The organism is Paenibacillus sp. GSMTC-2017 (assembly GCF_016019935.1).
GTDB lineage: Bacteria > Bacillota > Bacilli > Paenibacillales > Paenibacillaceae > Pristimantibacillus.
In genome coordinates this window covers 1,441,786-1,532,455 of record NZ_JAECMT010000001.1, presented here as the reverse complement: position 1 = coordinate 1,532,455, position 90,670 = coordinate 1,441,786, and the positions used below count along the sequence as shown (strand labels likewise).

At 39.8% G+C, this 90,670-nt stretch carries 71 protein-coding genes, 16 tRNA genes, 1 rRNA gene and 1 other annotated feature (1 of these 89 cut by a window edge); of the genes, 69 read left to right on the top strand and 19 right to left on the bottom strand.

Features of this window, described 5'->3' with window-relative positions:
* The 17 genes from I6N90_RS07100 to I6N90_RS07020 all read left to right on the top strand — a co-directional run.
* A 23S ribosomal RNA gene (locus I6N90_RS07100) occupies positions 1-438 on the top strand; the annotation flags it as partial.
* Between the two features lie 98 nt (positions 439-536).
* Positions 537-612, top strand: a tRNA-Asn gene (locus I6N90_RS07095).
* A 4-nt stretch (positions 613-616) separates the two neighbouring features.
* Positions 617-705, top strand: a tRNA-Ser gene (locus I6N90_RS07090).
* Positions 706-752: 47 nt separating this feature from the next.
* Positions 753-827, top strand: a tRNA-Glu gene (locus I6N90_RS07085).
* 5 nt (positions 828-832) lie between these two features.
* Positions 833-908, top strand: a tRNA-Val gene (locus I6N90_RS07080).
* Between the two features lie 18 nt (positions 909-926).
* Positions 927-1,003: transfer RNA gene (locus I6N90_RS07075), tRNA-Met, on the top strand.
* A gap of 34 nt (positions 1,004-1,037) precedes the next feature.
* Positions 1,038-1,114: transfer RNA gene (locus I6N90_RS07070), tRNA-Asp, on the top strand.
* 14 nt (positions 1,115-1,128) lie between these two features.
* Positions 1,129-1,204 (top strand) — tRNA-Phe (locus tag I6N90_RS07065).
* Between the two features lie 27 nt (positions 1,205-1,231).
* Positions 1,232-1,307, top strand: a tRNA-Thr gene (locus I6N90_RS07060).
* A 3-nt stretch (positions 1,308-1,310) separates the two neighbouring features.
* Positions 1,311-1,395: transfer RNA gene (locus tag I6N90_RS07055), tRNA-Tyr, on the top strand.
* Between the two features lie 9 nt (positions 1,396-1,404).
* Positions 1,405-1,478 (top strand) — tRNA-Trp (locus I6N90_RS07050).
* Between the two features lie 25 nt (positions 1,479-1,503).
* Positions 1,504-1,579: transfer RNA gene (locus I6N90_RS07045), tRNA-His, on the top strand.
* 33 nt (positions 1,580-1,612) lie between these two features.
* Positions 1,613-1,686 (top strand) — tRNA-Gln (locus tag I6N90_RS07040).
* A gap of 6 nt (positions 1,687-1,692) precedes the next feature.
* Positions 1,693-1,767 (top strand) — tRNA-Gly (locus I6N90_RS07035).
* An 11-nt stretch (positions 1,768-1,778) separates the two neighbouring features.
* A tRNA-Cys gene (locus tag I6N90_RS07030) sits at positions 1,779-1,852 on the top strand.
* Positions 1,853-1,868: 16 nt separating this feature from the next.
* Positions 1,869-1,945 (top strand) — tRNA-Arg (locus I6N90_RS07025).
* Between the two features lie 12 nt (positions 1,946-1,957).
* Positions 1,958-2,036 (top strand) — tRNA-Leu (locus I6N90_RS07020).
* A 235-nt stretch (positions 2,037-2,271) separates the two neighbouring features.
* On the opposite strand, the gene I6N90_RS07015 is transcribed toward I6N90_RS07020, so the two are convergent.
* Entirely contained in the window at positions 2,272-2,835 is a 564-nt protein-coding gene (locus I6N90_RS07015) for a C40 family peptidase (protein WP_197934729.1), read from the bottom strand.
* A 257-nt stretch (positions 2,836-3,092) separates the two neighbouring features.
* Between I6N90_RS07015 and I6N90_RS07010 the strand changes: the two genes are divergently transcribed.
* From I6N90_RS07010 to I6N90_RS06985, 6 genes are all read left to right on the top strand, one after another.
* Positions 3,093-3,389: a LiaF transmembrane domain-containing protein gene (locus tag I6N90_RS07010; protein WP_197934728.1), complete on the top strand. Its 297-nt coding sequence runs from the start codon at positions 3,093-3,095 to the stop codon at positions 3,387-3,389.
* 48 nt (positions 3,390-3,437) lie between these two features.
* A complete protein-coding gene (locus I6N90_RS07005) occupies positions 3,438-4,124 on the top strand; it encodes a PspA/IM30 family protein (protein WP_197934727.1) in 687 nt (228 codons plus the stop codon).
* Positions 4,121-4,627 (top strand): PspC domain-containing protein, encoded by a 507-nt coding sequence (locus tag I6N90_RS07000; RefSeq protein ID WP_197934726.1) that lies wholly within the window; start codon positions 4,121-4,123, stop codon positions 4,625-4,627. The genes I6N90_RS07005 and I6N90_RS07000 overlap by 4 nt, the downstream gene beginning before the upstream one ends.
* Before the next feature lie 4 nt (positions 4,628-4,631).
* Positions 4,632-5,339 (top strand): PspA/IM30 family protein, encoded by a 708-nt coding sequence (locus I6N90_RS06995; protein WP_197934725.1) that lies wholly within the window; start codon positions 4,632-4,634, stop codon positions 5,337-5,339.
* Positions 5,340-5,466: 127 nt separating this feature from the next.
* Positions 5,467-6,471 carry a sensor histidine kinase gene (locus I6N90_RS06990; protein WP_197934724.1) on the top strand — a complete coding sequence of 335 codons (1,005 nt, stop codon included), beginning with the start codon at positions 5,467-5,469 and terminating at the stop codon, positions 6,469-6,471.
* 37 nt (positions 6,472-6,508) lie between these two features.
* On the top strand, positions 6,509-7,159 hold the full coding sequence (locus I6N90_RS06985; protein ID WP_197934723.1) for a response regulator: 651 nt from the start codon (positions 6,509-6,511) through the stop codon (positions 7,157-7,159).
* Here I6N90_RS06985 and mobB read toward each other — a convergent pair.
* Positions 7,156-7,701 (bottom strand): molybdopterin-guanine dinucleotide biosynthesis protein B, encoded by a 546-nt coding sequence (gene mobB / locus I6N90_RS06980; protein ID WP_197934722.1) that lies wholly within the window; start codon positions 7,699-7,701, stop codon positions 7,156-7,158. The genes I6N90_RS06985 and mobB overlap by 4 nt on opposite strands.
* A 294-nt stretch (positions 7,702-7,995) precedes the next feature.
* Here mobB and I6N90_RS06975 point away from each other — a divergent pair, with 294 nt between their 5' ends.
* The 8 genes from I6N90_RS06975 (at position 7,996) to I6N90_RS06940 (ending at position 20,205) form a co-directional block, all read left to right on the top strand.
* Positions 7,996-9,321 (top strand): molybdopterin molybdotransferase MoeA, encoded by a 1,326-nt coding sequence (locus tag I6N90_RS06975; RefSeq protein ID WP_332262414.1) that lies wholly within the window; start codon positions 7,996-7,998, stop codon positions 9,319-9,321.
* Between the two features lie 860 nt (positions 9,322-10,181).
* Positions 10,182-11,018, top strand: a complete 837-nt coding sequence (locus I6N90_RS06970) for a hypothetical protein (RefSeq protein WP_197934721.1) — start codon at positions 10,182-10,184, stop codon at positions 11,016-11,018.
* A gap of 11 nt (positions 11,019-11,029) precedes the next feature.
* A complete protein-coding gene (locus I6N90_RS06965) occupies positions 11,030-11,260 on the top strand; it encodes a hypothetical protein (RefSeq protein ID WP_232242571.1) in 231 nt (76 codons plus the stop codon).
* A 120-nt stretch (positions 11,261-11,380) separates the two neighbouring features.
* Complete coding sequence (gene zwf, locus I6N90_RS06960; protein ID WP_197934719.1) at positions 11,381-12,937, top strand: glucose-6-phosphate dehydrogenase; 1,557 nt, start codon at positions 11,381-11,383, stop codon at positions 12,935-12,937.
* A gap of 56 nt (positions 12,938-12,993) precedes the next feature.
* The gene (locus I6N90_RS06955; protein ID WP_197934718.1) at positions 12,994-14,580 is read left to right on the top strand and encodes a peptide chain release factor 3; all 1,587 of its coding nucleotides are present in this window, start codon (positions 12,994-12,996) and stop codon (positions 14,578-14,580) included.
* A gap of 214 nt (positions 14,581-14,794) precedes the next feature.
* A complete protein-coding gene (locus I6N90_RS06950) occupies positions 14,795-16,714 on the top strand; it encodes an FAD-dependent oxidoreductase (RefSeq protein WP_197934717.1) in 1,920 nt (639 codons plus the stop codon).
* A 174-nt stretch (positions 16,715-16,888) separates the two neighbouring features.
* Positions 16,889-19,018, top strand: a complete 2,130-nt coding sequence (locus I6N90_RS06945; RefSeq protein ID WP_232242570.1) for a serine hydrolase — start codon at positions 16,889-16,891, stop codon at positions 19,016-19,018.
* 119 nt (positions 19,019-19,137) lie between these two features.
* Complete coding sequence (locus tag I6N90_RS06940) at positions 19,138-20,205, top strand: undecaprenyldiphospho-muramoylpentapeptide beta-N-acetylglucosaminyltransferase (protein ID WP_197934716.1); 1,068 nt, start codon at positions 19,138-19,140, stop codon at positions 20,203-20,205.
* A 182-nt stretch (positions 20,206-20,387) separates the two neighbouring features.
* Here the strand turns inward: I6N90_RS06940 and I6N90_RS06935 are convergent, their stop codons facing one another.
* Genes I6N90_RS06935 through I6N90_RS06925 form a run of 3 tightly spaced genes read right to left on the bottom strand, consistent with a single transcriptional unit; the run spans position 20,388 to position 23,326 of the window.
* Positions 20,388-21,269 carry a glycine betaine ABC transporter substrate-binding protein gene (locus tag I6N90_RS06935; RefSeq protein ID WP_197934715.1) on the bottom strand — a complete coding sequence of 294 codons (882 nt, stop codon included), beginning with the start codon at positions 21,267-21,269 and terminating at the stop codon, positions 20,388-20,390.
* A 25-nt stretch (positions 21,270-21,294) separates the two neighbouring features.
* Complete coding sequence (locus tag I6N90_RS06930; protein ID WP_197934714.1) at positions 21,295-22,131, bottom strand: ABC transporter permease; 837 nt, start codon at positions 22,129-22,131, stop codon at positions 21,295-21,297.
* Between the two features lies 1 nt (position 22,132).
* Positions 22,133-23,326, bottom strand: a complete 1,194-nt coding sequence (locus tag I6N90_RS06925; protein WP_197934713.1) for a quaternary amine ABC transporter ATP-binding protein — start codon at positions 23,324-23,326, stop codon at positions 22,133-22,135.
* Between the two features lie 253 nt (positions 23,327-23,579).
* On the opposite strand from I6N90_RS06925, the gene I6N90_RS06920 reads away from it, so the two are divergent.
* Both I6N90_RS06920 and I6N90_RS06915 read left to right on the top strand, forming a co-directional pair.
* Positions 23,580-24,137, top strand: coding sequence for a GbsR/MarR family transcriptional regulator (locus tag I6N90_RS06920; RefSeq protein ID WP_197934712.1), 558 nt, complete (start codon positions 23,580-23,582; stop codon positions 24,135-24,137).
* Between the two features lie 135 nt (positions 24,138-24,272).
* On the top strand, positions 24,273-25,502 hold the full coding sequence (locus I6N90_RS06915; protein WP_232242569.1) for an alpha-D-ribose 1-methylphosphonate 5-triphosphate diphosphatase: 1,230 nt from the start codon (positions 24,273-24,275) through the stop codon (positions 25,500-25,502).
* Here the strand turns inward: I6N90_RS06915 and sspI are convergent.
* The gene (gene sspI, locus I6N90_RS06910; protein ID WP_197934711.1) at positions 25,499-25,735 is read right to left on the bottom strand and encodes a small acid-soluble spore protein SspI; all 237 of its coding nucleotides are present in this window, start codon (positions 25,733-25,735) and stop codon (positions 25,499-25,501) included. The two genes, I6N90_RS06915 and sspI, sit on opposite strands and share 4 nt — an antisense overlap.
* Positions 25,736-25,909: 174 nt before the next feature.
* Between sspI and I6N90_RS06905 the strand changes: the two genes are divergently transcribed.
* Entirely contained in the window at positions 25,910-26,722 is an 813-nt protein-coding gene (locus I6N90_RS06905) for a TrmH family RNA methyltransferase (protein WP_197934710.1), read from the top strand.
* A gap of 506 nt (positions 26,723-27,228) precedes the next feature.
* Here I6N90_RS06905 and I6N90_RS06900 read toward each other — a convergent pair.
* A complete protein-coding gene (locus tag I6N90_RS06900) occupies positions 27,229-27,498 on the bottom strand; it encodes a hypothetical protein (protein ID WP_197934709.1) in 270 nt (89 codons plus the stop codon).
* A gap of 195 nt (positions 27,499-27,693) precedes the next feature.
* Between I6N90_RS06900 and I6N90_RS06895 the strand changes: the two genes are divergently transcribed.
* The 4 genes from I6N90_RS06895 to I6N90_RS06880 all read left to right on the top strand — a co-directional run bounded on the left by I6N90_RS06895 (position 27,694) and on the right by I6N90_RS06880 (position 32,074).
* Entirely contained in the window at positions 27,694-28,317 is a 624-nt protein-coding gene (locus tag I6N90_RS06895; protein WP_197934708.1) for a TetR/AcrR family transcriptional regulator, read from the top strand.
* An 86-nt stretch (positions 28,318-28,403) separates the two neighbouring features.
* The gene (locus tag I6N90_RS06890; RefSeq protein WP_197934707.1) at positions 28,404-29,327 is read left to right on the top strand and encodes an alpha/beta fold hydrolase; all 924 of its coding nucleotides are present in this window, start codon (positions 28,404-28,406) and stop codon (positions 29,325-29,327) included.
* An 88-nt stretch (positions 29,328-29,415) separates the two neighbouring features.
* Positions 29,416-30,711: a hypothetical protein gene (locus I6N90_RS06885; protein ID WP_197934706.1), complete on the top strand. Its 1,296-nt coding sequence runs from the start codon at positions 29,416-29,418 to the stop codon at positions 30,709-30,711.
* 247 nt (positions 30,712-30,958) lie between these two features.
* Complete coding sequence (locus tag I6N90_RS06880) at positions 30,959-32,074, top strand: NADH:flavin oxidoreductase (RefSeq protein WP_197934705.1); 1,116 nt, start codon at positions 30,959-30,961, stop codon at positions 32,072-32,074.
* Between the two features lie 309 nt (positions 32,075-32,383).
* Here the strand turns inward: I6N90_RS06880 and I6N90_RS06875 are convergent, their stop codons facing one another.
* Both I6N90_RS06875 and I6N90_RS06870 read right to left on the bottom strand, forming a co-directional pair.
* Positions 32,384-32,869, bottom strand: coding sequence for a hypothetical protein (locus I6N90_RS06875; protein WP_197934704.1), 486 nt, complete (start codon positions 32,867-32,869; stop codon positions 32,384-32,386).
* Positions 32,870-32,924: 55 nt separating this feature from the next.
* Positions 32,925-33,998, bottom strand: a complete 1,074-nt coding sequence (locus tag I6N90_RS06870) for a hypothetical protein (RefSeq protein WP_197934703.1) — start codon at positions 33,996-33,998, stop codon at positions 32,925-32,927.
* 953 nt (positions 33,999-34,951) lie between these two features.
* On the opposite strand from I6N90_RS06870, the gene vanG reads away from it, so the two are divergent.
* The 13 genes from vanG (at position 34,952) to I6N90_RS06805 (ending at position 50,739) form a co-directional block, all read left to right on the top strand.
* A complete protein-coding gene (vanG, locus tag I6N90_RS06865; protein WP_197934702.1) occupies positions 34,952-36,016 on the top strand; it encodes a D-alanine--D-serine ligase VanG in 1,065 nt (354 codons plus the stop codon).
* Positions 36,013-36,855 (top strand): D-alanyl-D-alanine carboxypeptidase family protein, encoded by an 843-nt coding sequence (locus I6N90_RS06860; protein WP_197934701.1) that lies wholly within the window; start codon positions 36,013-36,015, stop codon positions 36,853-36,855. The genes vanG and I6N90_RS06860 overlap by 4 nt, the downstream gene beginning before the upstream one ends.
* Positions 36,836-38,299 carry a serine racemase VanT catalytic subunit gene (vanT, locus tag I6N90_RS06855; protein ID WP_332262413.1) on the top strand — a complete coding sequence of 488 codons (1,464 nt, stop codon included), beginning with the start codon at positions 36,836-36,838 and terminating at the stop codon, positions 38,297-38,299. The genes I6N90_RS06860 and vanT overlap by 20 nt, the downstream gene beginning before the upstream one ends.
* Before the next feature lie 85 nt (positions 38,300-38,384).
* Positions 38,385-38,614: a binding site (T-box leader), on the top strand.
* 92 nt (positions 38,615-38,706) lie between these two features.
* Positions 38,707-39,966 carry a tyrosine--tRNA ligase gene (tyrS, locus tag I6N90_RS06850; RefSeq protein WP_197934700.1) on the top strand — a complete coding sequence of 420 codons (1,260 nt, stop codon included), beginning with the start codon at positions 38,707-38,709 and terminating at the stop codon, positions 39,964-39,966.
* 187 nt (positions 39,967-40,153) lie between these two features.
* Entirely contained in the window at positions 40,154-40,525 is a 372-nt protein-coding gene (locus I6N90_RS06845) for a GntR family transcriptional regulator (protein WP_197934699.1), read from the top strand.
* Positions 40,522-41,397: an ABC transporter ATP-binding protein gene (locus I6N90_RS06840; RefSeq protein WP_197934698.1), complete on the top strand. Its 876-nt coding sequence runs from the start codon at positions 40,522-40,524 to the stop codon at positions 41,395-41,397. The genes I6N90_RS06845 and I6N90_RS06840 overlap by 4 nt, the downstream gene beginning before the upstream one ends.
* The gene (locus tag I6N90_RS06835; RefSeq protein WP_197934697.1) at positions 41,394-42,110 is read left to right on the top strand and encodes a hypothetical protein; all 717 of its coding nucleotides are present in this window, start codon (positions 41,394-41,396) and stop codon (positions 42,108-42,110) included. Before I6N90_RS06840 ends, I6N90_RS06835 begins: the two co-directional genes overlap by 4 nt.
* Positions 42,111-42,360: 250 nt before the next feature.
* Positions 42,361-43,488, top strand: coding sequence for a hypothetical protein (locus I6N90_RS06830; protein ID WP_197934696.1), 1,128 nt, complete (start codon positions 42,361-42,363; stop codon positions 43,486-43,488).
* Between the two features lie 16 nt (positions 43,489-43,504).
* Positions 43,505-44,998: a glycan biosynthesis hexose transferase WsfD gene (wsfD, locus tag I6N90_RS06825; RefSeq protein WP_197934695.1), complete on the top strand. Its 1,494-nt coding sequence runs from the start codon at positions 43,505-43,507 to the stop codon at positions 44,996-44,998.
* Complete coding sequence (locus I6N90_RS06820) at positions 44,995-46,545, top strand: hypothetical protein (RefSeq protein WP_442950933.1); 1,551 nt, start codon at positions 44,995-44,997, stop codon at positions 46,543-46,545. Before wsfD ends, I6N90_RS06820 begins: the two co-directional genes overlap by 4 nt.
* Positions 46,546-46,555: 10 nt before the next feature.
* A complete protein-coding gene (locus I6N90_RS06815; RefSeq protein WP_197934693.1) occupies positions 46,556-47,806 on the top strand; it encodes a glycosyltransferase family 2 protein in 1,251 nt (416 codons plus the stop codon).
* A gap of 16 nt (positions 47,807-47,822) precedes the next feature.
* The gene (locus I6N90_RS06810) at positions 47,823-49,895 is read left to right on the top strand and encodes a cellulose biosynthesis cyclic di-GMP-binding regulatory protein BcsB (protein ID WP_197934692.1); all 2,073 of its coding nucleotides are present in this window, start codon (positions 47,823-47,825) and stop codon (positions 49,893-49,895) included.
* The gene (locus I6N90_RS06805; protein WP_197934691.1) at positions 49,885-50,739 is read left to right on the top strand and encodes a diguanylate cyclase domain-containing protein; all 855 of its coding nucleotides are present in this window, start codon (positions 49,885-49,887) and stop codon (positions 50,737-50,739) included. The genes I6N90_RS06810 and I6N90_RS06805 overlap by 11 nt, the downstream gene beginning before the upstream one ends.
* A gap of 92 nt (positions 50,740-50,831) precedes the next feature.
* Here I6N90_RS06805 and I6N90_RS25415 read toward each other — a convergent pair whose 3' ends face one another.
* Both I6N90_RS25415 and I6N90_RS06795 read right to left on the bottom strand, forming a co-directional pair.
* The gene (locus I6N90_RS25415) at positions 50,832-50,948 is read right to left on the bottom strand and encodes an MptD family putative ECF transporter S component (protein WP_442950945.1); all 117 of its coding nucleotides are present in this window, start codon (positions 50,946-50,948) and stop codon (positions 50,832-50,834) included.
* A gap of 222 nt (positions 50,949-51,170) precedes the next feature.
* Positions 51,171-51,857: a DJ-1/PfpI family protein gene (locus I6N90_RS06795; protein ID WP_197934689.1), complete on the bottom strand. Its 687-nt coding sequence runs from the start codon at positions 51,855-51,857 to the stop codon at positions 51,171-51,173.
* Positions 51,858-52,246: 389 nt separating this feature from the next.
* Between I6N90_RS06795 and I6N90_RS06790 the strand changes: the two genes are divergently transcribed.
* From I6N90_RS06790 to I6N90_RS06780, 3 genes are all read left to right on the top strand, one after another.
* Complete coding sequence (locus I6N90_RS06790) at positions 52,247-55,480, top strand: S-layer homology domain-containing protein (RefSeq protein WP_197934688.1); 3,234 nt, start codon at positions 52,247-52,249, stop codon at positions 55,478-55,480.
* 78 nt (positions 55,481-55,558) lie between these two features.
* Positions 55,559-60,043 (top strand): BREX system ATP-binding domain-containing protein, encoded by a 4,485-nt coding sequence (locus I6N90_RS06785; protein ID WP_197934687.1) that lies wholly within the window; start codon positions 55,559-55,561, stop codon positions 60,041-60,043.
* 170 nt (positions 60,044-60,213) lie between these two features.
* A complete protein-coding gene (locus I6N90_RS06780; RefSeq protein WP_197934686.1) occupies positions 60,214-64,197 on the top strand; it encodes an S-layer homology domain-containing protein in 3,984 nt (1,327 codons plus the stop codon).
* Between the two features lie 133 nt (positions 64,198-64,330).
* Here I6N90_RS06780 and I6N90_RS06775 read toward each other — a convergent pair whose 3' ends face one another.
* Positions 64,331-65,203, bottom strand: coding sequence for an alpha/beta fold hydrolase (locus I6N90_RS06775; RefSeq protein WP_197934685.1), 873 nt, complete (start codon positions 65,201-65,203; stop codon positions 64,331-64,333).
* 132 nt (positions 65,204-65,335) lie between these two features.
* On the opposite strand from I6N90_RS06775, the gene I6N90_RS06770 reads away from it, so the two are divergent.
* Both I6N90_RS06770 and I6N90_RS06765 read left to right on the top strand, forming a co-directional pair.
* Complete coding sequence (locus tag I6N90_RS06770; RefSeq protein ID WP_197934684.1) at positions 65,336-65,923, top strand: TetR/AcrR family transcriptional regulator; 588 nt, start codon at positions 65,336-65,338, stop codon at positions 65,921-65,923.
* Between the two features lie 30 nt (positions 65,924-65,953).
* Positions 65,954-66,604 carry a Vat family streptogramin A O-acetyltransferase gene (locus I6N90_RS06765; RefSeq protein ID WP_197934683.1) on the top strand — a complete coding sequence of 217 codons (651 nt, stop codon included), beginning with the start codon at positions 65,954-65,956 and terminating at the stop codon, positions 66,602-66,604.
* Positions 66,605-66,715: 111 nt separating this feature from the next.
* On the opposite strand, the gene I6N90_RS06760 is transcribed toward I6N90_RS06765, so the two are convergent.
* Both I6N90_RS06760 and I6N90_RS06755 read right to left on the bottom strand, forming a co-directional pair.
* Positions 66,716-67,150 (bottom strand): hypothetical protein, encoded by a 435-nt coding sequence (locus I6N90_RS06760; RefSeq protein ID WP_197934682.1) that lies wholly within the window; start codon positions 67,148-67,150, stop codon positions 66,716-66,718.
* A gap of 65 nt (positions 67,151-67,215) precedes the next feature.
* The gene (locus I6N90_RS06755; protein WP_197934681.1) at positions 67,216-67,578 is read right to left on the bottom strand and encodes a hypothetical protein; all 363 of its coding nucleotides are present in this window, start codon (positions 67,576-67,578) and stop codon (positions 67,216-67,218) included.
* Between the two features lie 582 nt (positions 67,579-68,160).
* Between I6N90_RS06755 and I6N90_RS06750 the strand changes: the two genes are divergently transcribed.
* Entirely contained in the window at positions 68,161-68,730 is a 570-nt protein-coding gene (locus I6N90_RS06750) for an SF0329 family protein (protein WP_197934680.1), read from the top strand.
* 133 nt (positions 68,731-68,863) lie between these two features.
* Here I6N90_RS06750 and I6N90_RS06745 read toward each other — a convergent pair whose 3' ends face one another.
* Complete coding sequence (locus tag I6N90_RS06745) at positions 68,864-69,430, bottom strand: TetR/AcrR family transcriptional regulator (RefSeq protein WP_197934679.1); 567 nt, start codon at positions 69,428-69,430, stop codon at positions 68,864-68,866.
* Between the two features lie 276 nt (positions 69,431-69,706).
* Here I6N90_RS06745 and I6N90_RS06740 point away from each other — a divergent pair, with 276 nt between their 5' ends.
* The 4 genes from I6N90_RS06740 (at position 69,707) to I6N90_RS06725 (ending at position 73,006) form a co-directional block, all read left to right on the top strand.
* Entirely contained in the window at positions 69,707-70,339 is a 633-nt protein-coding gene (locus I6N90_RS06740; protein ID WP_197934678.1) for an HlyD family efflux transporter periplasmic adaptor subunit, read from the top strand.
* Positions 70,323-71,495, top strand: coding sequence for an ABC transporter permease (locus I6N90_RS06735; protein ID WP_197934677.1), 1,173 nt, complete (start codon positions 70,323-70,325; stop codon positions 71,493-71,495). Before I6N90_RS06740 ends, I6N90_RS06735 begins: the two co-directional genes overlap by 17 nt.
* A gap of 138 nt (positions 71,496-71,633) precedes the next feature.
* The gene (locus I6N90_RS06730; RefSeq protein ID WP_197934676.1) at positions 71,634-72,374 is read left to right on the top strand and encodes a hypothetical protein; all 741 of its coding nucleotides are present in this window, start codon (positions 71,634-71,636) and stop codon (positions 72,372-72,374) included.
* A 167-nt stretch (positions 72,375-72,541) separates the two neighbouring features.
* Complete coding sequence (locus I6N90_RS06725; RefSeq protein WP_197934675.1) at positions 72,542-73,006, top strand: hypothetical protein; 465 nt, start codon at positions 72,542-72,544, stop codon at positions 73,004-73,006.
* 118 nt (positions 73,007-73,124) lie between these two features.
* Here I6N90_RS06725 and I6N90_RS06720 read toward each other — a convergent pair whose 3' ends face one another.
* The gene (locus I6N90_RS06720; RefSeq protein WP_197934674.1) at positions 73,125-73,562 is read right to left on the bottom strand and encodes a hypothetical protein; all 438 of its coding nucleotides are present in this window, start codon (positions 73,560-73,562) and stop codon (positions 73,125-73,127) included.
* A gap of 206 nt (positions 73,563-73,768) precedes the next feature.
* On the opposite strand from I6N90_RS06720, the gene I6N90_RS06715 reads away from it, so the two are divergent.
* The 7 genes from I6N90_RS06715 to I6N90_RS06685 all read left to right on the top strand — a co-directional run bounded on the left by I6N90_RS06715 (position 73,769) and on the right by I6N90_RS06685 (position 86,414).
* The gene (locus tag I6N90_RS06715) at positions 73,769-77,134 is read left to right on the top strand and encodes a HEAT repeat domain-containing protein (RefSeq protein WP_197934673.1); all 3,366 of its coding nucleotides are present in this window, start codon (positions 73,769-73,771) and stop codon (positions 77,132-77,134) included.
* A gap of 89 nt (positions 77,135-77,223) precedes the next feature.
* Complete coding sequence (locus I6N90_RS06710; RefSeq protein ID WP_197934672.1) at positions 77,224-77,679, top strand: GNAT family N-acetyltransferase; 456 nt, start codon at positions 77,224-77,226, stop codon at positions 77,677-77,679.
* A 293-nt stretch (positions 77,680-77,972) separates the two neighbouring features.
* Positions 77,973-82,532 carry a hypothetical protein gene (locus I6N90_RS06705; RefSeq protein ID WP_197934671.1) on the top strand — a complete coding sequence of 1,520 codons (4,560 nt, stop codon included), beginning with the start codon at positions 77,973-77,975 and terminating at the stop codon, positions 82,530-82,532.
* A gap of 322 nt (positions 82,533-82,854) precedes the next feature.
* Entirely contained in the window at positions 82,855-83,133 is a 279-nt protein-coding gene (locus I6N90_RS06700; protein ID WP_197934670.1) for a type II toxin-antitoxin system Phd/YefM family antitoxin, read from the top strand.
* A 116-nt stretch (positions 83,134-83,249) separates the two neighbouring features.
* Entirely contained in the window at positions 83,250-85,115 is a 1,866-nt protein-coding gene (locus I6N90_RS06695) for an N-6 DNA methylase (protein ID WP_197934669.1), read from the top strand.
* A gap of 13 nt (positions 85,116-85,128) precedes the next feature.
* Positions 85,129-85,440: a type II toxin-antitoxin system RelE/ParE family toxin gene (locus I6N90_RS06690; RefSeq protein ID WP_197934668.1), complete on the top strand. Its 312-nt coding sequence runs from the start codon at positions 85,129-85,131 to the stop codon at positions 85,438-85,440.
* A 515-nt stretch (positions 85,441-85,955) separates the two neighbouring features.
* The gene (locus I6N90_RS06685) at positions 85,956-86,414 is read left to right on the top strand and encodes a DoxX family protein (RefSeq protein WP_197934667.1); all 459 of its coding nucleotides are present in this window, start codon (positions 85,956-85,958) and stop codon (positions 86,412-86,414) included.
* Here the strand turns inward: I6N90_RS06685 and I6N90_RS06680 are convergent, their stop codons facing one another.
* The 3 genes from I6N90_RS06680 to I6N90_RS06670 form a co-directional block, all read right to left on the bottom strand.
* Positions 86,415-87,710: a sensor histidine kinase gene (locus I6N90_RS06680; RefSeq protein WP_197934666.1), complete on the bottom strand. Its 1,296-nt coding sequence runs from the start codon at positions 87,708-87,710 to the stop codon at positions 86,415-86,417. It lies immediately after the preceding gene.
* Complete coding sequence (locus tag I6N90_RS06675) at positions 87,703-88,377, bottom strand: response regulator transcription factor (RefSeq protein WP_197934665.1); 675 nt, start codon at positions 88,375-88,377, stop codon at positions 87,703-87,705. Before I6N90_RS06675 ends, I6N90_RS06680 begins: the two co-directional genes overlap by 8 nt.
* A 92-nt stretch (positions 88,378-88,469) precedes the next feature.
* Positions 88,470-89,885: an alpha/beta hydrolase family protein gene (locus tag I6N90_RS06670; protein WP_197934664.1), complete on the bottom strand. Its 1,416-nt coding sequence runs from the start codon at positions 89,883-89,885 to the stop codon at positions 88,470-88,472.
* A 147-nt stretch (positions 89,886-90,032) separates the two neighbouring features.
* On the opposite strand from I6N90_RS06670, the gene I6N90_RS06665 reads away from it, so the two are divergent.
* On the top strand, positions 90,033-90,670 hold the 5' portion of the coding sequence (locus I6N90_RS06665; RefSeq protein ID WP_197934663.1) for a response regulator transcription factor. It continues 70 nt past the right edge of the window; only the first 638 of its 708 coding nucleotides appear in the window; the start codon lies at positions 90,033-90,035; its stop codon lies beyond the right edge, outside the window.

Below are 90,670 nucleotides of genomic sequence, written 5' to 3'. Positions count from 1 at the left end.
GGCTTATCTCCCCCAAGAGTCCACATCGACGGGGAGGTTTGGCACCTCGATGTCGGCTCATCGCATCCTGGGGCTGAAGTAGGTCCCAAGGGTTGGGCTGTTCGCCCATTAAAGCGGTACGCGAGCTGGGTTCAGAACGTCGTGAGACAGTTCGGTCCCTATCTGTCGCGGGCGTAGGAAATTTGAGAGGAGCTGTCCTTAGTACGAGAGGACCGGGATGGACGTACCGCTGGTGTACCAGTTGTTCCGCCAGGAGCACCGCTGGGTAGCCAAGTACGGACGGGATAAGCGCTGAAAGCATCTAAGCGTGAAGCCCCCCTCAAGATGAGATTTCCCAGTATGTAAGACCCCTTGAAGACGACGAGGTTGATAGGTTCGGGGTGGAAGTGCAGTAATGTACGGAGCTGACGAATACTAATCGGTCGAGGGCTTATCCTAATACGCTTATATAGGCCATACAACTTATAAGCAAACAGCTAAAGACATTCTAGCAATCTTTCGTATCCAGTTTTCAGGGCGCAAGCACTGAAACATATTCCCTGATAGCTCAGTTGGTAGAGCACTCGACTGTTAATCGAGTTGTCACAGGTTCGAGTCCTGTTCGGGGAGCCATTATAGAGAGGTGTCCGAGTGGTCGAAGGAGCACGATTGGAAATCGTGTAGGCTCAAAAGGTCTCGAGGGTTCGAATCCCTTCCTCTCTGCCATAATAGCTTCTATTATTACAGTAGAATATGTAAGACATATATAGCAAGGCCCGTTGGTCAAGTGGTTAAGACACCTCCCTTTCACGGAGGTAACAGGGGTTCGAGTCCCCTACGGGTCACCATTTATGGAGGATTAGCTCAGCTGGGAGAGCATCTGCCTTACAAGCAGAGGGTCGGCGGTTCGATCCCGTCATCCTCCACCATAAATACTTTTTGATTGACGCGGGGTGGAGCAGCCCGGTAGCTCGTCGGGCTCATAACCCGAAGGCCGCAGGTTCAAATCCTGCCCCCGCAACCAATTTACCTTCGGAATTATCCGAGAATAATGATGTGGAGCTGTGGTGTAGTGGCCTAACATGCCTGCCTGTCACGCAGGAGACCGCGGGTTCGAATCCCGTCAGCTCCGCCATTTACCCATCATAAGGCTCGGTAGCTCAGTCGGTAGAGCAGAGGACTGAAAATCCTCGTGTCGGCGGTTCGATTCCGTCCCGAGCCACCATTTTAGTACCAATGCATAATTGAATACGCCGTTGTAGCTCAACTGGTAGAGCAACTGACTTGTAATCAGTAGGTTGGGGGTTCAAGTCCTCTCGACGGCACCACATGGAGGATTAGTGAAGTGGCTAAACACGGCAGACTGTAAATCTGCTCTCTCTGAGTTCGGTGGTTCGAATCCATCATCCTCCACCAGTTTACCTTAGGGGCATAGTTTAAAGGTAGAACAAAGGTCTCCAAAACCTTTGGTGTGGGTTCAATTCCTGCTGCCCCTGCCAAAATTTCATAAGGTGTTGTATCATGGCGGTCGTGGCGAAGGGGTTAACGCACCAGTCTGTGGCTCTGGCATTCGTGGGTTCAAGTCCCATCGATCGCCCCATTTACACACCTAAATCAACAAAAATATAATCGTTGGGGTTTAGCCAAGCGGTAAGGCAACGGACTTTGACTCCGTCATCCTAGGTTCGAATCCTGGATCCCCAGCCATTTAATGCGGAAGTGGCTCAGCGGTAGAGCATCGCCTTGCCAAGGCGAGGGTCGCGGGTTCGATTCCCGTCTTCCGCTCCATTTTTATTTTTGGCGCCATAGCCAAGTGGTAAGGCAGAGCTCTGCAAAAGCTCTACCCCCAGTTCGAATCTGGGTGGCGCCTCCACAAAAGAATACAATGTGCGGCCTTAGCTCAGCTGGATAGAGCGTTTGACTACGAATCAAAAGGCCAGGAGTTCGAATCTCTTAGGCCGCGCCATTTATACAATATGCCGGTGTGGCGGAATGGCAGACGCGCGCGACTCAAAATCGTGAGGGAAACCGTGGGGGTTCGAGTCCCTTCACCGGCATCACAAAAAACAAAAAAAGTGCTGACTATACTTATGTGTAGTCAGCACTTTTTTTGTTTAGTAACGAAATAGATTTGACATTCAAACAAACAAACAGAGAATCTCAATTAGTTCAATTACTTATATTGTTTAGAATCGAAATGCTTATTTTGCGAATTGGAGATTAGAAAAGCAGGTAGTGGACCAACGATCAATCATTGGTCCACTACCTACTATATAAGAAGACATACGTCGACTATAATGCACTGCCACCAAAAATCATACGATGCTCCCACTGAGTTCCTTTTATAGAATCGACACGTACACCACCACTTTTTTGAGAATAAGTGTGCAGGATTTTGCCATTACCTAAATAAATACCTACGTGGGTAACCGCCTGCCTCGACTTCGTAACACTTGAATAGCTAGATGCAGATGATCCTTTGTATGACATAAAGAAAACTAGATCACCACGACTCATGTTGGACCAGCTCGTCTTTATAGTAGAGTTACTTTTTACGTATGAAGCTTGTGTAGCAGAAGAACTCGGCAAAGTGACGCCTGCTGCTTTCTTGAAGATATGCTTTACGAAATCGGAGCAATCAAATGTGCTAGTAGTGCTGCGATTTGATCCGAACTCATAGGGCGTACCCAAGTACTTGTTGCCAAGATTAAGGGTTGCTTCAATTTTTGATGAAGCATTTGATGTTATAGCTGCATGAGCTTGTCCATCTATAGGAAGAGGAGTAATTCCTGTTGTTAATAGAGCAGTTGAGACGATACCAGCAACAATAACTTTTTTGAATATGTTTTGTTTCATTGGTGCACCTCCTAGTTGATAAAACTACAGTAACATGTCTTTGTAACCGCTTTTAGCTACAAAATATGGGTATTTCTCCAATATAGTCACTTAAGATGTAGTAGGTACTCGACCAAAGTCTAGTGAAAAAACAGCCAAAAGTCTGTTTTAACAAGGGGTTAAAGCATCTATACTAAGTACATAAGCAAGAGCAACCAGACGTTAGCAAAAACGGAATATGAAAAAATTCTAATCGAGGAAAGGAGATGAAAGTGGACATGAATGGAAAAAGTGCATTAGGAGCATTACTGGTGGTCATCGGAGCGTTGGCGGTATTGAACTTCCTAAATATTGATTTCGGCAAAATTTTCAGCTTGCTGCTACCGATCATCCTTATCGGATTCGGCGTAGTAGGTTGGATGAACAATAAGAAAACGATTGGTGGCATCTTAATTGTCATCGGCGCGATAATACTGCTTGGCAAGCTTGGTGGATTGCTTATGTTGCTACTAGCAATTGGTTTGATTGTAGGCGGAGTAGCGATGTTTAAAAATAATAAAGGTAAGTCGTACTAAGGTAAAGTGAAAATAGACAAGTGATTTTTTCCCTAGGAGGTCAAGTTGATGAGCATAGTACGTCGGATTCGCGACATTACGGTCGCTACGTTAAATGAAAGACTCGAGAAGGCAGAAGATCCAGTTCGCTTAATTGATCAGTTCCTTTGGTCAACAAGAGAAGATATCGTTCAAGCAGAGAAGTTGTATCAGCAATACTCTAGCCACAGCAATCACCTTCGAGCACAGTGGTTACAAGCAGAGTCACAAAAAGAACGTCGTGAGCAACAAGCGTTAACAGCACTTAAAGCTGGCGAAGAAAATATGGCTCGGATCGCTCTACATGAGAAGGCTAGTTGTGAAGAACGTTCCGCACAATATAAAGAGCTGTATGAACAGAGTAGACAAAGTTCGATTGATTTAGAGGATCAACTTCGTGAAATGCGAAGTGAATATCAGACGGTCTATGACAAACGTGAATATTATGCCGCTAGAATGGAGTCAATTCGTTTACAACAGCGTATGAATAGTAGGTTTAACGGTAGTCTCGACAGTGCTGCAAATCCTGGTACAGTTTTCCGCAAGATGGAGGATCGCATTAGTGATATGGAACAAGAAGCGAGAAGCTTAAGAGATGTACGAAAAATAGGCCGTGAGTCTGATGCCGGTGCAATTGGAAATTCGATAAAGTCAGTTATTGAAAGAGAACTTGCAGAATTGAAACGTAAGCTGGAGAAGGAGGGCTGGTCATCTTGAAAAAATTTTATCGCTCATCGAGAGACAAGAAGCTGCTCGGACTCTGTGGCGGATTAAGTGAAACGTTTAATGTCGATGCGACATTGCTGCGGATATTGCTTGTAGTAGTCACAGTCATCACGAGCGGTATGGTCATATTCATATATATTATTGCTGGACTAGTTGTTCCGAAGGAACCGCCAATTATCGGTGGATTTGGTCCTAATGGTCCCCACGGGCCATACGGTGGTGGTAATGGTGGTAGCGGCGGATTCTTTGGCGGTGGTGCTGGCGGTTACGGGCACCAACAAGGAACAAAGCCAGGTCAATATTCTGATTCATTCGGTCAATATAACGGCAATCCAAATGCAGCACAAAATCAATGGGATCCACGCTTTAATAACCAAGAACCTACTCCAAACTCGCAGTTTGATAGCATGATGGATGATTTGGAGAAAAAAGCTCTAAGACGTGAAATCGAAGAATTGAAAGCCAAAATAGCGAAGCAAGAGAAGGGAGAATAACAAAATGGGAATTTTTAAAAGAATGAAAGATATGACTGTGGCATCACTTAACGAGGTACTCGACAAAATGGAAGATCCCGTTGTTATGCTGAATCAGTACTTACGTGATATGGAGTCTGAAATTCATCAAGCTGAGGTAACTGTAGCAAAACAAATGGCGAATGAGCGCCGCTTGAAGCAACGTTTGGAGGATTCCGTACGAAATGCCGCTGATCGTGAGTCAAAAGCAGAAGCAGCACTAAGAGCTGGTCAAGAAGAATTGACTCGTAAGCTATTGGAAGAGAAATTGTACTTCGATCAAAAAGTTACTGAATACATTAATCTACATGCACAAGCAAAAACGCAAGCTGAAGAGTTGCTACAACAATTGCATGGTATGAAAGAAGAATTCTACCAACTTCGCAATAAACGTAACGAGCTAGCTTCTCGTGCTCAACTAGCGAAAGCACAAAAACAAATGTCACAAATCAGCTCCAATCATTCGATTGATAGTGGTACTGCATCACGTGGCTTCAATCGTATGGAAGAGAAGATTTTACAATTGGAAGCTGAAGCTGATGTACTCCGTACACCTTACTCATACACTGGAAGTGCTGGATCAACAGTAAACTCTGCAGATCTAGAGAAACGTATGAAGGTAGATGAGCAGCTTGCAGCTCTAAAAAATAAATTGGGTTCATCTTCAACAAGCAACTCAGAAACGCAAGAGTAATATAAAGCAACGGGAGTAGCGGACCAGAAGACGGTCTGCTACTTCATTTGTTTGTAACGATTGAGGGGTTCCATCATCTATGGTATAAATGTAAAAGATGTTAAGGCTACATAAGGAGCTGTAAAGCATGCATGTAGGGCAGGACAAACAAGATGGCGAGCGGGCGAAAGCAGCTCGAAGACGAAATATTGTGGAAATGTTTTTATGGCTCATAATTATTGTGAGTCTGGTTATTATTGTTCTCCAGGGGCTGGATGTATTTGAGCTCTATTTGTTAAAGGGGAAATGGGCTCTTATTGGGTTAGGATTTGTTGGAGTTGGACTAGCATTAGCAACCTTACAAAGCTATTTACAAAACACGAAGTTGAAAGCAGTGATTCAGCGATTAAGCGAGCAGCCTCGTAAGCGTCCTTTTGCTGTAACCATTAACCATAAAGATGAAGAAACGACTGAGCATAGTGATGCTCCTGAAAATGATCCTAAGTGGACAGAAAAAGTTAGATTTACAGCTGTTATCGAGGAGAGACAAAGACTCGCAAGAGAACTTCATGATGCGGTCAGCCAGCAGTTATTCGCTATTTCGATGACGGCGACAGCAGTAAGCCGAACGATTGAACGAGATTGGGAACGTGCGAAGCGGCAAGTTCAGTTAATTGAGGAAATGGCTGCAGTTGCACAATCTGAAATGAGAGCACTTTTGCTCCATCTTAGACCCGTTCATCTAGATGGAAAAAATTTAGGGCAAGCACTTACAACACTTGTCGAAGAATTAAAACAGAAGTTGCCTATGGAGATTTCATTAGAAGTGGATGAATCTATTTCGCTACTTCCGCATGCAGAAGATCATTTGTTCAGAATTGCGCAAGAGGCATTATCCAATACATTGCGACATTCTAAATCTGAAAGTATGCGCATTAGATTAATCTGCATCGATAATAAAGTGCATATGACGTTGCAAGATTCTGGCATAGGCTTCGATTTGGAAGCGAAAAAGCAGACTTCATACGGTCTGCTCACAATGGAAGAGCGTGTGAATGAGCTGGGTGGTTCACTGCAAATGATTTCGCAACCAGGTGAAGGAACGACGATTCATTTATGGGTTCCGATGGCACCATTTAGTCCGAAAGGTTAGAGAAGGCGGTGTTTGTTTAGTGAATGGAGTGGAGAAAATGGATGAACCGATAAAAGTTTTGTTAGTGGATGACCATGAGATGGTTCGGATTGGGCTTGCGGCTGTATTAGATACCGAAGAAGGAATCGAAGTAGTCGGGGAAGCAAGCAATGGAGCAGATGGTATCAGACTGGCACAAGCATATCGACCGGATGTTGTTTTGATGGATTTAGTAATGGATGGTATGGATGGTATAGAAACAACTGCAAAACTACTTGAGTTGTATCCAGAGTGTAAAGTTATCGTTCTGACCAGTTTTATCGACGATAGCAAGATTTATCCGGTAATTGAAGCGGGAGCATTCAGCTATTTGCTCAAGACGTCTAGAGCAAGTGAAATTGCCGAAGCGATTCGTGCAGCCGCGAGAGGACAGTCCGTCCTCGAGTCGCAAGTTGCAGCAAAGATGATGAATCGATTCAGAGCACCGAAGCAGCAGGAGCAAGCGCCATTACATGATGATTTGACAGAGCGGGAAATGGACGTGCTTAAACGAGTAGCTCAAGGTAAATCTAATCAAGAAATTGCGGATGAACTGTTTATAGGTATTAAGACTGTTAAGTTCCATGTGACGAATATCTTTAACAAACTAAACGTGGATGATCGCACACAAGCGGCTATTTACGCTCATAAGCAAGGAATCGCTGACTAGTTCGTGGATTGGTTTTTGAGTATGATTTGATAAATTTGATCATGATCAGCAATGGGCAGATGAGGTATAGTGTCTTGGATATCCCCTTCCTTAGTAATTTGGTTGTTGGACGGGATTAATTCAGGCCAATACGCAAGTGCGATTGGATTAAGTAGTGTCTTAAGCAATTCTAAGTCCGAGGTGTTTCGGGCCATAATGATTTTCGGATAGGAAGCTTCTTTAAAGCCTTCTATTAGGATGACGTCGACGTCCCCTTGCATTGCTGAAATAAGTTGCTCTAATGTGTCTGGGTTTTGTTTGAGAATGGCAGTTCGTTTGGACGAGGATATAGCTGTAATATGAGCTCCGGCCTCCTGATGAAGCCATGTATCCGTTCCAGGTTTGTCCATCTGGAAGTCATGTGCGTCTCGTTTAATCGTGCCAACTCGATAAGAAGCTTCTTTAAAATATGTTGTTAACCGGCAAACCATCGTGGTTTTGCCGGTATTTTTGTATCCAACGATTTGTACAATTAGGGGTAAATTATTGTTAGATTGGATCATTTGCAGAAGAGGCCTCCCTTTTTAAGTATAAGTTTGAGTAGTAAGCGAAGTGCTTAGTTAGTTGAAATAGCATTGGCTTATCTTATGAATAATGTGGATGGAGAAGAAATTGTAATTAGTTTAGCATATCGGATAGATTAGTTCATGATGAAATTTCAAATAGCTTAGCTTAAAAGTAAGAGGAATTGTTGATGGAATCGTAACTTCTATTCCCTATTGGGTTTCATGGCTATGTTACAATCAAGAACATAAAAGTGATTGAGATCGGAATGTGAGTTGGATGGGGGAAGCGGTGTGGTAGAAGGGTCGGATATAGTAACAGGAGTAACGAAGGAGGATAGCGGGAGATTTCTCCGCCGGGCTGTTAAGGTGGAGGAAGCCCAGCGGCGCGTACTTGCCGCTGTAGCTACGCAAAAGCTTGCAAGCGAGCAAGTAGCGCTTGCAGAGAGCAGCGGCCGTCGCCTCGCGAAGTCGCTCTCTGCGACGAGCGACTGGCCGCCTTTCGCGCGCTCAGGGCTCGACGGCTACGCCGTGCGCGCGGCAGACACAGCGCTAGCGACGCCGGATAACCCGGCGTTGCTGCGCGTAGTAGCTTCGGTCGCGGCGGGTAGCGTAGCCCGCGTGACCGTTGAGCAAGGCACGGCCGCGCGCATTATGACTGGCGCGGCTGTGCCTGAGGGAGCTGATGCGGTCGTCATGCTGGAGCAGACCGCAGAGGCTATACTGGCCGGAGGCGAACGGGCGGCGCTAATTAAAGCCGCCGCCCGATCCGGCCAGAACGTGGCGCCCCGAGGCGAGGAGTTTCGCCTCGGGAGCCTGCTCGCGGGGCCTGGCGCGGTGCTGAAGCCGGGCCATATCGCGTTGCTCGGTACATTCGGCTATGCCGATGTGCCGGTGTATAGGCGACCGCGTGTCGCGGTATTCGCTACGGGCAGCGAGTTACTGCCCGTACGAGCGCCTCTCGCGCCTGGTCGCATCCGCGATAGCAATAGCTATATGGTTGCGGCTATGATCAAGCAGAGTGGCGCTGAGCCGCTGCTATACGGTGTGCTACCGGATGAGCCAGAAGCTGTGTCAGCTGCATTTGCGCAGATAAGAGAAGAAGCAGATATCATTTTAACGACAGGTGGAGTTTCTGTTGGTGATTATGATGTGCTTGCAGATATCTTCCGAGGTTTAGATGATTATTGTTCTGAACCTTTGTGTAATTCTTATAGGTTGTTTAATCGTGTAGCAATGCGTCCAGGCAGTCCGACCTCTGCAGCAGTTATCGATGGTAAGTTGGTCATCGCGCTATCCGGTAACCCAAGTGCTTGCTTTGTTGGCTTCGAACTGTTTGCAAGGCCAGCAATTCGTGCTATTCAGGGGGAGATGAATCCTTTTCTCCACAGTGTAAGGGCAACACTTGCTACTGATATCGGGAAAGGAAGCCCGCATGTACGATATGTGCGCATACGGTTGCAACAAAGTAGAGACGGAAGTCTTATCGCTGATCCTCTCGCCTTTTCTAAGTCCAGTATGATGGCGTCGATAGCTGATGCAGAAGGTTTAGCGATCATCCCATCTGGGGCGATAGGAGCAAAAGCGGGAGAGCAAGTTGAAGTATTAATATTACCGTAATCAATGCTTCCTCTGACGACAGGAATTTTTTTGTAAATGAGGTGTCGCATAAAATTTCTAACGAACCACATTAACGTTATTGTGTCATATACAATAGAGTTGGAGCTGTATTTTTAGAAATAACGATTCTGGGATTCGTTAACGCTAGAAGTGACTACAAATTGATCAAATAAGAGTTACTGGGTTCGTTAGATAATTATTCAATAAAAAGTGAGAGCCTCTTAGGACTGTTTATTCTTAAATGCTAGCATATTGCATTCCTCATTTTGCATTTCTCATATTACATTTTACATTCCTCACAGTACATTCTGCTACAAGTCTTCGACCTTCTTCGTATTTTCTTTCTGATGCCGCATTGAATTTAGAGTTACTCCGGTAGTGGCTCCTTGTCGACGCAAATTCATAACAGTTCCTCTTTGAATACCTAATATGTTCATAGTGTGGTGGAGCAACATTAATTCAATGAGGGCCCACACGTCAGGTTTCAGGCTCGATTAGTAGCATAACGTAAGCAATTAGTAAAATGTGATGACAACCGAACTGTGAAGGTGAACGATGACGAAAACACTCGTATGAGAAGGTAAAGTAGCTGACGTTTGACGGCACATGTCGAAACAAATATAGGCTTGAGGTAGGTAGATTCGAATAGCACTTAAAGAGACAAAAATTATTAAGAACATTTTGTGCAATATAAGAAAACTACTTTTTAAGACAAGGAAGGATTATGATCATTTGAGGCGTATTTAGTAGGTGATTGCGTTAATTGCTTCACATGCTCCCTCCCATCAATTGTTGCAACTAGTGTGTTCTCCTAAGGGTGAATGTGTATGTATGCAAAAAAAATGATGGGAGGATGAACGATGTATATACCAAAAAACTCACAATTCAATCCAGCTGGAACTTCCACAACTAGCGATAAGCCAGCTCAAAAAAAGAAATTATATAGTATCGCCATTGCCTTTGGTGTGCTTGCCATTACGTTAATTGCTGGCATTATGATCTCTAAAGCGGAGTCAGAATCAGAGTTAGCAATCAAGATCGTACCTAATGACCTTGAGCAACTTTGGAAATGGAGCGATGAAGTACTGGTTGAAGGAGCGGGAACGGCAGAGTGGACATTACGCTGGGATTTCACAACAACATCCAAGACTGCACTCAAAGAACTGACAGCAAGTCTTTTCCAGGAAGAGAACGGAGATATCCCAAACAAGCTTATAACCAATGAAGGGAAAACGGTACGCGGCGAGGTAGAAAGACTTGGAGGGCTGCTTTCTATTCATGCACCAGACGAGACGGAACAAAGCAATCAGCTTTTCGTTTTGCTGGAGTCGAGTAATGCTACTAGAACATTGCAGCAATTGCTCTCATCGGCAGCTTTAATAGGGGACGAACTTATTAAGGTGACTTCTCATGCAAATACGAGTATGAAGGTACATGGATTCGCGCGAAGCCAAGAGGTAGTAAAAGAAATGGAACGGCTGTCGTTAGGACGAGTCGTTGAAGAGTACAAAGATAAAGGAACATGGAGTGTTACACTTGATTCGAGCAGTTTGTTATCTTCCCAGCCACTCGGCAGTGATCGATATGCCAATTTACAAGTTGCTGCACATGAGCATACCGAACGTAAGATGACAGAGCTAACGATGGGTATTCCGCTTATAACAGGTGACTTTGCTTCAACAAAAGATGAACCTTAAACATCAGATCAATGACTAAAGGGTACGTAAAGAAGATGTTGAGTTTCAAAATATTGACTAAAGAGAAAGAAATGAAGTTGTTATTTTTAGAATTATTGATTAAAGAGCTAGAAATAAAGAGTTTTAATTTCAAACGGTTGCCCAAAAATATCGAAATGAAAATGTTTAGCTACATCTTATTGTCTAAAGAGCTCGAAATGACGGGGTTAAACGTCTTTTCATTGTCTAAAGATCTCGATTAGAAGAAGTTGTACTTCCTATCAGTATTTTTTATGAGCTGTTCAATGGCGTAATAAGGGTGAATATGCTACACTACATAACATGTAATTCGTATAAAAATTCCATACGAAAGAATGAGGCATATGACTTACAATCCTATAAATGAAACTATCTCTCCGGAAGGTGCAGTATACTACCTATTCGGAGCGACCGGTGATTTGGCCCGGCGTAAACTTTTCCCGGCGTTATTCAGTTTATATAAAGAAGGCAAGTTGTCGGACAACTTTGCTGTTGTTGGTCTTGCTCGTCGTCCTCGTACGAACGAGGAGTTCCGTTCGGATCTGTATGAGTCTATTAATGAGTTTTGTCGTTACAAAGTGGACAATCTAGAACTATGGAATCGATTCACGGAACATTTTGAGTATATGTCTCTCGACATCAACAATGTGGATGGTTTCCGCGAATTAAATGATCTTTCGACTAAGCTAGACAAAAAATTTAATATACCAGGCAATCGTTTATTTTATTTGGCGCTTGCACCATCACTATTCGGACCAGTTTCATTCAATTTGCGTGATGGCGGTTTGTTAGAGAGTCAAGGATGGAATCGCCTCGTTATTGAGAAGCCATTTGGTTACGATCTTCCTTCCGCGCAGAAGCTCATTGAACAACTAAACCAAGTATTTAAGGAAGAAGAAGTTTTCCGTATCGACCACTACTTGGGTAAAGAAATGGTACAGAATATTCAAGTCATTCGATTTGCTAACGCATTTTTTGAGCCATTGTGGAACAATAATTATATTGCCAACGTGCAAATCTCCCTTTCGGAAACGGTAGGGGTTGAAGAACGTGGTGGTTATTATGATAAATCCGGCGCTTTGCGCGACATGGGTCAAAATCATATGTTACAAATGTTGACGATGATTGCAATGGAGCCACCTAGCCGTCTTCATGGTGAAGATATCCGTGACGAGAAAGTGAAAGTGCTTCGTTCGCTTCGTGGGTATACGTCTAGTGAAGATGTTCGCGAAAATGTTGTTCGTGGACAATATACAAGTGGTAAATTTGGCAGTAAGGAATTGCCGGGGTACCGTCAAGAGGACTCGATTGATCCAGAGTCAATGACAGAAACCTATTTTGCTGCAAAAGTATTTGTAGACAATTTCCGCTGGGCTGGTGTACCTTTCTACATCCGTACAGGTAAACGCCTACCAGTGAAAACGACAGAGGTAGTCGTTGAATTCAAGTCGATGCCGCAGAACGTATTGTTCGCTCAAAAGCATGACCTTGCGCCTAACCTGCTCGTTATTCGTGTCAATCCGCTTGAAGGTATATATATTAAAATAAATGCTAAAAAGCCAGGGGCAGATAATACTGTCCAACCTCTTTCAATGGAGTTTTGTCAAAGCTGTCAAATTGGTATCAATACGCCTGAAGCTTATGAGCGACTTATTCATGATGCTGCACGTGGAGATTCTACATACTTTACTCGTTGGGATGAAGTTTCCCATGCGTGGGAGTTTGTAGACCGAATTGCTAAAGCATGGCGCGAGGAGAAAAGTGATCTTACACAATATCCAGCTGGTTCATGGGGACCAGAAGAAGCTGACAAACTGCTAGAAAAGGATGGCTTCCATTGGTGGCCTGTAAATGGTCAAGAGGAAGACAATGTGATATGGGTAACAAAGGGTAGCAAGTAACAAATCGTCGTTACTGCTACTAAGGTATACCTTGCAAAAGTGAAGGGAAGTCAAGCATGAGCCAAACATTAAGTAATGAAATTAAACAGGAAGTGGAAAAGAGACGTACATTTGCGATCATTTCCCATCCCGATGCTGGTAAAACAACACTTACTGAGAAGCTCCTCCTATTCGGGGGAGCCATTCGTCTTGCAGGATCAGTTAAAGCGCGAAAAGCAAGCCGACACGCGACATCTGACTGGATGGAAATTGAGAAGCAACGTGGTATCTCCGTTACTTCTTCCGTTATGCAATTCGATTATTTAAATCATCGTGTTAATATTCTGGATACACCTGGTCACCAAGATTTCTCTGAGGATACGTACCGTACTTTAACTGCTGCGGATAGCGCGGTAATGTTAATAGACGTAGCCAAAGGTGTCGAGGCACAAACGATTAAATTGTTCCAAGTTTGCCGTAAACGCGGTATTCCGATTTTCACATTCATTAACAAACTGGACCGCGAAGGAAAAAGCCCATTTGAGCTTATGGAAGAGCTTGAGCAGGTACTTGGTATCCGTTCCGTTCCAATGAACTGGCCGATCGGTACAGGCCGTGAACTATGCGGTGTATATGACCGCATGAATACACAAGTGGAATTGTTCCAAGGTAACGATCATTCCACAATTGAAGTGCGCAAAGTTAGCGATTACAACGATCCGATTATTCGTGAGATGGCTGGCGACTACTTGACGGATCAGCTTATTTCGGATCTTGAGCTGCTTGATGTTGCTGGAGATCAATTTGACTTTGAAAAGGTACGTGCGGGTGAGCTTACACCAATCTTCTTTGGTAGTGCGGTTAACAATTTCGGTGTACAAACGTTTCTTGAAAGCTTCTTGAAGCTAGCACCTAAACCAACGCCACGTAACAGTACATCGGGATCAATTGAGCCAACAAATGAAAAATTTAGCGGCTACGTGTTCAAAATTCAAGCGAATATGAATCCGGCTCACCGTGATCGGATCGCATTCCTTCGTATTTGCTCTGGACGTTTCGAACGTGGTATGAGCGTGAAGCATGTACGTAATCGTAAAGATATTAAGCTGTCACAACCTCAACAATTTTTGGCACAAGATAGAGATATCGTAGAAACAGCTTATCCTGGTGATATTATCGGTTTATTCGATCCAGGTATATTCCGTATCGGCGACTCATTGTCTCAAGGTTTTGAAGTGGAATTTGATGAATTACCGACGTTCTCGCCGGAAATCTTCTCTAAGGTAACTGTAAAAAATGCGCTTAAGCATAAGCAGTACCAGAAGGGTCTTGATCAACTGACAGAGGAAGGTACCATTCAAGTTTTCTATTCAACAGGAAACTTCGATGAAACGATTCTTGGTGTAGTTGGTCACTTGCAGTTCGAGGTATTTGAACATCGGATGCGTGCGGAATACGGTGTCGAGATTCAGTTGCATCGTATGTCGTATCAGTTCGCAAGATGGATCGTTGGGGAGAAAATAGACCCATCCAAATTCAGAATCAACACGACGCTCGTAAAAGATAAGAAGGGCAATTTTGTCGTTCTTTTCGAAAATGAGTATGCAATGCGTACAGCAATGGAGAAAAACCCAACAGCTAAATTTTTGGAGACTGCTCCTTAATGATGAGCTATTAAATTCTATTTTGAATCCTCCCACGGGATCATTGAATCCCGTTCTGGGGGGATTTTTTGATTTATTTATGAATATGGAAATAAAAAATTAAGCTTTTTCTAAGAGAAAACATCGAATCATGGCGAAATCTTTGGTAGACTAATAGAGATTATGACAAAAATGATAGATTTATTGCTAACAAAGGAGTGTTTCAAAAAACGTTATGAAAAATCGTAAATTAATGCCGCTATTATTTATTGGAGTATTGCTAGTTGTTATTGGGTCTCTATTCGCAGTACAGGCTTTAACAAAGTCAAACAAACCGACGGGACCATCTCCAACATCTACGCCAATTACAGAACTTCCTCAGGTTGAAGTTATTAAAGAACAATATGATGTCATTGTAGTAGGTACAGATCCAGAAGGCGTTACAGCTGCAGTATCAGCTGCGCGAAATGGACTGAAAACTCTTTTGATAGACGGAAAAGAGCGTAAAGTATTAGGTGGATTGTTTACAATAGGATGGCTGAACAGTCTTGATATGAATCGTTCATTAAATGGTAAAGACTATTACAACAAAGGTTTATTTAAAGAATGGTTCGACCAAATTGAGGGAGACTCGTTCGACATTACGACAGCGACGAATGCTTTCCACAAGATGGTTGAAGGCGAGCCAAATCTTGAAGTAAGAATGGGATTAAAATCGATTGAACCTATTCTAGAAAAAAAGGCTGATAGTACTGTTGTAACTGGTGTGAAGCTGACGAATGCGGAAGGTAAAGAGCAACAAATCGTAGCAAAAGGTGTTATCGATGCTACGCAGGATGCTGATTTCGCAGCTGCAGCAGGTGCAGAATTTACATTCGGACGTCAAGATATCGGTGACGATAAGCAGCTAATGGCTGTAACTCCGGTGTACAAGTTGACTGGCGTTACGCCTGAGGTATGGGAAGGCATCAAAAAAACACTTAACAGTGATGATAACGATGGTACAGGAGCAAATGAAGAAAGTGCTTGGGGATATACAGAAATGTGGAATTACCCATCCACTAACCCAGAGCGTATTCGTTCCCGCGGTTTGAACATTGGTCGTCAAAATGATAATTCTATGCTCATAAATGCCGTTCAAATTTTCGGTGTAGATCCATTTAATAAGGCATCGATTGACGAAGCCTATGAAATTGCACGCAAAGAAATTCCACTTATGGTTGCTCATATGAAGAAACTTTACCCGGAACTTAAGGACATCGAACTTGGAGATCTTGCTTCCGAGTTGTATATCCGTGAGACAAGACATTTGGTAGGACAATATCGTTTATCTATGATTGATTTACTGGAACAAAGTTCACATTGGGATGATATCGCGTTCGGTTCTTATCCTGTAGATATTCAAAGTACTTCACCTAATGACACTGGGGCAGTACTTATGGCTCCGAAGTTTTATGGCGTACCATTCCGTACCCTTGTCCCTCAGACAATAGACGGCTTGCTAGTTGTTGGACGTTCTGCGAGCTTCGATACGTTGCCGCATGGTAGCGCACGTGTTGTTCCACTTGGAATGGCAACAGGTCAAGCTGCTGGGGCAGCAATTAAGCTAGCAATGGATGAAGGTATTACTACTCGTGAGCTAGCAGCATCTGAGAAATTGATTAAACAACTGCAAGAGCGTTTAACAGAACAAGGTATGGATTTGAAAGCACCTGAGACAAAACCATATGCATTCATTAAACACCCTGCTTACGAAGGATTAAAAGCAGCAGCAAGTATGGGAATTGCACAAGGTGCTTACAAAAACGACTTCTCGCTTGATGCGGATTCCAATCCACAACGTATGTTTCAAAATATGAAGGGTGTTGCGAAAGTACATCCTACAGCATTCCCTTCAGCAATCGAAGCAGCAGTTGCAGAGATGGATGATGCAACTAAGACTGGAGCATTAACGTTAGAGCAAGCAGCGTACACAATTGCGCTAGCTATGACAGACGGTGCGGCCCGCGAGGGAGCGCTTGATAAGCTAGTTTCTGAAGGTGTAGTTACTGAAGCAACGCTTGCACTAATTAAAGATCGCAACAAATTAACGAACGGTGACGTTTATATGCTCTTTAAAGATGCAGTAGTTGCAACAACAGGAGTAACTTATTAACTTTATCTGGACAGTATTAACAATGTAATACAAGTAATACAAAAGAAACTAATTGTTAGGTAATATACGACAATTAGTTTCTTTTTGTTTGTTAAATTATTGAAACTAGCAGTCTATTATATCGTATAATAGAGTTGTGAAAAAAGAAGAAAAAGGAATGGAGTGACTATCATTTTGAACAAGTTGTCTGTATTAAAAAAGCCTTCTTTATGGGCGAAAACAGTTGTAGCAGCAGTGTTGTCAGTTAGTCTACTGACACCTACCATCCATGCTAGTGCTGACACTGGTGTAGCTTTACCAAAAGCTAAAACGCTAGATTCAGCAAGTGCGACGGGATTTCTTGACGACTTTTTTGCAGCAGAAGAAGCTAAACCTCACTATGTAGGTGCATCTGTTGTAATTGTAAAGGATGGCAAAGTTCTTGCTCAGAAGGGTTATGGTTTTGCAGATAAAGAAAAGAAGACGGCAGTTGACCCAGCTTCTACTGTGTTCAGAGTTGCATCTGTATCCAAAACATTTACTGCAACAGCACTTATGCAATTAGTAGAACAAGGAAAAGTTAGTTTGAAGGATGACTTTACGAAATATGTAACGGGTCTTACTTTCGATAATCCATTTAATACTCCAGTTACGATTGGGCATTTGCTTACTCATACTACAGGTTTTCAAATTCAGGATGTACAGCAGGAAGATGTCCATGAAGATTTCGACAAAGTTGTTGAACTAGAAGATTATGTAAAGGCTAATATGCCACCTGTCGTTCGTGAGCCAGGCACTTCCTATTTGTATGACAATTTTGCTTCTACACTAGCAGGATTAGTTGTTGAAAAAGTAAGTGGAGTACCATTCGCTGAATATATGGAGAAGCAAGTATTCGAGCCTCTTCAAATGAATAATAGTGGATTTTTATTGGAAGATAAGCTTAAGGAAAATCTAGCTGTCGAATATAACGCTGCTGGTATAGTTTCTCCATATGCTGTAAATCCAACGACTTGGCCTGCGGGAGGTATGTTATCGACTTCTGAGGATATTGGTAAATTTATGATTGCGTTCTTAAACGGAGGAGCAGCAGGTACTAACCGTATTTTAACGGAAAGTACAGTTGATTCTATGGAACAATATCGTTCGTCGATCCATCCATTGTTGCCGGACACTACATATGGCTTTGAAGCTCCATTCCAATTGCCAGGTGCAGGCAGCAGTCCCAAAATTATTACTAAAGCTGGCGATTTATTAGGTACAAGCTCTTATATGTTTTTAATTCCTGAACAAAATACAGGTGTGTTTATTACTTATAACCAAAGAGGCATTCTTCGTAATTTCTTATATGGACAATTTATTTCAACCTTCTTCCCGCAATATGGTGCTCCTGTTAAGCTGGACCCATATGTTGCACAGGATGAAAAGGAATTGAGCAAATTCAACGGTTATTATTCTGATCTTCGCTTAGATGTTCTAGTATCTGCGCTTGGAACAGAAGGCGAAGGAGATCTCGTTATTACGGATGTATATATGGGAACTCGTCCATTGAAACAAGTAGATGACAATTTATTTGTGGATAGTATTTCTAATCAGTTTACGGCATTCAAGCTAGACGATAAAGGAAATGTTTCTTATATGAAAGAGCCTTATCTTAATCCGATGGGCTACTCGAAAAAAGGTGCTGTTGCGGTAGGATTCTCCGATATTAATAAGGAGCACCCATACGCTAAACAAATTTTAACGCTACAATCGCTAGGCCACATTCCTAACGATGCAACTCAAAGCTTCAATCCTGAAAAATCAGTTACTAGAGCAGAGTATGTGAAGAACTTGCTTGAGCTTAGTAATGTTAAAGGCAGTAAAACAACTGAGCTTGCTTTTACTGATATAAAGGAGCATGAAGCTGCTGCATTTATTCAGATGGCAGTTGAATTGGGTATGGTTACAGGTAATGGAAAAGGGTTGTTCCACCCAGATAAACCAATTACTCGTCAGGAAGCGGCAGTTATGATGGGGCGTCTTTTGGCTCTTCAATATCCAGCTGAGCTTTTCGAATCTGTTCAACTTTCAGGTAAGACGGATAAATGGGCAATTCCAGCAGTTAAGATGTTAGTTGCACTTGGTCTCCATGGCCCAGAGGTACAAAAAGACAGTAAAGGCGCAGCTGATTTTAAATCTAAGCAGTTGCTAAATCGTCAAGAGGAAGCCGCGATTTATTTCGCTATGCTAACACAGCCTACTGATCAAATCGTTGCAGCTCTTAAGCAAGAACAAGAAGCGAAAGACAAAGAAAAAGAAAAAGAGGCGCCTAAGGCGGCTTAAGGAAATAAAAAATGAAAAAGGATCTTCCAGAGCGGAGATCCTTTTTTTCATGCAGTGATATATTTATTCGATCATCGTATAATGATGAAGATGAAATATGATGATGGGTGGTTGACGATATGGGAACCATTTTGTTCACTGGAGGCGGGTCTGCTGGGCATGTTACAGTAAATCTTGCATTAATTCCTCGTTTTGTTGAGAAAGGTTGGAACGTGGATTACATAGGATCGGTAAACGGAATTGAGAAGCAACTAATAGAAGCTGTTCCAAACGTGCGGTACTTCCCTATTTCAACGGGAAAGCTTCGCAGATATATGGATTGGAACAATGTGAAGGACCCTTTCCGCGTCGTGAAGGGACTTTACCAGGCTTATCGTATTATTAACAAGCAGAAGCCGAATGTCATTTTTTCCAAAGGGGGCTTCGTATCTGTTCCAGTTGTGCTTGGTGCATGGTTAAATAAGGTACCTGTTCTGATCCATGAATCCGATCTTACACCAGGGCTTGCAAATCGAATTGCGATTCCATTCGCGACGGGAGTATGTACAACTTTCCCAGAAACAGTCGATGCACTTCCAGAAAACAAATGTAGATATATTGGCCCTATCGTTCGTGAAGATTTAATCAAAGGCAATGCAGAAAAAGGCAGAGCGCTATGCGGCTTTAATAGAGCGAAGCCAGTTATGCTTATAATGGGTGGAAGCCTGGGTGCCAAACGGATAAATGAAGTTGTACGTAAAGCACTTCCGCGTTTACTTGAAACTTACCAAGTTGTTCATTTATGCGGAAAAAATGGGCATGTTAGTTCGATGAGTTCTGGCCATTACAAACAGTTTGAGTATGTAACCGATGAGTTGCCACACCTATTAGCGATGACAGACATCGTCATTTCACGTGCGGGTTCAAACTCGATATTCGAGTTTCTAGCATTGCATAAGCCTATGTTGCTAATCCCATTGCCCAAAGGGCAAAGTAGGGGAGATCAGATACTGAATGCCGAGTCCTTTCGGCGATCAGGATATTGCGACGTACTCTATGAAGAAAATCTTGAGGAACGGACGTTGGTGGAACACGTACAGAAATTATACGAAAACCGACAAACCTATATCGATCAAATGAGTGTTCGTAAAGGATCGGATAGTCTGACTGCTCTATGTGATTGGATTGATGAAATAAAAAGAAAATAACGATAAAATAAAACAACCGCCTACAGCTACGTTTACGCCCAGACCTACAAGAGTCGCACTTTTTTCAAAGAGTCTTACTTAGTAGTTAGAGCGTTCGTTTCCATGGGCGGTTATTTGTTTTATAACGAAAAGTTCATTGGTTAAGAAATTATTTTAAAGTAAGGTGAGTAGTGTTAATAGGTTTACTTGAGCCAAGCATCTACTTTATCACCGTTTTGTTGGGTCCACTGTTTAGCTGCATCTTCTGGGGATGAGCCTTCTTCAATAGCTATCATCACTTTAGCCATGTCATCAGGGGACCACGCAAAGGAGTCAAGGAATGCATAAGCTTCAGCCTGAGTTTCTTTAAGTCCAGTACGAACGATCGTATGAATTTGTTCGTCTTTCCCATATGCACCCTTAGGATCTTCAAGATATTTCAGATCCATCTTGGCAAATTTCCAGTGCGGTGTCCATCCTGTTACGATAATAGATTCTTTATTTTTATAAGCTTTTTCAAGCTCTTTGGTCATAGCGGCTGAGGAACTGGGAAGAAGATTCCACTTATCCTTTAAACCATATTGCTCAAGTGCGCCTTCGGTTGCAGTCATTAGACCAGCGCCAGGTTCGATGCCAATAATCGTGTAATCTGTTGCTTTGCCGACAGTATCATCTAAATCCTCAATACTTGCAATGTCCATATAGGATGGAACTGCGAGGCCAAGCTTTGTACCCTCTAAGTTTGGTCCTAAATCTTCGAATTTCCCTTTGTTATCATCGGCATAAGTAGCATGAGTTGTTGGAAGCCAAGCGGCTACCATAGCATCTGCACTTCCATTCGAAATACCGGACCACATTGGGCCGGCATCAACTTGAAGCATCTCGACTTTATAATCAAGTCGTTGCTCCAAAACTTCTTTTACAACATAAGTGCTTGCGATTTCGGAATCCCAAGCTACATAGGCTAGTTTGATTTGTTTTTTGTTAGCACCATTTGAGCTAGTACCTCCACCGTTTGAACAACCTGCCAATAATACAAACACCATAGTAGCAGCTGCAATTACGCTTATTTTGTTAAATTTCATTGGACCACTCCTTAGTTTTAATAAGTTAGTTGGCTTTAGTACGTTGAATAACTTTTTGTGTAAGACGATCTAAAATAATTGCCAAAATAACGATAGCTAGTCCAGCTTCAAAGCCGACACCTGTTTTGCCTTGTGTAACGGCACGGTAGACGTAAGCTCCGACACCTTGTGCTCCAATCATAGAGGCGATAACGACCATAGACAGGGATAACATAATGGTTTGGTTAATACCAGCCATCATTGTTGGCATAGCGATTGGAAGTTGAAGTTTGAATAGCTTCTGCGCAGGTGTTGAACCAAATGCATCGGCAGCCTCAACTAGCTCTGACGGAACTTGTCTAATACCTAAATTCGTCATTCGGATGGTAGGTGGAATAGCGAATATAATAGACGAGATAACACCGGGAACGACACCAAGGCTGAAGAAAGTTACTGCAGGAAGCAAATAAACGAATGCTGGCATCGTCTGCATAAAATCAAGCATTGGAGTAAATATTCGCTGTACCGTATTGTTTCTTGCACACAATATGCCGATAGGAACTCCGATAACAACCGAGATGAATGCAGCCGTAAGAACTAGTGCCAGCGTCTGCATCGTTGGACTCCATAGACCAAGATTATCGATTAACAGAAGGCCTATTGTCGTGAATAAAGCCATCTTCCATTTGCCAAGATACCATGCGAGTGTCGCAAATAGTGCGATTATAACTAAAGCAGGCGGCCCATTTAGAACACTTTCGAGACTGCTTACTGTACTTCCGATAATGAGACTAATGAAGTCAAAGAAGGGAGATAAATTACTCTCAAGCCACACTTCAATTCTTTCAATCCAATCTGCTAATGGAATTTTAGGAAGATTCATATTAAGCACCTCCTTCTAGTACGGATGTGCCAGCAAGTGCAGCTAAAACGGCACCTTTAAGAACAACACCTTTTAATCTTCCAGTTGAATCTGTTACCGCTACAGGTAGCTTTGAGTTGCCCATTAATTCAAACAGTTCATTAAGCAGAGAGTCTGGCGAGGTAGTTGGCATGTCACGCTGCATAACATCCTCTAATCGTTTACCCTCTTTAATCGCGGTCGACGCGTCTTCAGCCGTAACGATACCAAATAGCTGCATCGCTTTGTCAACGACATACAGGCTGGACACGCCTCGGTCGCGCATAAATTGCAACGCCACTCGCGGCCCTTTGTCAATGGTGATGGTTTCCGCCTTCTCCATCGCATGGGCAGCAGTTAACACCTTAGATAAATCAACATCCTCTACAAACCGTTCAACATATCTATTTGCAGGTTGCATAAGGATTTCCTCTGGTGTACCGATTTGTACGATATTGCCATCTTTCATTAAAGCGATCTGATCGCCAATACGAAGGGCTTCATCAAGATCATGTGTGATGAATACAATCGTTTTTTTCATTTTTAATTGGAGTTCCAACAATTCGTCTTGCATGTCCTTGCGTATTAACGGATCGAGTGCACTGAACGCTTCATCCATTAATAGAACTTCAGGATCGTTAGCAAGTCCGCGAGCTAGTCCAACACGTTGTTGCATACCTCCACTTAACTGATCGGGATAACTGTTCTCCCAACCTTTAAGCCCAACGAGTTCTAATGATTGCATAGCCATTTCTCGTCTCTTTTTCTTTTCGATGCCTTGAATTTCAAGGCCGTATTCAATATTTTGAATAACTGTTCGATGAGGGAATAGAGCAAACTTCTGAAATACCATCCCGACATTTTTCCTTCTGAACTGTCTTAGTTCCTCTGATGTCATACGCATTACATCTTTACCTTGGAATAATAGTTGTCCGGCCGTAGGTTCAATTAATCGATTTAATAAACGTACAAGCGTCGATTTGCCACTACCGGATAGACCCATGATGACAAAGATTTGACCTGCTTCAATAGTGAAATCAGCTTGATTTACACCTACAGTCATCTTTGTTTCCTTCAAAATCTTTTCTTTCGACCACCCTTTATCTAGTAATGGAATAGCCTTTTTTGGATCGTTTCCGAAAACTTTAGTTAACCGTTTGGCTTCTATAATTGTCATATTATGCGCCCCTTTCGTGTTTCTTTTTGGAAAAATTCGACTCCCTAAGTGTAAATGGATATCTTTGTTACGGTCAAAGAGCGTGAGCCTTGCTAAGAAGCGTACAGTTATAACTTTACAAACTTTACGTACTGTATGCTCCGTATAACTCCCTTTTTCAGTTAGATCGTTTTCTTTACAGATCAATCTACATTTGATTACAATAACGATATTGAGTTTTTTAGGATATTGGGTACTTCTTGGGAGGGACATTATGAATGAACTAGCGGCATTAACGGACGAGCAACGCGTGAAGTTGCTACAGACAAGAAGACGCGTAATTGATTCAATTGGGAAAAATATGGACTTGTATGGGATCACATCCTCGATCGGTCATTTATATGGAAATATGTATTTTAACCAGGAACCTGTCACGCTGGATGAGATGAGCGAAACGATGGGGATGAGTAAGACGTCAATGAGTACAGGGATGCGAACGTTGTATGATTTGAAGATGATCAATAAAGTATGGGGTAAGGGCTCACGTAAAGATTTGTACGAGGTCGTTCCCGATTGGCACCAAAACTTTTCTGATTTCTTCTCCATTAAGTGGCGGAAAGCCGTTGAGATGAACAAAAGTGTTCTTAGGAGAAGCATTAAGGAACTTGATTTACTTATGGTGGAACATGAGGCGGACGAAGCTTTCATGAAGTTGCTTGTAAGTGATAAAGGGAAGAATGAGGAAGCACTCAAGTATTATAAATGGCTTGATCGACTGATTGAATCGTTTGAGTCAGGTGAGATTTACGACTTCATACCTAAAGAAGACTAGCAATTATATCGTTACTCAGCCGCAGAAAAATTCTGCGGTTATTTTATTTTTTGTTCATTTTGCCGGAAATGCAACTATTTCGTTAATTGTGGAATGCTATAGCCACCACTTCTTTTGCAATAGGGGAGAGCCGTAATGATGCAGGGTAATAATAGTTACGATGGAACGAGCAAGGACTGCCGTATGCTGATTATGAATGGACAAATTGTGCTGAAGGATGTAGTTGTAGATGGGGCATTAGTAGTAGAAGAAGGGATAATAACAGCCATCTTGCAAGAAGAGGATGATATTGCTGAGATGAAGGAGTGTTTTGCTGAGCAAGGTGAACAGAGGTTAATTGATGCTGTCGGACGATTTGTATTACCTGGTCTTATCGATATTCATTGTGATGCGATTGAGAAGGAGGCGCAGCCTCGGCCCAATACACTATTTCCATTAGAGATGGCGTTGCTCGAGTTTGAAAGAAAGCTGCCGCTGCATGGCATTACGACGATGTATCATTCCTTATCGTTAGGAGTAGGACTGAGTCTTAGAGGTGATCATCTGCTCACAGAAATGATAGAACTCATTCATCGTTATAATGGCAAAAGAGCAATGATACGAAATCGGATACATTTGAGGTTTGAGGTGTCCCATCATGAAGGTATTCCGATTTTGAAGAGGTTTCTTGAAGAGGGTAAAATTCATTATTTGTCTTATATGGACCATTCACCTGGGCAAGGTCAGTATAAGGAGCCGGGTTCTTTTGAAAAGTATGTGATGAAAAATCAAGGTGTTTCTCCGAAAGAGGTACAAATTATTGTGGAGAATTTGATTAGGAAACAGCATGAAGTCGATTGGGAGCAACTGAAAAGACTCGGTAAACTTGCCGTAAAACGCGGAATATCAGTTGCATCACATGATGATGATTCACCAGATAAAGTTGATGAGGCAAAGGGATTTGGCGTAAGTATTAGTGAATTTCCAATTGATTTGGATACTGCTAAACATGCAACAGAGCTAGGGATAGACGTATGTGTAGGAGCACCTAATGTCGTTCGCGGCATTTCACACGATAACAATCTAAGAGCGGTCGATGCCATTAAAGCGGGCGCTGCAGCAATATTGTGCTCGGATTATCATCCTTCGTCGTTGCTTGCAGCTATTTTTAAGCTTGCGGATGAAGGGGTTGTCGAACTGCCAGAAGCAGTCAGAATGGCCTCCCTTCATCCAGCACAGGCGCTTCGGATAGATGAAGCTTATGGATCAATCGAAATAGGCAAAGCCGCCGATATCATCATTGTAGATCGATATGAAGGTTTACCATGGGTGACAGAAACGATCGTCGGAGGAGTTAGTGTGTTCTCCGCAACGGTCAGGTATTAAGATGGAGATGGATTTTCTGTACCTTCTTGATGAAGATGTTCATATAAGGACTCAACCATATGGGTCTGCTGAGATGAATCGGATTGTTTCCAAATCATCTCGAATAATACACCTAGACCAGGTAAAGCACGTTCATCGTGTCCGATGGAACCTTCAATCACTTCATTTAGCTGCTCTTTTGAGTTTTCTTGGACACGGTTAACTATGGCTTGGCGCAGATCGATCAAAGTCAATGGATAACCCTCCTGAAGAAATCAGATTTTTTGCTTTTTTACTATGCCCAACAACAATGTCGTCCATCCCGTTCGCCCGACTATGTTATAATGGACGAAAGAAAGACGGGACACACGGGTAAGGTAAGGGGAAAAAAGTCACTGTCTTAAGCGGAAGGTTAGGTAACAAATAAGATGAATAATTTCCAGAACAAACAACTATATATCGGTTCACTTCAGAACGAACGAGTAAAGCAATGGGCGTCTTTGCTTGATAAAAAGTATCGTGACCGCACTAATCAATTTATTATTGAAGGTGTACATTTAATTCAAGAAGCTCTGAAGGCTGGGGCAGAGGTAAAGCAAATTGTTTTTGATGAGGAACGTGGACTTCCACATGAACTAAAAGAAGAGAGTTATGCTTCCACTCCTGGAATTGAGTGGGTCAGCACATCGAAGGCGATTATGGCGAAATGTACCGGAACGGATACGCCTCCACCTGTATTTGCTGTACTGAATAAGCTTGAAATTAGCGAAGAAAAGTTATTCGGGGAAGATTCTTTGATAATTGTGCTAGATGGGGTTCGTGATCCTGGTAATTTGGGTACAATCATTAGAAGTGCTGATGCAGCTGGGGCAGATGCAGTGGTGCTTGGTAAAGGTTGTGTAGATTTGTACAATCCTAAGTCGGTTCGTTCAACGATGGGTTCATTGTTCCACTTGCCGATAGTGGAGGGAGATCTTTCGGAGCTGTTGCCTAAGGCTAAAGCTCATGGAGCGACATTAGTTGGGACAAGCTTGCAAGCGGAACATAGCTGCTATAGCTATAACTGGAAGCGGGCAACATGGCTGCTTATGGGGAACGAATCCGAGGGGTTGTCACAGCACGTGCGTGAACAGCTTGATGAAGCTGTTATTATTCCAATGGCGGGCCGAGCGGAGTCACTTAATGTGGCTATGGCTTCGACGATTTTGTTGTTTGAAGCTTTGCGGCAGCGGGGAGTTTAACTAGAAGATAATAGATGTTTTAATGGTAAAAAACAGTTCTCTATACATCACAGACTGGAAACTAGTCGATTCTTTTATCGATCAAGCTACAGTCTTTTTTATATTTTAAAGTTCTTGAAAATTATAGTAGAATGTTCTCAATTAACCGATGTTGATGGTATTACTACTCGGATTGGGATATACCCGTAATTATTTTTGGCTAACGAGTCTTTCTAACGAACCGTATTGATCTTATAGTGGTGAATAATGGATTGAATTTTTTCTAACGAACTTCATTGGCGTTAAGTGGTCGTTTATTATAGGAAAGGAGCTCATTTTCGTGAAATAACGATTCTGCGATTCGTTAAATCTAGGAATGAGCTCATTTTGATCAAATAAGGCTTGCTCAGTTCGTTAGAGGTGGTGCTGCTATCAGATCTCGATAGGTGGAGTAATTGATGGTAACTACGAATGATGGTGAAGTGCTAGGCGTATGTCAAAGTCATAAATGAAGTGAATGATGCATGTTAGAAAGTTGTATCGATATGAAATCCTTGCTTCCTATATTCGTCCATCTTAATTAGAAATTTATAAAATTCGTGAAAATCATATTGCAACTCTTGGATATCAACTATAATCCATGCATAGCCGTCTTCATTTGTTTTGGAACGTTCTTCGGTAAAGTGTTCTATTATTTCATCCATAATTATTTCACCATAGGAAGTTAACTCGTGACAGTTAGGTAATGTAATATAATAACCTGGTTCCTCGCATTGCCATCTTGGTGGTGTTTTCATCGTTCTTTTTCCTCTCTATTCTTAGATGAGTTCAAATTCCAAATGACAGTAGTGTATTGAAAATTATAGCAGGGAAAAACGAGCTGGGGTAGAGAAATTAGTAAACAATCCATGCATACAATATTTACAAAACTACCCATTCGATGCTACAATTTGAATGAACGTTCATTCAAAGACAATGCGAGGAGTTGCTACATGTCCACTCAAAGTGCACAGTTACAGGAAATGTTTTTGAAAGGTTTCGAAGAAGATGTTCAAGATAAAGCCGTGCGGCAAATCATCTTGCATGCGATAGAGGTATTTTCGAAAAAAGGGTTCACTGGCACAAAGATTAAAGATATCGCGCAAAGCGCAGGGTTCAGCCAAGGTTATGTTTATACGTATTTCAAATCCAAGGATGAGCTATTCACTAAAATTGTTGAACTTGCCACTTTGGGCTCGGGAAGGTCGGTCTATCAAGCATCACAATTGATTGGCTCACCTATCCAAAAAATCACATGGTTAACTGAGGCTTTTATGTCAGCAGACAGCATCGCTATGCAACACTGGCGATTGATATTACTACAGACAACCACTTCGGAGTCTATACCTGAGGAAGCAAAGAGAGTAGCCAAAGAAAATGCGATTGAGCCGTTCAAACATTTTATCCCACTTGTTATTCAAGGACAGCAAGATGGTGAAATCGTTGAAGGAGATCCTTTTATGCTTGCTATAACTTATTTTTCCTTTATACAAGGGCTTGGAATTTCTAAGATACAGACAACAAGCGAGCTGCCATTCCCGTCGGCGGAAGTAGTGCTTCGTTTTTTGCGTAAGTAGTATTTTTTTGCATAAGTGGCACTTCTTTTTATTGTGAAAGTGATAGATGAGCAACATTTTATTATTCGGAGGGAGCTGAAGTGTAAATGATTAAATCGTTCAAAAGTGAGAAAAAACGTCTTCAAGTATTACATTCTTATGATCAAGTAATGAAGATGTGGGGGACAGATGTAATCACACACACGATTCACTCTCGATGCGGAACGACTCATTGTACAACAGCAGGAAATAAAAATAACCCGCCGCTATTATTACTCCATGGTGTCGGAGATAATTCCGCTGTCATGTGGGCGCTGAACATAAAGGTTTTGTCGAGCCGTTATTATTGTATCGCTGTTGATACGATGGGTGGCCCAGGCAAAACAGTTCCGAATGAACATTTTACTAAGGCGTCCTTTAATACGATGGATTGGTTAAATGAAATTATCGACTATTTCAAGTTGGATAAAATTTATATAGCTGGCGTATCACATGGCGCTTATATGGCCTATCAATTCACTACGATGTATTCTGATCGAGTTTGGGGAGCGGTCTGTATGGAGGGTGGAATAATTACGAATCCAATGAAGTCCATGATCCGGACAATGTTGCTTATGTTTCCACAAATTTTACTTCCGACAAAACGAAACATGCTTAACATTTTAAAAAAGATGAGTTCACCGCACTCTGACGTATTTGAAAAGTATCCCTTGCTCGCAGAGCATATGATTTTAGTTATGAAATCGCATAATCAAAAGGCGATGTTTCCTCATCAAATAGAGAAATACGATAAGGAAAAGGGAATGGCTGTGAGGGATAAGCTATATTTTCTAATTGGAGATCATGTTAAAGTTCTTGATAAAACGTTTGTTATATTGCTTGAAGATGGGCAATATCATTACAAGATTGTACCGAAGACGGGGCATGGCATTAATATGGAACAACCAGATGATATACATGATGAGATGTTTCGTTTTCTTTTAGGGCACGAGACAGATGTAGGGATGTTTGTTTCAGATGGTATCGTTTAGGGTAATTTATAAGGAACATTTACTACGATAGTTTCGTCATAAAGTACAGCTTAGATAAATGACATAAAGATAGTGAGGCGGGTTTGAATTGGAAAAGTGGATACAAGAACATATCAAAGATGCAGAACTGAAGTTTGGACTAGACAATTATCGCTTTAAAACGTTTAGCTTGCATCGCGACATTAATACGCTTAAGGAAACGGTCTATACGCTGTCGCTAGAATGGTTACCAGGGAATGCATCTACTCTTAACGAAGGGGAAGATGAAGGTACGAATCCTCCAGGAACAGCAGTTATAAGTATCGATCTGAATACAAAGCGCTATAGCAGTGTTATTTTTGTACAAGGACAAAGCGATGCAGGTGAGGGTGGCGTCGTTTTTGATATAAAAGACGAAGAAGGAATCGTTCAGTGGATTGAATCCGAAACAGGATTGACCTACGGCAAACATTTTGAAGGCGATAGTAAACGTAACGATAAGATTGGATTCAATTTTAAAAGCATGTACAAAGCAATTCGAACGGCACCATCTGGAAGTATCAATATAGAATTTGATGAGGCAGGCAAGTTGGTGTTCTTTTCTGTAATCGGGTCATTTCCTTCGGATGAAACGATTATTGAAGAAAGTTATAGGCTTACGTTTAAGGATGTGGAGCCTTCTATCTTCAAAAGACTGACACTGACAGAAATCCCTGTTGATGATAAAAAACAGTGGGTTCCAGTCTATGCGCTTGATGAGTTTTATTTCACTCAGAGTGATGGAGCGATAATACCTATCGAAGTACTTATGAAGGACAGACATATTTACATTCCTGTTAATCGTTTGCTCGAATGGGAAGGATCTCTTGAAAATGATTTTGAAAGCAAGCCGATATTCGTTGCTGAGACGATTACAACTGAGCAAGTCATTACGAAGGAACAGCATCCGGAACTGGCTCCTATTGAAGAATCAGAGATTGAGAGTTGCATGGATTCAGTTGTTACCTATATGCGTAAAGCCTATTCAGAACAATCTGGAGAATGGGTGTTAGTATCGTTGTATCGAAGTAGAGGATACATTTACGCTGAATTGCGAAGGTCAGCTCAAGATAATCGAATACTGAAGCGTAAGCTGCAGATTATTATGGATAGTTCGAGTTTTGAGGTAGTCAATACGATGGATAGCGAATTCTTTTTGAAAATGTTCGAAGGGTATGAATCTGCCGTTCCGGTTGTGGTGGAGCATGAGGAAGCTTATGCAAAGTTGATTGACCATATGGTGATAGAACCTGCTTATGTTTATGATAACGTGAGCGGGAAGTACAGATTATGTGGTCGAGTTGATTGCAATTACTGTGTAGATGCAATAACGGGTGAGGTAGTAGAACTGAATTCTTTAAGGTAGTAGTTAACTGTTTCTAACTTGTCAGAATCCCTTCTAAGTAAACACTCAATAAATCTTCTAGCTAATAAGAGGAACGAGTGGGTTTAGAGGGGATTTTAGCTTTTTAACTAAACTAAATCTTATTGAGGGTTCAAAGAATGTGTTTCAATAAAGTTAAGTAAAGTACTGGGAATACATGGTGATACATGATAATATGGAAAGTACATAATGATAAATAACTCGGAACAACTATATAGGAGGTAAGTGAATGACTAATGCCAAAAGTGGAACATCGGTGGAAGCATTGTTTAAACCTTTTACTTCTGAAAAACTACAAGTTGCCAATAGAATCGTAATGGCGCCTATGACTAGAGGGTTTTCACCAGATGGTGTGCCAAGTAGTGATGTTGCGGCTTATTATCGCCGTCGCGCGGAGAATGGCGTCGGTCTTATCGTGACTGAGGGCACGGTAATTAATCATCCAGCTGCTGCGGCAAGCCCGAATTGGCCCCATTTCCACGGTGAAGCTGCGTTAAACGGTTGGGCTAACGTAGTGAATGAAGTTCATGAAGCGGGCGGGAAGATTATTCCACAGCTATGGCATATTGGGTTAACTCGGAAAATTGGGAGTTATCCTAACCCTGAAGCACTTCCGATAGGCCCTTCTGGACTCGATCTTTCAGGTGAAAAAATTACTGAGCCGTTAACGGAAAATGAAATTGGCGACGTTATCGCAGCTTACGCACAGGCAGCTGCTGATGCTGCTCGAATTGGCTTTGACGGTATTGAGCTTCATGGTGCGCATGGTTATTTGATCGATCAGTTTTTCTGGGGGAAAACGAATCAACGTATCGATCGTTATGGCGGAGACATTGCAGGTCGGACACGATTTGCAGTTGAGGTAGTTGAAGCATGCAGACGTGCTGTCGGAGCAGATTTTCCTATTGTGCTCAGGTTCTCGCAATGGAAAGCAAACCATTATGATGCTAAGTTAGCCGAATCACCGCAGCAACTGGAGCAATTTTTGGCACCGCTTGTTGACGCAGGAGTGGATGTTTTCCATAGCTCTACACGCAGATATTGGGAGCCGGAATTCGTGGATTCAAGCTTGAACTTGGCTGGTTGGACGAAGAAGCTAACAGGAAAACCGACGATAACGGTTGGATCGGTTGGATTAGATAATGAGTTTGGAAGCAGTACAGGAGGTAGCGCTAAGCCTTCAACTTTGGATGGTTTGATCGAGAGACTAGAAAACGGTGAGTTCGATCTTGTTGCAGTAGGGCGAGCTGTTCTGGCTGATCCAGAATGGGCAGTTAAAATACGCGATAATCGAACGGAAGAGCTGCATAATTTCGATATAAGTTCTACAAAGACGTTGTTTTAAGCAAGGCGGGTAAGATGGTGGAAGAGTAGAAGTAGAAAGCTAAAAGTTGAAATCAAAAAATGTATAGATTCTCGTTACAGTAATAAGGTGGAAGATGACTCGGGGTTCAAGATCTAGTTGTATAAACTTTTTCTTGAACTAAGTTTACTGAGCCGTATGAAACCTTAACAGGTGATTTCAGTTAATCGAAAAGCTACGAGGTTTTCATAATTTTGGAGGAAAACCTCGTAGCCCATAAGGATGAAGTTACTATTATAAATAGGAGCTAAAGGAGAAACAAGGGCCATCATAACAACTGTGCGTTTTATATTATTTTAACAATAAAAATTGCTGTACATCATAATTGAAATCTTCGTGTGTAATTAATAAAGTACTTTCAAAAGACTCATCAAAAAAATAAGTATCACTTGGAAATTTAAGATAATTATTTAAAAGTTGCTCGGAGGAAATTTTGAAAACAAATTCACGTCCTAGGTTAAACATAGGGTGATTCGCACTATTATAATCCCAAAACATAAATAGATGATTTGAAAGTGGAAAGTTGTTTGTTAATTCATTAATATCCATGCTGGTTACATTAGAACGAAATGAATTCCATAAATACGTACTTGGCTCAGTATCAATTTTGTATTTCAAGTAGATTGATTCATCTCCTACAAATTTTGAAATATACTTCTCCCTAAGCTCTGAAGATTCTGTAGATGTGAGTTTTACAAAATGACTCATTATTTGTTCTAAAGTAAACTTGTTACTAGCATAATTTTTGATTATTTTTCCTAAAGGTGTATTTTCCATAATTCCTCCTAATTTTTAAAGCCGATACCTTATGATAGGTATCGGCTTTATTTTTTTAATTGTACCAATGATGACCTCTAGTTTGAGTTCCGTACATGATTACATGATAATGAGGTTTGTTAAGTGGTTGATATCCTTTAGGTGTATTGATGTGTGCATCTTCTCTTTTAACTAGTTTGTCAGGAGTTGCTCCTGAAGCCACTTTATATGCATCAGTTTGCAATGGGGAATATGTATCTTTATCCGTTTGTGCTCGTAAAATAGCTGTTTGTAAAGTAATTCCGGTGATGATATTGATACCGCCGCCCGCTGTGTCTTTAGGGGAAGCTGCAAAATGCACAAAATTTTTATTTCTATTCGCAGTAACTACTGTTGTTGTTTGTGATAAGGAACTTGCCACTTCTTTCCTGAACTGAGTTCCTTCATTGGTACTAATATTGTTTGTCAAATTTGTAACTACAGTGGTACTTTCTACATATTTCGCTGCATAATCGCTAATAACGACGACTGCTCCCACCAAAGCTATAAAATCTAAAACAGGAAGAGGTCCATCTAATAATGCTAATCCTCCTAGTGTAGCTAATCTTGAAGCAAGAACTTTCTCAGAATAACTAAGACCTAGTCCCTTTAATATATTTATTTCAGATAGAAAACTAAATGCTTGTACAGTTCCATTCTTTTGTTGCGTTACATCATCAGGGTATTTCCCGTGAATTTTATAGTAGTCATAGTATTCTTGTGCTAGCTTATCTACTCTTTCAAGTTGTTTTTTGTCTTCTGCAGAAATTGTTCTAGCTTGTAAAGCTGCAGGTGCAGCATGCGTAACGTTATAAGACTTAAAGTTTTTGTAGTTTTCATTGGTGCTAAGAAGTGAATTTAGTTCTGAAAGAGTAATTGTTCCTTTACTTGAGACTAAGTTGTTGAGCCAAGAGACGTACGTTCTAAGATATGGATTTTTATAATCATCAGTAGTTAATGATTTTGTAAATTGCTCTACGTCATGTTTTGTGAACTTTAAATCTAATTGATTTTTATCAGGTGCCTGGGTAGCAAATACGTTACTAAAACTCATTAAAAATATAGTTAATATTAAAATATTTGAGATTAAGAACTTACGAGTGCTTTTCAATATTATCATACCCTTCTTATAAAGTAGTTGCCACTCTTATTAGCGATTTAAGATACTGGAAACAAGGCTATTTCATATTTCTAAATATTCAAAACAGTCTTATTAGAAAAGCATAAAAACTTATCTCCTTTCTTGTGGATAGATTTTATAATACAAATAATTCTTTTTCAATTCCTATTATTACCTTTTAATAATATATATGCAAGAACTATTTTATTTAGTATTTAACATATAACTGTTAAGATGGGAATTTTTATGATTTTTATGAATTTTAAGATTTTTATGTTTAATACCTATATATAACCAATAGAAAATCCTGGTATATAACATGTGCAATAAAGAGATTCATTAGAATTGTAGAGTTACAATGTAAGCAGTGAGTATTCCGTCGAGATAGGGAGTGTGGCAAAAATGAAATATTGGAAAAGGTATATCGAATTACAAATGATTTTTAAAATATAATATTTTAATCGCAGATACGGATACTTTAATGGAACAAGAAAGTGCGTCAGTAATCTGGGATAGATTAAAAGATAGAGACACATTGTGTCATGGTCATTATTACTGCTTGAAAGGGAAAATGCCCGAACGAATATCAGGTAGATAACGATTATTGATTCATTACAAAATGGAGTAGGTATATTCTTTACAACTAAAAAAGAGTTGTTGCTGACAAACCAGAACCTAAAATAAGTTAGGAATCCTAAAATGTTCTGAATTTAAAGAGTGAAAGCCAATAAATTGAGTTTGTATGTGATGTCCAAAAAATACACCTCTATCCGTTAATTAATTGGCTTGTTACTTCATGTCATTTCAGAAAAGTTGTGATTAATTACTTAACTTACCTTAAGAAATGATAAGATATCTTTTCTATTATGGTAAGAATTAGTTTATAGGCACATAAGAGGAGCCCTGTACTATGTATTAAAACACATTACAGGAGGTACTTGAAGATGAACGCAAGCAAAAGAACAATTGGTGTATTGTTTGGCGGCTGTTCTACGGAATATGAGGTTTCATTATCATCTGCTTCGGCTGTCATTGAACATTTGGATAGAGACAAATATGAGGTAATCATGATCGGTATTACGAGAGAGGGACATTGGTATAGATATTTTGGAGATGTTAGTGATATCCAAAGTAATCGTTGGATCGAGCATACGAGTTGTGTAACGGCCATACTTTCACCAAGCAAAGAAACAAAAGGGATTATCGAGTTTTATGGAACCGAATTCCGCGTTACGCCAATAGATTTAATATTCCCAGTATTACATGGGAAAAACGGAGAAGACGGCACGATGCAAGGGTTAATCGAATTGTCTGGTTTGCCATTCGTAGGCTGCGGTACGTTATCTTCAGCCATTTGTATGGATAAAGTTATTGCTAAGACATTAGTACAAGCCGCGGGTATCGAAGTAGCGGCTTCTATTACTCTTTTAGCAGGGGACTCGATTGCTGAGGCTGTTGTTAATACTGCCGAATTAGGCTTTCCGCTTTTCGTAAAACCTTCTAAATCTGGCTCCTCGATCGGGATTACAAAAGCTTATACGAAACAGGAGTTAATGAACGGAATAGAAGATGCATTTAAACATGATGACAAAGTTATCATCGAACAAAATGTTGATGGCTTTGAAGTAGGCTGCGCTGTTCTTGGCAACAGACATCTTATAACGGGTGCAGTGGATGAAATTGCACTAACGGGTGAGTTTTTCGATCATGATGAGAAGTATTCACTAGGAACTGCGGCGATCCATCTTCCTGCTAGACTTAACGCTGATATGGCGAACAAAGTAAAGGATACGGCGCTTCGTATCTATAGAGTGCTCGGTTGTAGCGGGTTTGCTAGGGTAGATTTATTCGTTACGAAAGACGGTAATCTTCTATTCAATGAGGTCAACACGATTCCAGGATTTACAGCACATAGCAGATATCCTAATATGATGAACCATGCGGGAATAGCTTTTCCAGAGCTACTTGATCAACTCATTGCAACAGCAGATCAAGAGGGACAACTATGATGAATGTAACGACAATAAGTCGCAGACCGCCTAGTCAAAGTCTACAAGAAAACAGCATTAAACTGAGCAGAGCAGAAATGCACAAAGGCTACCTTATACTTGTGAATCGCGATAATAGAGTACAACATGCTAGTTGGGATGTTGAGGAATTACCATCCTCTATTATGCAGGCTAACTATGACGAGGAAGGGCGGATTTTATTAGAAAGTAAGTGTATCCAGCAATTATCTGACCTATTAGATGCATGTGGCACAAAGGAAGATATATTAGCAGTAAGCGGCTACCGTACAAAAGAAACACAGGAGCACATTTATGTAAATTCGCTCATCGAAAATGGTGAAGCCTTTACAGCAAGTTATGTCGCCTTTCCTGGTGCAAGTGAGCATCAAACGGGGCTTGCAGTAGATGTTGGGATTAGTAAAGGGGATGGGGATTATATTCGCCCTTCGTTCCCTGATGATGGTGCCAGCGGTATGTTCAAAAAGCGTGCGGCAGAGTTTGGATTTATTCAAAGATATGAAGAGGGGAAACGAGAGATTACGGGAATTGCTTGTGAAGAGTGGCATTATCGGTATGTCGGAGTCCCGCATTCCCTCATTATGAAGGAATTTCATTTGTGCCTGGAAGAGTACACCGAATATGTGAAAGAACATCGTTATAATTGCAATCATCTCTATGTTGTAACGCATTTTTCTTTATTCGAAATTTATTATGTTAAAGCGGAAAGGGAAGAAACAATCGTTCCTATAGTGAATGGTAACGGCTTTGAGGTGTCTGGCAACAATAAAGATGGATTCGTTGTAACTGTATGTCATCGTAGTGGTGCTGCTTTATGCTGAAGGAACTATTTTGAAAATGATCCACTTCCCTCGTCATGACAGTATGTACATTGTTTTGATTGCTGCGGTTTATTGTCTATTTCGCTTAGCTCTATTACAAAATTGGCATGGAGGACCGGTTGTTAGAGGAATAAGCACATGGATCTATCTACTGCATCCGATTGCGTTCGTAATCGTAAGGGGTGGAGCAAAGGCTACTGGACTTAGAGAAATTTTTATCGAGAACAGCCTTATTCATTTCATTGCTGTTACATTGTTGTCGGTCCTAATGGCTATGACTGTAGTTATCGGGCTTAAAATGTTGAAGAAAACTAAAAAGCCAGCGCCAGCTATGCACAGAGCATGGACAGAAATAAAGTTAGATCATATCGAACATAATCTGAATCAGCTAAAAAGTGTTATTCCAGAAAGTACTGAGGTTATGGTTGTTGTAAAAGCAGATGGGTACGGTCATGGCAGCGTTCAAGTTTCGAAGAGACTTAATCAAGCGGGTGTTCGCTCATTTGCGGTCGCGGAGATTGATGAAGCCATTGTTCTGCGTAAGGGTGGAATCAAGGGAGATATTGTTATTCTTGGTTATACGCCACTGAACCGACTTAGCGATCTGCGACGATACAACTTAACTCAGACCGTCATTCATGCAGAAGATGGAGAGAGACTGCAGTCTTTTGGAAAGAAAATAAAGGTTCACATTAAGATCAATACAGGTATGAATCGGTTAGGTGAAAGCTACTCCAATATGGAGCGTATCCGGTCCATGTATGAGCATAAAAACTTGCATGTGAGGGGTACCTTCAGTCATCTAGCTTCAGCAAGCGGCAATCAAAAAGAAGATAAAGAAACAACTAACCTTCAAATAGAACGATTCGATGAAACGATTAATATGTTAAGGGTGAAGGGAATCGATCCTGGTATCGTACATATCCAAAGCAGTTACGGTATTCTGAATTACCCCGAACTATGCTACGGAATCGTTCGTCCGGGTATTGCACTTTATGGTGTGTTTAGCAATGAAAACGACCTAGTGGCAGCAAACGTGGATCTTCGTCCCGTATTATCGCTAAAGGCGAGAGTGACGATGGTAAAGAGCGTTCGTGCAGATGAACCTGTTGGATATGACGGTAGCTATATACCGATTCAAGATAGTAAGATTGCAACGATTTCGATTGGATATGCGGATGGTTTTCCGAGGGAATTATCGCAAAATGGTGGCTGTGTACTTATTCACGGCAAGCGAGTAAGGATCGTCGGCAAGATTTGTATGGATCAGATGATGGTTGATGTAACTGAAATAGCTAACGTTAGGCAGGGTGACGTGGCGACACTAATCGGACAAGACGGAGAAGAAACGATTACTGTTGGAGAAATTGCGAAGCGGGTAGGGACAATTACGAATGAGGTTGTTAGTGCGCTTGGGAGTAGGCTGGGGAGAGTATACCAGTAGAATAGAAAGCAGACCATCTCGCCGCTAAGCATACCGCAGTTGACATTAAATTATTATTTCTCTATACTGGCAATAATCTAATAAACGATTTACGTTGAAAGAGCCCAGTAGCTCCTTAATCCCTGTTGTAGAAAGCCGGGGGGTGATGAAACCCGGTACACATTAAGGCGGCGAATTACACTCTGGAGTATCTCGGGTAATGCCGAGCGGAATTGCGAACGATATCTCGCGAAGAGTGGTATGAATGGACTAGCTTAATCGCAACGTCTGCTTATGCAATTTGGGTGGTAACACGGTTGAATAATCGTCCCTATGTCTACTATAGACTAGGGGCGTTTTTTGTTGTTTTATTCAGAAATTGTTGTTTCGTTTTACGAGTGTTTATAAATCAAAAGGGTGGGATTACATTGAATATTATTGACGAACTGGAATGGCGAGACGCCATTAATCAACAAACGGATGCTGAAGGGCTAAGAGAATTAACGAATCAAAAGGCGGTTTCACTTTACTGCGGTGTTGATCCAACCGGAGACAGCATGCATATTGGTCATTTGATACCATTCATGGTACTGAAAAGATTCCAGCTTGCTGGCCACCGTCCAGTTATATTGATTGGTGGAGCAACGGGTACAATTGGCGATCCAAGCGGCCGTCAATCTGAGCGTTCATTACAGACGCTGGAGCAAGTTCAAGCAAATGTTGATGCACTAACAGCGCAACTGAAAAAGTTGTTTATAACTGAAGGCGACAATCAAATTCGGATGGTGAACAACTACGACTGGACTCATAAAATTAATATCATTGAGTTTTTACGGGATTACGGTAAAAATTTCAACCTCAATACGATGCTTGCAAAAGACGTAGTGGCGAGCAGACTGGATAGTGGTATTTCCTTTACGGAGTTTTCATACCAGATCCTACAGTCACTAGATTACTTGCACTTGTACCAACATGAAGATGTACAATTACAAATTGGTGGCTCCGATCAATGGGGCAACATTACAAGCGGTCTTGATCTAATTCGTAAAAAGGAAGGGTCTGAGGCTACAGCATTCGGACTTACAATTCCGCTTATGCTTAAATCAGACGGTACGAAATTCGGTAAGTCAGCTGGGGGAGCAATTTGGTTAGATGCTAACAAAACGACTCCTTTCGAATTCTACCAGTTCTGGGCAAACACAGATGATCGTGATGTCGTGAAATATTTGAAGTACTTTACGTTCTTGTCCAAAGAGCGAATCGATGAGCTCGCTGAGAAGGTACAGTCCGAGCCGCATAAACGTGAAGCGCAAAAGACGCTTGCTGAAGAAATGACGAGATTTGTACACAGTGAAGAGTTGCTTGAGCAAGCGAAACGTATTACAGCAGCTCTATTCAGCGGTGATATCAAGTCGCTAACAGCAGATGAAATTGAGCAAGGCTTCAAGGAAATGCCGACGTTTGAAGCGACGAAAGAGTCGAAAAACATTGTTGATTGGCTTGTCGATCTAGGTATTGTTCAATCCAAGCGCCAAGCACGCGAGGATGTTACAAATGGTGCAATTTCAATAAATGGTGAACGTGTTGGATCTGTGGATTTTGAAGTGAGTGTGAACGAAGCGATTGGCGGACGTTTCATCATTATCCGAAAAGGTAAGAAAAACTATAGCTTGGTGAAAATAACCTAGTAACGCAATATTGTGAAGCCCTACTTATACGTATAAGTAGGGCTTTTTGTGTGCTTGGTGGCACAATCAATCAAAAATGAGAAGAACCATATATGGTTACACTTTACAATTTAAAGCAAATGTTGTATGGTTGATTACATGAGTAACCAACCATACAACGAAATGTGTGGGAAAGGAGGAGAGAAGCTTGAAAGCATTGTTGGACGAATCCCATCCCATTTTTCAACAAATTGCCCAAATGATTATTGATGACATTGTAGCTGGTCATTTAAAAGAGGGGGAGAGAGTTCCCTCTGAAAATGAACTGTCGCGATTTTATAACATTAACAGGGCTACAGCACGAAAAGGACTTCAAACCTTGGCAGATCAGGACATTATTTATAAACAGAGAGGGATTGGTATGTATGTAAAGGAAGGTGCGAGAAAACAAGTGCTACAAGAAAAGCAAAAGCACTATAGGGAAGCGTATATTCGTCCAATGCTGGAAGAAGCCAAGCGAATCGGGATGCCGGTCGATCAGGTCATCGAATGGATTATTGAGGAGGAGAAAAAGTTATGATTTCAGTGCATAACGTTACTTTTGCTTACGATGGAACTCGTGTATTAGATGGAATTTCATATGTTGAAAAAAATCCTGTTATTACTGGACTTTGGGGACGTAATGGTGTGGGCAAGACTACTTTTATGAAGTTACTCGCAGGGCATATGAAGCCGAGTAATGGGGAAATTGAGATTATGGGACATCAGCCTTACAATAACCCCGAGGCTCAACAATATTTGTGTTACATGCAGGAAGATCATCCGTTTAGTGAAATTTGGACGGTTGGCGATGCCTTGCGTTTTTATAAGTACTTTAATCCCAATTGGAATCAAGCGTTGGCAGAGCAACTGTTGGATATTTTTAAATTGCCTGTGAAGAGGAAGACAAAGAAGCTGTCTACCGGGATGAAAACGGCTTTGCAGCTTGTCATTGGTTTGGCGAGTCAAGCGGATATTACAATATTGGATGAACCGACGAATGGTTTGGATGCAAGTATGCGCAAAAAGTTTTACGAGTTGTTACTGGAAAGTTACGATGCGTTTCCACGCATGATATTTGTTTCTACACACCATATTGAGGAAATCAAGCCGTTGCTTGAATCCATTGTCGTTGTTCACGATGGAAAGCTGTTGTTGCATGAACCGATGGAAGAAGTAAGAGAAAAGGGTATCTGGTTAACAGGTGAAAGTAATCAAGTAAATAAATTAGTAGCGAATAAGAAAGTTTTAGAAGAAAGCACAATGGGCTCCATAAAAAAAGTGATGATCGATGATTCGTTAACTGATGAGTGGAGAGAACTAGCTCGCATATCTGGACTTTCACTAGAGAAGGCACAGCTCCAGGATTATTTATTACAGCTGACGGAGAGTATAAAGGAGGTTTCCGCATGAATGCAGTGCAAGGTACGGTTCGATTAATTTATGAGGACGCACGTTGGTTTCTAGGTAAGCTGCTTTTACTGTATATTACATTACCTTTGACCGCGGTCTGGATTATTATTGGAATTTCATCTGATTCGGGTGAGGCATCTAGTTTTATTGGAGGCCCAGCATACTTTTTCTTCGTTCCTTTTTATGCAATTTTGGGATTTAAAAGTTTATTGCCTATTGCAGTTGGCCTCGGTAGTACTCGGACTCAATTATTGAAGATATTTTTGACTGTTGGCATTTCAGCGGTTTTCACCGTTATGCTTTTCTTGAATATATGCCAGTGGTTGCTTTGGACACTGTACGAACGTGGGGTTAGTTCTGCATCCATTTCGCATCCGGGGACGCTCTATTCAAATGAATTTATGTTTCTTCCGTATTTATGGATAGATCTCATGTTAGCACTTGTTCTGTTCGGTGGCGCATTTTTTATTTACTGCATAACGTATCGTTTGGGCATGACTCGGACTTTGATAGGAACTATGATTATCGGTATCTTGGCGTTGTTCTTGTATTATTCAGGCGTGATAGAAACACCTATGCAATGGATTGCAAAGTTGAAAATTAATGCTATAACGGCTTTTACTTTGGTTGGTGTTGCTGGCATCGGGGCTCTGCTCGCTACGTATCCCATGATGCGAAACGCTTCTTTAGTGCCAAAAGGGAAAAAAGAATAACGATGTAGAACTTACGATTGTCGGTGTAGTTTTCATATGAGGATCATCATAATAGATTTGTAAAAGGCTTATGCGATTGCGCATGGGCCTATTTGATTTTTTGCAGGAATGTGTACATAGAGCCTCTCATTTAAATGGATATTTTAGGATCTACAAGGGGATGTTAGGTTAGAGTCTATTCTCAATCTAGTTATATAATAAAGTGAAATAGTCGGACCTTAGCAATCTTAACATATTGGGGATGAATGTTATGAAAAGATACTTATTTATTATCTATATTACATTAGGAACAATAATGGTTACTTCATGCGGAGACCGGAACCAAAGTGATTTGATAGTCGAGCATACGAGTCCACCTGCGGTAGTTGCTAATCCTGAATTATCTAAAGAAGAAGAGATTTTGCTCCGATACTTAAAGGAGGAGCAATACGGACAATTCGGCACATATACCAACCGACTAGATTCAGATCAGAGAAATCTGGTTACTACAGGGCATGAGGTGCTAAGTGAATCTGCGGGTTTAATGATGAAATATTATGCGGCAAAAAAGAATAGGGAAGCTTTTGAGCGAGAATGGGAAACTGCCAAACAAGTTTTCGACCAAGAAACGAGCTTGAGTTACCGGTATAGCCCTAAGCTTAACAAACGTTACCCAGTTAATGCAGCTGTTGATGATTTGCGAATAATTAGAGCTTTATACGATAGTACGGAAATATTTGAAGATAGCCGTTATGTTGATGAAGCTAATAAATATGCATCAACGTTTGTTGATCATACGATTGTGGACGATAAACTTTACGATTTCTATGACGAGAAATATAAGACAGTTAATGCGTTTATCACATTATGTTATATCGATTTAGCGACATTAAGTAAGTTGCCGCTAACAGAACATTCGTCTATGCAACTTCAAACGAACATGCTCGATATTATCGAAGCTGGATATTTGTCAGATAAATTCCCTTTTTATGAAACACGATATTATTATGCGGATAATCGATTTGAAACGGCAGAGATCAATATGGTTGAAGCGATGTTGACTGTACTCCATCTTGCGGAAGTAGGAAATCATAAAGAGGCGAGTTTGCTTTATATTAAGGAGCATGTGAAGAACGGGACTTTGTTTGGGCGTTATTCCAAAGAGGGCAAACCTGCTACTGACATCAGGTCAACGGCCTTGTATGCAATAGCAGCAATGATTGGACATCAAGTTGATGACGAGGAGTTGTATAAGGACAGCATCAGCGAGATGAAGAAGTTCCAAATTGGTGATCAATCAAGTCCATTGTACGGAGGATTTGGCGATCCGAATACAGGACAAGCTTACTCTTTTGATAATTTGATGGCTCTTTACGCGTTAGCACTCCGACAACATTGAGGAAAGAGGCATGTGGATGAATCAATTACGTATGTTTATGGGTAAGGGGGCAGATGGCTTTACACGTCTTATATCTCCAGCAATGCTAGCAGCTATACTGGTAGCGATTATCACTTGTATTGCCTTATTTACAAAACCGTATATCGGTATGGCTGATAATGGAGACTATTTCCGCATTATTTATGGCAACGGGCTCTATTTTAATGATCCAGATTATTATAATCAGTATTTTGGTTACTTTGTTAAGCAATATGGTTTGTTTCAATATTTCAACGAAAATGCAGCACCACTAGCCTCATCGCAATCGTTATTTATTAAATTGGCAATAGCGATTAATAAGTTAGTTTATGATCATGGAATTTTCGACATTCGAATACAAGGGGTAATATATACAGTACTCCTAATTGGTGCGGTCTTTTTGTTAGTGGAAGGGGTAACCTGGAAAGTTAGCAGGAAACGCGGCTATTTGATAGCTATCTTGGCTGTATTTATGTTTGGAGATACAGGCTATACAGCTTATTTTAACTCCTTCTATGGTGAAAGTGTTGTCTACATTATGGCGATACTGCTTGCTGCATCGGGCGTTCTTCTTTATCGCAAACGATATAACGATTACGTCATGTTATTTCTATTTACGCTAAGTGCCGTTTTACTAACAACTTCCAAACAACAAAACGTAACAGTAGGTATTATTGTTGGGCTCATCGGCGGAATCTTAATTTATTTACATAAAAATAAAACGTACCGTTTCGTTGCTGCAATGTCCATGATCATTCTCTTTATGTCTGGTATTGCGACGTATGCTTTGATTCCAAAGGAATTTGTAGAAATCAATCAATACCACGCGATGACGCGCGGCCCGTTGCTTCATACTGACAACCCAGAGGAGACGTTAAATCGATTCGGCATAAATGAGCAATATTCGATTTTGTCCAAAAGTATCTATTATGAGCTGTATACGACGATAGATGTAGAGTCTCCTATGTTAAGAGATGATTTTTATAGTCGGTACGGATTTGGCTCTATACTGGGATATTATATATCCAATCCTGGGAAAACGATCGAAATGTTAGACTTAGCAGCTCAACATGCTTTTACAATTAGACCAACTGCTATGGGTAATTATGAAAAGAGTGAAGCTAGGCCATTTGGTGAGAAGGCTAGTTTTTTTTCAACATACAGCACATTTAAAAAACAACTTTCGCCCAAAACGTTTGGGTTTATTTTATTGTGGGTAGTTATTGTGTGTGGATTATATTTGGCATCGTTTATAGGTGCCCTCAAAAGAAAAAATATTCGGGATGCGATTAAGCTGCCGCTTATGGTCATGATGATACTTGTAGGACTATCAGGCATAGCAGTATCCATTATTGGAGCAGGAGATGCTGACTTAGCAAAACATTTATTTTTATTTACGGTTATGTTTGATCTTGTAACATTCATTACGATTGCGGATGCGCTTGGCGTTGGTTTTTGGCGATATAACCGGTTGCAGAGGGGGGAAAAGTGATGAGATGTCGTGGTCTCTTAGCCGCTGTTATCGTACTGGTCGCTTTGTTTGCTAATTCGAGTGTCGCTACCGCATCAAATGACGAAGTACGCAATGTTTTGCTCCTTTACGATAGTTTAGCTAAAGGAACAACACATGAAGGCAGTCTTGAATCACTTGAGCGATTGCTTGTTGCTATGGGAGTTCATGTGAAGCAGCAATCCATAGATAGTTATCAATTAGGAGGGCTAAACGAGGTTAACAATCTTATTGTTCTGAGGAATGTATCCGAAGCGATTATTAATGAAACGTTTGTACATGATTTGCTGAACTATAAAGGTGCATATCTTCACATTGGATATGATATGCCGACGTTTCAGATGAACCAACTACAAGTTAAAACAGCAGTTTCTTTCGCGGAAAGTGCCCAAATTTCGATAGGAGCGCTTAGGCAAGTTAACCTATCATCACAAGCCGAACGGTTTCCGATTATTTTACAGTCATCTGGGGAAAATTATGGTGAGTTGGAACTGCCCAGTCAGCTTAATGATGTTCCCTACAGTGTGAAGAAAGGGAAGCTTGTATTTGTTCCATACTTTGGGACTGGCATTGCTGCCGAGATCGCGATGGGGTATGTGCTTACCGATTGGCTTGGTGTTAACAAGGGTGGAGAAATCTATCTCCTATTTAAGGAGATTTATCCGTTTACTGATCTGAAGCGGCTTGAAAGCGTATCGGAACAGCTCTATGAAGCGGGTATTCCATTTCTATTTAGTATTCGTCCTGTATTCGAAAATACAGAATACCCAGCGATGAAACGTTATTTGGAAGTGTTGAAATATGTTCAATCAAGAAATGGCTCCATCATTGTCCATGCGCCTGTATTATCTCCTGCTGCGGGTATACAAAATGATTTGTTGAAACAGAAGATGACCAATTTTGTTAACCTATTAGCTGAAAATGACATTGTGCCGTTAGGTATTGGAGCAGATTCAGCATTGTTTTGGAGAAACGAACGTCAGTTTGTTCCAAATGGTATGTCGTTTTTTGATTCTGCCCTATTATTTCAAGGAAAAACGCCATTGCATCTAGGTGAAGTACAAACGTACAGAACGTTCTTATCATCACCTATGAGTGTTCAGTGGAATGATCTTAATTCTGTCCTCGATAGACAGAAGGGGGACTTGGCTCTTCCAGTGAATGTGGCTGTAACCTTCGACTTTGCAACCTCAGCAGAGCAGTGGGATAAACAATTTCAAGAGCTGAAGGAAAGCTGGATATTGTTTGATGACTTCAAGTACAGCCCGCATCGAACATATACAGACACTAATGTTATGGAATCGAAGGATGGTTTGTTATTGGTAAATAATAAGGAGATCATTCTTGCAAATTCGGTTAGTGACGTAGTAACGGATTATCAATACAGGGAGCAAAAAAAGCAAAGTTTTAATCGGTTGTTTGCGGTTCAAAACAAAATTTACTTAATCATTATTAGCTTTTCGTTGTTCCTGTTTGGAGGGTTGTTTGTTTTCGGATATCGGCTGTACAAACGAAAATATTTAAAATAAGGAGGACTAAATGACAGTTGCAGATCTATTTATGGTCATCGCAGTATTTTGTATTTGGTCCTTGCTGCTCGTTAACATCGTGCTGATCATTGCAGGATATTTGTATTACATGGAAATCGAGCAAAAGGATGCTCCGACCATTAAAGGATATATTCCTTTTGTCACAATAATGATACCTGCACATAACGAAGGAAAGGTTCTTTTGCCAACGGTAGAGTCATTACTTGCGCTTGATTACCCGCATGATCGATATGAAATTATCGTAATCAATGATAATTCTTCTGATAATAGCGCTGAGCTGCTCGCTGGGTTGCAACATAAATATAAGAGCAGAAACTTTATCATTGTTAATACAGACAACATTGTAGGCGGCAAAGGGAAATCAAATGCATTGAATATCGGCTTCAAACAAAGTAAAGGTGAACTCATTGCAATCTACGATGCGGACAATACGCCGGAGAAAACCGCACTAAGGTACTTGGTTGCTGAGATTATGAATGATGATAGTCTTGGAGCTGTAATTGGAAAGTTCCGTACAAGGAACCGTGATGCAAGTTTGCTTACTCGTTTCATAAATATAGAGACGCTGTCTTTCCAATGGATGGCGCAAGCTGGAAGATGGAAGTTGTTTAACTTGTGCACGATTCCAGGTACTAACTTTTTGATGAGAAGATCGATTGTAGAGGAAATTGGTGGATGGGACGTTAAAGCGATAGCTGAAGATACGGAAATTAGCTTTCGTATTTATATGATGGGGTACAAGATCAAATTTCAGCCGAAATCTGTTACTTGGGAACAGGAGCCGCAAACGCTTAAAGTGTGGTTTAAACAGCGCACAAGATGGGCTAAAGGGAATATTTATGTCATCGTCAAAAATGCTCCTTTATTATTTAATCGATCTGCCAAAAACATTCGTTTTGATATCGTATATTTTCTGTCCATTTATTTTCTTCTTCTCACGTCGCTACTTTTGTCGGATTTATTAATGCTGCTTTATGCGTTCGGCATCGTGTATACGACCATTGCGGGGTTCAGTTTTCTGCTTTGGATATTTGCCATCGTATTATTTGTTATAAGCACGTTCATTACCTTAACGACCGAGAAAGGTGAAATGAGCCTCTCTAATCTCTTTCTTATATTGCTAATGTATGTGACTTATAGCCAGCTGTGGCTAGTAGTAGCAGCTTATGGATTATATAACTTTATCAAAGATACGATATTCAAACGTGAAGTGAAATGGTACAAGACTGAGCGTTACTAGCGAGGAGAAACAGACTATGATGAAAAATAGTACGTCTCGAATATGGATTACAATGATGACAATCGTACTGTTGCTTACTTCTATTCCGAATACAGCGATGGGATATCCGATAAAACTCGCTCAGGAGGAGCGTTATTTGTCGGGTATCATGGCCTCGAATCAGAGCTACTTCCATATTCCATCTTATTGGAATGTAGAATCAACGACTATTTCATTAGACTACACTGCAACGCAGCTTACGAGGGAGAATGAGTCTAGTGTTACTTTATATGTAAATGGAACACCATTTCACTCTTTTCGTCCGATTATTGAAGGTAATAAGAAACAGACCCTTAAAGTTACAATTCCAACTCACTTGCTTGTTAAAGGTCCAAATCTACTCACAATCGAAGGTAGCATACGAACGATCGAAGATCGATTAGTTTGTAGTGAGGATGAATGGAGAGATAATTGGTTTCACGTTTATCAATCAACAGTAGTAGATGTTAATTATTCGTTGCGCCCCCATGATGGAACGATTAAAGATTTCAGCGAACGATTTGTCGGAATGGATACGATGAATAGTTCGAACAATGTAATCGTTGTACCACAAAATAGTGAACATGCCGAGCTTGAAGCTGCTACGCATGTTATATCAGGTTATTCAAAAGCTGACGTATTTAAAGATCATCCTTTATTGCTGCAGCCATATACAAGCGGAACTTTACCTAATAAGCCGTACGTCGTTATTGTTTCATTACGTAAAGATTTGCCTCCAGTAATAGAGAATCAGTTATCTAAACAAGATTGGAGCAAAACGGCGGTTATTCAAGTGGTGAATAATGGTGCTGGACAAGTGCTCGTTGTTACTTCTGATGACCCTACATTACTTGTTAAGGCTGGTCGTTTGCTTGCAAATAGCGAGATGGTCAAGCAACTCGATAGTGGTCTAAAAATTGTCAATGAAAGTACTGACGTCAATACGCGAGATGTAGCTATCCACCGGACAATGAAGCTTACAGAAACGGGGGACAAGCTTGTAGGTCCTTATCATCAAGAACATCGGTATTTTATTACGTTGCCTGCAAACCGTGCCATTGCCGATGCAAGTATGATTAGTTTAGATTTTAGATACGCCAAAAATTTAGATTTCGATCGTTCATTAGTAACAATCCTTGTGGACGATAAGCCGATTGGAAGCAAAAGATTAAATGAGGACTTAGCAGACAACGATTCTTTGACACTGCCAATACCTAAAAACATTAATATAGCAGGTAATTTTTCAATAACGGTTGCCTTTGATTTGGAGCTAAAAAGTAATTATTGTATTCGCAACGAATCTCAAATGCCATGGGCTTTCGTTACAACTGATTCGTTGCTTAAATTGAATACGAAGGATAACACCGATTTATTGTTTGATAATTATCCATATCCGTTTTTGCGCGACGGTAATTTCAATCATGTAGCTGTCGTTTTGCCGAAGGAACGCGACGGTGCAATCTATGAATCGGTATCAAACGTATTTAGTTTACTTGGACAATATGCGGAAGGGAATAAAGGGGAAATTCATTTCTACAATGATGACGAAAGCTCCGATCAATGGAGTGACAAAAACATCATTGCGATTGGAGGCTATACGAACAATTCATTAATTCGGGGTAATAACGACAAGCTGTATTTCCGATATGATCCGAATGGTCACGGATTTTTATCTAATGAGAAGATGAGTATTGAGTCGAGGTATGGAACACGGATTGGAGCTCTGCAACTGATGGAATCCCCTTATCATTCAGGAAGGGCTTTGCTTGCCATTACTGGTTCGAAATCGGAATACAGCTTGCTTGCTTCCAAACTAATATCTGGCGAAAAAAACAGATGGAAAGTATGGGGTGACGCTGTTGTTGCCGATAAGGATGGGAATGTATCTGCCTTTCGTTTCAAGCAACAGGCAGAAGCTGAACCAGAAGGGATATTTGATAACGTTATTGCAAGGCCAGATCTGTTAGGATTTCTCGTTGCGGCTGTTCTCGTATTGCTGCTTGTTCTGCTCTCGCTACTTCTTATGATACGTAAATATCGGAATAAGCGGGGTGGCAACAATGAATCGTAATCGAAGCGGCATTCAATCCGATCTTGGTTTTCTACTATTTATTGTTTTATCTTTTGTTGGTGTAGTGTACATTTCGGGTGACCCGGATCACTACGTTCAAAATCTCATATTGTTGAATGTCGTGTTTCTCATTGCGATATTGACCTATTTCACTACGATCACAATGGGATTGTTATTGAACATCCTGTTTATATTCGCTTATGGTACGTATACGATTTATGAAACGGTAGTTGTTGGTGCTGGGGTACACATTGGAACATACTTCTGGTTGCTTATGGCCCCCTTATACACTAGCGCCATCTACTTGTTCGCTCGTGGGGTGCTGAACATTCAAAGCGAAAATGAGGAGTTGCGAAATTCCACTAAACAGTTTGCGATGATGGATCAGAACACGAACCTAAAAAACATTTTGTCATTTCAGAAGGATGCAACGATCTTTATGGCGCTGTCTGACCGTTACGAAATTCCGTTAACTTTGCTCGTCATGGAGGTTCGTTATTGGAAAGAAGTTCGGAATATGATTAGTGATGATCGAATGTCAGACGTGCTGTATGAGTTATCACAAATGAGCCAAACGAGCATTCGAAGCAATGATTCACTCTATATGCTTGACCAGGAAAACGCTACATGGGGGTTGTTGTTGTTTACAGATGTGGATGGAGCCAAAAACGTAGTTAATCGGATTAAGGAGGCTGTTCAGGAGTTTAATCATAAAGATAAGCAGAAAGGCTTCCAAGTCGAATTCCAATTGCGAATGGGTGGATTTCAATACAATGAAGAGACGGTTCGCTCCCCTCTAGATTTTATCGATAAAGCACGTAAGCAGTTGGAATATGATGTGTAGTTTGAAAACAAAAACACAACTTCTCAGAGCTTGAGGAGTTGTGTTTATTATCCATTCTATTCTCAAAATTGCCAACCCATTAATAGTAACTTTCAAACTAACCCGGCTTTGCGGAAATGCTTGTTCAGCAGCTTTGTCCCGAATAAAAAGCCAAGCACAGCTGCAACTGCGGTCACTAACATAATAACAATGATGAGCCATCCAGACAGTTCGGACAGCTATAAACGATTAGGAAAAGTTTCGACGGCTTCATAAGCGCAAAAAGCACATATATAACAGCATGACAACAAATAGGATGAGATTAGTAGTTTGAGTGTTCAATGTAAACAATATGCCACACATGAGCAACGATTGGACAAACTTGTCACGAGGATCGATGGAGAGAGGATCGCAGAGTTCGGCAGCTATTCCATATGCTCGTGGGATGCCTTTCATAGAGAAGCACCTAGTAGTACAGAGTGGGCTTTCTGGAGAAAAGGTGCTGTCATGTCGATAAGCTTTTTTGTGATAGCAGGCTCTGCTTCTTCAGGAGTTCCAGATTGATATGGTGGACGAGGAGCATATTCGGCAAGCAATTGAATCGTTTGTGCATATTCATCGCCCCGTAGCTTACCAGCAAGTGATAATGCAAAATCGATCCCCGCAGTTACACCTCCGCCAGTAACTCGATTGCGGTCAAATACAACCCGTTCATTTATTGGTTCTGCGCCGACAAGTTCGAGCAGGTCTCGGCTTATCCAATGAGAAGTAGCCTTATATCCTCTTAGCAATCCAGCAGCTCCGAGCACTAGAGATCCGGTGCATACACTCGTAACATACTGTGCTCTTGCGCCTCGATCAGCGACAAAAGCCAGTGTTTCGTGATCTTCAATCGCAGCAAGCGTTCCTTCTGTACCGCCGGGTACAAATAATACTGTTAGCTCGTTTGGACATTCTTGCAATGTCATGGTAGGTAAAATCGATACTCCTGTGTCGGTGAGGATAGGTTCTTTCGATTTGGCGGCGAGATGAACATTCATACCTATAATAGTTGAAAATACATATTGCGGTCCGATCAGATCAAGCGCTGTCATTCCAGGATAAAGCAGTAATGCGGCATTCTCATTCAACTGTGCCATTTTTAGATACTCCTCTGACATTCCATGACGTGTGTGATCGTGATTGCTCATACCCTCATCCCTTCCTTCTATACAATAATGATGGTTCATCATTATTTAAACATTTCGTATATCCTTCACCAAGACTCGAAAGAGTCATTTTGCAACAACATAACCCTTGTAACTCTAATCATCAGTTTCAAAGACAGCGAAAATAAGCGGAGTTTTAATATATAGAAGATCCAATGTTTCTGTAAAGTTAATGATATAAAATAATTACAGGGATCGACAAAAACCGCGAGAGCTTGATGCTGCGCGGTTTTTTGATATTTTGTGTTTTTTCTTTCATTATTCTTTTATTCGCTTTCAGTAGGCTTATAGTATGAGTGTGATTGAGAGGGGAAATAGGAATGAGAAAGTTAGGAAAAGGAATAATAATTAAACTCTTATCGTTGATGTTGGTGTTCAGCGTATTGTCTGGAGGAATTTATGGAGGTGATAATGCATTAGCAGCACCTATTGACTTCTCTGGAGCGGGTACGCAAAATGATCCTTACTTGATCGAAACTGCCCAGCAGCTAAATAAGATTAGAGATGCATACTTGAATCAGAACTTCTATTTCAAACAATCAAATGATATCGATTTGAGTAGTTTTACAGGTACTGGCTGGACTCCAATTGGAAATATGAATGGATTGTTCAACGGACATTTCGATGGTGGCGGATATCAAATAACAGGGTTAATGATAAATGGTACAAATCTTCATACGGGTTTATTCGGAGCTATTGGAAATGGGGCTTCTATTAAAAATGTAAATCTCTACACAGTAACAATTCGTGGTGGCTCAATTGCAGGAAGCTTAGTTGGCAGTAACTTTGGCGGAACAATTGAAAATAGCTCCTCTTCTGGTAGTGTGCATGTAGACAATTATGCAGGCGGATTGGTTGGTCGCAATTATGGAACGATTATCAATAGTTTTTCCTCAGCAGAAGTAATAGCAACTAATTATGTAGGAGGATTAGCTAGTGAAAGTTCTGGCACGATTAGCAACAGCTATGCAACAGGAAGTGTAAGTGGTAGATTTGCAGGTGGATTGGTTGGTAACCAAACTGGTGGGCAGATTAATGGTAGTTTTGCATTAGGCAGTGTAATTGGATTTGATCAGCTAGGTGGTTTAGTTGGATTTAATAGAGTTGGTAACATAACTAACAGTTATGCAGCAGGGGAAGTTAAAGGAAATAACAGTGTGGGTGGTTTAATTGGTACGCTCGATGCGGGAACGGTTAGCAACAGCTATGCAGCTGGGAAAGTGATCCAAAAGGATTTCAGTGTTAAATTGGGCGGATTAGTTGGAGCTACAAATAGCGGAGTTGTTACAAACAGCTTCTATGATACACAAACGACATCGCAATCTGTTTCCGCTGGAGGTGTCGGTAAAACTACGGTAGAGATGCAAGATCAGACTACTTATAATGAAAACAATCAAACGTGGGATTTTGCAAACATTTGGGAGATGAATCCATTATATAATAACGGATATCCCAATTTGCGAGCTACTCAAGCTTTTTTGGCCTTTGATGGAAATGGACATACGAGCGGAACCGTTCCCGCTAGTTATTCTCATAAGCCTGGAGTTACAGCTAATGTATATGGACCATCGATAGATTTTGCTCGTCTTGGTCATATTTTTGAAGGATGGAATACACAAGCGGACGGAAATGGATTGTCGTATAACGTTGGTGATCAATTTACAATTACGACAAGTACAATTTTGTTTGCAAAATGGTTCGCATTAAGTACAGTAGCTACGATGACTTCTACAATTGGAACTGTAAGTACGGGAGGAACATCGGATGAAACGATTTCGAATATTCCATATGGAACGACATTAAGCGAGCTAAAGACAGCAATTTCACCTGCAGCAGATGCAACCTTTGAAGTATATGATGAGGATGGAACTACGGTTGCGACGACTTTAAAGACTGGTAAAAAAGTTATCGTGACCGCACAAGATAGATTAACGAAGGTTACTTATAGTGTACAAGTTGTGCCAAGTGATGAAAAAGAAATAACAGCATTCAGCTTTGCTGAGGAAACGAATGCATCAACGATAAATAAGACCGACCATTCTGTAGAGATTGAAGTAACGCATGGCACCAATTTGAAAAGCCTAGTTGCTACGTACACATTATCGGAGGATGCTTCAGCTAAAGTCAATGCTGTAGATCAAGTAAGCGGCACTACCGCTAACAATTTCACTAATCCAGTAACTTATGTCGTTAAAGCGGCGGATGGCAGTACGCAGAACTGGACAATTAAGGTGAAAACAGCTTTAGGAAGTATAGCAACGTTGACTTCTAGAATAGGAACGGTAAGTACTGGCGGAACAGCGAACGAAACCATTACGAATATTCCTTATGACACGACTTTAGCGGCATTTAAAGCGGCAATTACGCCAGCATTGGATGCAACTTTTGAAGTGTATGATGCAGATGGAACAACGGTTGCGACTACTTTAGCTTCTGGCAAAAAGATCATCGTAACTTCGCAAGATGGAAATACGAAGATTACGTATACCGTAACGTTAAATGTGGCTCCGCATGTTCCGTATGAAGAAGAAGCCTCACCTTCAATCGTAAAATCGTCGAACGGGAAGCTGACTCTTCCAGCAGGTAAAGAAGGCGAAGTTAAGTTTGAAGAGACGATCGTGGTTTCCTTACCAGCTAATGCTACAGAGAAAGAACTAATTTTGACTATCGATAAAGTGAAAGACTCAGAGAAGCTTCTTACGGATAAAGACGTTCTCATCAGCACAGTGTATGAACTTCTGAAGAGCTTCCCAGAAAATTTCAAAAAGCCGGTCACGATTACGATTACATTTGATGCCTCCAAATTAAAGAGCGATGAAAAAGCCGTTGTTTTCTACTATGACGAAGTGAAGAAAGTCTGGGTAGAAGTGGCTGATGGCAAAGTAAGCGGCAATAAAATTACGGTGTCGGTGGATCATTTTACGAAGTTTGCAGTCTTTGCAATTGATCAATCACCAGATGTACCTGAAAAGGAAGAACCCAAACCTAAGCCGTCGAATCGTTTAATCGACATTACTGGACACTGGGCTGAGACTGCTATTAAGCAAGCCGTGGACAAGGGAATCGTTACTGGTTATGCGAACGGAACGTTTAAACCGAACCATGCTGTAACGCGTGCTGAATTTACAGTGATGCTGATGAATACGCTACAACTAAAAGGAGCTGGTACAGGTGTACTAGCAGAAGAAGAGTTAACTTTCACTGATGCATCACAGATTGGCACATGGGCAAAGAGTGCCGTGACGCAAGCCGTGCAAGCAGGATACATTAACGGTTATGCGGATGGAACTTTCCGCCCTGATGCAGTCATTACTCGTGCTGAGATGGCGAAGATGGTTGCGAATGCGTTGGGTCTGACATTAGATGCCAATGTTACAACCGATTTCGCGGATGATAAAGATATTCCAGCGTGGGCAAAAGGTGCAGTTGCTGCGGTTAAGAAGAGTGGATACCTTGAGGGTAAAGGTTCTAACAAGTTTGTTCCTTACGGCAACACGACAAGAGCGGAAGCAGTATCTATTTTTGTGAAAATGTTGGAGCAACAAAGTAAGTAAATAAGATGCATAGTAGTAGAGCGTGGGGTTATCCCTCTATCGGTAGAAATAACTGATAGAAGGATAACCCTTTTTTATTTGAGGTTAGTCGTTGGTATTATTTCACTACCAAATAATGATAGAATAACAAATACTACTAATCTTTCTGGAAGAGCGGGTGCATACAGTTTGGCAGATGGATCGGACAACGACAGATTACTTACAGAAAGTATCACATTAAAGAAACTGCTTAATGGGACTTCGATGGATGTCCCTTCCTTTTTACATATAGCTGTTGCACTGACTGAATGGGTATACACGGCACATAAACATGACTCGTTAATTGGCAATTTGAATCCCAAAAGTGTTCATATCAATGTGATGAAAAATGTAACGTTTCTCCATGGCAATCAACTTACTGATTATGCGTATCTCTCACCCGAGCAAACAGGAAGAATTAATCGTATGCCTGATAAGCGGAGCGACATGTATGCACTAGGCATCATATTTTATGAAATGCTTGCAGGAAGCTTGCCATTTCAAGCACAGAATATGGAAGAGTGGAGACATGCCCATCTTGCCATAATGCCAATAGCATTAAGTGAACAGCGATCTGAGACAGAAGGATCGCTTGAAGATATCATTATGAAGTTGTTGTCAAAGGGACCAGAAGAGCGTTATCAGAGTGCTTATGGTTTGTTAAACGATTTAAAAAGGTGTATCTCATTAATAAAAGAAAAGGGAGCAATCATCCCATTCGAGATTGCTTGTGCAGATGAGGCAAGTCGTTTTCAGCTCCCACAGACTATCTTCGGACGTGAAGCGGAAGAAAAGGCGCTTCGCGAAGCTTACGAACAGTCTAGTTCTGGGATATCTAAGTTCGTATTCGTTAGCGGCAATGCAGGTAGTGGCAAGACTGCTCTAGTTCGTGAGTTTCAGGAACTGGTTAGAAGAGAAGGTGGATTGTTCATTAGAGGAAAGTGTGATCTGATGAATCAGGAAACGCCATTTTCTCCGCTTTTGCAAGCATTACGAAGTTTGATTCAGCAAATATGGAGTAAATCCCGAGAAAAAGTTGAAAAACTGAAGTTGGGGTTAACGGAGGCATTAGGGCATGGCGCTGCTGTTATCGTACAGCTTCTACCGGAAGCGACTAAACTTTTTGGTGAATTTCCTTCAGCGGAGTTGCTTCCACCTGCTGAAGCAGCTATTCGTTTCCGTCGACTGTTCCCGATTTTTATGAACTTGTTTGCCGATAAGGAGCATCCACTTGTTATCTTTCTAGACGATCTTCAATGGGCAGATCCTGCAACGATGGATGTTCTTCGCGCAGTTGTACATGACAGAGCAAAGCCTGGTTTATTAGTTATTGGTGCATTCCGAGAAAAATCAGCTTGGATTGGGATAGACAATGAAGAGTCCCAACGTGCTGCTAACGCATGGATCGAGGAGTCTTTTAAAGTAAATCAGGTTGGGTCGTCGTTATCCCTCAAGCATATTGTACTTGAACCATTGACCTACTTTGAAGTGAGACAATTTGTTTCGCATACTCTTAATGAAAATTCAGCTCGTATCCGTTCGCTAGCAGAACTGTTGTACCATCGAACAGGTGGGAATCCGTTATATGTACATCGTCTTCTAGATATCTTATATCGTGAGAATAAACTTTATTTTGATGAGGAAAATGGTAAATGGGCTTGGGATGTAGATGTTGTTTCAGGGATTCCAGAAGATCCAGACGTCCTCGAATTGATTGGCACTCGCATTCGTATGCTTTCGTCTGAAGCCATTGAACTGCTTGCAATAGGAGCTGCTATCGGGCATCGTTTCCTTGCTTCAACAATCGCTTTAGTAAGCGGTCAATCTTATCAATATACATTTCAGCTTCTATGTTTTGTAGAGGATGAAGGCTTATTATGTCGGGAAAGCGCCACTGGAGAAGCAGAAACAGAGGATGTTTATTTTACTTTTTTACATGACCGTGTACAACAAGCGGCTTATATGACTATTCCCGAAACGGAAAAAGAAACTGTACATCTGACCATTGGTCGCGTATTGAAGGTACATCAAGACGATGAGAATGAGCATTCAATTTTTGAAATGGTATATCACTTGAACTTGGGCAGCGGTCAGATGAAAGATGAAGCAGAAAAAAGAGAACTGGCCGAATATAACTTTATGGCGGGGATGAAGTCAAAGGCAACAACAGCATTTGCGGCTGCTTTGAACTATTTTGAAATAGGATTAAGACTTGCCGAAGATGACGGAGAACAATCTAAGTCACTAGCTTATCGTCTCATGTTGGAGTTGCCAGAATGTGAATATATGTGCGGCCATATAGAAAAAGCAGAAGAGTTGCTAGAGCGATTAATGAATTGTACAACGGACTTGGTTGAGCGTTCTCATATTTATTTGAAGCGCATTGCAATGAATACCTATTTGAAGAATGACGAGATCGCTGTTCAAATCGGGTCAAAAGCGCTGGCTGAATTCGGTTGGCATTTGCCTCGGAAACCTTCCAAAGCGACTGTTGTAAAAGAAGTGTTAATGACGCAGAGCGCATTACTGAGCATGCGTAATAACATTTTGAATTTGCGAATCAATCGTGAACCTCATTATAAAGCGTTATCGGACTTAATTATGGCAATATCCACTTCCGTATTTACAATAAGTTTGGAACTGTCGGCTGTATTATTTGCTAAATTTGTTCGATACGGTCTGAGGCATGGTAACAACGAAGCGTTTACGTTTATATTTGCCAGCTACGGTATGATCGTTTATAAAGTTTCTTTCTATCAAACAGGCCCTCAATATGTAGATCAGGCATTTGAGCTTTCTAGCTCATTTGAAAGTGCGGATTTACTGTGCAGACTTCACTATCTTAGAGGGCTGACTAGGCTTCAAGAAAATCCGCAAGATGTTGTAAAACATTATGAGAAATCTATACATTACGGGATGGAATCTGCTAATTTGTCGTATGTTAGTATCGCGATGTTGACAGCTACGACGACACATATTGGAGATTTGCAGTCGTTGTCAGCAAGGATTAAGGAATATGAAGAAATTTCACAGCAGCTTGTAGATGAAGTCACACTTAACATTTTTCGCATCGCTAGGTGGTATGTGGCGCAATTGGAAGGTGGAGCTGGAGAAAGTGATGAAGTTGTAATACCGTATCTGAACGATCGATTCGAGGAGACGTTGAATAACGAAGTTTATTATACGTGTACGTGCCAGATTGAAATTGCTTATTTGTTCGGACGATATCGCGAAGCGCTCGAATGGATTGAAAGAGGTAAATTCAACACGTTTCGGCAGACTCGAATGCAAGGTCGCAAACAACACATCTATCATGCGTTAACGCTTGCTGCTATGTATGAAGAGCAATCTCAGAAAGAACGACACAACATACGTGGAGAGCTTAAAAAACAATTACGTACCATGAAACATTGGTCTGGCTATTATGGAAGGGGCTCGTCGGCTTTCTTGCTCATAAAAGCAGAGCTACATCGAGTTGTTGGCGAACGGGTAACAGCAGCTAAAGGTTACGATGATGCGATTCGAGCTGCTCGTAGTGAAGGAAATGACTTAATAGAAGCTATTTCCTGTGAACGATCATCGATTTTTTATAGGGAATCTGGAAGTACTACCGGTGCGGATGTTCTTATAGAGGACGCTTGTACTGCATATTCATTGTGGGGTGCTTCTGCCAAAGTAAGAAGATTGAGAGAGGCCAACACCGAAACGAGTATTTTTAGCGTTCTACTGCAAGAAAATAGTGTAGCAGTCACTAAGGAAGTTAGCCAATTAAAGACTTTGCAAGAGTCAATGCCTTTGTACGTTGATGATAAGATGCTTCTAAGGCAAATTACAGAGTGGTCTAGTACAGAAGATAGTTCGAACGTGATGAAGCTATTTCTTGAATCGGCCCTTCGATATTCAGGTGCAGAAAAGGGATATATGTTAAACAGCGATGAAGTTGGTTTTACGATTGCAGACCAGACAGGCTCAATCATACAGCGTGTAGAAGAGATTTCGTACGCGATCGCTATCGTTCGTTATGTCGTTGAAACAGGCGAATCGCTTGTGCTTGCAGATGCTTCACATAGTACTTATGCTGCTGATCCCTATGTCCTGCGAAGTGGTACACAATCAGTTCTTTGTATGCCTGTTCTTTTTCCAAGCGTACCAACGCGATCTGTCCTTTATTTGGAAAACAACCTGATCTCCGGTGCTTTTACAAAAGAGAGGTTGGAAGTACTGGAGCTCATGATAGCTCGAATGGTTTATTTGAAATCACTCGAAGATTCACGTCTGCAAATCGGAGTATCAAAAGAATCAAGAGACAGTCTTTCGGACATTGCTACTAAAACTTTGGAGCCTCTGATCGAACCTCTGACGAATCGTGAATCAGAGATTCTTTTTGCACTAACAGATGGATTATCCAATAAGGAAATTGCTTATCGTTTTGGATTAACTGAAGGAACAGTTAAAAGTTATGTGTTCCATCTCTATGGGAAATTAGGAGTGAAAAGACGGAGTCAGGCGATTGCACGTGCGAAGGAACTGGGACTAGTAGATTAGTCTAGACTAGATAGTTAGACAATAAGTCAACAATTAGAGCGGAAAGTCGCACTGTTGTTGACTTTTTCGACTTTATTTGCGTTAAACTAACTTTCGTTAGTGTTTTTATTCATACTTAATACCCATAATTAGTCCCATGTGAAGTTAGACATATGGAGGAGATTTGGGACATGAATACGGGTAAACGTGCAAGGAAAAAAGTAATGGTAGTGTTTCTAGTTATGATGATGGTAGTCGGCAATATGACGGGACTGCTTGCAACAGAAGAAGGGAAGGTCAATGCGGCAGTTGGTTTTAACAGTGGGGATGGTTCAGTAGAAAACCCCTTCATCGTTTCTACAGCTGAGCAATTGGATATCGTTCGTAATGCTGTTAATAAACATTATAAGCTTGGTAATGACATTGATTTAACAACTTTTTTTGCTGTAGGTGGCGGGGGATATAATAATGGTGCTTTTTGGAGACCAATTGGTACAGCTGGTAATCCATTTAAAGGTAGTTTTGATGGTGCTGGATTTATCATTAATGGACTCAAAATAAATAGTTCAGCAAATGATGCTGGTTTCTTTGGAGTAACGAGTGAAACTGCTCTAATAAAAAATATTGGATTAGAAAATGTTGATATAAAAGCGGGCATGTTTGTAGGTGGGTTAGTTGGTTCTTTTAGAGGTAATGGTAGTGCAAATAAATCATCGATTTCAAGTAGCTATGTAACTGGTAAAGTTTCAGGAAGTAATTATATAGGTGGTTTAGTAGGTTATCAAAGAGATAGTATCATTTCAAATAGTTATTCTTCAACTAATGTCACAGGATCTTATGTAGGTGGTTTGGTAGGTTATCAGGATTTCAGTTCTATTATTAATAGCTACGCTACTGGTCTCATTACAGGTGTGCCTAGCGGGCAAAACACTGGTGGTTTGGTGGGTAGAGGATCATCTGTGGATAGTTTCTATGATCAATCAACAACAGGGCAAAATGATAATAGCGGAAAGGGAACGCCAAAAACAACAGATCAGATGAAAGTGCAAGCTACATTTACAAATTGGGACTTTACTAATGTATGGTATATGTTTGATGGCCAATATCCTCAATTACAAGTCTTTGTAATGGCCCAAATGCCTGTAGCTGACCCAGATCCCGCTGATGGACCTGTAGTTATGGGGACAAGTGTGACTCTTAGCAGCAAAACTGTAGGAGCATCGGTTTATTACACGACAAACGGTGACGATCCGACAACAGACAGCGCCTTGTTCAATTCGAGTTCACCTGTGATCGTTAATGATGATGTAACGATTAAAGCAATAGCGGTCTTTACAGATAAGATGAATAGTCCAATTATGGTTAAAAATTACACGGTTATACGAGCAGATGCCCCGACAACTGGAATGTTGGAGAAAGGGACAGCAGTTGGAACAACGAAGTTGAACGGTGTTACAAATGTAATGGAGTACACGGTGAACGGTGGTCAATATATTGCTATCGAAAATACTGTGGTCGATAACATTAGTGTAAAAGCCGGACATAAGATAACGATAAGAATCGTGGCTATCGGTGGGAAACCTGCTTCGAGTGGACAAGAGTTAACGGTTGCTGAAACACATATTAAGTTAGCAGAAGCACCGACAAGTGGAAGTTTGACTCAAGGGACGAATATGGGATCTACAAAGATAATCGGAGTTACTGCTGTGATGCAATATAAGGTGAATGGTGGTCAATTTTTCGCTATCGCAGACACTACAGTTGATAACATAGCTGTAAATGTCGGAGATATGATCTATGTTCGAATTGCGGCAACCGAGCAATTGCCAGCATCGAATGTGCAAGAGCTGACAGTCGACTTTGGTGAAATCAAGCAGGCAGGAGCACCATCAGGTATGCTCACCCCAGGAAGTAATAGTGGAACAACGCAAATAAGTAATGTGACGAATGCGATGGAATATAAGGTGAATAGCGGCAATTATATGGCGATAGGAAATACTATCGTTGATAGCATAAGTGTACATGTAGGAGATAAGATCTATATCCGAATTGCAGGAACATCACAACAACCTGCTTCAATAGTGCAAGAGTTGACGGTTGATTTGGCAGATATCAAGCAGGGAGCTGGACCGACCAGTGGAAGTTTGACCCAAGGAACGAATGGCGGAACGACAACGTTAAATGGTGTTACAAATGAGATGGAATTTAAGGTGAATGACAGTAGCTATATTGCAATAACAGACACTACAGCAGATAACATCTCTGTAAATATTGGAGATACTATTTACGTCCGATTCGCAGCAACCTTGCAATTACCTGCATCTGTTGCACAAGAGTTGATGGTTAGTCTAGCGGATATCAAGCAAGGTGATACTTTAACAAGCGGAAGTTTAAGCAAAGGAACAATTGAAGGAACGACAACGTTAAATGATGTCACAGATGAAATGGAGTATAGTTTGAATAACAGTACTTATATTGAAATTATTGGTACTTCAGTAGAGGATATTGATGTAAATGCAGGAGATAAGATATATGTTCGAGTTGCTGAAACTGAGCAACAGCCTGCATCAGATGCGCAAGTAATAACTGTCCGAATGGCGGATATTAAGGAACAAGCCGCACCAACCAGCGGAAGCTTAACCAAAGGAACAATTGAAGGAACGACAACGTTAAAAGGTGTTACAGATGAGATGGAATATAGGGTTAACAGTAGCGATTACATTGTAATTGTGGGAACTTCTGTTGATAATATCGACGTAAAAGTAGGAGATACGATTTCTATTCGAATCGTAGCAACCGAGCTACAACCTGCATCGTTAACACAACAATTAACGGTTAGTCAGGCAGATTTTATAGCAAGAACAACAGCAACGTTAACTTCAACAATTGGGATAGTAAGTGTTGGTGGAACAACAACTGAAACAATTACAAACATTTCATACACAACAACGTTAACTAAGTTTAAGGCTGCGATCACGCCAGCCGCTTATGCAACGTTTGAAGTATATGACGCGGATGGAACAACCGTTGCAACTACATTAACAACAGGTAAAAAGGTAGTAGTAACAGCGCAAGATAGAGTGACAAAAGTTACTTATGTCGTAACTGTGGCCGAGGCACCGGCTAGTGGAGGTGGTGAAGACGTTACAACTCCTGTCGACACAACAGTTAAATCTACAAATGGTAAGTTGAATCTTCCATCGGATAAAGCTGGTGAGGTTAGTTTAGACAAGGATATTATCGTCACTGTACCATCTAATGCTACGGAACAAGAGCTACTACTGACGATTACTAAAGTGACTGATGCACAAAAACTTCTTGAGAATGATGATATTCTTGTCAGCACGGTGTATGAAATATTGAAAAATTTCTCGACTAATTTCAAGAAGCCAGTTACCATTACGATCGTATTTGATGCAACAAAAATGAAGAGCGATGAAAAGCCCGTTATTTTCTACTATGACGAAGTGAAGAAAGTATGGATAGAAGTGGCTGGCGGTAAAATAAGCGGCAATCAAATTACAGTATCGGTCGACCATTTTACGAAGTTTGCTGTATTCGCAGTAGACCAATCACCTGACGTACCCGTGAAGGAAGAACCTAAACCTGAGCCATCGAATAGGTTAAGCGATATTACAGGACACTGGGCCGAGACTGCAATTAACAGCGCAGTGGATAAAGGAATTGTTTCAGGATACGAGAACGGAACATTCAAACCGAATCATGCTGTAACGCGTGCTGAGTTTACTGTGATGCTGATGAATACGTTGAAGCTACGTGGAGTAACGAGTGAAGCGGGTGAGGGCCTAACACTTCAGTTCACTGATGAAGCAAAGATCGGTTCTTGGGCAAAGAGTGCTATAACATGGGCTGTGCAAGCAGGATATATTAACGGTTATGCTGACGGCACTTTCCGTCCGGATGCAGCTATTACCCGTGCTGAGATGGCGAAGATGGTTGCGGAAGCATTGGGTTTGTCCTTAGATGCAAATGTCATAACCAACTTCGCAGATGACAAGGAAATTCCAGCTTGGGCGAAAGGTGCAATTGTTGCTGTTAAAGAGAATGGATACGTTGAGGGTAAAGGTTCAAATAAGTTCATTCCTTATGGCAACACAACAAGAGCAGAGGCAGTATCTGTTTTCGTAAAAATGTTGGAGCAACAGAACAAGTAAATAGAAGCATAAAATAGAATAGTAGAATGTGGAGTTATCCCTCTATCGGTTGAAGGAACTGGTAGAGGGATAGCTCTTTTTTTGTAGAGTTTGAAGTTTGGAGTAGCTGTAGTTATGTGAGTATAAGGTTTCTCTAGGCTAAGGTATCAACCTTTGATGGTTGCACGTCAATCGTTGTGTCCTCTATAAAATGAACTAGTCTTTGGGCAAACTGTTCAGGCTGATCCTCTTGTACATACGTAAGTGAGTTTTCCACTAGCTCTAATCGTGCATTAGGGAAGATGGCACATATCCGTCTTCCTAGTTCAATCGGGAACAGTTTTTTATCATCAGCGCCCCAAATGATTAAAACGGGTTTAGTAAAAGAAGCAAGTTTTTCGGCTGCTTGAAGAGTGACGTATGGTGACCAACCTTTGACGACTTTACTGAAGTCATTGCGAACACCTTTGTTATGAATAAAGTTACGTATATATAATTCGTATAGGTCTTCTTTTGAAAGAGTATGGGAGAGTAGGCCAAGCACCAATGATGTTTTTAATAGAGGCTTATATCTAAAAAATTGCGCCATTAGAGTGGTGAATCCCGGAATATAAACGGCAGTTTGTAGGAGGGCAAATGGCTTTGGTGGAAATATTTCTAAAGCGTCAGTGTTACAAAGAACTAACTTTGATACTTTTTGAGGATATGTCATCGTGAACATTTGCGAGTATGCTCCGCCAGTATCATTACCTACTAAGATAATATTGTTAAGGTCTAAAGCTTCTAAAAATTGATTGATTAAAGTGGCTATGCCTGGCGGGGTTAGATCGGTTGTAGGTGAAAGGGGAGTGGAGTGCCCGCCTAAAGGTAAATCCGGAACAATACAGCGAAAATGTTTAGACAACAGGGGGACCACTTTCCTCCAAGTATTCCCGTTACTCAGCGCACCATGTAAAAACACGATTGTTTGCCCTCTACCTTGATCTAGATAGTTGACCACTCCGTTACCTGTTATAGCTTCTTTCATAGGACAGCACCTCTTTTGAGTTATTAAATCTCATATGCAGTCTAACATACTAAAGGAATGTTTAACATACTTAAGGTATGTTAAAAACCGAAGTGGATTTCATATTGGTAAGTGAAACGATATAATAGGAATATGAATCCAAAATCACGTAGGCACGAAGATGCCGAATCTACCAAAAAAGCTTTACTTAAACGAGCTCAGCATATGTTTGCTGAAGCAGGATATGCGAAAACTTCAATGGATGAATTGGTTAAACAAGAACAATTAACGAAAGGAGCACTTTATTATCATTTTAAGGATAAGAAGTCGCTGTTCGAAGGAGTTGTAGATGGGCTAATAGCGGATATGGTACGGCTTGTATCGACTGCTGTTGATACGGAGGAAGATCCGTGGGAACGAACGGTACTAGCAATTGAATCTTACTTGGAAGGCTGTCTTAATGATGTCTATCTCCGCGTCGTAATTCAAGAAGCTCCTGCTGTTTTGGGCTGGACTAGATGGAGAGAAAAAGAGAAACGTAGTGTGATGGGTTTAGCGACTGCGCTCATTAAGGAGTTAATGGACGCTAACTATATTAAAAAACAGCCAATAGACATGTTGGCTTACATGATATTTGGCGCTATAACGGAAGCTGCGATCGGAATTGCTTTTTCCGATGAGCCTAATGAAGCGCGTAAGCATGCTAAGGATGTTTTGGAGCGGATGGTTAGGGGATTTTAATTAATAGAGCATTAGAGAGGATGTATATCTATGTCGATAGCTCCAGATAAAAACAAGCTATATCCAAATGAACATATTAGAACAATTTGTTACATTAAAAACCTACCAAGCAGGACTAATGTTGAGATTGGTGATTATACCTATTACAGTGACAATACAAAATCACCAGAGAACTTTTATGACAACATTCAGCATCATTATGATTTCTTAGGTGATAAGCTGATTATAGGTAAGTTCTGTGCTATAGCAGAAGGGGTTACTTTTATTATGAATGGCGCTAATCATCGAATGGAAGGATTTACAACATATCCATTTAATATTTTTGGTGGTGGTTGGGAAAAGGTAACACCAACGAAAGAACAGTTGCCTTTTAAAGGCGATACTCTAATTGGTAATGATGTATGGCTCGGACAACATGTCACGATTATGCCGGGAGTGAAGATTGGTGATGGGGCAATTGTTGCTTCGAACTCAACTGTTGTAAAAAATGTAGAGCCCTATACGATTGTTGGTGGCAATCCTGCAACTATTATTAAGAAACGATTTAGTGATGAGATGATTGATTTATTGCTTGAGCTTGAGTGGTGGAACTGGGGTAAGAAGAAGATATTTGATAATCTTGAGCAATTAGTATCGGTTAATGATATTGACTCGCTTAAGAGATTATTGAATGTGGAGTAAAAATATTTTGTAGGTGGTCTCTAAGAATTAATGATACAGGGGGCTGCGACTGTTAATACATATGCTTTGGTGTCGTCCCCTCTACTATAGAGGGGGATTTTTGTTATAAAACTAGATTCCTCGAGCTAACCTTTCCTTCCAGTCGAGCCATAATCGACTCTCCCAGTTTGGCCAGACTTCTTTAACCATATTAATAAGCCATTCTCCGCCTATTGTTATTGAATTTTCATGGGAAACATAGATTACCCAATCCATTTCCTTGCTACACCAAAACCCTTCACCATCGAAATCGTATGTGGGGTAGAATGCAGAAACTTCTAATTCATATTCAGGTGATGAAGTTAATTCTCTTAGTTCGTAGACCTCATTAACGCCATGTTTTTTTAAAATCGCCCTTAATCGTTCAAAACCAAATTCTGATTCAAAGTAGTCGTCCATAAAAGGGAGTGCAAATTTATGTTTACTAGCATCAAGTGGTATCCAATGAGATCTCTTTTGTATTGCCCATTTAATATCTAGTTGAGTCCAAAGTAATTCACTTTCCACATCTGACAGTCTACGTCTATAAAATAGTGGAGGAGTGCTTAATAATCTTACTTCAGATACATTTTCTAAATAAGCAATAAGTTTCGTCTTTCCTCTGTCATTGTATTTCTAGAAATATCATCTTCTACATTGGCTTCTGTAAGGAAACTTATTGCTACATTTATAACTGTATACAATTTTGATTTTGCAACTAAGAAAGAACTAAAATCGTCAGGAACATATCTCTCCAACTCAGGTAATATGGCGTTTAAAACAACATACCTTGGGTACAGTTTTTTTGCATCAAGGCTGTAATCAAATCCATCTTCCTCTCGTTCCATTCCTTGTTTCATTAACTTAGAATACTTCCTACTCCAATACATACCTTTTGTTAAGCAATATTTTCTAGCAACCGTATGTAGACCTTTAATTAACTCTGTTTCTTCCATTAGGATTTGCGCACCTCTCTTAAATGTTTACTTTAGATAAGGAATGGATATTTGAATATCATATTATGATATTATTGAAATGAAGTTCAACGCATAATTATTACAAAAAGGTGATTTTGTGAAAATCAGAATTGATGATAAAGAACGACAAGTAATAATTGATGATTATTTCAAAGTCGGTGGGGCGGTTGTTCCAAAGATGAAATGCGAGGAATGTGGAGGTGTAATTATTTATTACGATAAGTTTGACAACGAGTTCTGTCCCTTTTGTAATGAATGGATATCTGCACCGTGCGCAGATACATCTTGTACGTATTGCAGACTCCGGCCTATTAAACCTTTAGAAATTAAAACTCTCTCTGATATACAAAATCAAAATATGGAGTAACGAAGAACCTGTTGTAAAGATATACGAAAGAATTACAGGGGTTTCAGGCGTACAACATAATGCAATCATGCATTATAGAATATCTTTATTGGTTACTTGTATTTTAGTATGAATAATGAACGGAATGTTGTATGATGGTTAATTAAATGACTACCCTAGAGGGTATTTAATAATATTGAGCATAGGAGGACTACATGTCCTGGAGCAAAATGAAGCAACAACTAGAAAGTTTTATATGTCCTGCGTTAAGTGGAAGAGTCGAATACCGTGCAACTAGCTATCGCTATTTACCTGATAAAGCAGGGCAATGTTATATTGTGGTAGACAAAAAGAATATACTCAATATGAGTGATTTAACTACTTTAATTAGATGGTATCAGACGGAACTCGAAATTAAAAATGATCCAGAAATCCAAGTTCCGATCAGTGATGATGAAATAGAAACGATTAGAACAGATACAAATGGGAAAGTTCCGGAGGATCGTCTAATAGTAATGGCACGAAGTAGAAAAAGTTCAGAAAATGCAAAAGAGCTTTTTGTGGCACAGTCTTCATTAAGTAAATCAAATTTCATCGTTGTAGTGAATAAGTATTTGTCCACTTCTATTGAGGAGAGCATAGAGAGCAACGATATCTTATTGAATATTTTAGCTTTGGTGGATAGACGAGTAGGGAAAAAGCGTATTTTAAATATGAAAGAGAAGATGAAGTCTAAACATCCAGCTGTGCAGTATTTTTATGAACTACGGCGTAATACAGTATGAAAAATAGAGTATCTGTAAATGTAAAATGAACCCCAGAGCCTAGATGGTACTGGGGTTGTATTTCGTGTCCATATGTTGGACCAACTAGCATAGCTTCAGATTGAATAAAGGATCATAGAATCTATCCTATAGATTAGGTTTTGAGCAACTCTTTGGCATACTGTTTACCTGCGTAAAGAAGGTTGCCGCTCAGTTCAGGATCATTAACTGAGCGTGCAAGAACAAGAGAGCCAACCATCGTACTGAATAGTGCACTTCCTTTGGACACATCAATTTCCGCTAGATTAGAAATAAAAGAAATCATCCGCTCTAGTTCGTGAGCGAATACTTGACGTGCATCTTCTGAAGAACGGGATATTTCGCCAGAAAGGGTAGGGATAATACAGCCCATCTCCGTTTTGTCACGGTGATGCGGGCTTAAATAATAATCAATGACAGTATTAATTTTGGGGTTCTGCGTCTCCTGATCAGCGACTTCCTGCAGTAGTGCGATAGTATCACTGATGGCGTGTCTACAAGCTTCCGCTACCAACTGTTCTTTGTTGTCAAAGTGTGCATAAAACCCCCCATGAGTTAATCCAGCCCCCTTCATTATGAATGGAACACTCACATCATGGATGCCTTTGGTACGAAAAGCTTGGGCAGCACTTTCAATGATTTTATTCCGTACTTTTATTTTATGTCCTATAGGATACGGCATCGTAATCACTCCACAGCTTCGTCATTCTACCTTCAAAATATTATATTCGTCATAATAAAGCATGTCAATTTAACGATCTAGTACCGGTTAGCTCAAAAAAAGCTAAATAGGGTTATTGACGGTTTTAAAATATGATGACTATAATATATTATGATCATCATATTTTAAAACGAGTTCAACTGGAGGTGTCAGAATATGAGTTAGTCACGATCGACAGAAAACCAAATATAGTCGGTAAGTTAGCATAATAGAATGGGAATAGGGAGAGATTGAAAAATGAAGATCAAAGTAGGATTATATATTGGGATGGCGATTGTGCTGATCGTTGGGGGTTCACTTCTTGCTATTAAAGGAAAGGATGCCGTTACTCAGGCTGAGAGCAGGAAACAAGGTATGCTTGAAACGGAGCAAATGACAATTATATATCAAAAAAGTTCAGGATCGATTGTAGAAGTCGGTGCGGCTGTAGGCGATTCTATAAAACAGGGAGATGTGTTGTTCAAGGTAAAATCAGATGAAGAAGGTGAAATGGATGTACTAGCACCGCATGACGGATTGATCAATAGAATTGTAAAAAAGCCGGGGGATCAAGTACAGCAAGGTGCATCAATGGCAATTTTACAAAAAAACAACTATTTTACAGACCTCTACATATCGGTGAGTGAAATCCAAAAGCTTGAGGTTAATCAAATTATTGATGTCAATTTTCCAAATGTGGATCATCCAACTCAAGTGACTGGTGTCGTTGCTTCAATCTCAGCGGCCCCTCAATTTGCAAACTTACGCATGACACGTGAAAGAGGGCAAGCAGATTTAAGTATGTTTGTTGTCCGAATAGCTATCGATTCGAATGCTGATTTGCTTCCGGGTATGACGGCGGAGGTGAAACTTGATGAACTCGCTGATTGATGAGTGGAAGTACGTTTCGGGCAGTAAGTATCTTCGTCTGATCTTTATCGGTCCACTTGTTGCAGCCATATTTTTTGGCTTAATGTTTTCGCAGAACCAAATTAGCGAGTCGCCTGTTGTTGTCATTGATGAGGATCACAGCTCGTATTCACGGCAGTTGATTTCAAAAATAAATGCTTCCCCACAAATGAACGTCACAAATGTGTACGCCAGTCGTCTCAATCCAGAAATAATACTGGCAAATGAGCGGGCTGTAGCGATTATCGTGTTTCCCAAACAGTTGGAGTTGAATCAGCAACAGGGGATATTTACGAATATCGGCATCTTAATGGACAACACGATGCCCTCAGGATTAACCGGCATCCGCACTGCGATCCAGGAAATCATCCAAACGGAAAATATGACCCTTTCTATGTCCCGTCTTATCCAAAAAGGAGTGGATGCGGAAACAGCTAAAGGGCTTGTTGCTCCTTTGTCCCTTCAGCAACGTATGTTATTTAATCCGACCACAAGTTATGTAGGGTTTATGGTACTTGGGTTTGTAAATATTGTGGTTTTAATGATTACAACAAGTGCAGCGGGATCGATTGTACCTCGCTTGCGTCAGGAAGGGAAGCTTTTTGCCAACGGTAAGTCGCCTTTGCAGCTTTGGATTCGTAGTGTACCATACGCTGTTCTGACATCCCTTTCGCTACTACTATGTTATGGTTTATTGAAGCAGTTCGGAGGAATGCGCTTTGAAGCAGAGCTTTATCTTTTTATCATTCCACTGCTTGTATATGCATTTGCTTTGTCACTCATGGGTCTGTTGATTGGCTATTCTGCCAAAGATCAGTCCAAAGTCAATTTACGAACCAATTTTGTATTGTATCCGTCGTTCCTTGCTACTGGAATTCAACTCACTCCACTTGCTTTTCCAGAGTTCTTTCAAATTTCCGCATGGGTATTGCCTATGAACTGGCTTAACCGCCTTATACGTGGGATGGCTTTTCGGGATGGAGCTTTAACAGCCTACAGTCAGGAGCTCGGTGCACTGCTTATTATTATTGGCGTTGTATCCTTATTTATTGGATTATTGGTTCTACGAGAAACTGGGAAAGCTTATACGATCCGGGAACCGCTAGTTAATCCGAACGTTCTGCAGAGTAGCAGTTAATAAAATGTGGAATGAGCTAAAGGTAGATAAAAGAAGTGAATTCAAAGGAAAAAATGATGTATCCATGCTAAAATCCTTCCCAAAAGTGGAAGGTTTTTTTATTATAGAATTAATAAATAGATTATTGGTGGGGGCTTTATGAAAAGAAACTTCATCTCTATTATTAATCGAGTTCGAATGTGCTTAAGAGAAGCCAAAGGGATGGGAAATTTAATTGCTGATATGGAGCAACATAAAGCAAAATACGATATCGATCCTGCTCATTTTCGCATCGACACCTACTTATCGCACGGTGGTAAGATTGTAATCATTGCCCGTAAAGATAATAACTATGCCGAGTGGTTGTCGATAGGAAAGTTATGCGCAGATGATTATAGAATCGGGCAATGCATTGCCTATCTTCTTCGTCATTCGCCATTGCCGACATCTACCTCTTTGTATTGGGGCAATTACGAGCAGATTACGAAGACAAAATACAAAGAACTATTTGTATTCTACCAGCATTTGCGTATAACGATTGAGGACGAAACGTACTTTGTTCTAGATGGTGAACGTATTACTAGGGATTCATCGGATGAATATATTCAACAGCGGTTGATTCAGCACTATGACGATAAGAAAAGTACTGAAATCGTTGACGAAGAAGTATCTGAAATAAGAGAGCATTTGCAAAATACAATAAATGAGATTAGAACTATGGAACTGGAATGCCCTTTGCCATCGGCTTTAAACCACGTAGCAGATTATGCGAGAAAAAGGTGTAATGAGCTAAAAGCTAAGTATGTTTTTAACCAGGATGAAATCGTTAAAGGGCTATTGTTCGAATTGTACGAAATTAATTCATCCATATACAATAAGTATATGACCGCAGTGAGATAATAAATTCGATCTAGCCTCATAGTACGAAAATATACGCCAAACCTGTGATTAAGGTAGTTTATAAGTAGTTTAAATGTTTTAGTTTCTTGATTGATACTTTCGAGGGTATTCGAGGGTGTCTAATATTGAAGATGTTTGATTAGATGAGTTAAAGGGAGAAGTGTTGAATGAACCGATATCTTTGTCCTTGTTGTGGTCCCCATGCAAATTATTCACTAACAGAGGCAAGGGATAACTTTAAAAAGAACTACACAATGTATAGGAATCCAAGATACATTTCAAAGCAGACTAATAAAGAGGTTTTAACAAAAGAAGCATTAATTAGAGTATTTGAAAAGCCTAGGTATGCTTCTAATGATGCTGCGCAACAATTAAGGCAAGAAATTGACACTCTCAAAAAAGTATTAGATAAAATCGTACATGAAAGTACAAAACGCTACAGTGATAACATAAGAAAAAATCAACTTATAATAAATCTTATTAATTCCGATAAACCTGAAGTTAAAGTAAACGGTTTGTTATCCCTTGCACTAAATGCTAGAGATGGCGATTTCGTGCAAGACATGATGGTTCAATATAGTCAGCATAAAAACGAAAATGTAAGAGGTATAGCAATTCGGATTGAAAGATGAGAGTAGGTTTGTTAGAGGACATGCTCATTCAGCTTTAGATGATATAAATATGTTTTGTAAGGAACAAAACCTCAGAAACTTTTCTCTGAGGTTTTCTTTTTCAAATGACCATAGATATTCAGAGCAACTCCTCGTCATCATCTTCGCACTCTATCTCTCTAATAATCTTGGATACTAATTCACTTTTATCTTTAAGTGCATTCATTATCCATCGTTTCCCTTGCCAAGAAGTGTAGTACAGATCATTTTTTCTGAAAATCGATCTCGTATTTACATAGGACTGAACCCATTTAATTTGATTCTCTGCATCTGATATTCCTAAATAATATAAAGGTTTAATAGCTATTTTCAACAATGGTTTTTCTAAATCGTTTCTGTAATAACAAAGGTGCGAAATAATAGAAAAATAACCGAGCGCAGCGCCTTCACAGTTATAGCTTGGTAAGAATTTATCTACATGATTAATTATTTGTTCATCAGTGAATCGATAAGGGTCCCTTTGAATCGCTTTTAGAATGCCTTGAAGCTCGGGACTATTTGAAAATTGTTCAATCATAAAGTTCCCCCAATTTTCCCATTCGGGATAATTCCCATACTAACTTCTTTATGAACTGTTAGAAAACCTTTTACGTTGCGGAATTTCAATATTTGATTAATCTCTTCTAAATTTAATGTGTAATTATGGAATTATATTAAAGGGAAAGCATTGCTAAATGGAGAATAATGTTGAATGTGATAACAACAAGTGAAAGTAGGAGACGTATGAATTTCAAAAAAGATCTAATGGATAAAAATAATTTACTTAAAGAATTAGATTCACTCGGATATTCGGACAGAATGAAAAAGATTGCAACACTAGGTCGAGATAACAATGGGTCAGCTCAATATTCAAAATTGCTTTTATCGTTGCTAGAGGATGGCGCTTACGAGGCACATCTTGCATTAACAGGTGCTGGTGTAACAAACGATGCACCTGTTATTTTGTTAGCCTTAAAGCACTCGATGGCCTCTGTTAGAAATCATGCAGTAGGTCTTTTAGCTAAAGTAGCCTCAGATAGTGATATTGAACGTGAAATAGTGCATTTATCACTTGATTGTCGTCGCAAATTATTGCGTACGATTGTATTTATAAATCGTCAACCTATAGCGGAACGTTTATTGCCTATTGTGTATGCTACGTGGGGAGCACAGGAAGCAGCCATATTACTACAAGCATGTTCTAAAGACACTGTGAGTAAATGGATTTTAGAAATTGGCTACGTCATAAAAAATTGGCAAAAATTAGCTATCCGACATATTGACGTGGTTGCGGATTATTTTAAAACAACGTTAGAAAACACACCTCTTAGGAATAAAGATAAAGTTTGGTGGGAGTTTTCATCAGCTATCGAACTATTTTGCAATGTTAAGACGGATTTGGTTTTAGAATGTAGCAAGAATCATAGTCCATTAGGTCAAATACATCCTGCACTTAGAAAGCAACTGGGTACTTTAGTTCAAAAAAATGCGGATGCTGTATATAAGCTGCTAACTCGAAATGAGCTGCGAGGCGACCTGATTTCTAATGGAGTACCTGAGGGCATTTTAAAGAGAAGAAATTGTTTTTCAATAGATCAATGGATGGAAATAGCTAAACGACTCGCAGATAGTCCTATACATCTAGCGAAACTACTTCATTGTATGGCTCCTTCAGATCGAAAAGTGCTTTTTGATTCAGCCTATGAAGAAGATAAACGTCAAGAACGCGTTTTACCAGAACAGTTACTAAATGAATTACCGCATACACTACGTGACAAAGAAGCAGCTAGAATGATGGAGCTTCGTGAAATTTATGAAGATCGGGGAACGCTGATTAGTATTACTGCTTGTCGTTCTATTCATCATTCAAGAGAAATACTTGTAAAAGCAACACTAGTATCTGATGCAGACGAACGTGCAGTAGCACTTACAGAGTTGATAAAGAGTACTGCTCTATCAAGACAAGGTATCGCTGAGACGTTGGTGTATGTAGGTCGCATCAAAAATGACCAAGACCCTGTGCGGTGTGCAGTGTTAAGAGAGCTATCCGTTAGTCCAATGTCTATTTATACGGATGAGCATATAAAAGAACTTACTTTACTTGTCGATAGTGTGATTGAAGCTAGAGATACTTCAAACAGTACAAGGCTTGAAACTCAAAATTTGGCCTTAGGTATTATGCGACATCATTCCTTAAATCCTCAAAGTGGTATTTTTAAGTTCTCATTACAAACGATTGTGAAACTAGCTAAGCAGAGCGGTCATTTAATGCTACCATCATTAGAAGAAAATTTTTCTCAAGAAACAGTTGAAATTTTATTTAACGAGCTTTATCCACTAGCTGTAGAAGCAAACAAAAGAGAAAACTACGATTTTGTAATAACTATGGCGAACGCTTTCGGTAAAAGAGGGTATAACCTAATCAAACTTCAACATTTAATAAAGGATGCGATGACGGCGAGCTCTGAACATGTGGCAGCACGAGCGACAAGACATTGGCTTACACCTACTAAAACACGTGATGAAAGAGTTAAACAATTATTGACTTCGGACCAATCGTTTATCGCAATAAATGAAGTGTTCATGCATCTGCATCTAAAACGTCAAGAATGGCTAGATCCATTTATTTCGGGTGCTGTTATTAAAGGCAAGTTTTTAACGGGTAAAACGATATTTGTTGTGCCAGCTATGAATGGGTTTAATAAATGGTTGCCTCGTCAGCAAAAGTCTTTTGGTTCCGTATTAGAAAAAATAGCTTCTGATGCTAAACGTGATCATTTTGAACGTTCACAAGTTATAAAAACGATGGCTAATATGCCTGATATTCACCCAGATAAAATAGTAGAACTTTTGAAAGATAAGGAAGTATCTATAGTAGAGGCTGCGCTTCATGCACTTTCGTTATTGGAACAACCAGAAAAGGCAATTCCAATTTTATTAGACAATTTGGATGGAGATAGGGCACGTGTGGCAATGTACTCGATACCTAGGTGCATACGTAGAGTTAATCCGGTTATGTTAACGGCAATGCTTAAACAACTATTAAATCAAGATAAACTAAAAATTACAGTCAGGAAAGAGGCCATCAGGTTACTAGGGGCTTATAGAAGTAGTGAGAGCATACCATTATTAATAAATGAGTTCGAAAAAACAAATGTACATAAGGATGTAGTCATTGCAATAGGGCATGCAGCGAGGCAATTGTTAGATGATGAACGTAGTTGGAAAATAGTAAATGAAATAGCTTCTTCACCACAAAGTGATATTGCCACAAGCTTATTATCTCAACATCCAAGTGAGCTTCCAGTTCACTATCGAACGCGATATTTAGAAATCATTATTAAACTTGCAAGTCATGCAGATCAGTCTGTTGGAGTATATGCTCTCAACATGATGAGAAATTGGGCAAACGGAAACGAACAAACAATCGCGATTACTACTGCAAAGGCTATGTTGGATTTCGACGATAGCGTTAGATGGAACGGTGCAATGAATACGTTGTTAGATACATGTCGTGATGGTGAGGTAAATGAATCTGTAATAGCTGTTTTTAAACAGCTCGCTAGTGTCCCAATTCGTGATGACTGGAATGCAAATGCAAAAAGAGATATGCCTCATCGACAACGTCTCTTGAGATTTGTTGGAAGATTGACATATTTGCCGAAGAACACTCGTTTAAACCTCGCACCTTTATTTATGGGCATTATTGAGTGCTTGGAATCAAATGAAACATTAAAGCATGTTGTTATGGATATGAAAATAGCAGTTATTGATTGGAATAACGCACCGGAAACCGTTGTTTATTTAAATAGAATTGCAAATTGCATATCTAATCAGCCACATCTTTTAGGGGATGCATATAAGATGGTTGCAAAGGATATATGGGATAGTAAAAGTGATCTGAATCTAGAAACATTATTAGAAATTATAGATGTAATATGGACGGATGGATGTAGCGGATCTCAATTTATGGCGCTTTCAATTCTTGAATTTGCCGGTAATCAATTGTTGTGGAGCCCAGAGTGCACTCGCCTATTAAAATTATATAGAAATCACACAAACATGGGGATAAGTTCATGTGCTTTGGATATTTGGACTGCGCGGGAGTAATTGTTTTTATATTGATGGGGCCGTTGTTCTTCATGATGCGATGGTCATGGGCATCTTAAAGCTGGTCGATTAAGAAAGGGGATTTATATTTGAAAATACGTAAAGCAACTATTCATGAGGATAGTTATTTAACTGATCTTGCATTTCGTTCAAAAGCCTATTGGGGTTATAGCGAAGATTTTATGGAGGCCTGTCGTAACGATTTAACTGTATCGTCTGAATATATTGCAACTTCTCTAGTATTTGTGTTAGAAGACGAAGACACCATAACAGGTTTTATAGGCCTGGAGCAAGAAGAGGATGGTTGGTTACTAAAGGATTTATTTATCGATCCTAAATATATTGGGAAAGGCTACGGAAAAACGTTATGGAAAAATATGATAGAGGTTACTAAGAGTATGAACATTAGTAAAGTTACGATTCATAGTGAACCACTTGCAGAAGATTTTTATCTAGCGATGGGAGCTAGTCGGATTGGAGAGATTGAATCGACCGTATTTGAAGGGAGGAAATTACCTCTTTTGGAGTTTGAAGTCAGTAATTAATTGTAGCAGTTCAACGAGTATGCGTGAGTAGGCGTTGATCGAAGAAAGTTGACGCCTAACCGTTCTGTTATTATCCAAATTTCAGACTTAAAGACCGAGGATATTGAGAACACTATTAACAATGCTTCACAGTTTAGCTTAGAAGATTGTCGGAGATATAGTGTGAGGCAGAATGTATTATCCATGAATAAATAATCAAAAGAATAATGAATTATAAAAGTGAAATAACATATCAACTAAGCAAGCTTCAATCATTAATCTATTGTAGCTTGCTTTTTAGATGGGGGATTAGTATGCCATATGAATTAGGTGGAAGAGCAGATAAAAGCGGTAATAGATTCGAGATAAGATGGATAATTTATAAGATCCTTGAAGTATTGGAGGAGAAGCTAGAATATATTATGTTTGAAGCTCTTGGAGATGACGAGCGGGGAGTTGATATTTGGATTGGTAATAAAAATGGCACCAGAGAAGGTCAGCAATGTAAAGGGAGAAATGCAAGTAAGGAATATTGGGATTATGGCACAGCCAATGCAAGAGGGATCTTTACAAATTGGAAGTTTCAATTAGAGAGGGATGAATCGAATAGAGTTGCCTTGGTATCACCTGTATCGTTCATGCTATTAGAAGACCTTATCACTAGAGCAAGGAATACTAGTAACATTCCTCAAGATTTTTATCATAATCAAATTCTTAATGCCAGTAAAGAACTAAAAGATTTTTTCAAAAATTTTTGTAAGTCAATGGATCTAGATCCTGTGGTAGAAATGGATTTAATTAAATGTATTTCTCTTTTAAAGAAGATATCGTATCGTCAATTTCCAGATGCTGAACTAAAAGAATTAATTTTATCAAAAATAAGTTATCTGCTGCTTGGTGATGAACAAGACATTTATGAACGATTGGTTTCTTGGATTATAGAAGGAGACCTTCTAGGAAAACAAATAGACCAAACAGTTGTTCATCAACTGCTTAGTGAAAACGAAATAGAATTAAAAAATCTTGCTTCTGATAGACGGATTGTTCCTAGATTGGAGGAATTAAATCGAGAATATAGATATTTATTTATTCCATTGAATAATGAGTTAATTGATAGACAGGAATTTTGTTTATGTAGAAAAGCTATAAATTCAGGGGAGTCCTTGATTATACATGGGAAAGCTGGAAGAGGAAAAAGTGGTTGTACTGAGGACATTATTAACTATTGTCGCGATAGTGCCATACCATATCTAGCGATTAAATTAGATAAACGTATTCCGAGTGGTACAGCGGAGAAATGGGGGAAAGATCTAGGGTTACCGGCATCTATAGTTCATTGTATACATAGTGTTTCTAGAACTCAAAATGCTGTAATTATTCTAGATCAATTAGATGCACTACGCTGGACTCAAGCGCATTCTAGAGATGCTTTATTGGTATGCACTCAGATTATAGATCAAGTAGAGAGATTAAATATTGAAAGAGAATATAAGATTTCTGTGGTGTTTGTATGTAGAACGTATGATTTGGAAAATGATAATAATATTAAATATTTGTTTAAAAAGGACAATAAGAAAAAAGAGGGTATCCAATGGAATGAGATTCAAGTTAATGAATTTTGTGATGAAACAGTGAGAGATGTTATAGGGAATCGTTATGATAGTTTAACAGTTAAATTGAAGGAGATACTAAAAATACCTAGCAATATATATATTTGGGAACGATTAGACTCTAATAAAGAATATAGTGAATGTTCGACTGCAAGTCATTTGGTTACCGAATGGTGGGCGCAATTATTAAGAAACTGCTTTGCATTTGGATTAAGCGAGGGGGATGTAAATGAAACAAAGGAAAGGATAATTGGTTTTTTTGATAAATTGGGTCGAATAAGTATTCCCTCAAATTTATTGAAGGTCAATATCTCATGCCTGGATTTTTTATCATCTAATGGTTTTCTACTGAAACAAGATAATAAAATTTCCTTTGCTCATCAATCTATCTTAGATTGTTTTCTAGCTGAAGAAATGTTGAGAAAGTATTATGAGGGTGGAGATATTTTAGAGGTTATAGGAAATAAAGAAAGGCAAACACCTGGGAGAAGATACCAGGTGCAGATGTTTTTACAGAATTTAATTGAATATAATCGCGAGGATTTTCTTGATGCAGGAATAAAAATGCTAAATTATGAGCAACTCAGATATAGTGTGAGATTTGTCGTTTTTGAAGTATTAAATCAACTAGATGTTTTAGACGAGAATATACAGAACTATATAATCAAAAATTGCGAAGATGAAAAATACGGAAACCACATAATAGATAATGTTATATATTCTAAGCCACAATATATCAGATTACTCAGGGATTGCGGTATTTTAGACAAATGGTTTGAAACTTCAGAGAAAAAAGCTGTTGTCTTTAATTTGATTGCTAGTATATCTCCTAATTATGAATATAAAGATGTTGAATTTATAGAAAAGCGAGCATTTCTATCGCAAGATGATGATAATAAATTTTGGCGATGTTTTTCAAATGATATCAATCAAGATTCCGATGAGATGTTTGAATTACGAATGAAATTTTATTTTCATTATCCACATATGGTTGACAACTATCTTAACTTTAAGGCAATGCTTAAAAATTGTGAAATGAGAGCAATGCGTGTGTTGGTGTTTTTATTGGAAAATAAACGCAATAGACATTCTAAAACCATATATAGATATGAAGAGGAATTTCTGCAAGAGGATTCGGAAGTATTAATTAAAAATTGTGTAGAAGTAATTAATTTATTACTACCATTTATCCCGACTGGAAAAGATGAAATGTTGTATTATAGTGATTGGTCTGGAAGATACCTCTACAAAAGGGGACTTGAAAGAGCATGCATTCAAATTATAAAAAAGGCGAATGCAGCATTGATTGCTTTAAATCCAAACATATTTTGGGAATTATATGAAGATTTTATGGGGACAGGCAATGAGTTATATAATGAGATAATTTTAGATACATTGTCCAGATTACCTAATTTATTTAGTGATACTATTATTGAATATATATGTATTGATTTTGATAATAACATATTTGAAAAAACAAGTGGTAATGGCGATGAGTTGTTGCTTGCAAAACTGGTTATAGCTAGGCATTCAGAACATTGTAGCCAAGCTATTTTTGATAAACTAGAAAAAACTGTTATTGGTTATATTTCACCTTTATCTAAAGGAATGTATCAACGTAGAATAGAGTTTAATCGTGGGAATAATGGTCACAAAGCCTATTGGAGTTTTTGGGGGGACTTACAAAAAGAAATCCTAGAAGTGCTACCATATAGTCGTCTCAGTGAAAAGTCCAAAGATTTGTTACGTATATTACGGCGTAGATTTATCAATGAACATATATTATACAAGTATTCAAACGGACACAGTGGATCTGTAATTTCTCCTGTTGGGGGAAAGAAGCTAAGTAATAAAAACTGGATGGATATATTAACTAGCAATAAACCTAGCAAGGAGTATATTTCACGTTGGAATGCAACTTCGGGAGAATATGTAGAAAATTCAATTGAGTCATTTTCAAGTAGTTTTAATAGTGCCGTTTCCGAAGATCCTGAAAGAATGATAAAGTTGATGCTTTCAAATAATAATAAGATTATAGATATATATATTGATTCATTGTTTAGTGGAGTGGCGCACAGTAAAAATTTGGATAAAGTCCCGTCAAAACAGTTAGAAGCATTGATTCTAAAATATTCATTTAATTACACTTCCTATAGGGCAAGTTCCATTTGTACTCTAGTTGAGAATAGAGAAAAAGTTGAATGGTCACAAGAGATTTTGGATATCCTTAAGGACATTGCGAATAATCATAAAAACCCGGAAAATGGAAAACCAAATGTGACTAGCAGTGAAGATAATGAAATGCGTAGCTTTGATATGTTACAAAGCAATGCGTTGAATTGCGTAAGAGGTAAAGCATCCAGAGCAATAGCTCATCTTTTATGGAAAGACAATGGTCATTTTAAGCAGTTTAAAGAAGTAATCGAAAGATTGGCATATGATGAAAATCCTGCAGTAAGATTAGCAACTTTATCTGTGCTATGGCCTTCATATAATATTGATCGAGACTGGGCTACTGATAAGATTCTTTATCTTTATGAACAAGATTACCGACTGGCAGGATTTCATAATACAAAAAATATGTTTTTTTTACTGTACCCTAAGTATCGAAATCGCGTATTACGAATTATTAAAGAATGCTATGATTCTGAAGATGAAGAATTAATTAAGGCTGGTGCACATTGTTTATCAGAAATGTATATACTTAAAAATGAATTTGTAGATGAAATGACAAATGTAGAAACTATGAGCAAATTACAAGCTGAAGAGGTTCTATGTATGGTCATGTTATATTTTAATAAGGATGAATATAATACATTAGCTAAAAATATTATACTAAGATTTAAAACAAGCACAGTAGATTTAGAAAGGCCAATCTCAAGATTATTTTATGATGATTTAATTAATTTGGAGAGAGATAAGGATTTTTTGATAGAGATAATGAAATCTGATTTAAGCCCTAGAACATTACATACATTTGTACACTACCTGGAAGAGGAGTCAAAGTCAGTAATTGAATATAAAGATATAATATTATCTATGAGTTGGTATTTAATCCATAATGATATTGATAGATATGAGAATGTTTGGGGAATACACGAAGAAATCTCTAAAATAATAATTGGATTATACGATGAGACCTCTGGATCTGCGAGAGAAGAGTTAAAGAGCATAGCACAAGAATGTCTGGATATCTGGGATTTAATGTTTGAAAAGCAAATTGGACCAGTTAGAAGATTAAGTCAAGAGATGATGGAAAGATAATTAGAGTTTCTTGAAATAAATTAGCAACAGATATTCGTAAATAGATTCTGTGAAATATGGGAAAAGAAAGTGTCAAACTTGCTAAAACCTTAAATAGTCTTGTGGCATAAAGCGCCACAATGAAGATCCTGTGGCTAGTTATTAAAATGTACATCAAGTAGCCCCAGGCAACTGAATGAAAATGTGGTATCGTATCATTCATTCTTCAGTTACGTATATCTAATGTTGCCTGATCTCTGAAAAAACGGCTATCTTTGTATTAGAATCAAGTTGAATGGATATCATAATCATGATAAAATATTATTGAAAGGAGAGGGACGTTTTGCCACAAATTAGACCTATATCCGATCTGCGGAACAATTTTGCTGAAATATCCAAGATCGTTCATGAAAGTCGAGAGCCGGTATTTCTCACGAAAAATGGACATGGCGATATGGTCGTCATGAGTATTGAGCAGTTTGAGAATATGCAATACGACAAAGAGATATTTGCAAAACTGAAAGAAGCTGAACTTGAAGCAAGTAAGTCAGATGTCCGTTATACTCACTCTGAAGTATTTGATAAAATAAAACAGAAAATTAATAATGGTGACCGGGGGTAACTCCGGTCTTTGCTTTTCTTGACAGTTAGTTATCCCTAAGTTATATTAGGTATGCTCATACATATTTTTTTAAGTAAATTCAATAGGTATGCCAATACCTTAAATGAGGAAGCGGGATGATTAATATCTACAGGAGTACCGAACTGAATAAATTGATAGGTCAGAGTCTAGAAGAGCTAAGGAGAATATACACAAATGAACAATCTATTCGTATTTTTATGGTCATTACATCCTTCTATTATTTATATGAAATTGAACAAAGCAGCGATCAGAAGGTTCAACGGTGCAAAGATATTCAAGAAAATTCAATCGAAGAATGGATTTATTTCAGAATTAAACAACTGGAGAATAGCGATAAAGAGCTTCATGACATTATTACCGGTATCGTGGATTCATTTTTTCATATTTCCAATATCTCTACGAATCGAGAATTTAAAATAGTAATAAACAACTTGAACCATTTCCAATTTAATAATAGTAAGGAAATTATTCAGCTTATTAACTTGCTAGCTTCAAAATTTGTTGGTGGTAAGGAGAACGTCGGAACTCCAGAAGCAATTACAAATCTGGCATTTAATCTAGTTCATATTGAACACATTCATTCGTTTGCTGATTATTGTTCAGGAATATCGAGTTTTTATATTGAGATGGTTAAACGTGTGAATGCATCGGGTAAAGATAACCTTCCCTATTATTATGGGGAAGAGATTAATGTTACGGTTTATTTGATTTCCAAACTATTAATGTTTGTAAATCGTATCTCTAACTTCACCATCGTTAATAAAAATGCCTTAGACCATGTAAGTAAAGATGATTTGCGCCAAAGTTTTGATTTTATTTTTTCGGATATACCTTTTAACTTAACTTGGAGTCCAGAAAAAGCTTGGGACGATCCTAGGTTTGAATTCGGTATACCACCGAGAGCGTCCGCGGACTGGGCATTTTATCAAAATGTCTTATACCATTTGAATGAAAACGGAAAAGCCATTGTAATCGGTACAAAGGGGACACTGGTAAGAAGTACTGAAGTTCATATAAGAAAATCAATCCTTGATAAGGATTTAATCGAAGCAATCATTACTATGCCAGAGAACCTTTACTCCCATACTAATATCAGTACAGAGCTGATCATTTTTAATAAAAGTAAACCGAGAGAAAGACGAAACAAAATATTGTTTATTGATGCAAGTAAATTTTCACACAGAATGAATAAATATCAACATGAGATTACAGAAGAGGGTCTTACTAAGATTGTTGCAGCTTATTGGGATGGAGATGAAGAGGAACGATTTTGCAGACTGATGGACGCTGAAAAAATTAGAGCCTGTAACTATAGCCTCAATCCAAAAGAATATTTAGAATTCGATAGTTTGAAAAGCTTATATCAGAATACAGTAACGCTTGGCGAAATTGCGGAGATTAGACGGGGGGCACAAATATCTAAAGAAGAATTTGAAGATCTCAAGCAGTCTGCAACGCATTATTTTTTAAATATTAAAGATATAGAGAATGGGAGAATTGTTTATGACGAGGAGTCGAAAATTGCTTGTAAAAAGCAAGACTGGCTTGCAAAGTTTGCAATCCAACCGTTGGATATACTCATTACTTCTAAAGGTTCACTAATCAAGTTCGCCATTGTTGAAGATTCATTTAGAGAGTCGTTTATTAGCGGCAACTTGTCCATCATTCGAGTAAATCCTAAACGATACGATGCATATGTTTTGTATGAATTTTTACAGAGTAATACGGGACGAAGGATGATTGATGGAATTCAAACAGGAACAACAATAAAGTTGATTAATCCTTCTAAGCTGGTACAACTTGAAATTCCATTATTTACTACTGAATTTATGAATGAAGTCGGAGAAGGGTTAATGAAGAGTAAACAAGAATATGAAGAGACTATGAAGGAAACAGAAGAAATCTATGTTATGAAAAAAACAATATTGCTTGAAAGAATGGGGATTAATAACAAACTATAAAGGGGTCACACATATGGAGAAAAAGTACACTTTACGTTATCTCGCGTTAGCACAATCAGACTTGTTAGATATTACTAATTACATTAGCGAACAGCTTTTCGCACCAGAAGCAGCAATTCATCTAGTAGAAAAGTTTGAAGAAGCTATTTCTCGCTTAGAATACTTCCCTTACTCAGGACGTCTTTATAGAAGCACAGGAAAGCTTAAGGATGAGTATCGAATACTTTTCGTGGAGAGTTACCTAATTTTCTATATTATATTGGACAACACTGTAGAAATCCGACGCATCATTTATAGTAAACGCGATTATTTAAAACTGCTTTAAGTATCTCCTCCAATGTCGACTCCGATAATCTAACTTATGTGAATTGTTGCTCACTTTTAGTCAGACGAGTTGTATTTGTGGGGTAACCAAAAGGGTGACGACCCCCTCAACAACAAGCATTAAATAATCTAGTGCTTTTATAGTATACCTATGAATGTTTCGTTGAGTATAAATGTCAACTATCTGTCTAGATAAGTTATCAAGTGAGAAGTATTGATATACTAGCATCTCCATTGAAATAAGTAGTGAAATTACAATCATATTCCTGATTTAAATGTATCTGATAGGGAAGGAAGCAGAACCTGCCGTCGCAGAAGTGCTAAGGCATTATTATGATAGGTCTGTGCAGTAGTTCATACAATAGACACTTATCGGTCAACAGTATTTCGTTATTGAGAGTTCGAATGATTTGAACAAGATAGCAGTTCACTGTTCAAGATTTATTCGACTTCATGATAAATTTGTTAAAGACAAAATAACCTCAAAAATCTATAGTCTATTTGGGAGGGGTCAACATGGCACCGTTAATTGCTCTTGTCTCATCTTTTCTATTGTTTCGATTTGTTGGAATACTAGGCTGGTCATATTTCGACGATTGGCATTCTTCTCTACAAGGAGCGGTTGCAATTATGTTTTTACTTACTGCATCCGCTCACTGGGGGAAAAGACGTTCTGACCTAATCCGTATGGTGCCCCTTTCATTCCCAAGAGCTGATTTGATTGTAACAGCAACTGGGCTCTTTGAGATCGCCGGGTCAATTGGCATTATGATACCAGCTACTTCGCACACTGCATCCATCTGCTTAACTGTGTTACTAATTGTTATGTTTCCCGCTAACATTCGGGCAGCTCGTGAAGGGCTCACGATCGACGGCAAGCCTGTGCCAAGACTATTTACTAGAACGAAGCTTCAGATCATATTTCTAGTATCAGTCATACTGGCTTCACCCATTTTTGATACTCTCTCAAGTTAACTATTTATTCCTCGGCAATCCCACAACAAAAGATTTCCCATCACGTTCATGCACAACTGTAATACTCCCTCCATGAATATTCATAATCGTTTTTGCTAGAAACAAACCTAATCCGTTGCCGCCAACTTTGCGGTCACGAGAACGATCACCTTTCTGAAATCGTTGGAAGATCCGCTCGATATCTTTTTCTGGGATAGGAGTTCCATTGTCAAAAAAGGATACAGATACTGGTCCCGTCGCATCAATACCCGCTTCCAATTTGATATAAATATTACCCCCAACAGGAGCGAACTTAATGGCATTGGACATCAAGTTGACCCACACTTGAGCTAGCAGTTCTTGATCAGCTTTAATGAGCGTACGTTCCGCATCCATCGAAACATCCAACTGTTTACTTGCCCACATCGGCTCAAAGGCTAATGTTGTTTTACGAATTTGTTCTGCAAGATCGAAGCTGGACAAGGAGAGGGCATAACGATCAGATTCCAAATAAGCTAAACGAAGAAGATTATCACTTAACCTCGATAAACGATCCGTTTCATTAATCATTGTATGGAGAGCCTGTTTCTTCTCGTGTTCATTCAACTCCCCTTCTAATATCATAGAGGAATAGCCTTTAATCAATGTAAGTGGCGATTGAAATTCATGGGACACATTAGCGACAAAGTCCTGTCTTTCACGATCTAATTGTCCAAGCTCTGCGGCCATTTCATTGATAGCAGTAGAAAGTGAACCAAGCTCATCACTCCTATGCTGGGATAAACGAACGTTAAAATCACCTTTTGCGATTTGTTTTGCAGCATTTGTAACCTCTTTAACCGGCTTAATTAAATATCGAACAGATAGTAGCATAATGAGTCCACCGACTAATAGAACGACAGCCAAAACGGTAAATATTTCTCTTATCCCAGATAGGTTTGTTTCTTTCATTAGAACTTCGAGCGTATGCGTATTGCCGTCAATAATCCAAGGTATACTGACGGTGTATCCGCAGTTGCATGCGAAATCATCTTCATTTGCATTATAATACTGCGGTGCGTTTTGATCGGCTGAAGTTAGCTTTAGTCCTACTTCGGATATTTTCGATGCTAGACTTAAATAGACGGACAGGTCGGAAGGTTTGGATGTATCATAGTGTTCAATAATAATGTTAGCTTTATTCTCTATTATTTCTACAGTGTGTTGATTATTTGACTTGAGAAAAAAGGAAACTGCGCTTACAAAGCCAACAATAACGCTAATAAGTACGGCACTCATAAAAGTGATAAAGACTCTTGTATACAACGATTTAAACATGTTTAACCTCTAATCGATAACCGAATCCTCTAACCGTTATAATCTGAAAGCTATCAGTAAGTGCACTGAATCGTTCTCTAAGTCTTTTAACATGCACGTCAACCGTTCTTTCATCTCCTGTAAACTCTGCCCCCCATACATACTCGATCAACTGTTCACGTGTTAATGTTCGATTCGGATGTGCGGCTAGTTTAAATAACAGCTCATATTCCTTAGGCGGCAAGGAAATAGAAGTTTCACCAATCAAGATTTGCCCCTCTATATTCATATAAAGTGAACCAACTCGAACAGAAAATCCTTGTTCCATTCGATATCTTCGCAGGAGTGCTTTTACCCGATACTTAAGCTCATTAGGGTCAAAGGGCTTGACGACATAATCGTCAGCCCCAGCTTGAAACCCTTTAACTTTATCCCTATTTGTTCCTTTTGCAGTCAACATTAATACGGGAATATCCGTATACTTTTTTATTTCACGACATACGGTAAGCCCATCTTTGCCTGGCATCATAATATCAGCAATTGCAAATTGCGGGTTGCTTCGATAGATGACCTCAATCGCCTCACGACCATTATCCACCTCAATAAAATCATAACCGTCTGAACGCAATGCAAGTTTTATAAGCTCGCGTATATGTGGATCGTCATCAGCGACTAGCACTTTAATCAAGGAAATAACCTCCTGAAAAACGTTTATGATCGATAATAAATATCATATCAATTACTATATATGTTATATCGATCCATATCCTTGCGGCAATCTTATTTTATTTGTGCTGTTTTCACATGGTTGTCAAAGTATTGCAATAAAACTTTATTAGTCTGGATTATTGCGGATGAATTATATTTACCTAGCTTGGGAAAGAATTGAACCGCTTCGGAAAATCCTTGATGAGTGATATTGTCTATAACTTGCTCTGTCCCTCCATTACGAAGCACACCTTTACTCCGAAGGATCGTCTCCTTTTGGATATTGATATATTCTTCATAGTTTCCCTCTTCAGGAGAAACTAATTTATAGTACTCCTCTTTCGTCATAATGGAGCTAGAATCTGCGGCTGATTCAGAAGATCGGAGGTATAAAAAAGGATTAGACAGACCGTTTTCAATACGTTTACCAAAGAAAGTGCCATCTATGTTCACACCAGCCAATATCCGATTGTCTTCGTTCATGACTTGAGCAGATGCAGCGCCGCCGAAGGAATGGCCGAACATCCCTATTTTCGATAGATCCATCTTACCGCTTAAGAGATCACCAGTTTCATGGTTATTCCATTGTTCCAATTGATTTAGTATATAGAGTGCATCTTGGGTCCAAATTGCTATTTGTTTATCCATCGTATCCAGTACAGATTCAGTTGCTGGCTCAATTTCTCCTACTGCTACGCGATTGTCAGGGAATAGAGCTGGGAGCATTGTAAAGTATGGATGCTGCATAGCGATAATGATATAGCCGTGGCTTGCCAAGTTTTCTAAAATAGACGCGTACATATAATTGGAAGCCCCATAACCAGGTGAAAAAAGCAAAACAGGATACTTTTCAGATTGGGATGATACAGGAGCTTTCCAATAAGAATGGGACTTTACATCAGAAATAGAGCTAACAAGCGCTTTCTTAAAAAATGGTACGTTTTTTCCCACCAATCTGCGCTCTTCAGCAGTATATGCATAGGGGGCAAGCTCCGCATCATCTCCGATTTCGGCAGGGTACCATACTTTTGCTATCACTTCCCTATAATCAGATTGATCAACTGTAAAAGACTCTTCACGAGATTTATCGACCCAGTGATAGTTAGCAGTCCCAACCGCAAAGGTTCCCGTAGGAAGGAGTAATTTCACTTTTGGTAACAAATATAGTGGTACGGCAAGTCCTGCGGTTACTAAAGCTAACCCCAAGAAACCAACAACGATACGTTTCCACAGTTTACTTCGTACACGTCCGGCGGACTTACCTCTACGGACGACATTTACTCCATAGCAGAGTACACAAATCAAATAAGTGACATAGATCAAAATCATATGTTCACGGTACTCTTCGATAGCTAAGTGCAGAACTAACAAAATAGCTCCTACCGCATGCAATATACCCGCACCTTTTCTTTTGCTAAAAAAGCCAGTTACATACCCTGAAATAATGGCGACGATGACAATCGCTAATCCAATCTCAAACAGTTTCATTTCGTATTCTCCTCTCTTTATCTTCCTAAATAGTACCAATTGAATATGAACAACAGATGAATAACAATTGCACATTTTTCCAACTGTTTTTTGTTACAATGGTTTTAATCGTGTTGAGCAACATACGGAAATAGGAGGCGCTTTAGGATGTACAAGATACTTATCGTTGAGGACGACCCGAAAATTGCAGAGCTATTAAAATCATATATAGAAAAGTACGGTAACGAGGCGATAATCGTTGGAGACTTTCAAAATGTATTAAACGCTTTCCAGCATGTTCAGCCACATATCGTTCTGATGGATATCAATTTACCTAGTTTCGACGGCTTTTATTGGTGTAGACAAATACGTACAGTTTCCACTTGCCCAGTCATCTTCCTGTCAGCGAGGAGCGGTGAAATGGATCAAGTGTACGCCATCGAAAATGGTGGGGACGATTATTTAACGAAGCCGTTCCATTATGAAGTTGTTATGGCGAAGATACGCAGCCAGCTACGCCGTGTGTATGGCGATTATGCTGTTGCAACAGCGGAGAGAGTAATAGAAAAGGCTGGACTCACTCTTTATCCAGAACGAATGGAGCTCCATCTAAACAGTAAGTCAGTTGAATTGACGAAAAAGGAAATGATACTTACTGAAACGCTCCTAAAAAAGTTTGAGAAGTTAGTAAGTAGGGAATCTATTCTCGAAAAATTATGGGACGATTATGCCTATGTCGATGATAATGCACTTAGCGTCAATGTTACTCGGCTACGTAAAAAGCTTGCGGAACTTGGCATTGCAGA

What these genes read in the sequence shown, in the direction of transcription:
- mobB (WP_197934722.1), bottom strand. Translation starts at nt 7,701, where the DNA reads ATGATCCAATCTAACAATAATTTACCCCTAATTGTACAAATCGTTGGA.
- I6N90_RS06680 (WP_197934666.1), bottom strand. Translation starts at nt 87,710, where the DNA reads ATGTTTAAATCGTTGTATACAAGAGTCTTTATCACTTTTATGAGTGCC.
- I6N90_RS06895 (WP_197934708.1), top strand. Translation starts at nt 27,694, where the DNA reads ATGTCCACTCAAAGTGCACAGTTACAGGAAATGTTTTTGAAAGGTTTC.
- I6N90_RS06755 (WP_197934681.1), bottom strand. Translation starts at nt 67,578, where the DNA reads ATGGAAGAAACAGAGTTAATTAAAGGTCTACATACGGTTGCTAGAAAA.
- vanG (WP_197934702.1), top strand. Translation starts at nt 34,952, where the DNA reads ATGAACGCAAGCAAAAGAACAATTGGTGTATTGTTTGGCGGCTGTTCT.
- wsfD (WP_197934695.1), top strand. Translation starts at nt 43,505, where the DNA reads ATGAATCAATTACGTATGTTTATGGGTAAGGGGGCAGATGGCTTTACA.
- I6N90_RS06745 (WP_197934679.1), bottom strand. Translation starts at nt 69,430, where the DNA reads ATGCCGTATCCTATAGGACATAAAATAAAAGTACGGAATAAAATCATT.
- I6N90_RS06780 (WP_197934686.1), top strand. Translation starts at nt 60,214, where the DNA reads ATGAATACGGGTAAACGTGCAAGGAAAAAAGTAATGGTAGTGTTTCTA.
- I6N90_RS06765 (WP_197934683.1), top strand. Translation starts at nt 65,954, where the DNA reads ATGTCGATAGCTCCAGATAAAAACAAGCTATATCCAAATGAACATATT.
- I6N90_RS06815 (WP_197934693.1), top strand. Translation starts at nt 46,556, where the DNA reads ATGACAGTTGCAGATCTATTTATGGTCATCGCAGTATTTTGTATTTGG.
- zwf (WP_197934719.1), top strand. Translation starts at nt 11,381, where the DNA reads ATGACTTACAATCCTATAAATGAAACTATCTCTCCGGAAGGTGCAGTA.
- I6N90_RS06925 (WP_197934713.1), bottom strand. Translation starts at nt 23,326, where the DNA reads ATGACAATTATAGAAGCCAAACGGTTAACTAAAGTTTTCGGAAACGAT.
- I6N90_RS06935 (WP_197934715.1), bottom strand. Translation starts at nt 21,269, where the DNA reads ATGAAATTTAACAAAATAAGCGTAATTGCAGCTGCTACTATGGTGTTT.
- I6N90_RS06915 (WP_232242569.1), top strand. Translation starts at nt 24,273, where the DNA reads ATGATGCAGGGTAATAATAGTTACGATGGAACGAGCAAGGACTGCCGT.
- I6N90_RS06875 (WP_197934704.1), bottom strand. Translation starts at nt 32,869, where the DNA reads ATGGAAAATACACCTTTAGGAAAAATAATCAAAAATTATGCTAGTAAC.
- I6N90_RS06740 (WP_197934678.1), top strand. Translation starts at nt 69,707, where the DNA reads ATGAAGATCAAAGTAGGATTATATATTGGGATGGCGATTGTGCTGATC.
- I6N90_RS06880 (WP_197934705.1), top strand. Translation starts at nt 30,959, where the DNA reads ATGACTAATGCCAAAAGTGGAACATCGGTGGAAGCATTGTTTAAACCT.
- I6N90_RS07005 (WP_197934727.1), top strand. Translation starts at nt 3,438, where the DNA reads ATGAGCATAGTACGTCGGATTCGCGACATTACGGTCGCTACGTTAAAT.
- I6N90_RS06835 (WP_197934697.1), top strand. Translation starts at nt 41,394, where the DNA reads ATGAATGCAGTGCAAGGTACGGTTCGATTAATTTATGAGGACGCACGT.
- I6N90_RS06905 (WP_197934710.1), top strand. Translation starts at nt 25,910, where the DNA reads ATGAATAATTTCCAGAACAAACAACTATATATCGGTTCACTTCAGAAC.
- I6N90_RS06750 (WP_197934680.1), top strand. Translation starts at nt 68,161, where the DNA reads ATGTCCTGGAGCAAAATGAAGCAACAACTAGAAAGTTTTATATGTCCT.
- I6N90_RS06920 (WP_197934712.1), top strand. Translation starts at nt 23,580, where the DNA reads ATGAATGAACTAGCGGCATTAACGGACGAGCAACGCGTGAAGTTGCTA.
- I6N90_RS06840 (WP_197934698.1), top strand. Translation starts at nt 40,522, where the DNA reads ATGATTTCAGTGCATAACGTTACTTTTGCTTACGATGGAACTCGTGTA.
- I6N90_RS06890 (WP_197934707.1), top strand. Translation starts at nt 28,404, where the DNA reads ATGATTAAATCGTTCAAAAGTGAGAAAAAACGTCTTCAAGTATTACAT.
- I6N90_RS06985 (WP_197934723.1), top strand. Translation starts at nt 6,509, where the DNA reads ATGGATGAACCGATAAAAGTTTTGTTAGTGGATGACCATGAGATGGTT.
- I6N90_RS06705 (WP_197934671.1), top strand. Translation starts at nt 77,973, where the DNA reads ATGCCATATGAATTAGGTGGAAGAGCAGATAAAAGCGGTAATAGATTC.
- I6N90_RS06805 (WP_197934691.1), top strand. Translation starts at nt 49,885, where the DNA reads ATGAATCGTAATCGAAGCGGCATTCAATCCGATCTTGGTTTTCTACTA.
- I6N90_RS06965 (WP_232242571.1), top strand. Translation starts at nt 11,030, where the DNA reads ATGACTAAAGGGTACGTAAAGAAGATGTTGAGTTTCAAAATATTGACT.
- I6N90_RS06995 (WP_197934725.1), top strand. Translation starts at nt 4,632, where the DNA reads ATGGGAATTTTTAAAAGAATGAAAGATATGACTGTGGCATCACTTAAC.
- I6N90_RS06690 (WP_197934668.1), top strand. Translation starts at nt 85,129, where the DNA reads ATGGAGAAAAAGTACACTTTACGTTATCTCGCGTTAGCACAATCAGAC.
- I6N90_RS06810 (WP_197934692.1), top strand. Translation starts at nt 47,823, where the DNA reads ATGATGAAAAATAGTACGTCTCGAATATGGATTACAATGATGACAATC.
- I6N90_RS06735 (WP_197934677.1), top strand. Translation starts at nt 70,323, where the DNA reads ATGAACTCGCTGATTGATGAGTGGAAGTACGTTTCGGGCAGTAAGTAT.
- I6N90_RS06955 (WP_197934718.1), top strand. Translation starts at nt 12,994, where the DNA reads ATGAGCCAAACATTAAGTAATGAAATTAAACAGGAAGTGGAAAAGAGA.
- I6N90_RS06950 (WP_197934717.1), top strand. Translation starts at nt 14,795, where the DNA reads ATGAAAAATCGTAAATTAATGCCGCTATTATTTATTGGAGTATTGCTA.
- I6N90_RS06830 (WP_197934696.1), top strand. Translation starts at nt 42,361, where the DNA reads ATGAAAAGATACTTATTTATTATCTATATTACATTAGGAACAATAATG.
- I6N90_RS06790 (WP_197934688.1), top strand. Translation starts at nt 52,247, where the DNA reads ATGAGAAAGTTAGGAAAAGGAATAATAATTAAACTCTTATCGTTGATG.
- I6N90_RS06725 (WP_197934675.1), top strand. Translation starts at nt 72,542, where the DNA reads ATGAACCGATATCTTTGTCCTTGTTGTGGTCCCCATGCAAATTATTCA.
- I6N90_RS06670 (WP_197934664.1), bottom strand. Translation starts at nt 89,885, where the DNA reads ATGAAACTGTTTGAGATTGGATTAGCGATTGTCATCGTCGCCATTATT.
- I6N90_RS06940 (WP_197934716.1), top strand. Translation starts at nt 19,138, where the DNA reads ATGGGAACCATTTTGTTCACTGGAGGCGGGTCTGCTGGGCATGTTACA.
- I6N90_RS06685 (WP_197934667.1), top strand. Translation starts at nt 85,956, where the DNA reads ATGGCACCGTTAATTGCTCTTGTCTCATCTTTTCTATTGTTTCGATTT.
- I6N90_RS06730 (WP_197934676.1), top strand. Translation starts at nt 71,634, where the DNA reads ATGAAAAGAAACTTCATCTCTATTATTAATCGAGTTCGAATGTGCTTA.
- I6N90_RS06715 (WP_197934673.1), top strand. Translation starts at nt 73,769, where the DNA reads ATGAATTTCAAAAAAGATCTAATGGATAAAAATAATTTACTTAAAGAA.
- I6N90_RS06720 (WP_197934674.1), bottom strand. Translation starts at nt 73,562, where the DNA reads ATGATTGAACAATTTTCAAATAGTCCCGAGCTTCAAGGCATTCTAAAA.
- I6N90_RS06795 (WP_197934689.1), bottom strand. Translation starts at nt 51,857, where the DNA reads ATGGCACAGTTGAATGAGAATGCCGCATTACTGCTTTATCCTGGAATG.
- I6N90_RS06775 (WP_197934685.1), bottom strand. Translation starts at nt 65,203, where the DNA reads ATGAAAGAAGCTATAACAGGTAACGGAGTGGTCAACTATCTAGATCAA.
- I6N90_RS07015 (WP_197934729.1), bottom strand. Translation starts at nt 2,835, where the DNA reads ATGAAACAAAACATATTCAAAAAAGTTATTGTTGCTGGTATCGTCTCA.
- I6N90_RS06860 (WP_197934701.1), top strand. Translation starts at nt 36,013, where the DNA reads ATGATGAATGTAACGACAATAAGTCGCAGACCGCCTAGTCAAAGTCTA.
- I6N90_RS06990 (WP_197934724.1), top strand. Translation starts at nt 5,467, where the DNA reads ATGCATGTAGGGCAGGACAAACAAGATGGCGAGCGGGCGAAAGCAGCT.
- I6N90_RS07010 (WP_197934728.1), top strand. Translation starts at nt 3,093, where the DNA reads ATGAATGGAAAAAGTGCATTAGGAGCATTACTGGTGGTCATCGGAGCG.
- I6N90_RS06770 (WP_197934684.1), top strand. Translation starts at nt 65,336, where the DNA reads ATGAATCCAAAATCACGTAGGCACGAAGATGCCGAATCTACCAAAAAA.
- I6N90_RS06900 (WP_197934709.1), bottom strand. Translation starts at nt 27,498, where the DNA reads ATGAAAACACCACCAAGATGGCAATGCGAGGAACCAGGTTATTATATT.
- I6N90_RS06970 (WP_197934721.1), top strand. Translation starts at nt 10,182, where the DNA reads ATGTATATACCAAAAAACTCACAATTCAATCCAGCTGGAACTTCCACA.
- I6N90_RS06695 (WP_197934669.1), top strand. Translation starts at nt 83,250, where the DNA reads ATGATTAATATCTACAGGAGTACCGAACTGAATAAATTGATAGGTCAG.
- I6N90_RS06930 (WP_197934714.1), bottom strand. Translation starts at nt 22,131, where the DNA reads ATGAATCTTCCTAAAATTCCATTAGCAGATTGGATTGAAAGAATTGAA.